This window comes from Hanamia caeni, from assembly GCF_003721595.1.
GTDB classification, from domain to species: Bacteria; Bacteroidota; Bacteroidia; order Chitinophagales; family Chitinophagaceae; genus Ginsengibacter; species Ginsengibacter caeni.
Genome location: NZ_RJJR01000009.1, coordinates 115,344 through 230,686 on the forward strand (window position 1 = coordinate 115,344; position 115,343 = coordinate 230,686).

The 115,343-nt window shown below is 39.1% G+C and carries 96 protein-coding genes and 1 tRNA gene (2 of these 97 cut by a window edge); 41 read left to right on the forward strand and 56 right to left on the reverse strand.

All coding sequences use genetic code 11. The features are described 5' to 3' along the window. A protein-coding gene (locus tag EFY79_RS12175) for a serine hydrolase (protein WP_199727519.1) crosses the window boundary here: on the forward strand, positions 1 to 416 show its final stretch. It extends 1,048 nt beyond the left edge of the window; only the last 416 of its 1,464 coding nucleotides appear in the window; its start codon lies off the left edge, out of view; its stop codon occupies positions 414 to 416. Between the two features lie 93 nt (positions 417 to 509). Here the strand turns inward: EFY79_RS12175 and EFY79_RS22040 are convergent, their stop codons facing one another. From EFY79_RS22040 to EFY79_RS12190, 3 genes are read right to left on the reverse strand one after another with little or no spacing between them, the layout of a single operon-like run. After that, the gene (locus EFY79_RS22040; RefSeq protein ID WP_123121118.1) at positions 510 to 671 is read right to left on the reverse strand and encodes a putative toxin-antitoxin system toxin component, PIN family; all 162 of its coding nucleotides are present in this window, start codon (positions 669 to 671) and stop codon (positions 510 to 512) included. Next, the gene (locus tag EFY79_RS21890) at positions 671 to 928 is read right to left on the reverse strand and encodes a putative toxin-antitoxin system toxin component, PIN family (protein WP_123120991.1); all 258 of its coding nucleotides are present in this window, start codon (positions 926 to 928) and stop codon (positions 671 to 673) included. Before EFY79_RS21890 ends, EFY79_RS22040 begins: the two co-directional genes overlap by 1 nt. Further along, the gene (locus EFY79_RS12190) at positions 909 to 1,133 is read right to left on the reverse strand and encodes a hypothetical protein (protein ID WP_123120992.1); all 225 of its coding nucleotides are present in this window, start codon (positions 1,131 to 1,133) and stop codon (positions 909 to 911) included. The genes EFY79_RS21890 and EFY79_RS12190 overlap by 20 nt, the downstream gene beginning before the upstream one ends. 255 nt (positions 1,134 to 1,388) lie before the next feature. Between EFY79_RS12190 and EFY79_RS12195 the strand changes: the two genes are divergently transcribed. Then, positions 1,389 to 3,833 (forward strand): bifunctional YncE family protein/alkaline phosphatase family protein, encoded by a 2,445-nt coding sequence (locus tag EFY79_RS12195; protein ID WP_233577990.1) that lies wholly within the window; start codon positions 1,389 to 1,391, stop codon positions 3,831 to 3,833. 55 nt (positions 3,834 to 3,888) lie between these two features. Here EFY79_RS12195 and EFY79_RS12200 read toward each other — a convergent pair whose 3' ends face one another. The 6 genes from EFY79_RS12200 to EFY79_RS12225 form a co-directional block, all read right to left on the reverse strand. Continuing rightward, the gene (locus EFY79_RS12200; RefSeq protein WP_123120993.1) at positions 3,889 to 4,362 is read right to left on the reverse strand and encodes a hypothetical protein; all 474 of its coding nucleotides are present in this window, start codon (positions 4,360 to 4,362) and stop codon (positions 3,889 to 3,891) included. A 165-nt stretch (positions 4,363 to 4,527) separates the two neighbouring features. Further along, a complete protein-coding gene (locus tag EFY79_RS12205; protein WP_123120994.1) occupies positions 4,528 to 5,274 on the reverse strand; it encodes a LytR/AlgR family response regulator transcription factor in 747 nt (248 codons plus the stop codon). Positions 5,275 to 5,305: 31 nt separating this feature from the next. Continuing rightward, positions 5,306 to 6,667 (reverse strand): histidine kinase, encoded by a 1,362-nt coding sequence (locus EFY79_RS12210; protein WP_123120995.1) that lies wholly within the window; start codon positions 6,665 to 6,667, stop codon positions 5,306 to 5,308. Positions 6,668 to 6,868: 201 nt separating this feature from the next. Next, positions 6,869 to 7,771 carry a phytanoyl-CoA dioxygenase family protein gene (locus EFY79_RS12215; protein WP_233577991.1) on the reverse strand — a complete coding sequence of 301 codons (903 nt, stop codon included), beginning with the start codon at positions 7,769 to 7,771 and terminating at the stop codon, positions 6,869 to 6,871. Positions 7,772 to 7,777: 6 nt separating this feature from the next. After that, positions 7,778 to 8,044 carry a YciI family protein gene (locus EFY79_RS12220; RefSeq protein ID WP_123120997.1) on the reverse strand — a complete coding sequence of 89 codons (267 nt, stop codon included), beginning with the start codon at positions 8,042 to 8,044 and terminating at the stop codon, positions 7,778 to 7,780. Positions 8,045 to 8,159: 115 nt separating this feature from the next. Beyond that, positions 8,160 to 9,083, reverse strand: coding sequence for a sugar phosphate isomerase/epimerase family protein (locus EFY79_RS12225; protein ID WP_123120998.1), 924 nt, complete (start codon positions 9,081 to 9,083; stop codon positions 8,160 to 8,162). Positions 9,084 to 9,270: 187 nt separating this feature from the next. Between EFY79_RS12225 and EFY79_RS12230 the strand changes: the two genes are divergently transcribed. Next, on the forward strand, positions 9,271 to 11,358 hold the full coding sequence (locus EFY79_RS12230; protein WP_123120999.1) for a dipeptidyl-peptidase 3 family protein: 2,088 nt from the start codon (positions 9,271 to 9,273) through the stop codon (positions 11,356 to 11,358). Between the two features lie 154 nt (positions 11,359 to 11,512). On the opposite strand, the gene EFY79_RS12235 is transcribed toward EFY79_RS12230, so the two are convergent. Then, positions 11,513 to 13,048, reverse strand: a complete 1,536-nt coding sequence (locus EFY79_RS12235) for an OmpP1/FadL family transporter (protein ID WP_123121000.1) — start codon at positions 13,046 to 13,048, stop codon at positions 11,513 to 11,515. 106 nt (positions 13,049 to 13,154) lie between these two features. Further along, on the reverse strand, positions 13,155 to 14,096 hold the full coding sequence (locus EFY79_RS12240) for a hypothetical protein (RefSeq protein WP_123121001.1): 942 nt from the start codon (positions 14,094 to 14,096) through the stop codon (positions 13,155 to 13,157). A gap of 169 nt (positions 14,097 to 14,265) precedes the next feature. On the opposite strand from EFY79_RS12240, the gene proS reads away from it, so the two are divergent. Next, the gene (gene proS / locus EFY79_RS12245; protein ID WP_123121002.1) at positions 14,266 to 15,741 is read left to right on the forward strand and encodes a proline--tRNA ligase; all 1,476 of its coding nucleotides are present in this window, start codon (positions 14,266 to 14,268) and stop codon (positions 15,739 to 15,741) included. 49 nt (positions 15,742 to 15,790) lie between these two features. Here the strand turns inward: proS and EFY79_RS12250 are convergent, their stop codons facing one another. The 3 genes from EFY79_RS12250 to EFY79_RS12260 form a co-directional block, all read right to left on the reverse strand. Next, complete coding sequence (locus EFY79_RS12250; protein ID WP_123121003.1) at positions 15,791 to 16,177, reverse strand: hypothetical protein; 387 nt, start codon at positions 16,175 to 16,177, stop codon at positions 15,791 to 15,793. Positions 16,178 to 16,244: 67 nt separating this feature from the next. After that, positions 16,245 to 16,661: a DUF1810 domain-containing protein gene (locus tag EFY79_RS12255; protein ID WP_123121004.1), complete on the reverse strand. Its 417-nt coding sequence runs from the start codon at positions 16,659 to 16,661 to the stop codon at positions 16,245 to 16,247. An 8-nt stretch (positions 16,662 to 16,669) separates the two neighbouring features. Continuing rightward, positions 16,670 to 17,323: a YdcF family protein gene (locus EFY79_RS12260; protein ID WP_123121005.1), complete on the reverse strand. Its 654-nt coding sequence runs from the start codon at positions 17,321 to 17,323 to the stop codon at positions 16,670 to 16,672. A gap of 255 nt (positions 17,324 to 17,578) precedes the next feature. Between EFY79_RS12260 and EFY79_RS12265 the strand changes: the two genes are divergently transcribed. After that, positions 17,579 to 19,204: a long-chain fatty acid--CoA ligase gene (locus tag EFY79_RS12265; RefSeq protein WP_123121006.1), complete on the forward strand. Its 1,626-nt coding sequence runs from the start codon at positions 17,579 to 17,581 to the stop codon at positions 19,202 to 19,204. Between the two features lie 9 nt (positions 19,205 to 19,213). Here the strand turns inward: EFY79_RS12265 and EFY79_RS12270 are convergent, their stop codons facing one another. The 10 genes from EFY79_RS12270 to EFY79_RS12315 form a co-directional block, all read right to left on the reverse strand. Continuing rightward, complete coding sequence (locus tag EFY79_RS12270) at positions 19,214 to 19,939, reverse strand: lycopene cyclase domain-containing protein (RefSeq protein ID WP_123121007.1); 726 nt, start codon at positions 19,937 to 19,939, stop codon at positions 19,214 to 19,216. After that, positions 19,936 to 20,409: a sterol desaturase family protein gene (locus EFY79_RS12275; protein ID WP_123121008.1), complete on the reverse strand. Its 474-nt coding sequence runs from the start codon at positions 20,407 to 20,409 to the stop codon at positions 19,936 to 19,938. Before EFY79_RS12275 ends, EFY79_RS12270 begins: the two co-directional genes overlap by 4 nt. Then, positions 20,390 to 20,869 (reverse strand): SRPBCC family protein, encoded by a 480-nt coding sequence (locus tag EFY79_RS12280; protein WP_123121009.1) that lies wholly within the window; start codon positions 20,867 to 20,869, stop codon positions 20,390 to 20,392. The genes EFY79_RS12275 and EFY79_RS12280 overlap by 20 nt, the downstream gene beginning before the upstream one ends. Positions 20,870 to 20,872: 3 nt before the next feature. After that, positions 20,873 to 21,400, reverse strand: a complete 528-nt coding sequence (gene idi / locus EFY79_RS12285; RefSeq protein ID WP_123121010.1) for an isopentenyl-diphosphate Delta-isomerase — start codon at positions 21,398 to 21,400, stop codon at positions 20,873 to 20,875. A gap of 10 nt (positions 21,401 to 21,410) precedes the next feature. Further along, a complete protein-coding gene (locus EFY79_RS12290; RefSeq protein WP_148041913.1) occupies positions 21,411 to 21,914 on the reverse strand; it encodes a hypothetical protein in 504 nt (167 codons plus the stop codon). 13 nt (positions 21,915 to 21,927) lie between these two features. Beyond that, positions 21,928 to 22,764 (reverse strand): phytoene/squalene synthase family protein, encoded by an 837-nt coding sequence (locus EFY79_RS12295; protein ID WP_123121012.1) that lies wholly within the window; start codon positions 22,762 to 22,764, stop codon positions 21,928 to 21,930. Next, positions 22,748 to 24,247, reverse strand: a complete 1,500-nt coding sequence (locus EFY79_RS12300; protein ID WP_123121013.1) for a phytoene desaturase family protein — start codon at positions 24,245 to 24,247, stop codon at positions 22,748 to 22,750. Before EFY79_RS12300 ends, EFY79_RS12295 begins: the two co-directional genes overlap by 17 nt. Further along, on the reverse strand, positions 24,247 to 25,173 hold the full coding sequence (locus EFY79_RS12305; RefSeq protein WP_123121014.1) for a MerR family transcriptional regulator: 927 nt from the start codon (positions 25,171 to 25,173) through the stop codon (positions 24,247 to 24,249). The genes EFY79_RS12300 and EFY79_RS12305 overlap by 1 nt, the downstream gene beginning before the upstream one ends. A gap of 169 nt (positions 25,174 to 25,342) precedes the next feature. Beyond that, positions 25,343 to 26,755 (reverse strand): Dyp-type peroxidase, encoded by a 1,413-nt coding sequence (locus EFY79_RS12310; RefSeq protein ID WP_123121015.1) that lies wholly within the window; start codon positions 26,753 to 26,755, stop codon positions 25,343 to 25,345. Positions 26,756 to 26,766: 11 nt separating this feature from the next. After that, positions 26,767 to 28,029 carry a DUF1634 domain-containing protein gene (locus EFY79_RS12315; RefSeq protein WP_123121016.1) on the reverse strand — a complete coding sequence of 421 codons (1,263 nt, stop codon included), beginning with the start codon at positions 28,027 to 28,029 and terminating at the stop codon, positions 26,767 to 26,769. Positions 28,030 to 28,257: 228 nt separating this feature from the next. On the opposite strand from EFY79_RS12315, the gene EFY79_RS12320 reads away from it, so the two are divergent. Then, positions 28,258 to 33,357, forward strand: coding sequence for an adenylate/guanylate cyclase domain-containing protein (locus EFY79_RS12320; protein ID WP_123121017.1), 5,100 nt, complete (start codon positions 28,258 to 28,260; stop codon positions 33,355 to 33,357). Between the two features lie 293 nt (positions 33,358 to 33,650). On the opposite strand, the gene proC is transcribed toward EFY79_RS12320, so the two are convergent. The 4 genes from proC to recG form a co-directional block, all read right to left on the reverse strand. Continuing rightward, positions 33,651 to 34,445, reverse strand: coding sequence for a pyrroline-5-carboxylate reductase (gene proC / locus EFY79_RS12325; protein ID WP_123121018.1), 795 nt, complete (start codon positions 34,443 to 34,445; stop codon positions 33,651 to 33,653). 74 nt (positions 34,446 to 34,519) lie between these two features. Next, a complete protein-coding gene (locus tag EFY79_RS12330) occupies positions 34,520 to 35,521 on the reverse strand; it encodes a PorP/SprF family type IX secretion system membrane protein (protein ID WP_233577992.1) in 1,002 nt (333 codons plus the stop codon). Between the two features lie 34 nt (positions 35,522 to 35,555). Further along, complete coding sequence (locus EFY79_RS12335) at positions 35,556 to 39,179, reverse strand: DUF7948 domain-containing protein (RefSeq protein ID WP_123121020.1); 3,624 nt, start codon at positions 39,177 to 39,179, stop codon at positions 35,556 to 35,558. A 189-nt stretch (positions 39,180 to 39,368) separates the two neighbouring features. Further along, positions 39,369 to 41,480, reverse strand: coding sequence for an ATP-dependent DNA helicase RecG (recG, locus tag EFY79_RS12340; protein ID WP_123121021.1), 2,112 nt, complete (start codon positions 41,478 to 41,480; stop codon positions 39,369 to 39,371). A gap of 328 nt (positions 41,481 to 41,808) precedes the next feature. On the opposite strand from recG, the gene EFY79_RS12345 reads away from it, so the two are divergent. Next, positions 41,809 to 42,561, forward strand: coding sequence for a murein L,D-transpeptidase catalytic domain family protein (locus tag EFY79_RS12345; protein WP_123121022.1), 753 nt, complete (start codon positions 41,809 to 41,811; stop codon positions 42,559 to 42,561). A gap of 209 nt (positions 42,562 to 42,770) precedes the next feature. Here the strand turns inward: EFY79_RS12345 and EFY79_RS21590 are convergent, their stop codons facing one another. Both EFY79_RS21590 and EFY79_RS12350 read right to left on the reverse strand, forming a co-directional pair. Beyond that, complete coding sequence (locus EFY79_RS21590; protein ID WP_199727520.1) at positions 42,771 to 42,947, reverse strand: hypothetical protein; 177 nt, start codon at positions 42,945 to 42,947, stop codon at positions 42,771 to 42,773. Positions 42,948 to 43,025: 78 nt separating this feature from the next. Next, a complete protein-coding gene (locus tag EFY79_RS12350) occupies positions 43,026 to 43,469 on the reverse strand; it encodes a hypothetical protein (protein WP_199727521.1) in 444 nt (147 codons plus the stop codon). 181 nt (positions 43,470 to 43,650) lie between these two features. On the opposite strand from EFY79_RS12350, the gene EFY79_RS12355 reads away from it, so the two are divergent. From EFY79_RS12355 to EFY79_RS12385, 7 genes are all read left to right on the forward strand, one after another. Next, positions 43,651 to 44,637, forward strand: a complete 987-nt coding sequence (locus tag EFY79_RS12355; RefSeq protein WP_123121023.1) for a D-alanine--D-alanine ligase — start codon at positions 43,651 to 43,653, stop codon at positions 44,635 to 44,637. A 44-nt stretch (positions 44,638 to 44,681) separates the two neighbouring features. After that, positions 44,682 to 45,509 carry a PASTA domain-containing protein gene (locus EFY79_RS12360; protein WP_158605207.1) on the forward strand — a complete coding sequence of 276 codons (828 nt, stop codon included), beginning with the start codon at positions 44,682 to 44,684 and terminating at the stop codon, positions 45,507 to 45,509. A 4-nt stretch (positions 45,510 to 45,513) separates the two neighbouring features. Continuing rightward, the gene (locus tag EFY79_RS12365; protein WP_123121025.1) at positions 45,514 to 45,822 is read left to right on the forward strand and encodes a rhodanese-like domain-containing protein; all 309 of its coding nucleotides are present in this window, start codon (positions 45,514 to 45,516) and stop codon (positions 45,820 to 45,822) included. A 70-nt stretch (positions 45,823 to 45,892) separates the two neighbouring features. Continuing rightward, complete coding sequence (locus EFY79_RS12370) at positions 45,893 to 46,729, forward strand: sulfite exporter TauE/SafE family protein (RefSeq protein ID WP_123121026.1); 837 nt, start codon at positions 45,893 to 45,895, stop codon at positions 46,727 to 46,729. After that, entirely contained in the window at positions 46,726 to 47,115 is a 390-nt protein-coding gene (locus EFY79_RS12375; protein ID WP_123121027.1) for a DUF1634 domain-containing protein, read from the forward strand. Before EFY79_RS12370 ends, EFY79_RS12375 begins: the two co-directional genes overlap by 4 nt. 177 nt (positions 47,116 to 47,292) lie before the next feature. Continuing rightward, a complete protein-coding gene (locus EFY79_RS12380; protein WP_123121028.1) occupies positions 47,293 to 47,673 on the forward strand; it encodes a sulfite exporter TauE/SafE family protein in 381 nt (126 codons plus the stop codon). Between the two features lie 75 nt (positions 47,674 to 47,748). Beyond that, positions 47,749 to 49,098 carry an MBL fold metallo-hydrolase gene (locus EFY79_RS12385; RefSeq protein WP_123121029.1) on the forward strand — a complete coding sequence of 450 codons (1,350 nt, stop codon included), beginning with the start codon at positions 47,749 to 47,751 and terminating at the stop codon, positions 49,096 to 49,098. Between the two features lie 219 nt (positions 49,099 to 49,317). Here the strand turns inward: EFY79_RS12385 and EFY79_RS12390 are convergent, their stop codons facing one another. Further along, a complete protein-coding gene (locus EFY79_RS12390; protein WP_123121030.1) occupies positions 49,318 to 50,526 on the reverse strand; it encodes an MDR family MFS transporter in 1,209 nt (402 codons plus the stop codon). A 135-nt stretch (positions 50,527 to 50,661) separates the two neighbouring features. Then, entirely contained in the window at positions 50,662 to 53,598 is a 2,937-nt protein-coding gene (locus tag EFY79_RS12395) for a leucine--tRNA ligase (protein ID WP_123121031.1), read from the reverse strand. A gap of 252 nt (positions 53,599 to 53,850) precedes the next feature. Between EFY79_RS12395 and EFY79_RS12400 the strand changes: the two genes are divergently transcribed. The 7 genes from EFY79_RS12400 to EFY79_RS12430 all read left to right on the forward strand — a co-directional run bounded on the left by EFY79_RS12400 (position 53,851) and on the right by EFY79_RS12430 (position 59,229). Next, complete coding sequence (locus EFY79_RS12400; RefSeq protein ID WP_123121032.1) at positions 53,851 to 54,729, forward strand: cell division protein FtsX; 879 nt, start codon at positions 53,851 to 53,853, stop codon at positions 54,727 to 54,729. A gap of 43 nt (positions 54,730 to 54,772) precedes the next feature. Next, positions 54,773 to 55,054, forward strand: a complete 282-nt coding sequence (locus tag EFY79_RS12405; RefSeq protein WP_123121033.1) for a DUF3098 domain-containing protein — start codon at positions 54,773 to 54,775, stop codon at positions 55,052 to 55,054. A gap of 75 nt (positions 55,055 to 55,129) precedes the next feature. Next, on the forward strand, positions 55,130 to 55,924 hold the full coding sequence (locus EFY79_RS12410; protein WP_123121034.1) for an undecaprenyl-diphosphate phosphatase: 795 nt from the start codon (positions 55,130 to 55,132) through the stop codon (positions 55,922 to 55,924). A 177-nt stretch (positions 55,925 to 56,101) separates the two neighbouring features. Next, positions 56,102 to 56,701 (forward strand): superoxide dismutase family protein, encoded by a 600-nt coding sequence (locus EFY79_RS12415; protein ID WP_123121035.1) that lies wholly within the window; start codon positions 56,102 to 56,104, stop codon positions 56,699 to 56,701. A gap of 130 nt (positions 56,702 to 56,831) precedes the next feature. Next, complete coding sequence (locus tag EFY79_RS12420) at positions 56,832 to 58,154, forward strand: MFS transporter (protein ID WP_123121036.1); 1,323 nt, start codon at positions 56,832 to 56,834, stop codon at positions 58,152 to 58,154. Positions 58,155 to 58,178: 24 nt separating this feature from the next. Beyond that, the gene (locus tag EFY79_RS12425) at positions 58,179 to 59,027 is read left to right on the forward strand and encodes an MBL fold metallo-hydrolase (protein WP_123121037.1); all 849 of its coding nucleotides are present in this window, start codon (positions 58,179 to 58,181) and stop codon (positions 59,025 to 59,027) included. Between the two features lie 4 nt (positions 59,028 to 59,031). Next, the gene (locus tag EFY79_RS12430) at positions 59,032 to 59,229 is read left to right on the forward strand and encodes a hypothetical protein (protein ID WP_123121038.1); all 198 of its coding nucleotides are present in this window, start codon (positions 59,032 to 59,034) and stop codon (positions 59,227 to 59,229) included. Positions 59,230 to 59,237: 8 nt separating this feature from the next. Here the strand turns inward: EFY79_RS12430 and EFY79_RS12435 are convergent, their stop codons facing one another. Further along, positions 59,238 to 60,023 (reverse strand): DUF3108 domain-containing protein, encoded by a 786-nt coding sequence (locus EFY79_RS12435; RefSeq protein WP_233577994.1) that lies wholly within the window; start codon positions 60,021 to 60,023, stop codon positions 59,238 to 59,240. An 8-nt stretch (positions 60,024 to 60,031) separates the two neighbouring features. Further along, entirely contained in the window at positions 60,032 to 61,027 is a 996-nt protein-coding gene (locus EFY79_RS12440; protein ID WP_123121040.1) for a lysylphosphatidylglycerol synthase domain-containing protein, read from the reverse strand. 65 nt (positions 61,028 to 61,092) lie between these two features. Between EFY79_RS12440 and ruvC the strand changes: the two genes are divergently transcribed. Beyond that, positions 61,093 to 61,653: a crossover junction endodeoxyribonuclease RuvC gene (gene ruvC, locus EFY79_RS12445; protein WP_123121120.1), complete on the forward strand. Its 561-nt coding sequence runs from the start codon at positions 61,093 to 61,095 to the stop codon at positions 61,651 to 61,653. Positions 61,654 to 61,681: 28 nt separating this feature from the next. Here ruvC and EFY79_RS12450 read toward each other — a convergent pair whose 3' ends face one another. From EFY79_RS12450 to EFY79_RS12465, 4 genes are all read right to left on the reverse strand, one after another. Further along, positions 61,682 to 62,074: an HIT family protein gene (locus EFY79_RS12450; protein WP_123121041.1), complete on the reverse strand. Its 393-nt coding sequence runs from the start codon at positions 62,072 to 62,074 to the stop codon at positions 61,682 to 61,684. A gap of 78 nt (positions 62,075 to 62,152) precedes the next feature. Then, positions 62,153 to 62,626, reverse strand: coding sequence for a transcription elongation factor GreA (greA, locus tag EFY79_RS12455; RefSeq protein WP_123121121.1), 474 nt, complete (start codon positions 62,624 to 62,626; stop codon positions 62,153 to 62,155). A gap of 105 nt (positions 62,627 to 62,731) precedes the next feature. After that, positions 62,732 to 63,661: an NAD(P)-dependent oxidoreductase gene (locus tag EFY79_RS12460; protein WP_123121042.1), complete on the reverse strand. Its 930-nt coding sequence runs from the start codon at positions 63,659 to 63,661 to the stop codon at positions 62,732 to 62,734. Between the two features lie 105 nt (positions 63,662 to 63,766). Beyond that, on the reverse strand, positions 63,767 to 64,150 hold the full coding sequence (locus tag EFY79_RS12465) for a RidA family protein (protein ID WP_123121043.1): 384 nt from the start codon (positions 64,148 to 64,150) through the stop codon (positions 63,767 to 63,769). A gap of 77 nt (positions 64,151 to 64,227) precedes the next feature. Here EFY79_RS12465 and EFY79_RS12470 point away from each other — a divergent pair, with 77 nt between their 5' ends. The 4 genes from EFY79_RS12470 (at position 64,228) to EFY79_RS12485 (ending at position 67,523) form a co-directional block, all read left to right on the forward strand. After that, entirely contained in the window at positions 64,228 to 64,863 is a 636-nt protein-coding gene (locus EFY79_RS12470) for a 3-hydroxyacyl-CoA dehydrogenase family protein (protein WP_123121044.1), read from the forward strand. Further along, complete coding sequence (gene tsaB, locus EFY79_RS12475; RefSeq protein ID WP_123121045.1) at positions 64,863 to 65,549, forward strand: tRNA (adenosine(37)-N6)-threonylcarbamoyltransferase complex dimerization subunit type 1 TsaB; 687 nt, start codon at positions 64,863 to 64,865, stop codon at positions 65,547 to 65,549. Before EFY79_RS12470 ends, tsaB begins: the two co-directional genes overlap by 1 nt. Positions 65,550 to 65,664: 115 nt before the next feature. Next, complete coding sequence (locus EFY79_RS12480) at positions 65,665 to 66,018, forward strand: ArsR/SmtB family transcription factor (protein ID WP_199727522.1); 354 nt, start codon at positions 65,665 to 65,667, stop codon at positions 66,016 to 66,018. 101 nt (positions 66,019 to 66,119) lie between these two features. Beyond that, the gene (locus tag EFY79_RS12485; RefSeq protein WP_123121046.1) at positions 66,120 to 67,523 is read left to right on the forward strand and encodes an MBL fold metallo-hydrolase; all 1,404 of its coding nucleotides are present in this window, start codon (positions 66,120 to 66,122) and stop codon (positions 67,521 to 67,523) included. 198 nt (positions 67,524 to 67,721) lie between these two features. Here EFY79_RS12485 and EFY79_RS12490 read toward each other — a convergent pair whose 3' ends face one another. Beyond that, a complete protein-coding gene (locus tag EFY79_RS12490; RefSeq protein ID WP_123121047.1) occupies positions 67,722 to 68,726 on the reverse strand; it encodes a helix-turn-helix domain-containing protein in 1,005 nt (334 codons plus the stop codon). 232 nt (positions 68,727 to 68,958) lie between these two features. Between EFY79_RS12490 and EFY79_RS12495 the strand changes: the two genes are divergently transcribed. From EFY79_RS12495 to EFY79_RS12535, 9 genes are all read left to right on the forward strand, one after another. After that, complete coding sequence (locus EFY79_RS12495; protein ID WP_123121048.1) at positions 68,959 to 69,903, forward strand: sterol desaturase family protein; 945 nt, start codon at positions 68,959 to 68,961, stop codon at positions 69,901 to 69,903. After that, the gene (locus EFY79_RS12500; RefSeq protein ID WP_158605208.1) at positions 69,884 to 71,122 is read left to right on the forward strand and encodes a DUF6134 family protein; all 1,239 of its coding nucleotides are present in this window, start codon (positions 69,884 to 69,886) and stop codon (positions 71,120 to 71,122) included. The genes EFY79_RS12495 and EFY79_RS12500 overlap by 20 nt, the downstream gene beginning before the upstream one ends. Positions 71,123 to 71,176: 54 nt before the next feature. Beyond that, the gene (locus tag EFY79_RS12505; RefSeq protein ID WP_123121050.1) at positions 71,177 to 71,746 is read left to right on the forward strand and encodes a hypothetical protein; all 570 of its coding nucleotides are present in this window, start codon (positions 71,177 to 71,179) and stop codon (positions 71,744 to 71,746) included. Between the two features lie 53 nt (positions 71,747 to 71,799). Next, complete coding sequence (locus EFY79_RS12510) at positions 71,800 to 72,612, forward strand: hypothetical protein (protein WP_148041914.1); 813 nt, start codon at positions 71,800 to 71,802, stop codon at positions 72,610 to 72,612. A 52-nt stretch (positions 72,613 to 72,664) separates the two neighbouring features. Next, a complete protein-coding gene (locus EFY79_RS12515) occupies positions 72,665 to 73,288 on the forward strand; it encodes an outer membrane beta-barrel protein (RefSeq protein ID WP_123121052.1) in 624 nt (207 codons plus the stop codon). 186 nt (positions 73,289 to 73,474) lie between these two features. Next, complete coding sequence (locus tag EFY79_RS12520; protein WP_123121053.1) at positions 73,475 to 75,604, forward strand: FUSC family protein; 2,130 nt, start codon at positions 73,475 to 73,477, stop codon at positions 75,602 to 75,604. 305 nt (positions 75,605 to 75,909) lie between these two features. Beyond that, positions 75,910 to 76,101 (forward strand): hypothetical protein, encoded by a 192-nt coding sequence (locus EFY79_RS21290; RefSeq protein ID WP_148041915.1) that lies wholly within the window; start codon positions 75,910 to 75,912, stop codon positions 76,099 to 76,101. Between the two features lie 64 nt (positions 76,102 to 76,165). Continuing rightward, positions 76,166 to 77,026 carry an Ig-like domain-containing protein gene (locus EFY79_RS12530; protein WP_123121055.1) on the forward strand — a complete coding sequence of 287 codons (861 nt, stop codon included), beginning with the start codon at positions 76,166 to 76,168 and terminating at the stop codon, positions 77,024 to 77,026. An 88-nt stretch (positions 77,027 to 77,114) separates the two neighbouring features. After that, entirely contained in the window at positions 77,115 to 78,422 is a 1,308-nt protein-coding gene (locus EFY79_RS12535) for a serine hydrolase domain-containing protein (protein WP_123121056.1), read from the forward strand. A gap of 235 nt (positions 78,423 to 78,657) precedes the next feature. Here EFY79_RS12535 and EFY79_RS12540 read toward each other — a convergent pair whose 3' ends face one another. Together EFY79_RS12540 and EFY79_RS12545 are read right to left on the reverse strand one after the other, a co-directional pair. Continuing rightward, on the reverse strand, positions 78,658 to 79,134 hold the full coding sequence (locus EFY79_RS12540; protein ID WP_123121057.1) for a DinB family protein: 477 nt from the start codon (positions 79,132 to 79,134) through the stop codon (positions 78,658 to 78,660). A gap of 159 nt (positions 79,135 to 79,293) precedes the next feature. Next, the gene (locus EFY79_RS12545) at positions 79,294 to 80,160 is read right to left on the reverse strand and encodes a c-type cytochrome (RefSeq protein WP_123121058.1); all 867 of its coding nucleotides are present in this window, start codon (positions 80,158 to 80,160) and stop codon (positions 79,294 to 79,296) included. Positions 80,161 to 80,657: 497 nt separating this feature from the next. On the opposite strand from EFY79_RS12545, the gene EFY79_RS12550 reads away from it, so the two are divergent. Next, positions 80,658 to 83,000, forward strand: a complete 2,343-nt coding sequence (locus EFY79_RS12550) for a DUF4838 domain-containing protein (protein WP_123121059.1) — start codon at positions 80,658 to 80,660, stop codon at positions 82,998 to 83,000. Between the two features lie 172 nt (positions 83,001 to 83,172). Here EFY79_RS12550 and EFY79_RS12555 read toward each other — a convergent pair whose 3' ends face one another. The 5 genes from EFY79_RS12555 to EFY79_RS12575 form a co-directional block, all read right to left on the reverse strand. Beyond that, a complete protein-coding gene (locus EFY79_RS12555) occupies positions 83,173 to 84,018 on the reverse strand; it encodes an endonuclease/exonuclease/phosphatase family protein (protein ID WP_123121060.1) in 846 nt (281 codons plus the stop codon). Between the two features lie 103 nt (positions 84,019 to 84,121). Further along, complete coding sequence (locus tag EFY79_RS12560) at positions 84,122 to 85,915, reverse strand: RagB/SusD family nutrient uptake outer membrane protein (protein ID WP_123121061.1); 1,794 nt, start codon at positions 85,913 to 85,915, stop codon at positions 84,122 to 84,124. Between the two features lie 23 nt (positions 85,916 to 85,938). Then, positions 85,939 to 89,487, reverse strand: coding sequence for a TonB-dependent receptor (locus EFY79_RS12565; RefSeq protein ID WP_123121062.1), 3,549 nt, complete (start codon positions 89,485 to 89,487; stop codon positions 85,939 to 85,941). Positions 89,488 to 89,643: 156 nt separating this feature from the next. Further along, positions 89,644 to 90,786, reverse strand: coding sequence for a FecR family protein (locus EFY79_RS12570; RefSeq protein ID WP_123121063.1), 1,143 nt, complete (start codon positions 90,784 to 90,786; stop codon positions 89,644 to 89,646). Positions 90,787 to 91,029: 243 nt separating this feature from the next. Beyond that, on the reverse strand, positions 91,030 to 91,656 hold the full coding sequence (locus EFY79_RS12575; protein ID WP_148041916.1) for an RNA polymerase sigma factor: 627 nt from the start codon (positions 91,654 to 91,656) through the stop codon (positions 91,030 to 91,032). 177 nt (positions 91,657 to 91,833) lie between these two features. Here EFY79_RS12575 and EFY79_RS12580 point away from each other — a divergent pair, with 177 nt between their 5' ends. The 3 genes from EFY79_RS12580 (at position 91,834) to EFY79_RS12590 (ending at position 93,788) form a co-directional block, all read left to right on the forward strand. After that, positions 91,834 to 92,898 (forward strand): acyltransferase family protein, encoded by a 1,065-nt coding sequence (locus EFY79_RS12580; protein ID WP_123121065.1) that lies wholly within the window; start codon positions 91,834 to 91,836, stop codon positions 92,896 to 92,898. 259 nt (positions 92,899 to 93,157) lie between these two features. Continuing rightward, on the forward strand, positions 93,158 to 93,484 hold the full coding sequence (locus EFY79_RS12585) for a four-helix bundle copper-binding protein (RefSeq protein ID WP_123121123.1): 327 nt from the start codon (positions 93,158 to 93,160) through the stop codon (positions 93,482 to 93,484). A gap of 64 nt (positions 93,485 to 93,548) precedes the next feature. Beyond that, positions 93,549 to 93,788, forward strand: a complete 240-nt coding sequence (locus tag EFY79_RS12590; RefSeq protein ID WP_123121066.1) for a DUF7218 family protein — start codon at positions 93,549 to 93,551, stop codon at positions 93,786 to 93,788. Between the two features lie 46 nt (positions 93,789 to 93,834). Here EFY79_RS12590 and EFY79_RS12595 read toward each other — a convergent pair whose 3' ends face one another. Next, entirely contained in the window at positions 93,835 to 96,264 is a 2,430-nt protein-coding gene (locus EFY79_RS12595; RefSeq protein WP_199727523.1) for an alpha-L-rhamnosidase-related protein, read from the reverse strand. A 116-nt stretch (positions 96,265 to 96,380) separates the two neighbouring features. Beyond that, entirely contained in the window at positions 96,381 to 98,081 is a 1,701-nt protein-coding gene (gene ggt / locus EFY79_RS12600) for a gamma-glutamyltransferase (protein WP_123121067.1), read from the reverse strand. 273 nt (positions 98,082 to 98,354) lie between these two features. On the opposite strand from ggt, the gene EFY79_RS12605 reads away from it, so the two are divergent. Both EFY79_RS12605 and EFY79_RS12610 read left to right on the forward strand, forming a co-directional pair. Beyond that, positions 98,355 to 98,981 (forward strand): DUF6642 family protein, encoded by a 627-nt coding sequence (locus EFY79_RS12605; protein ID WP_123121068.1) that lies wholly within the window; start codon positions 98,355 to 98,357, stop codon positions 98,979 to 98,981. A gap of 219 nt (positions 98,982 to 99,200) precedes the next feature. Continuing rightward, positions 99,201 to 99,274: transfer RNA gene (locus tag EFY79_RS12610), tRNA-Pro, on the forward strand. Between the two features lie 302 nt (positions 99,275 to 99,576). Here the strand turns inward: EFY79_RS12610 and EFY79_RS12615 are convergent. The 8 genes from EFY79_RS12615 to EFY79_RS12650 form a co-directional block, all read right to left on the reverse strand. After that, positions 99,577 to 102,894, reverse strand: coding sequence for a DUF5107 domain-containing protein (locus tag EFY79_RS12615; RefSeq protein ID WP_123121069.1), 3,318 nt, complete (start codon positions 102,892 to 102,894; stop codon positions 99,577 to 99,579). 9 nt (positions 102,895 to 102,903) lie between these two features. Further along, positions 102,904 to 104,256, reverse strand: coding sequence for a sugar porter family MFS transporter (locus EFY79_RS12620; protein WP_233577995.1), 1,353 nt, complete (start codon positions 104,254 to 104,256; stop codon positions 102,904 to 102,906). Positions 104,257 to 104,491: 235 nt separating this feature from the next. Next, the gene (locus tag EFY79_RS12625) at positions 104,492 to 105,391 is read right to left on the reverse strand and encodes an AraC family transcriptional regulator (RefSeq protein ID WP_123121071.1); all 900 of its coding nucleotides are present in this window, start codon (positions 105,389 to 105,391) and stop codon (positions 104,492 to 104,494) included. 64 nt (positions 105,392 to 105,455) lie between these two features. After that, a complete protein-coding gene (locus EFY79_RS12630) occupies positions 105,456 to 106,769 on the reverse strand; it encodes an acetylxylan esterase (RefSeq protein ID WP_123121072.1) in 1,314 nt (437 codons plus the stop codon). 40 nt (positions 106,770 to 106,809) lie between these two features. Then, on the reverse strand, positions 106,810 to 108,687 hold the full coding sequence (locus tag EFY79_RS12635; RefSeq protein ID WP_123121073.1) for a glycoside hydrolase family 97 protein: 1,878 nt from the start codon (positions 108,685 to 108,687) through the stop codon (positions 106,810 to 106,812). Continuing rightward, complete coding sequence (locus EFY79_RS12640; protein ID WP_123121074.1) at positions 108,687 to 110,429, reverse strand: RagB/SusD family nutrient uptake outer membrane protein; 1,743 nt, start codon at positions 110,427 to 110,429, stop codon at positions 108,687 to 108,689. The genes EFY79_RS12635 and EFY79_RS12640 overlap by 1 nt, the downstream gene beginning before the upstream one ends. 48 nt (positions 110,430 to 110,477) lie before the next feature. Next, positions 110,478 to 113,618, reverse strand: a complete 3,141-nt coding sequence (locus EFY79_RS12645) for a SusC/RagA family TonB-linked outer membrane protein (protein ID WP_123121075.1) — start codon at positions 113,616 to 113,618, stop codon at positions 110,478 to 110,480. 207 nt (positions 113,619 to 113,825) lie between these two features. Then, positions 113,826 to 115,343: the 3' portion of a polysaccharide lyase family 8 super-sandwich domain-containing protein gene (locus tag EFY79_RS12650; RefSeq protein WP_123121076.1), read on the reverse strand. Its footprint extends 483 nt past the window's final position; 1,518 of the gene's 2,001 nt are visible here — the last part of the coding sequence; its start codon lies off the right edge, out of view — the gene reads right to left on this strand; it ends in the stop codon at positions 113,826 to 113,828.

Sequence of the window (115,343 nt, forward strand, 5' to 3'; positions counted from 1 at the left end):
GGGTAAAGCAATATCATGATATAGTATTGCAACAGGAGGCAGATGCAAAAAAAATCACTGATAAAATCTGGGCCGATATTAATGCAGCGCAAAAGAAAAATACTGGCAAAATTGATTTCAGTAAATACACCGGAACCTATACTGATCCGTGGTTTGGCGATGTAATTATTTCAGAAAAAAATGGCAAGCTCTGGTTTGATTCCAAAAATTCTCCACGTCTTTCAGGCGAAATGTTTGCTTATAAAGGAAACACATTTATTGTAAAATGGAACGACCGGAGTATGGACGCAGATGCTTATGTAATGTTCACTCTCGATTATGAAGGCCATCCAAATGGTATCACCATGAAACCAATTTCTCCATTGACAGATTTTAGTTTTGATTTCCAGGATTTGGATTTTAAGACAAACGAATAATTTTCACCACTTTTCGAAGTTAAAAAGATCAATTGTCAAATAACAATTATCAAACTTCCAAAAGTTTTATTTTCATTTTCTGAAAAGTCTGTCTTAGACATTTTGTTCTTGAAGATATTCGGTCACAGTCAATATTTTTGTCACACCATAAATTTTAAAAACCAATAAGTCCTTATCGCCGGTAATCAGGTGAGTTGCATTGCCGTCAATACATAATGATAATAAAAAATTGTCCTTTGGATCTCTACAATCAATTACGCTTTTTTTATTTTAATAAATTCTCCTCTATTGCGGATCTTGAGTAAAAATTTTTCAATATCTTCTAATGGAAAATACTTTCTAAATTTTTTCCTCTGCGATACTTCTACAATTTCATCAATTAATTCCTGACTGAAAAGAAGAATAAGTTTCTTATCTGCAATAATTGTATCAAGCCTTGTAAATTCTTTTGTTAGTAAGAAGCTGATCCAAAGATTAGTATCAATAATAACCCTACTTTTTTGATTTCGCATATCTTTTAGCTCTTACAAGTTCTACCTCTTTTGTGATTTCAGCTAAAGTCGGTGGATTGTTTTTTGCCCTGGCTCTCAATTTATTCACTAATGTGAGAAATCCATCGTCAGATATTTTTTTAATAGAAATAAGTTTTAAATCTTCCAGATTTTTAAGAAGTTTGGTCGCCTTTGGATTTAAGATATCTATTTGCATTGTGTCCATAATTCAAATGTAATCAATTTTTAAATCTCCTTAAGAGTCATGTGACATCTGTATCAGCGCTAGCGGTTATCGATAAATACACATTTTATTATCTCCATTTTCCCTTAAACAAAAAAATTGTAAAGATTTTTATTTTTTCTCATGTCTTTAAAAAATCAAAAAAGATAACCATCATAAATCTACCCATTTTTCTCTACAACTTTTACCGGCTGTCCCGCTACTTTACTTAAATTTGAATCTCATTTAATTGAATTAATGATGCGCAAAATTTATCTTTCCATCAATCTCCTGGCTTTTCTTTTTTTATCCTCAAACATTGTTGCACAATCCGCTTTTGTTCCAAAACCTGTGGCACTGGTGAATGGTTGGTCGTTATCACCGGCAGGCACTGCACTTCATCTCAGCAGCGATCTTCCTTTGAACATGGCTGTTTCTCCGTCAAAAAAATATGTGGCGATCACTGATAATGGGAATGGAGCACAGGGAATAGAACTGATCGACATCCAAAAGAAAAAATTATTATCGTTTACAAAAATGAAGGCTGCATGGGTTGGCCTGCAATTCAGCGCTAACAATAAATATTTGTATGCTTCGGCGGGAAATCAAAATATGATTTTAAAATTTACAGTAGCGAACGATGAGCTTGTTTTAAAAGATTCAATTGTATTGGGGAAAAAATGGCCTAATAAAATTGGTGTCACCGGCCTCGCTTTGGATGATGCGCATTCACGCCTGTTTGCTGTTACCAAAGAAAACAATTCGCTTTATGTTTGTAACACCAAAAACAACCAGGTCATTCAGCAAATTCCTTTAGGTGCAGAGGCTTATACCTGTATCCTAAATCCTAAAAAGACAATCTTGTATATTTCCTTATGGGGCGGCGATAAAGTTCTTTTGTATGATGTAAATAAAAGTAGTATTACAGATTCAATTGTTACCGAAAGCCATCCGAATGATATGGTGTTTAGTAAAAAAGGCGATCATCTTTTTGTTGCAAATGCCAACAGCAACAGCGTTTCGGTGATTGATACCAAAAAACATAAAGTGATTGAAACGCTTTCAGTAAGTTTATATCCGAACGCGCCAACAGGCAGCACCACCAATGGTTTGGCTTTGTCAGCAGATGATAAAACATTATACATCGCTAACGCAGATAATAATTGCCTCGCGGTATTTAATGTTTCCAAACCCGGATCATCACGGTCATTTGGATTTATCCCGACAGGTTGGTATCCTACAAGTGTTAGGGTGATCAATAATCAACTTTGGGTAACGAATGGAAAAGGATTTGAAACAATGGCAAACCCGTATGGACCACAGCCTGTCAATACAAAACAAAAAACACCTTATCAAAAAGCGATTACTTCTGAAGAAAAGCAACCAGTTCAATATATCGGCAGTTTGTTCAAAGGATCACTTTCCTTTATTCCTATTCCTTCTGCGGAAGAATTGGGAAAATATTCAACTCAGGTCTATACAAATACGCCTTACAATAAAAACAAAGAAGCGTTGGCCGAAGGAGAATATGGCAATCCAATTCCACAAAAAGCAGGAGCCTCCTCTCCCATCAAATATGTATTTTATGTGATTAAGGAAAACCGGACATATGACCAGGTTTTGGGTGATATGAAAGAAGGAAATGGCGATACTTCCTTATGCCTTTTCAATGAAAAGATCACTCCGAATCTTCATGCTCTCGCAAGAAATTTTGTATTGCTCGATAATTTTTATGTGGATGCAGAAGTGAGCGCCGATGGGCACAACTGGAGCACAGCAGCTTATGCAAATGATTATGTAGAAAAAACGTGGCCCACCAATTACAGTGGCCGCGGCGGTACTTATGATTATGAAGGAACACGGAAAATTGCTTATCCTGAAAAAGGTTTTATCTGGGATTATTGCAATCGTGCAGGAATAAGTTACCGCAATTATGGAGAATTTGTGCATGATGGGAAAGGGCCAATTTTGCCTTCTATTATTGGACATTTTTGTGCTGGTTTTCCGGATTTTGATCTGACTATCCAGGATGTTTACCGTGAAAAAATTTGGGAACATGATTTTGATTCTTTAATTGCGGCTGATGCGCTGCCCACCTTTTCAACACTTCGTTTTCCCAACGACCATACCAGCGGAATGAGAAAAGGCGCTTACAGTCCGTATGCTGCCGCAGCAGACAATGATCTTGCGGTGGGAAGATTTATAGAACATCTTTCGCACAGTCCTATCTGGAAGGAAAGTGCCATTTTTATCCTGGAAGACGATGCTCAAAATGGCCCCGACCATGTGGATGCTCACCGCTCGCCTGCTTATCTCATCAGCCCTTATGTAAAAAGAAATTTTGTAGATCATACCATGTATTCTACTTCAGGAATATTACGCACGATAGAATTAATTCTCGGTTTGCCGCCGATGAGTCAATATGATGCCGCCGCGATGCCGATGTTCAGATGTTTTACTTCTGTTCCTGATACAAACGTGTACGTAGCTTTGCCCGCCAACGTTGATATTAATGAAAGAAACACCGCCTGGAATAAATTGGCAAAAGAGTCTGCAAAATTTAACCTGGCAAAAGAAGATGCTATACCAGATATTCCTTTCAACGAAGTGATTTGGAAATCAATTAAAGGAGAAAACAGCGTGATGCCTACACCCCGCCACAGCGCGTTTTTAAAGTTGGCGCAAACCGATGATGACGATTAAAATCATAGTAAACCAACAAATAACGGGGAAATTTATTTCGGTAAAAAAAACAAAGTCAACCGTTCTGGCTTAGAGCGTAATATTTTTGAGTAAGCAAAGCGATTTCTTCTGAGGTAAGAAGACCGGCGATATTGATTGCATCAATAGCTTTTGAAATGGACGATACAAATGCCTGTCTCGCAATTCTGACATCATTTGAAATAATGCCTTTTAAAATATGAAACACCGATAAAAATACAAGCTTTACCTCGTAAGGATATTTGAGATAGCCATCACGGATATTTACCACCGGGGGAACGAATGAATTAAAATGCTCATTCAATTTTGGGGAATTACCAAAGCCTTTGAGCATCGCTTCAATTTCCCTCAATGCATTTTCCGGTAAAGATGCCAATTCCTCTTTGGTAATGGCACTGTGGTTAAAATTTTTCCACGCCGGCAACGCATTTTGTGCAAGAATAAAAGACATCTCCAAAAGGTCTTTTTCTTTCAGCATCTTCCACCACAATGCTTCTGAGCGGCTTGTCATAAATCAGCTAAGATTAAAATTTTTTTTGAAATCACACGCCCATTTTCAAGGCCAAATTAAAGGTAAATTTCCTTAAAAATGTTGAAGATTTTTTTTACTACTTATTAGATGGGTTGAAAAGCTACAATACCGGGACTAAGTATGTATTATTCGGGACCCCCTTTTCTATATCTTAGGAATTATTTTCAAAAATTCTTCTTTCCGCCTTCTTGCTAATGGCAATTCTGTTTTGTCGGTCAATAATACATAGTTATTCCCTTTATGAAATCTGTCAATATAAAGAAGATTAATCATGTGTGTTTCATGAATCCTGAAAAATTCATTTTCCGAAAGTGTTTCCTCGAAATCGCCAAGTGTCCGGCTGGCTAGGATGTCTTCTTTATTGGCAAGATAAAATTTGGTATATCTTCCGTGAGCCTCAAGCCTGATGATGTCTTTCATTCTAATAAAACGGACTCCTTCTGTGGAAGTGAGCGTCAGTGTTTTATCCAGCGCATTTTGCCTGCCAAGATTTTTCAATAACATATCCATTTTATATCCCATATTTTTTTGCTCCATATTCTGAACACATTTTCTTATTGCTATTGAGAGCTCTGTGCTGTCTATAGGCTTCAATAAATAATCCAAAGCGCTAAGTTTGATAGCATTGATGGCATATTTATTATAAGCGGTTGTAAAAATGATACTGAAATCAATAGCACCAATTTTTTTCAACATTTCAAATCCATTCATCCTGGGCATTTCGATATCGAGGAAAACCAAATCAGGCCCATTTTTCTGAATACTTTCAATTCCTTTTGCGGGCGTGTTGCAAACATCAATCACCTCAATAGTATCGCTAAAACTTTTAAGCATAAGTTCTAGCAATTGTGAACTTTGCAATTCGTCTTCGATTATGATTGTCTTTATCATGGGGGTTAAATTGAATATTAAAAACTATAAATTACTGTGGTATAAAAATTTTAACCAGCGTTCCTGCGGCTGCCCCGTTTTCTTCGATGTCTTCTATTACAATTCCCGAAGGTGTTTCCATATCCGGCTTTAATGCTGCCAATCGCGCCTGGGTTACTTCGATTCCGAAAGAATTGTGAGGCCTGTTTTTGTCTAAATTCAGCATGGCTGCCGCTTTTCTGCCAACGCCATTGTCTTTAACTTCAATTTCAAGATGATTATCAAAATCAAAAATCGAAATCTCAATTTCACCTTCTCCATCTTTGTGCATAATGCCATGCAATATAGCATTTTCAATAAATGGCTGAATTATCATTGTGGGTATAGAAATATTGCGTTCGAGCAAAAGCGAATCCACGTGAATATGATAGTTCAGCTTTGCACCAAATCTTAATTTTTCGAGCTCAAGATAAAGTGTAAGCATTTCTATTTCTTTTTCAAGACTGATCTTTGCCTCGCGCGTAGTATTCAGAATCAGGCGAATAAGTTTTGAAAATTTGCTGAGATACACGTCGGCATTTTCCGCGTCATTAGATAGCACAAACTTTTTTATAGAATTCAAAGCATTGAAAATAAAATGCGGGTTCATCTGGCTGCGAAGGGCCGCAAGCTGCAGTTCTGTAAGCTGCTTTGAAATATTATCAATCTCAGCTTTTTGCCGGCGCAGTTCCTGGTCCGCTTCGATTGATTTTATTTTAGCCGCCATTAAAGCAGCAATAGTGTTCATCATTTGCAGATGGCTTTGGTTAAAAAATCCAAGCTGCGAATGTTCAGAATCAATGACACCCAAAATTTCATCTTCATATTTAATAGGCACGCAAATTTCGCTAAGGCCGCTGTATCCTTCGGGAAGATAACGGGAGTCTTTCCTCGTATCAGGCACTATCAGAGGAATGCCTGTTTGTGCCACTGTTCCTACAATGCCTTCTCCAAGTGCAAGGTCATAAGGAAAGCGCATCATTAATTCCTTAGAATCTTTCAGGCCGAACCCGGCTCTTTGAACCATGCGTGTTTTGTCTTCATTCCACAAATAAATAAGGCAATCTTCAAAATCAAGTTTTGAAATAAGATTTTTTGTGACATCCCAAAGAATTTCATCCACATCATATTTTAATAACAGTGATGTTGAAAAAAAATTATTAATCTGCTCGCGTTCCAGAAGATCTTTATAATTTTCAGCTCTCAGCTTTTCCAGTTCAACCCGCGTAGCATTAAAATCTTTTATCTTTTTTTCCCGAATTCTTACAATCCGGTAAAAAATGTACAAAAGCAACAATATAGAAACGATAAAAAAAGGCCATGTCCATTCGGGAACTATCAGATTCAGGTATAGAAAGTTAGTAGCGCCCTGCATTTGGAATTGAGATTTCTTAAGTGATTCTCCTATTAAAAATAAAAAAAATATTTTACAGTAAATGAACAAATAAAACGGTTTTGTTTTCTGCAGAGAAATGACACACAGATAATTCCGTACAAATTAAAAAAGAGCATGCTTAGAAAAAACTTATTAAATTTTAAAAGAAGGACATGTATAAAATACGTTACCGCTGAATGGTTATTTCAGCGCTTCATCTTTTTCCTTTTCTAAAAAATGCGCGCCGTCATTGATGTTTTCAGATTTCCATTCCATCAACGCTTCATCCGGAACGGACTGCAACGGAATGGTTGAAGATTGGGATGGTTCGTTGTAAGGAACATTTTTACTGCGGTTATAAACCGAAATCAACGACCAGCGCGGAGAATCAGAAAGATTAGCTTCCGAACGATGCAATAAATTACTATGAAAAAACAACGCATCGCCTGGCTTTAGTTCTACATAAATAAGCTCCATGGTTTTCAAAGCCAGGCCAACATAGTGCTGCGAAGCGCCTACCTGTTCGCCTGCAAATCCGTGTTCAATGCGCCCCATTTTATGCGAGCCTTTTATCACCTGCAGACAGCCATTTTCCTTGTTTGCTTCGGTGATAGCCACCATTACTGACATCATTTGACCGGGAAAAAGAAATTCATTTTTGTACCAATAGCCGTAATCCTGGTGCCACTCCCATGCACCGCCAACTTTAGGTTCCTTCTGCATCAGTTTACTGTGAAAATGACAAACGGGAGAATCACCTTCCATCAATTGATTTACAGAACTTACCATGCGCCCGCTTTTCGTAAGCAAGCCGTACGCATCGTTTCCGGGCGTATACCACAGCGTTAACTTTGTCTTCTTTCCAGACTGATCGTTCAGGTCAAATGCATGTTTACGCAAGGTATCATCGCCCGTTGCGATAGCAAACAATTTATTGACCTCTTCTTCTTTTAAAAAATTGTTGACAATAACATAGCCATCGGTGTGATAGCTTTCTATTTGCTGGGGAGATAGTTGAAAAGAAGGCATGAGTTGAGTGTTGAGTGTTGAAAATTGAAAATTGACCTTTTGAAGATACAAATCTGCCGACGTAGTTAAATCCATTTTCCATTATTCAGGCAACATTTTGTCCATCCAATCGCGGATAACAAATGATTTTACTAGTCCTTCAAGTATGAAAGGGTCTTCGGTCACAAATTGCTCAGCAGCTAAATGGGATTTAAAAATCGCCATATTTCCCCTGTCTGCAAATGGGCCAATTCCAATTACCTCACCTTTGGCTACGTATTTATCAACTATTGCTTTGTGCCTTGGATAAACTGACATTATTGTTTCCATTGAGGCGCCTGATGATTCTGCAATTACTACTGTTTTCATTATTTGGTCTTTAATTTCTCATTTTAAAAAAGCTGAAATATTTTGAAAGAGGTGACAGCTTTTGTGAAGTGACACGTTTTCAAAAGGTGTCACTTGTAATATGCTACTTCTGTTCTTAATATCCCCATTTTTTCATCGCCGCCAAATCTTCTTTAGCACAATCAAGCGGCGTTTTTCCCTGGTAAGATTCCTGCTCAATAATAAATTCGGTGGTACCACCAATCTTTTTGGCAAGATCTATCACTTCTTTCACCGGCAAAATTCCTTTGCCCAAGACAGTGCTTTCATATTCATCGCCCATCTCACCCTTGCCGGATGATTTAATTTCATCTTTTACGTGCATGCTCTCAAACCTCCCAGGATATTGCTTTATAACATCCAAACCTCTTCCACCGGCGCCATACATATTACCCAAATCCAATTGCTGTATTACCAGTTTGGGATCGGTTTTTTCCAAAATAATATCATAGATCTTTTTGCCATTCAATGAATATCTAAACTCGAAATCATGATTGTGGTAGCCGAATTTTAATCCAGACTTTTGACACAATTCGCCGCATTTGTTAAACACGTCCAGGAATCCGACAAGGTCATCATAATTTTTACGCAGGTTTTCGTCAAGCCATGGGCTTATTACATATTTCTGTCCTAAAGTTTTGGCATCTTCAATAGTCTGCTTCCATTTGTCCGTAAAATCATTTTTGGAGACATCGTAATCGCTGGCATTCATCACCGTGTGGCCACTTGGCATTTTCAACCCAAGCCCATCCAGTAATTTTTTAAATTCAAGTGGCGCATAGCCATAAAATTTCCCATTGATATAATTGGCGTGCTCTACATTTTTATAGCCCATATCTGCAAGCTTTTTCAAAGTGCCCGCCGGGTCAGTTTTCATATCATCACGAACGGAATACAATTGCAATCCCAATATGTGACTGCCTTTGAAAGAAAAACTGTGCAATATATCTTTTGGCAAAAACATGGTTCCCGCCATAGTGAACGAACTGTTTTTGATAAACTTTCTCCTGGATAATTTCATAATAAACTTGTTTAAGTGAAGAGTTGAGTAGAATGACAATACAAAATAAAAATAGCTCTTTTTTCTTTGTTTACTGTTATTGTGCCAGAAAATAGAGATATGAATATTTTCCTTATTTTTTTTTGATGTTTTTCGTTATTTTCTCTCCTTCTTTTTTAATCCCTATATTGTAATTTAAAAAATTGGTATGCCTGCTACAAAAATTTTTTTAATTGCCTGTTTGATTGTTTTCATAACCTCCTGCAATAATAACGGAACCAAAAGTGAATCACGGAACGCCAGCGATTCCGCTACCGCCACAGTGTCTTATGATACCTCTTTCCAGGTAGCGGCGCAATCCTTTGCAGACATACAGGTATTGCGCTACGAAGCGCCGGGATTCAACCAGTTAAGCCTGCAGCAAAAGCAGCTTGCTTACTATTTGTACGAAGCGGCGCTTGCGGGCCGTGATATTTTTTACGACCAAAAAAGCAAGTATGGCATCATGCTTCGCAAAACGCTTGAAGCGATGTACACAACCTATACCGGTGATAAAACTTCAGAGGACTGGAAAAAATTTGAAACCTACTGTGGCCGTTTTTGGTTCAGCAACGGAAATCATCATCATTACAGCAATGATAAATTTTTGCCCGAATGTTCATCCGATTATTTTATATCGGTGGCCAAAGCCAGCGATTCCACGCTGTTTCCTAAAAATGCAGGGGAAAGCATGGACGCATTTTTAGCAAGAATAAAACCAATCATTTATGATCCTAAAATAGAACCTAAACTAGTTGACCTTGATCCAAATGTGGATAATGTAAAAGCTTCGTCTGTCAATTTTTATGAAGGGGTAACTCAAAAGGAAGTAGAAGATTTTTATGCAAAATTTGATTCAAAAGGAAACCAGCCGCAGTGGGGGCTTAACAGTAAAGTAATAAAAGACAGTTTAGGAAAAGTGGTAGAAAAGGTATGGAAAGCAGGTGGCATGTATTCTTCGGCCATCGAAAAAATAATCGGATGGCTTGAAAAAGCAATCACCGTAGCTGAGGATGCAAACCAGAAAGCCGCTTTGCAATTGTTAGTACAATATTATAAAACAGGCGACCTGCACACGTGGGATGATTATAACATTGCCTGGGTAAAAGATATCAACAGCAGGCTGGATGCGGTAAACGGTTTTATAGAAGTTTATTTTGATCCGCTGGCAAGAAAAGGAAGCTGGGAAAGTGTTGTATCAATGAAAGACCTTGCGGCTACCAAAACTATAGAAAAAATAGCCTCACAGGCGCAATGGTTTGAAGACCATTCTCCGATTTTACCTGAAGATAAAAAGAAAAATGTGAAAGGAATTATTGCAAAAGCCATTACTGTAATTGTTGAAGGCGGAAGCGCCACTCCCTCCACTCCTATTGGCATTAATCTTCCCAACAATGAATGGATAAGGCAGCAGCATGGCTCCAAATCGGTTTCCTTAAGCAACATCGTACATGCTTATAATGTAGCCGGCGCTTCAAGTGGCATGCTTGATGAATTTGCATTAAATGATTCAGTAAAAAACAATATAAAAAAATGGGGCAGCCTCGCGGCAGATTTGCATACTGACATGCACGAAGCAATCGGGCATGCTTCCGGCCAGTTGAATCCCGGCGTGGCCACTCCGGATAAAACCTTAAAGACGTATGCTTCCGCTCTTGAAGAAGCGCGTGCCGATTTGGTAGGTTTATATTTTATCATGGATCCGAAATTGATTGAATTAGGCGTGATGCCAACACTGGATGTTGGAAAAGCAGAATACGATTCTTACATGATGAACGGATTGATGACGCAACTGGTACGTCTCAATCCCGGGGCCAACCTGGAAGAAGCACACATGCGCAACCGTCAACTGAACGCAATGTGGGCTTATGAAAAAGGTAAAAAGGATAACGTGGTAGAATTTGTAAAAAAAGATGGAAAAACGTATGTGAAGATTAATGATTACAATAAACTACGCGAATTATTCGGGCAATTGCTTCGCGAAATACAGCGCATTAAATCGCAGGGAGATTACCAGGCTGGCAAGAATCTTATTGAAACGTATGGCGTAAAAGTTGACCCGGCATTGCATAAGGAGGTGTTGGAGCGATATAAAAAATTAAACATCAAGCCTTACAAGGGATTTATTCAGCCGAAACTGGTGCCCGTAATGGATGGCGACAAAATTGCAGATGTAAAAATCGAATATCCAACTAACTTTTTTGACCAGATGATAGAATACGGAAAAGACTATTCGTTTCTTCCTTTGGATAATTAGCTGCAATAAGAACGGCAGTCAATTTTTACTTGTAGTAAACTAATAAACAATTCCAATTTTAATTCTGATTGTTTATTGGTAAATTGATCAGGTTATCCAAAATGAAGAGTGTTCTGCGAAATGCCGGATCTATCCAAAAAATTCTTTTATGGTTTTAAAATTTAAATCCTATAGTAGCAACTATATTTCCTCCATTGTTTTTAATGATTGCCGGTACATTGGGCTTATCCTGCAACCGGTAAGGAAAGTCAACATCTTTATACATGGAATACACATAGGCGAGGTCAAGAAAAATTCCTTTATTGCGATAACCAACACCGCCGGTAACTTTTACCACATCTGAAGATTGTGACTGGTACGGATTGCCATAGTATGCGCCGCCAAGCCTTACCATAAAGGTATTGAGTTTCATTTCTCCGCCTAAGCGCACATTCACAGTGCTTTTATAAAGCTCATCAAGCGTTTTGTTTAAATTATTATAATAATCAGCAGCCGAAGCGTCGTTGCTTACATCATGAAAGGCTACCGATGTATAATCTACATATTCAACGTCTGCAGTGATGAAGCCCTTTTGAGTTTGGACATCTTCAAGGTTAGAGCCAAAAATATAAGTACCGCTTAGTATTGCGCGCCATGGTGTAGTCAGATTGTATTTTGATTCGAGCGGCTGGCCATTGGTTAAATCAGTGGAGCTTTGTCGCTTTACACCGGCGCCTCCATAACCTTCGAGATCGGTAATCACTTCAGTAGTGTAATCATCCGTTAGCTGGTAAGTGGTAGGTGAATGAAATGCCAGGCCAAGCCTAACATTTTCCACGGGTTTAAATATAACGCCCAGTTTCGCATTGATGCCTACACCTTTTGTTCGTAAACTTTCATTTACTTCAAAATAATTGAAATTGTTATTTGCATTGGCGGAGGCATCGCTTTCTTTAAAAGATGCAGTGCGCTCATAATTTAGAAACGGTACAGAAACTGTTGCACCAAAAAACCATTTTTCCTGCAAATTCAAACCCATTCCCAATGAGAAGTCTGTAATGCCTCCTGTTGTATTAATTGTATTCTCCTGGTTCAACCCTGTGCCCGGATTGGCCAGCGTTCTGTATCCATTCAACGAGCCGTCAGGTGCCTGTAAGGTATCAATAAGGTACGTATTAAAGGCAAGGCTGCTCCCATAAGGATAATTACTTGCTGCAGCGTTCGGATCTGTAACTTTATCATTTACCAATTCTTCCAAGTATTTTTCGGAATAAGAAGAATTTTTATTGGTTCCTTTATAAAAAATGTGGTTATTAAAATCCGCTAACTTGTTCACGCCAATGCCAAACGAAATGCTCTTTACACTTTGGCTGCGGGTAGGGCCGCCAAATACAAATCCGGATGCCCCAAGATTAAAATTGTTTTCCGTAGCACTTGCGGAATTACCCAGGTAAGTAGAGTTAGGTTTTTTAAAAGACAAAGAGGGCGTTAACAGAAAATCACCGCTTTTATAAAACCCCAGCCCGGCAGGATTTATAAATAATGAAGAAAACTCGCCTCCCAGCGAGGCACCTGCACCACCGATTGCCTGGTTGCGCGCTGTACCACCTGGTTGAGTCAGATAAGAATACCTTAGCGCGTCTTCAGGAGCCTGGGCAAAAGAAAAACTGATGGCTAATGAAAAAAAAACTAATAAAGAAAATGATTTCATAGTAAACGAATAAATAATTCAATTTTTAAATTTATACGGATCGGTTTTCACCTTTTAAAAAGGGATGAAAAAATCATCCCTTTTTAAACATTTTTATCTGGTCAACTTATCTTCTAAACGTTCTAACCGGGGCGCTGCTGCTTCCGCTTCCTGATGACGAGGAAGAAGATGAACTGGATGGAGTGCTTGGGCTAAAACTTCTCGTAGGAGCTTCGTAGGAATTACTTCTCCTTTCGTTATTATTGTTGTTGTTATAAGTATTCCGCTCTGTGTTATTATTGTAGTAAGAAGACCTGCGGTTATTATCACTGTTGCTTCTTCTTACTTCCCTGCGTGAACTGTTTGCAGAAGGAGTATAAGAATTACGCTCGGATGGAGAAAAAACTCTTCTTATCACCCTACCCATTCCTGTCCCGTTTGATTCTGGAGCTACGCCGGTTTGGGTATTTCTAATAGGCTGAACACTTCCCGACTCATTGTTTCTGTTTAGATTATTCGTATAGCCTCCTAAATTATATCTTCTTGCTCCCGTGTTGGTATTTATTGGTTTTGAATAAAAATTAATGGAAGAGTAGAAGGGTGAATATCCATATCCAAAAGGAGAATAACCATAACCTCCATAGTAAGGATTATAAAGTGAATACGGATTGTAAAAACTTAATCCGTTATATCCAAAGTCATCAAAATAAGGGTTATACATTCCTTTCATTCCAAACGGGCTGTAGCCATAATAACTATTATATCCATACGGATTATAAAGGCTGTTATACGGATAATAAGAATAAGGACTGTATCCGAAACCAAGGCTTAGCGACAATGGCGCGCGGTATGCAGGATTCTCAATTCCTCTTCTTATATTATAATCTTCTTCATTATTTCTGTAGTAATATGAATCCTGGTCGTCGCCATTTGAATGAGATACATATTCATTTGGCTGCGGAGCTGGAGAAAAATATACATCATCCGGCGTTTGTCCCGAGCGATACGCAGTGCTACAGCTGCTTAAGACAGCGATGGAGCCCGCAAAAAGTAAATATTTTATTTTCATGGCGTTGATTTTTAGAAGTTAAACAAGGAAGCTTATTTTTGCGCCTTCTTTCTGTAAATTTAAGAAATATACTTTATTATTTACGCATTCATTTTATGAACGGTTGTTAATTTATTAAAATTAATTTATCTCAATTTGAAGCAAACTATTTATAAAAATAAAAGTTATAATGAATAAGGAAATTACGCCGAGGGACAAAGATTATTCGCAATGGTACAATGATATAATTTTAAAGGCAGGGCTTGCAGATTATAGTGCAGTTCGCGGGTGTATGGTCATAAAGCCTTATGGGTTTGCCCTTTGGGAAAATATGCAAAGCCAGCTTGATAAACGCTTTAAGGAAACAGGCCATCAGAATGCCTACTTCCCTCTTTTTATTCCCAAAAGTTTTTTGAGCAGAGAAGCAGCACATATTGAGGGCTTTGCAAAGGAATGTGCGGTAGTTACGCATTACCGTTTAAAAAACGATGAATCCGGATCCGGGATTATTGTAGACCCTGAAGCCAAGCTGGAAGAAGAATTGATTGTGAGGCCCACCTCAGAAACTATCATCTGGAATACTTATAAAACGTGGATACAATCGTACCGCGATCTGCCCTTGCTGATAAATCAATGGGCCAATGTGGTCAGATGGGAAATGCGCACCAGGCTCTTTTTGCGCACTACTGAATTTCTTTGGCAGGAAGGTCATACCGCTCATGCTACCTCAGAAGAGGCTATTGCCGAAACGATGCAAATGCTGAATGTATACGCAGAATTTGCGGAAGAGTGGATGGCGATGCCGGTAATCCGCGGAGTTAAAAGCGAGAACGAGCGGTTCGCAGGTGCGGTGGACACCTTCTGCATCGAGGCGATGATGCAGGATGGAAAAGCGTTGCAGGCTGGCACCTCACATTTTCTGGGTCAAAATTTTGCCAAAGCGTTTGATGTAAAATTCAGTGACAAACAAAATCAATTAGATTATGTGTGGGCTACAAGCTGGGGAGTAAGCACGCGCCTGATTGGTGCATTGGTAATGGCGCACAGCGACGATGATGGTTTGGTACTGCCTCCAAAATTGGCGCCGATCCAGGTTGTGGTGATTCCTATTTTTAAGGGCGATGAGCAAAAGAAAGCCATAGACGAAAAAGTCATGCCTTTATTAGAAGATTTTAAAGCGCTTGGTATTTCTGTAAAATATGATGATGACGAAAGCTCGCGCCCCGGCTGGAAATTTGCTGAATACGAAATGAAGGGAGTGCCCGTGAGAATTGCTATTGGCGCCAGGGATTTGGAAAAAAATGTAGCTGAAGTAGCCCGCCGGGATACCAAAGCAAAAGAATCTGTGTCGCTTGATGGCCTTGCCAATACCGTTCACGTTTTGCTCAATGCGATTCAAAATTCTATCTTTCAAAAAGCAAAAGATTTTCGTGATAGCCGTATTACAAAAGCCGATAGCTGGGAAGACTTTATGGAAATCCTTGATGGAAAAGGAGGCTTCGTTTCAGCGCATTGGGACGGAACTGCCGGGACTGAAGAAAAAATTAAAGAACTCAGTAAGGCTACCATAAGATGCATTCCATTGGACAATCCGGCAGAAGAAGGAAAAGATATTTTGACCGGAAAGCCAAGTATACAAAGGGTTTTATTTGCGAGGGCTTATTAATTTATCTGGAATCCAATTTTTAAAGTTTTCTAAAACCGCTTTACGTGTTTTACTCGTTTAATTCTTTCTCCTTAATGTCAGCTTCTATTTTTTCATTTTTTAAACCAACGCGAACAAAGCCGTACAGGCTCATGTAGATGTTAGAAATCCAGACCAACGCAAATCCTGCAATGATGTATCCTCTCCAATCATCAAATAGCAATTTGTATCTGGTGATTATCAAAAACAAAATTGTTACATAATGCGAGAAGCAATACTCGCAGGTAAAGACATAAAAAAACTTTCGGCTGAGTAATTTTTTAGATTTTTTCGACCTCGTTACGCAATATTCCCTGGGTTCTTTAAAAATTTCTTCATGAGTAACCGTCCATGCAATGCAGGCAATGGCCAGGGGCAACAAAAAAAGGACATCTAATTGCACAGGAACTTCCATCATTGTCAGAAGAATTCTTTAATTCGAATAAATAATAAAATACATGCCAGCTTTTACAAAATGACTTCTGCTATTCATCCTTTATTATTGAAAGCGTTTTTGCATCTCTTTCCCCGTTAAAAAATTTTTTCAAGGCAGATTCAAAAACCGGATCCGCACCCGGCAGTGAAGCAAACAACGTCATTGAGGATTTTAATTTTACATCATCCGGGCTGCCGAAAATTTCATGCGCATTATTTGAAGGCAGGTCTATCAGTGCATTGGTGATTTCCTTTAATCTTTTTCCTAACAGTGGATGCTGCAAATACTGCCGCGCCTCTTGCAAATTTTTTATAGCATACAATTTTGATGTGGCGCTAAATCCAAGCCCCTGAATTTGTGGAAAAATATACCACATCCAATGAGATTGTTTTCTTCCTCTTTTAATTTCCGAAAGGGCAGTTTCATAATCGCTTTGTTGCGCATCTATAAATCTTTGTAATGACATCTTATTAATTAGGTTTCTTTCATTAAATGTTTGTCAAACCCAAGTGCCACCAGCTTTTCAAAAGCCTCCCACACATCTTCGGGAATTTCCTGGTAAACCTGGAAGCCTTTTGCCGGGTACATTTTAATGCGTTGCAAATCTCCTACCATAATGTGAATCACCCGTTCCATTGGGATTTCCTCATTGGGATATTCTTCAAAAGAAATGCGGGGCGAAGTGACGAGTAACTTTTTGTGAGGCCAGTGTTTTTTGAAAGTAGCAAAAGACCTTCGCTCCATGTAAGGCTTCTGCACCACGATAAAACTGTTGGGTTCCAATCCTTTTTCCTCTAATAATTTTTGTGTAAAAAGAATATTTTCTCCCGTGTTGGTCGATTTGTTTTCAATAAGAATCGCATTTGCAGGAACTCCTTTTTCGATGGCAATAGCGGCAAATTTGTCCGCTTCTTTTTCAGTCCAGATTTCCTGCGTAAAATTTCCAAGTCCGCCAGACATAATCATTAGCGGGGCAAATCCCTGTAAATACAGCTCAGCAGCCCGTTCGGGCACACGAAGGTCATGGCTTCCCAAAGTAAGAATACAATCGGCTTTCTCTATTTTATTATTCAGCAAGTGGTAATCCCAAAGTTTTTTCCCAAGAGAAAGAATTTCTTTATTCAGCATGAAACAAAATTATTGAAAGGATGTATAAGAAAATAAAATAATCCGGAATGGCAGTAAAAGGAAAAATAACCGGGATTTTTATTTTCCACTTTTCCGGCTCAATAAAATATATAGGCACTTCTTTTTTTAAACTCTTTTAAATTTTTATATTTACGTCCATGCCAATACAGCATCCTTACATTAAGCTATGAGAAAGTTTCCCTTTGAAAACAGAATTTTTTAAACCTTTTGTTGTAAAAAATAAATCGATTTAGTATGAAAGGATTGATGATGGATTATCCTCTTACCACCAACACCATTCTTGTATATGGGAACAAAGTGTTTCATCATAAAAAGATTATAACCTATCTACCCGATGGTTCGCGTCACGAATATAGTTTTGGCGAAATGTATCAACGTTGTAAAAAACTGGCGAATGCCCTGGTGAAAAAATTAGGTGTAAGCAAGGGAGATATAGTAGGTACTTTCGCCTGGAATCATGGCCCGCATGTTGAACTGTATTATGGAATTTCAGGAATGAGAGCAGTTTGCCATACCATAAACATCCGGTTGTCTGCCCAGCAAACAGAATACATTATCAATAATTCAGAAGATAAAGTAATTTTTGTAGATGCCACGCTGGCGCCGCTTTTGGAAAAAATTGCACCATTACTTGAAACAGTGGAGCATTATATTATTCTGAATGCCGGCAAAGATTTTAAAACCACATTGCCAAATATTATCCATTATGAAGATTTGCTTTCAGAGCAAACCGCGGATTTTGAATGGCCTGAAATAAATGAGAATGAAGCCTGTGGCATGTGCTATACGAGCGGCACCACGGGCTTGCCCAAAGGCGTTTTATATTCGCACCGGTCTACGTTTTTACATGCTGCAACGATTCTTTCGCCAAATGCAGCCAATTGCAGCAGTAGCGATACTTACCTGCTGGTAGTACCGCAATTTCATGTAATGGCATGGGGCGCGCCTTTTATGTGTGTGCTTGCCGGCGCTAATATGATTATGCCTTCGTCAAACCTGCAGCCGGAAGCCATTATAAAAATGCTGATAGCGGAAAAAGTTACGCTGGCAAATGGAGTTCCCTCAATATGGTTAGGCGTGTATGCCGCATTGAAAAAAAATCCTCCAAAAGAAAAGCTGGCGCTGAAAGAATATGCTGTAGGAGGTTCTGCACTTCCTGCGAGCCTTATCGAAAACTTTGAAAAAGATTTTGGAATAAAAGGACTACATGCCTGGGGAATGACAGAAACCTCGCCACTCGGCACTGCCAGCCGGCTGCAACCAAAACACGAACCTTTGTCCGAAAATGAAAAACTCAAAATACGCGCTAAACAGGGAATACCTTTTCCGGGAATAGAATTGCGCGTGGTAACTGAAGATGGCTCTGTTGCGCCATGGGATGGAAAAACTATGGGTGAATTACAGGTAAAAGGAGCATGGGTGGTAAATTCCTATTTCAAAACCAACAGCACGGAAAATTTTACTGATGACGGCTGGTTTAAAACCGGCGATGTGGTATCAATAGATGAAGATGGCTATATGGAAATTACCGATAGAACCAAAGACCTGATAAAAAGTGGCGGCGAATGGATATCGAGCGTAGCCCTGGAATCTGTAATTATGTCGCATCCCAAAATAAAAGAAGCTGCAGTTATCGCCATCCCTGATGCAAAATGGTCAGAAAGGCCGCTGGCAACCATCGTTTTGAAAAATGCAGATGACAAGCCTTCTGATGAGGAATTGATAGAATTCTTATCACGCGACTTTGCGAAGTACCAGATACCCACCAGCTATGTATTTATCAATGAAGTGCCCAAAACCAGTGTGGGTAAGTTTGATAAAAAAGAATTAAGACGATTATATGCAGAAGGTAAATTGTAGATTGAACACTCAATTGAATGCCGGGATTGTTTTATTGTTGTGAGATTTCCTGCGCCTGATTTTCAGAAACCATTTGTAAAACGCCAGGTTAAGCAGAAAAAGTTCGAATCCATAAAAAACATCTTCAAGAGGAATAGTAAACAAACGAATATTCATAATTTCTGTTGAGGTATAATTCACTACCGGATGTGGCAAGCCGGTGCCAGTAAGGATTCCATTCACAATCAAAAACGGAATCAAAAGAATAGCATATACCGTTACTGCTTTTCCGAACCATGTAACACGAAAAATATACTTTAGAAAAACACAAACAAAGCCGGTAGTAATAAAAGTGATTGAAGTATATAACCTTTCGCCATAAACAATGGCCCCGGCCATAAGCAAAACAAAAAGAATATTTACAAATGTTTTTTCATTTTTATCGCTCCATCTTAGCTCATAAAATTTAGTCAGACAATAAAAGGTGAAAACACAACTGAACGGAATGCATATAAAAAAAAGTATTTCTTCAAGAGGAAGATTGAAAATATAAATTCCCACCAAATAAGTTGGGTCAAAACTCCATACACCTATTTCTGTAAAAACGGCATCCCAAATGATAAATGCTGTAGCAACTATAATTGATGCGGCGAAAAATTCTTTCCAGGTTTTATAAAATTTTATTTTTGGATGAAAAGAAAAAAGAAGCGGAATGATGATGGTGAAAAAATCGATGAACAGGTAAAGAAATTTCATGTCGCCCTCTTTAATTTAAGTTCCCGAAAATATTTAAACGGAACCCACAGCATTCCAAAACATTCTCCATCTTCTTTTGAAAGATGCTTGTGATGCATCTTGTGCGCTCTTCTTATGGCTCTAAAATAAATATTATTGCTGTTTCGTAAAATTTTAAATCTCTGGTGAATAAAAATATCATGGATGATGAAATACGCAAATCCATAAAGAGTAATTCCAACACCAATCCAAAAAAGGAAATTATAATCGTTTTGACTGCCAAAAAACAAACACGCAATGCCGGGCAACGCAAATATTAAAAAAAAGAAATCATTATGTTCGATAAAACCATCCCCTTCTTTCTTATGATGGTCTTTGTGTAATTTCCATAATATTCCATGCATGATATATTTGTGAGCCAGCCATGCCACTGTTTCCATTGCGACAAAAGCGGCCAAAACACAAAGTGCATTAATCAATATTGTTTGCATGTCTTGTAAAAATTTGATTCAAAATTTGTTTCCTGTAATTAAAGATGCCTTTCAGTTTTTTTCTCACAATTAAAAAATGCATCAACTGTCCTAAGACACCAAAAGGCAAGCCATATTGAACTGTATCTTTCATAAGCACGCCATCGTCCTTTTCCACAAAATCATGCGTGTGTTGCCATAACTGGTAAGGCCCCTTTATCTGCCTATCCGTGAATGAATATGGTTTATTCACGGACGTAATTTCTGTTTTCCAACCCAAGGGGATGTTCAGAAAAGGGCTCACTTTATATTTAATCAACATTCCATCGTAAATTTCTTTTCCCTTCACATCAGAAATTATTTTAAAATTTAATTCCGGAGGTGTAATCACAGGAAGATTTTCTGCAGATGAAAAAAAATCCCAGGCTTTGTAAATACTTACCGGCAAAAACTGCTCTTCATGTAAAGAATAAATTTTCATGAGTTAAGCGCTTTTGTTTTCCTTTATTTTGCTTATCACCTTCGGTAAACAAATTTTTAGCCACGCAGAAAAATCTTCGGGATGACTCTTAATTGCAGCCGGTAAATCATCAAGAGAAATATATTTCCAATCTTTAGCCTCAGAGGGATTCAAGACCGGCTTCTCATCTGATGTTCCAAAAAATACCCGATCCAATTCATGTTCAATAAGACCGTTACCCAAACTAGCTTTATAAACAAAACTAAATTGATACTCTGTTTCACATTCCATACCCATTTCTTCTTTTAGCCGCTTTTTGATAGTTACATTAATATCTTCGCCATCAATAGGATGACTGCAGCAAGTATTCGTCCATAATCCACCCGAATGATATTTATTATCCGCGCGTTGCTGCAGAAGCAGTTCTTCCTTTGAATTAAAAATAAACACTGAAAAAGCACGATGGAGGCGCCCTGAGAGATGCGCGGGCATTTTTTCCATCAGTCCGATTTCGTTATCATGCTCATCTACCAATATTAAAAGTTCATTCATATTTTTTGTTTTATAACCCCAGTTGCCTTTTCTTTTCTGCGTCGATATAATTGGAATTTCTAAGATAAGGCTTCAAAAATTGTTTCAATTGCGCATCTTCAATTCCTGAAAAAGAATTTTCTAAAAATACCCTATCCGGTTTAATACTTTCATCGTAACCGAGGAAAGAAGGCAAATGCGTTTGCATATTAAATCTTAAAAAAATGAGTTCAATATTTTTTCCATCTACTTTGATTGCATCTTCTAAAATTTTTTTTCCTTTTTTAAAATAAGAAAATTTAGAAAAAGGATTAATCACATGTTTAGCCATCATCATAATGGCGCTGGCCTTATAGCCTGCATAGAGCGGATAATTGCTTTCATTATAAGGCGACAAAAGATGAATCAATTTATTGCATGCAGATTCATTGGCAACTGATTTTTCATAAAGCGCTCTTATTTCACTTAACGGCGGTTCTTTGGCGAAAGAAAACGCGCTGATGAATAGTAAAGCAATAAATAACCCCGATTTCATTTCCGTACTTTTTTCATACAAGATTCATTTTATTGACTATAAGGCTATTTACCATAAGGCCAAACTTTTTACCGTTATTAATCCTGATTCTTTCATGTAAAATGCGATGCGCCGGCAATTTTTTTATTTTATTAAAAAGAGCCATATAATAAACATATGCAAGGTAAACACCAGCCTTTGAAGAATTTGGTAATTTTTTTATTCCTGAAAGTGCCGACTTAAAATCATGTTCTATATCGTGTTCTATCTGGCTTTTTACATCGCTGCTAAAGCTGCTCATAGTTACATTCGGAAAATAAATTCTTCCTAACACCGCGTAATCATCCTTCATATCTCTCAAAAAATTTACCTTTTGAAAAGCCGCACCCAACTTCATCGCAAAGGGCTTAAGCTCTTCATACAATCCTGGTTTTTCTGCTGTGAAAACACATAAGCACATTAGTCCAACTACTTCCGCAGAACCCAAAATATACTGCTGGTATTTTTCATGTGTATAATCGACTTTCTGCAAGTCCATTTCCATGCTTTTCAAAAAAACATCTATCAATTCCAGCGGAATCCCGTATTTATTTACTATATCCTGGAAGGCATTGAGGACAGGATTGATAGAAATTTTGTATTCAATAGCTTCGTACGTTTTGATTCTAAACTCATCTAATAGTTTCTTCTGGTCATAACCTGAAAAGCTGTCCACAATTTCATCAGCCAGCCTTACAAATCCATAGATGGAATAAATCGAATCGCGCAAACTGTGATTTAAAAAATGGATTCCCAACGAAAAACTGGTGCTGTAAGTTTTTGTGGTGTGCCTGCAAATATCCACCGAAAGTTTGTCAAATATCGACTTCATACTTTTTGCTTTTTAAATATTTTAATAATTCATTTGAAGCTATTTTTCCTGAAATAAGCGACGGCGGCACCCCTGGCCCTGGAACCGTAAGCTGCCCGGCATAAAACAGATTTTTAATTTTTTTATTCCTGATTTTTGGCTTTAAAAATGCCGTTTGGCGTAACGTATTTGCAAGGCCATACGCATTGCCTTTATAGGCATTGTAATCATCTATAAAATCATTAATGCAATAGCTGCTTTTGTAATCAATAAAATCCTGTAAGTCCTCACCAAGATAATTTTCCAACCGTTTAATCATAATCGCAAAATATTTTTCCCGAATAGAGGCCTCATCTTTTAATCCAGGTGCAATTGGCATTAAAAAAAATAAGTTTTCATGTCCCTCGGGTGCAACTGTGTTATCCGATTGAGAAGGGCAACACACATAAAACAAAGGCTTTGCAGGCCATGAAGGAGATTTGTAAATCTCAACCGAATGCGGGTACAGCGCTTCTTCAAAAAATAAGGTGTGATGCCCGATATGGCGAATTCTTTTTGAAAGGCCCACATAAAAAATCAGTGACGAAGGTGCAAAGGTTTTTTTCTGCCAATAGCTCTCATCATAATTTTTATATTCTTTCGGAAGCAAATATTCTTCAACGTGATGGTAATCTGCTGAGGCGATAATTGCGTCGAAATCAAGTTCTATGCCGTCCACTGTTATGCTGTGTGCAAGATTTTGGTGCACATTGATTTTATCCACCGTGGAATTAAAATAAAATGAAACGTTTTGATTCCTGCAAATAGATACGATGGATTGAACCACTCTCCCGAAACCGCCATTCATTGGATACCAGGTTCCCAGTTTTAAGCCGGCGTAATTCATGAGACTATACAAGGCAGGCGATTGCTGCGGCATAGCCCCTAAAAATAAAACAGGAAATTCCATCAAGGCGATAAGATCCGGATGGGAAAAAAACTTTCTTACATGTTTACTAAAGGATGAGAAGATTTGCAGACTCAGAGCCTGTTTTAAAATTTTTGAATCCGCAAACTCGAACATAGAATTACCAGGCATGTAAACCAGGTTTTCCATCGCGGCTTCATACTTATGGCGCGCTTCCTGCATAAAGCTGTCTAACCGATCTGCGCTTCCAGGATCGGTTTTTTCAAACAAATCCCTTAGCTGCGCATAGTTAGTGGGAATGCTCATTTTTCTTCCCCCGGCCAACACTACATCAAACGAAGGATCTAATAATTTCAGACTATACCAATCGGAAGTTTGATACCCAAAATCATTAAAAAAGCGCTCGAACACATCAGGCATCCAATACCAGCTTGGTCCCATATCAAATAAGTACCCTTCGTTCGTTTCTAACTGACGTGCCCGTCCTCCCGCAGTCGCGTTTTTTTCAAACACATGAACTTCATGGCCAGCTTCAGAAAGATATGCCGCTGCACTTAAACCCGAGAAGCCCGCCCCTATGACCGCTATTTTTGCCATCAACTCTTGTTTATATTTTTATCATTATATTTAAACGAATATTCAGATAATGCTAATTGCAGGTTCTCCATTGAAGAAAGCACTTCAAAATTTTTATTCAATTTTATGGATTGTAATTGTTTAGCATCGGCAGCAATTTTTATATTCTTATTTTTGAACCGGCGGCCCAGGTCATTCATATATTCTCCCAGCACCTCTTTTGAATCATTGTGGGTTAAAAATAAAAGCAGATTGTCAGGATTGGTAATCGCTGCTGCCTCCACTACTGACTGTAGTGGCACATTTGAACCAAGATAGACAGATTTGAAGCCTTCTTTCCGGATTAAATAATGGCTAAAGAGCAAACCAATTTCGTGAAATTCATTTTCGGGTAAAAAAAGTAGCCATGAATTTTTTTTATCGTTGCCGGCCGGTAACGAATCAATAAGGGTGAATAATTTCTGCCGGATAATATTACTGATAAAATGCTCTGCAGCAGGAAGTATAAGATTTGTAGCCCACATCAAACCGATGCGCTTTAGCATTGGATAAATAACTTTAAGATAGCTTCCCTCTACTCCATATTTAACCAGGCAATGACTTATTAATTTATCGAAATTTATCTCATCAAAATTCATTCCTGCAGCTATCAATTGCAATATGAAATATTCGTGGGTATCGATATTCTCTTCTGATGGCCGCAATCGCTGTTCTAATAATTCAAACAGTTTTTTATCAGACATTGTACTTATTTCAGAAATTTTATAATTCGCCTGCACCAGGCTAACAATATTTAACAAGCGCCTTAACTGGTCATTGTCGTAATAGCGCGTATTTCCTTCAGAACGGCCAGGTGAAAGTGCATTATATCTTTGCTCCCAAATCCGTATCGTGTGCGGTTTGATACCCGAAAAGTTTGAAAGCTGAGAAATAGAAAATAGATTCATTTGTTTAAATAATATCAAATATATTTAAACAAAATGAAAAGGCAAAATTTTGTTTCAGATTTAATACGAGCTGCATTTTTTAAGTAAAGCAGCAATGAGCATCAGTTTTTTTACGCGCAACCCATTATCTAACCTAAAAAATAAAATCCCTCTTTTTGTTCGTCTACTATCAGATGGTGCTTAAATATTCAACGGCGGTGATAGAAGGGAAAAAGAAATAGGCCCCGCCCCTAACCGTTACAAAACTTTTCAATCCTTCTACATACTCATTATGGGTTTCAGTGGGAATTGTAAATTGCTGAATCACACCTTCAGCAGGATTTTCTTTTACCCCGATAAAAGGATCGGGATCGGCATAAAGCTGTTTAAATTTTGGATACGCGGCCCATGTATATTGAATAAATTCGAATTGGCGATTAATGTCTGCATTGAAGCACCCGAACAAAACGCCCACTTCATCTGAAGGTGTGTGATTCGTGGCCGATGCGGTAAATTTTTCTCCGTACGACCGGGTGCGGCGCATGATTCTGTGTTTGCGCGTAAGTTTCAACGATTCTGCCGGTTTACTTTCTTCAAAATTATCGCGTGGATTGGTTCTGCGTGCATGGGCGCCAAATGGGCATCGCAGACCGAACTTGTCAGTCTCGATGTACACAAAATCATTATCGTCAGAAAGGGTGCCTGGGTCCGCATCTGGAAATTTTACCAAAGGGGCGCCGCCCGGCCAGCGTCCCATCATCTTTGCAGCCATTTTTGTGCTTTCAGAAGGATTCAGGCTTCCATCCGCGTTTTTCGTTTTTTCATTTAAAAAGTTCCAAAACCCGTCTACATCTTCCTTTAATTGTCGCAGTACGAAGTACGTTCCGTTGCGCCCCAAATCCTTTTGGCCCGTACCTTCAGGATCAGAAGTAAGCATCTCCATTTTGCCTTGTGCTTCTTTTAAAAGCGGCGTATCAGGATGCACATCGTATTCATTTTCGTAGCCAAGCACAAATTCGCCAGCCTTAATTTTATCTCGTTCATGTCCTTCAACTCCGCTTCCGATAATAATTGGCTGCGATATCCCTTCCCGAAAACCAAAATGCTCTTTTCTTTCAGGAAAAGTATCTGCCCGCAGAACATGTGAAATTTTTAATCCATTTTCTGAAAACTCCTGCTGCAATGCAGCATCCTGCATACGCAGCTCATCTTCGGAAGAAGTAAACACCATTAATACCAGATGAATGGGCGCATTGGCAGGGCCGCCCCATTGCCATTTTTGCGGATCGCTGCTTTCATGATCGCCTAAAAGCCTTTGCCTGTGAGGCGTTACCATTCCTTCCCTGAATTCACGGATAAAAAACCGCAAATTTTTTTCGTGCAGGCCAAGCGCAGCAAGCCCTGAAGAGGTAAACCCTATATTCGTAAAACTTTGATTATTATTTTGATGATTGGCTGAAGTGATCCTGCCAGCTATTTCCTTTAAATAGTTTTTAGCCTTTTCTTTATTTTCAATCTCCAGAAGATAATAATTTGAAAAAGGCTTTTCAAAATAATTATTTATAAGAAATCCCTGGATTTGAGATAATTCCAATTGTTCCATTAATTTTCGGTTTAAAATCTTTTTAAAAAAATTTGCGCTTCATCTTCTGAAAGATCCTTTACCAATTCATTTCTGATTAAAGTATTGTTGCTAATATTCTTTATGGAAAGATCATGATAGGCACTATACCAAACCTGCGTAAGAATCTGTGTGCCGCGGCTCCATGCCAGGAAATGTTCTTCATCATAGGCGCCTCCGGTAAATAAAAATTTTGTCTTCGGAAAATTAACAGTGTTGCTGAATATGCCGGTAAGCCCCCACCCTGATTTATCTATAAAATCACAGAGATATTGATTCCAGCTACCGTCAAAATTGCTGAAAAACATCATGTGCTTATCATTATCAAATAACACCCAACGGGCAAAATGTATCGTAGGAATTCCCATCAATTTTCCGTTGACAAACAAATTTTTTATCAATGTTCTTGCAAACAACATTTGCGCATGCACTGTCGCCAGCCGCACAAAGCCAGGTTTCATTACAAGCACTTGTGTGAATTGATTTTGATTAATGAGGTCTTCATCCGTTTCAAGCCGGCGAACAAGGTCATCGTTTAATTGGCTGCGTTTATCATAACAATTTTTATCTCTTCTCTCATAAAAAAAATGAACGATTAAAATCCAGACAATAAGAATAGGTGATAAAATTAAAATGACCAATCCCATAATAATTAATCCCGGCCAGTTTTTTTTCGCAATACGCTCCGGTTTTTTTGCCCATTCAAACTCCGGGTTTTTAAATACTTCTTCTTTAACTGCATTTTTAATTTGCACAGCGCTCTTCCCTTCCCACGATTTACTGTTGGTAAAATTCCGGATAAACTTTTTTAGCTGGTCTTCCTGCTGAATTTGCTTCAGACTTCGCCCCGGCGCGCCCACATAAAAAGCGTCAGTTTTAATTTTCCATTTTAAAAGATAATTTTTCCTGCTTTGAACGGTTCTTTCCGCCGGCGCCGGGTAATCTTTACAGCATTCATACAACTCATCAAAGTATTCAGGAAAAACAGTTACAAGCGCTTCGGCATGTGTATCTTCATCCCCGTCAAAGTTAGAAGAGAAAACCAGCCGCACCGGCACAGGAAATGCGGTTGTATCCCTAAATGAACTTTGTTGTAAAATAAACCAGCGCGCATAATGCAGCGTTCCCAGGCGGTTAAACCTTTCATTCAAACCATGGTTTAAGCCCACCTTAAATTTCTCAAGAATTTCATTCAATTTCTGAAAGCTGTCTTCCCTCACCGGGGTAAGCAATGTCAACGGATTTTGATTAGTCATTTTTAGTAGAAATTATTTGGAAAGCAGTAAGGTTTTCTTAGGGATGGAAAGCGATAATTAATTACTAAAGTAACAATTTTAGAAATAGGCTTTAAGAATATTTTTCCCGTGATTTATTCAAAACTTTTGTTACTTTCATAGAAACCAATATCCCGCTAAATTTCCTGCTGCTTAGAAAGTTATCACAGATAGTTGCTTTGATTTGGTATCAATTGAATAATTATAAGAATGATAAAAAATATTAACCATTCTAATGTGGTACACTATGGTTTTGATTCAATCCTTGTCAAGTGGGATATGAGCGGCCTGGGCAAGCCTTCATGTGTCAAAATATTGAAAAATGAATTTGCAGATCCGGAAAAAGTTGCCCAGCTTGATAATGAATTCGAATTGTGTTCGCGCCTGAAATGCAGCCACATCCGAAAGGCGATACGCCGCGAAAAAATTGAGGGAAATGAAGCCCTGCTATTAGAATATATAGAAGGCAAAGATTTAAATAAAATCCTCCAAACTGAAAGACTTTCTTTTCCGCAGAAGCTGCATATGGCTATTGACATCGCTTCAGCGCTTACCTGCCTGCAAAAAGAAAACATTTTTCACAGAAGGATTCAGCCTTCCAACATTTTAATTGAACAATCTACCAACAAAGTTTTCCTGATTGATTTTGCCTTAGCTACCGAGGGAAATGTGTTTGAAGAAGCTAAGACGATTTTAAATGAAAAAGAAATTGAATCTCTTAGGTACATAGCTCCCGAACAAACAGGACGGATTAACCATGTGTTGGATCAACGGGCGGATCTATATTCTTTGGGATTAATATTTTACAGGTTATTTTCCGGCCATCTCCCTTTTGATAGCGAAGAAAAAATGGAGCTTATTTATGCCAACATTGCCAAAACGCCGGAAAACCCGAGCGAACTTGATCCAACTATTCCCAATATTATTTCGGAAATAATTTTGAAGCTTCTTGCTAAAAATGCTGAAGACCGTTATCAATCAGCCTTTGGTGTAAAAGCAGATTTGGAAAAATGCCTTGAACAATTTAACCTGGATGAAAAAATTGATGACCTCAGGCTAAAGGGTTTTCAAATAGCCGAAGCAGATTATTCGGGCAAACTGAATTTTCATAATGTGCTTTATGGAAGAGACAACGAGATTAAAAAATTGAATAGCCTGTATGAAGATTGCAGGACTGGACACAAAAAAATCCTGGTGATAGCCGGCAATTCCGGCAGTGGAAAATCATCGCTGGTGGATGAATTTAAAAATTCAGTATTTAATAAAAAAGGAATTTTCTTAAAAGGAAAATTTGACCAGATAAGCTCTGAGGCGCCCTATACTACCCTGATTCAAACTTTCAATGAGTTGGTTCAGTTAATTCTTGCCGGGGACAAAGCTTTTAAAGCAAAATGGACAAGGAAGATTTCTGACGCCATTGGGAATTCAGGAAAAATCCTGACACAGTTTATGCCTGGCATTGAAAGGCTTATTGGAAAACAAGGTGAATCTTCAGAACTTCAAGGCCTTGAAGCGCAGAATCGTTTTAATTATGAATTCACACGCTTTTTCAAAAGTATTGCCGAAAAAGATTCCCCATTGGTGTTATTTGTAGATGATATGCAATGGGCGGATACTTCCTCACTCAATCTTTTCAACACGATTGGGGAAAGCCGCGATATCGGATACGCCTTACTTGTTGGCGCCTATCGCGAAAATGAAGTCCACGAAGACCATCCGCTTTATAAAAATCTTTTGAAATTAAAAGGAGATAATATTGAGGTTGAAGAAATTCATCTTAAAGATTTAACTTATCAGGATGCCTTTTCGTTGGTCAGTTCCACGCTTCATTCCAACCAGGAAAATGTGTCAATACTTTCCCAGATTATTTTTAATAAAACAAAGGGCAATCCTTTTTACGTAAAGCAATTTCTTAAATCGGTTTATGATGAGGGCCTTTTGCATTTTGATTTTGAATCCCTGAAATGGAATTTCAATTCAGACCTGATATTACAAATGAATGTATCAGGCAATGTAGTGGAATTAATGACTTCTTTTATTAAAAAGCTACCCGCCGATAAGCTGGAACTTTTAAAAATTGCTTCCACAATTGGCACTCAGTTCAACAAAAGAAGCCTGTCGTTAATTAAAGAAACCAGCGAAAGAACCATAGAAAATTTGTTACACCAGTCAGTAGCCGAAGGATTTATTATGGTTTCCGACGAAGGTTATAAATTCGGGCACGACAGAATTCAGCAGGCAATATATTCGCTTATTCCGGACGACGAGAAGGCAGCAATGCATTTGCGTAACGGCCAAAAGCTAACCGTAAGCTACAGTGAAAAAGAACTGGACGAAAAATTATTTGATATTGTAAAGCAATGGAACCTGGGCGCTGAAAAGATAGTTTTAAAAAAAGAAAAAGAAAACCTTGCGCGCCTGAATTTAAAGGCAGGTCTTAAGGCAATGGCATCTACTGCATTTCACCAGGCTCTTGCTTATTTTGAAAAAGGTTTGAAAATGCTGGATGAAGATGATTGGACAATTCAATATGATTTTATTTTAGAGTTTACGGCTTACGCTGCAAATGCCGCCTACCTTTCAGGCGAATATGAAAAAGTAGATTTGTATGTTGGAATTATTTTAAAGTACAGCAAATCTTTAATAGATTCTATCAAAGGCCATGAAATTATTATTAAAAAATTAATTGCCCAAAACCAGCATTTTGATGCAGTTAAGGAAGGCCTCGAAATCCTTAAAAAAATGCATATAAGGCTTCCTTTAAAGCCTGGCAAATTTGAAGTTTTAAAAGAGCTTTTGAAAATCAAATTTCTGTTGCGTAATAAGCCTGCCGAGTATTACAATCAACTCCCGGAGATGAAAGATCCGGAAAAAAATGCGGCGATGCGCATTCTATCTGACATCTCTTCTGCCTCATTTTTTGCAGTTCCCGCTCTCGTGCCTTTGCTTGCCTTCAAGATGATTAGGCTGACAGTGAAATATGGCTTATCAAAAAAGTCTCCATTTAGTTTTGTTGCTTATGGATATATCCTGAGCGTATTTTTAAATGAAATTGATAAAGGAATCCGGTTTGGAGAAATTGCTTTGCAACTGGCAAAAAAAATACATGCTGACGAATTAATCGCTTCAATCATTGCCACTAATAATTTATTCCTTGTACATAGGCGCGTGGCCATTGCGGATACGATTCCGGATCTTGAAAAGGCATTTACCAGCGGCCTCGAATCGGGCGATAACGAATATGCTTCGTATGCAGCGCACAATATCGTTTATCAATTATATGTGATGGGCTATCCGTTGCCAGACCTTGCAAAACGGGCTACAGCCCTTGAATTGAAGATTGAAAAGTTTCAGCAGGATCTTACATTCAGGCGGCTTCGGATTTTTCACCAATCTGCACTGAACCTGCTTGAAGAAAAAGATCATCCTGATGTTTTTACAGGTGAAATTTTTGATGAGTCAGAAATGGATTTGAAAGAAGTAACCAAGAATACTGAAATCTATTTTCAAAACTTATATCTTCAAAAGTTACATCTGGCGTTGATATTTAACCTGAAGTTGAACGCAGAAAAATATTTGCCCATAGTTGAAAAATACCAGGAAAGCGTGAAAGGGACTACTCTTTATCCAATGTTTTATTTTTACCGCTCCCTGGTCATTACTGACGTTTCTCCGGGTGCTGCAAACATGAGCCAAATTTTAATGCAGGTAAAAAAAGATATTGCCGAAATAAAAAAATACGAAAAATATTGCTCCACTAATTATGCACACAAAATAATATTGCTGCAGGCAGAATATAGCTATCTCACCGGCCACAATGAACGGGCAAAAATTTATTATGATAAGGCGCTGAAAGAAGCAACGCAGGCTAATATCACAAGCGACCTTGCATACACATGGGAACGGGCGGGCAGCTTTTTTCTTAATACCAAACAAGATATTCTTGCCAACTTTTACCTGCAAAATGCCTATAGAATTTATAAACGCTGGGGAGCGGTCGCCAAGCTAAAGCAGATGGAAAACAATTATATCCAGCTTAAAAATGGGCCTGCGGCCGAATGGCAAAATCAATTTATGGAAGAACCTGGAATGAGTCAAACCGCGGACATCGATTTGGAATCCGTGCTGAAAGCCTCAGTTGCCTTATCAGGTGAAATTATTTTACCGCGGCTTTTGAAAAAAATGATGCAAATCATTATGGAAAATGCCGGCGCGCAATCAGGTTTCCTGATTATGGAAAAGCAGGGCCAAAAATTTATTGAAGCTGAAATCAGGGAAGGAAACGAAGAAATCAAGATACTTCAATCTATCCCCGTCTCTGAAACCGAGCTATTGTCAGAATCAATTGTAAATTATGTTTACCTGACCCAGGAAACGGTAATCCTTGATGATGCGTGCAAGAGTGAATTATTCGGCAACGATGATTATATAAAAAATCACCAGTGCAAATCTATTCTTTGTATTCCCCTGTTAAATATGGGAAAAATCCAGGCTGTCATTTACCTCGCCAACAGCCTTACCACCGGGGCTTTTACGGCAAAGGGCGTTGGCATACTAAAATTACTTGCTGCTCAAATGTCAATTTCGATAGAAAATGCTTTATTCTATAATGAGCTTGAAAATAAAGTAAAAGAAAGAACCAGCGAGCTGCAAATTGAAAAGAAAAAATCTGATGATCTTCTTTTAAACATCCTGCCTGAAGATGTAGCAAATGAGCTGAAACAAACAGGCCACACGCGCCCCAGGAATTATGAGATTGCCACTGTTCTGTTCACAGATTTTGAAAATTTTACGAGCAAAAGCGCGTTGCTTTCTCCTGAAAAACTGGTTCATCTTATTGACACTTGTTTTACCAAATTTGATGCGATTGTTTCTGAGTATAAGATGGAAAAAATCAAAACGATTGGTGATTCCTATTTGTGCGTAAGTGGCGTTCCTGACCCGCAATCACATAATCCTGTTAACGCTATAAAAGCTGCAATCGAAATAATAAATGCCATAAAAATTTTAAGAAGCGGCCCTGAGGGTGAAAATTATTTTGACATCCGTATCGGCGTTCATACAGGGCCGCTGGTGGCAGGCGTTGTGGGCGACAAGAAATTTGCTTTTGACATCTGGGGAGACACCGTGAATACCGCGTCGCGAATGGAACAAAACAGCGAGGCCAATAAGATAAATATTTCCAGGGCTACTTATGATCTTGTCAGCGATAAATTCGAGTGCCTCTACCGCGGCAAAAAGGCCGCCAAAAACAAAGGGAAAATCGAAATGTATTTTGTAGAAAGCGAGATTTTGATTCCTTACTTATGAATATCGCAAAATAAAAAAATAGTTATTTGTTCGTTTACTTCCAGTTCTATTTTTCTGCAAGCAATTTTTCTATTAACTGCTCAAATTCCTTTTTAAATTTCGTGTAATATTCGCAGGTTGCCGGGCCATTAAAACCACTGTCAATTTTCAAGAGCAAAAGAATACTTTTTCTAAAAAAAAATTATGGTAAGCGTGTTATCATTTTAGAAACTATTTTCTAATCAGATACTTTCTTTAGTAAAGCAACAAATAATAACAAATTGTATTCTGCATCTTTGACCGCAGGAAGCGCGCTAAGTTTTTTCAATTTTTTTATAGCTTACAGCAATGCCTTTTATCAATGAAGAACTAAAGCCCTGGTGTTCCATTTCGTTTAAACCTGCTATGGTACAGCCTTTCGGGGTAGTCACTTTATCAATCTCCTGTTCAGGATGACTTCCTTTCTGCATCAATAATTCCGCTGCGCCTTTTACGGTCTGCTCCACAATCAGGCTGGCTGTGGCCACATCAAAACCTATTTCTATTCCCCCCTGGATGCTTGCCCTTATGAATCTCATCGCATAGGCCGTACCGCACGAGCCCAAAATAGTGGCAGCCTCCATAAGCTTTTCATCAATGATCACTACCCTGCCTAAAGAAGAAAATATTTTTTCTATCGTTGCCGCCTGGCTTTCATTTGCATTGGTATAGCTCAAGCAAGTCATACTTTGCTCAATCGATATTGCTGTATTAGGCATTGCCCTGAAAACGGGAATATTCTTCTTAATAATTTCCTGCAATTCTGAAATTAATACACCGGTGGCTACAGACACCAATAAATGCTTTTGGGTAAGTTTTGTTTGAAAGCTATGCAATACATCGCTTACCTGGTAAGGCTTTACAGCAAGTATGATAATTTCGCTTTGCTGAACTGCTTCGGCATTATCAGAAATTATAGCTACACCTTTCTCGCTCAGTTTTTTGAGAGATTCAATTCTTCTTTTTGTAATAGTAATATCCGCGGGATCGCAAAATTTATTTTTTAACAATCCTTCTGCAATGGCAGATCCCAGATTGCCCCCGCCAATAATGGCAATTTTTTTATTCATGATCTTGTGTAATTAAAAATATTTCTTTTTCTTTTTGCAAAGATGAATACGGATGTTGTAATAACAAATTTAGATTAAAAAACAGGGCAGAGTGTTTGTTTCCTGTCTCCTGCAAATGTATTGTAATCCCCTTTATACAAGAGATTAAATTCATCTGCTCCAAAAGAATGGTTATATGTTTTCAGAGAAGAACTGGTAACGTCGTAGCTGAATGTAAACCGCATTCTGTTAATTTGCAGGCCCACCATTGGAATGAGGGCGTCATTATAACGGTAAAATAAACCGCCGATAAGTTGCTTATCTCCATCTCCTGAAAGATTGTATGCAGCGCTGATGCCGGCCACGAGTTCACTGGCGTTGGTCATTCTTGTATAATATGCGGCAGGGTTAATGATCACGTTACTGTTTAATTTAAAAATTCCATTTATAAAACCGATATGCCTCATATCAAGCCTGCTCGAATTATCATCATCAAAAAAAGTTTCCTTTGGCCTGTTCACGTGGTGAATGGAATATCCCGCATTGATATAAACATTCGCCGTAGGAAAATAAGCATAATTAAGGCCGGCCTGCATATCAAAATAACTCACACTGTTATTGAGCAATTGGACAGAAGTTGGTAAAGTTGCATCAAAAAATTTACCATCGAACTGGTCAGGAAAAGTAAGTTTGCTTTGGTCAATTCTTTTGTTTGCCCAGCCAACATTAAAACCGGCAGTCAACAAACTGCTTGCGCCGAGCATTTGATGGTACGCCACTGAAGCATATATTTTGGTGGAAGTAAGACTGCCACTCCCGGCAACATCGCGCAAAATAACGCCTCCAAGGCCCATCCAGCCGGTTTCAATTCTATCCCTGAAAACCTGTGCATCACCATAAATGCTCATCGTTTTATAAGGAACAGCCATAATATTAGAGTACTGATTCCTATACGATGCGCCAAGCCTGTAATCAGCATCAGGAATAAAACCGGTATTGGCGGGATTGGTAAGTAATGGGTTATTAAAAAACTGGGAAAAATGCAGATCCTGGCCCAAGGAAAGCTGGACCGCTCCCAGGAAAAGCAAAGAAAACAAAAATGATATTTTATGATTTTTTATCATCTTTAAATTATCGTAATAGTGTTATGTCGCCTGTCTTTGTTATCTTCAGACCGTTTGAAAAAGTTACAGCCAGCGTATAGCTGTATACATCCATTGGCTGCAATTTTCCATTAAAAGTGCCATCCCATCCGCCTTTCAAGTTATTGCTTGTATAAACTTTCTGCCCCCACCTGTTGTAAATGTTCCACTCCATTTCTTTGATTCCAAAACCAACCACTCTAATCGTGCTGTTCGCGCCAAATTTGCCCGGGGTAAATGCAGTAGGTACATCTACTAATGGTTTCACAATTGCCTGCACCTCGATACAGGTGTCGTCGGCACAACCAAATTCATTTGCTGCATTGAGGCAAACTGTATAGGTGCCGGTTGCATTAAAGAGGTGGCGTGGATTTTCAAGGTTAGATGTGTCTCCATCCCCAAAATCCCAGGCATACGTGCTTGCTCCAATTGACTGGTTAATAAAATTAACGAATGAATTTTCTTTAGGAACCAGGGGATTAAAGGTGAACGAGGCGGTGGGAATCGGGCTAACTGTGATCACAAATGAAGTATCATCCAGTTTGTTGCACGAGGTTGAATCATACGCGGTTAATTTGATAATATACTTACCAACTTTGGAATAAAGATGAGTGGGGTTTTCTTCAGTAGAACCAGTGCCGTCGCCAAAATCCCACGAAAAGCTGATGCCGCCCAAAGAATTATTTTGGAATACGGCATTATAGGGAACACAGCCGGCAGCCGGAGTGGAGAAAGAAGCTTTTACCTCCGGAGAAATCCGGATAGTTCTTACTGTATCACCAGGTGAATTACAATAAGTTGTATCGTTTATTGAAAGCGATACTTTATAAGTGCCCGGCCCGGCGAATGTATGATTGACTGGGTTTTGTGTTTGCACCACCAAAGGCGAATTATCACCAAAATCCCACGTAAATATTCCTGGTCTAAATGATCCGCGCGTTGGGGAAGAGGTATTGGTAAAGTCGTAGCTTAGGTTTGTACAAGGTTCCAGCTTTTGGGCAAGGAAACCAAGGTTTGCCTTATTGTCCCCGGCTTTAATTGTTCTGTATGAAGTGTCTGCAATATTACAGGTGGCACTGTCGATGGAAACCAACATCACAGGAAAAAGCCCGGTTGTTTGGTAGACGTGAGAAGTGGAAGGCACAGTTGTAGTGTCGCCCGTGCCATCTCCAAAATACCAATAATATAATTTGCCTTTTTTGAGCGTGTCTGAAAAATCAACTGCTAAAGGAACACAACCTGCGGTATCATTTGCTACACCATTGATGCTCGTATGCAACCCGGAACGAACGCCGGCAAAATCCATTTCGATTTTTAACATCCCAAGGTTGCAGGCTCCATTTTCACCAATAGATTGATTTGTTTTAGACCAGGAACCAGGTGTGCCTGGAAAGGCAACGCTTTTGAAACAATTGGCGCAGATAGCCTGGTAAATAATTCCGTTCCTGTCAAACCGGCTTGTGCCGCCATCTACGTGATCGCCAAAAGTAATAGGCGCCGTTCTTCCGGGCGGATCTTCCTGTCCGAAAAATGAACCATATAATTGCGATTTTGCATCTTTTTCAAGTACAAAAAAATAGAAATCACTACCTGATGCATCAGTCCTTCCTTTTATGGCATCCGGGGTTACCGGCAATCCTTTAGTATTGCCGGTAGAAAATCCGCTGTTTGATTTTCCACCCCAGCCTGACACGTATATATTCTGGCAACGGTCAACCAGAAAAGCTGTTGGTGAAATATTTGGTACCTGCGAATTGACTGATCCAAAAACTGTAGAATAAACGAAGTCAGAAAGGTCTGGTTTTAATTTTGAAATAAATTGCTTACCGCCTGAATTTGAATAGTTAGCATTAATTACTTTCATATTTCCTTCAGATGTGCCCATTACATATACAAACCCAAATTTGTCCGACTCAATACCGTAAATCTGGTCTGCCTTATCGGTGCCAATATAGGTTCCTCTGACTGCACGGGTACCATCGCTTGTCATTTCTACTACAAATCCATCACAGGGATCAGCATCCTTGCTTCCGGAACCGAGATTGGCATTCGTGGATTTGATCACATTGGCCGTCGGCACATTCGCAAAAAAATCTTTACTCGCAGTGCCGCCTGCCACATACACATTTCCGGTGATACCAAAAGCCAAAACATACGCAGCATCATCATCGCTACCCCCAAGTAAAGTGCTAAACAAAAGTTGGTTGCAGGAGGGGTTTATTTTCAAAAGCACTGCATCTTGTTTACCTTTTAGCCGGGTTTGAAAAGCGCCGGGCGTAGTTGGGAAAGCGTTGTTAGGATTATTTCCGCCCGAAGTAGTACAGGATGCTACATAAATATTATTAGCGCCATCCAGCAAGACTTCACTTCTTGCATCATCCCCATAATTTCTCTTGAGCGATTGAAGAAAATTACTATGGTCGTCTGAAATATTTACACCATCATCCCCCGAACCGCCAATTTTCATTGATCCAATGATACCAGTGCCGCTGGCATTCAGTTTGGTCACTATAATATCGAAACTGCCGCCCGCACCGGCCTTGGCAGTTGCAGGATAATTGCCCGAGTTGCTTCTTCCTGCGATTACTAAATTCCCCAACGGATCCTCAATAAGACTGTGGGGCTGATCGGAACCGGTTCCACCGATATAAGTTGCATAAATCCTGCGCTTACCATCCGGCGATAATTTAATAATTGCAATATCAAAATCGCCGCCGTAGGCCTTTTGATAAGCTCCGGGAGAAGCAGGGAAGCCGTTTCCGAATGCAATACCGCCCCCGTAAAATGAGCCATCCTTACCATAAGTAGCGGTAAAACCCCAATTATCCGCCGTACTACCGGAATAGGTGAAAAAAATTAAAGTAGGATCGATAATGAGTGTTTTATCAGGAGAATAATCTTTCACTTTGAATCGTACCACATCTCCTTTTATTTCATACCGGCAATCCAGCTCTGTTTTTTGATTATCGATAACCTGGTAAGTATAAGGCTTCAATTCTTTATTTATGCCGAGCGATGTTACAATATGTAATTCACGGTTTTTTACAGTTATCTTTTGGGGGCCTGAATATTTCATGGCGATATCGCTTATTCTTGCACCAGGGTTTACTATAAAATCATATTTCAAATTTCCTGCGGCGTCTGTGTAATACCGGAGATCAATGTTGGGGTATATATTTTTGTAAGTAACTCCAAGATAAATTTTACAATCAGATGCCCACTTAGACGGATCATTTCCAATAAAATAGTTATTAACTGAAGGAACTTCTTTATCAGGAATTATTACCGGAGTCTGCGCATTTAAAAACTGAACCGAATAAGAATCTGTGCGAACAGAATCTTTCCTTATTTGCCTGTTTACTGCCCCGGTGTAGTGCTCCTCGTGCATGCGGATTTTAATATTCTCCACATCGCCGGCATTATATTGTGCAACAGTAAACCCTTTATCTGTTAAAAAAAATGAGCCGCTACCAGCACTGCTCATGAATTTAACTTTCGGATCCCATTGTCCTTTATTTTCAATAAACTCTACCTGGGCCCACAAATTTTCAGTGGCAAAACAAATTGCAAAGACAAAACCCAGGAGTTTTATATAAAAATGTTTCCTTTTCAAAAAATAATTTTATAGGTCAAATAAATCGATGGAAATCTAATTTCCCCAAAAGCATTTATTAATTAAAGCTCATAAACAGTTATTATGAAACAAAAATAAATTTACGAAACTATCAGAAGAAGAAAAGGAAATTAATTTTCTGTATTTCAATTTAGTAGCTTCTTAACATAACCATTTTAATTAAATAAGTTACGAAATTTTGCTCCATGCAGTTTTCCCTTTTTCACTTTGCAAAAATTCCTTCAGGCACTGATTTTCCGCGGATATTAAAGCCGGATCTTCGGCAATAATTTTTTCCGACGCCAGCCTGGCTGCTTCGAGTATTTTTCTGTCCTCAACAATATTGGCGAGCTTAAAATTGAGCAGGCCGCTTTGTCTTGTGCCTTCAATATCGCCGGGGCCGCGAAGGTCTAGGTCCTTTTCCGCAATTTTAAATCCGTCATTGGTTTCACACATTATCCGTAAACGTTGTTTTGCATCTGCAGATAATTTAATCTTTGTGCTCAGAATGCAATAACTTTTTTCATTGCCCCTGCCCACTCTGCCACGCAACTGGTGCAATTGGGGCAGCCCAAATTTTTCAGCGCTTTCAATTACCATCACACTCGCATTCGGAACATTCACACCTACTTCAATTACGGTAGTTGAAACCATAATTTGTGTATCGCCTTTTACAAACCGGTCCATGTTGGTTTGCTTTTGTGCCGGTTTTTGTTTGCCATGCACCATGCTGATATAATATTTAGGTTCAGGAAAATAAGCTTTCACTTCTTCATAGCCCTTCATCAAATTTTCAAAATCCAGTTTGGCAGATTCTTCAATCAATGGATAAATAATATAGGCCTGTCTCCCTTTTTCAATTTCTGAACGGATAAAATTCATCACCTGCGGCCTGGCATATTCCATCCGGTGGACAGTTTGCACCGGGATTCTTCCGGGCGGCATTTCATCCATAACACTATAATCCAAATCACCATAGGCAGTCAATGCCAAGGTTCGAGGAATCGGAGTTGCCGTCATCACAAGTATATGAGGATTTATTTCATTCTTATCCCAAAGCCTGGCCCTTTGCGCTACGCCAAACCGGTGCTGCTCATCCACAATGGCAAGGCCGAGGTTTTTAAATTGAACCACGTCTTCAATCAAAGCATGTGTCCCTGTTAATATCGTAACTTCTCCCTCGAGGGTTGCTTTGAGCATTTCTCTTTTTTCTTTAGCAGTTGACGACCCGGTAAGAATTCCAATTTTTACGGGCATTCCCTTTACGAGGCTTTTTAAACTTTCAAAATGCTGGCGCGCCAATATTTCGGTAGGCGCCATAAAGCAACTCTGGTATCCGTTGTCGGCTGCCATAAGCATTGCCATCAAAGCCACCATGGTTTTGCCGCTCCCCACATCGCCCTGCAACAAACGGTTCATTTGTTTGCCACTGCCCACATCTTTGCGGATTTCTTTCAAAACCCTTTTTTGTGCGCCGGTGAGTTCAAACGGAAGGCGATTTGCATAAAAATCGTTGAACAGGCTTCCCACTTTTGAAAACAAATGCCCTTTTGAAAGCGTATTTCTTTTAAAGCGCACAAGCCCCATCCTGAGCTGGGAAATAAAAAGCTCTTCAAACTTTAACCGCTTCACCGCATTTTCGTAATCAGCAGCAGAGGCGGGAAAATGAATGTTTGTAAGAGCGTCAAAACGCTTTACCAGCCTGAATTTTTCAATCAATTCTTTGGGAAGATTTTCAGGAATATCTTTTTCTGATACAATTTGCAAAAGGGCAAAGGTTAGTTTGCTCAACTGCCTGCCGCCAAGGGATTTTGATTTTAGCTTTTCAGTAGCGGGATAAACCGGTTCAAGAAAACTTTTCGGATGGCTATTTACTTCTGTCACCTGTTCCATTTCGGGGTGGGTAATCTGTGGCGTATTATTAAAAAATCCGGCCTTTCCGAAAGCGAAATAATAAACGCCAACATGCAGATTTTTTTGAATCCAGTTGATACCCTGGAACCACACAAGTTCCAACTCACCCGAACCATCATATAAGGTAGCCACTAATCTTCTTCCATGCCTTTCCCCCAAAATTTCTACAGAAGTAAGTTTGCCCTTTACCTGGATATAATCGCTCTGATAATTTATTTTAGAAACCGGCGTAATCTGAGTTTTGTCGATATGGCGAAAAGGATAATAAAATAACAAATCTTTAAACGTAAATATCGAGGCCTCTTTTCTCAAAACATCTCCTTTCAGAGGGCCTACACCCTTGAGGTATTCAATTGGGCTTTTTAATATGGACGTGGAATTTGAAATGACTCAGTCTTTTTAAATTATAAGGCAAATCTCACAAATATAATCAGATGCTGCGAGAGTTTTTAATCAATGTAAAGCTGATTATTGCACAATAAAAAGTAAAAAAAATAGTTATTTTATCATGTGTTAAAGCGATTGTAAATCACGCCGGTATTGACAGCATGATGTTTCCTGCAAGCATATTCAATCGTAAATTTGCACAGCAATTGAAAAATTTAATCCATTTTTTAATCCAAATAAAGCTGATAAACACTGATCCTTGAAAACCTCTCAGAATTTGGGCATTCGTGTTTTGTTGCTTATTTTTAAAACCCTGTAAAATTACCGAATGAAAAAAAAGACGAAGAACCTTGTTCTGCTTAGGGTACTCTTGCTGCTTCTTATTCCAATGATTTTTGCCTTTGCAACATTAAAACCCGAGACAAAAATTTACCACGCTACCATCACAAAAGCTGTAAAAAGTGCAACTGATTTTGTAAGTAGTAAAATGATGATTTACGACAGCTTACAATTAAACAATCTCGGATTGTCAAAGCGCGCCTTTGAAGAAGGAATAAAGGGTTACAATGTTTTACGTTCACAAGGAAAATTAACTAATGAAAATGTAATTTCTATTGTTGACTTCAGCTTGCCGTCTTCACAGAAACGTCTTTTTGTAATTGACCTGGAAAATTTCAAATTGTTATTTAATACGTACATCGCCCATGGAATGAATTCAGGAAAAGAATATGCAAGGCGCTTTTCAAACAAGCCGGAAAGCCACATGAGCAGCCTGGGATTTTACGTTACCCAGGAAACTTATTATGGCGAACACGGGCTTTCATTAAAACTTGAAGGGGAAGAAAGGGGAATCAATGACAATGCGGCCAGCCGTGCTATTGTGATTCATCCTGCAGATTATGTAAGCGAAAAAACATTAAAATCACTTGGCTATCTGGGCAGAAGTTATGGTTGCCCGGCATTGCCTGCAAAATTTGCCATGCCCATCATCTCTACTATCAAAGACGGTTCATGCTTTTTTGTTTACAGCGATAATGATACATATTTTTCGAAATCCCAACTACTCAATTTTAACTCATAAAAATTTTAATCCGCACTTCGCGGGTTTTTTTATATCTACGAGCCATAGCAGCAGTAAAAGAACAAAAAAAGAAGATTTTTGTTTCGTGATCTAACGCCTGGTTGCAGGAAAGTAATTTAATGTGCCGACTGCCTGACACCACGAGCCGAATGTAAAATAAAAAAGTTGACTATTCTTTCCACGTACCGGTATGAGGTCCGTTTGCTTTGTCAGGCAAGTTGTTTCTCTTTTCGTTTTGCTGTTGCCTTTTTCATGGTCTTTTTAAGTTTAAGCTTTTCTTTATTGGCAAGAATGAAATCGCTGATTGCCTTTTCTTCTTTTTTTGTCAGAGGATTATTTTGTTCACCAATAAAATCTACATCTAATTCTTTTGTTTTGTTTTTCATTTTAAAAATATTTATTAATTAATTTTAAGGCTGCCGTTGTATCAATAATCATAATCCTCCCTCCTATATGCATTGCCCCTAAACTGTCAATGTAGTGTTGCACAAGTTGAGTTTCGAAAAGAACGACACATTTCCTTCGTGTCCTCTCTGGAAAGAAAGTTTACAGGCGAATGCAATCAAATTTCCAGGAACTCCTGTGTATATCTTGCTTCTTCCTTTATTGAAGGGCGCACTTTCAACAAGATGCATATAAACATGGTCAGGTTTGACTTCAAGACTTATCAACCCCTGGATTATTTGTTGATTGTTTACTATCGTCAATTTGTAAATATCCCGTTCAGGTTGTTTATATTCAAATTTCCAATCAAATTGCCATTTGTTTTTTTTCGTTATTTCTTTCAGGTCAACAAGTGTTACAATAGAAATATCGGTTGCAAAACTGTCGCCCGTTACTACATTTTCAATCGAATTAGTCAGCTTGTCAACTTCAAAATCAAGTCCTGTGTCTTTTTGTTTCTTCACCCCTCGAATTTACGAAATATGTGTCTGTCTGGCAAGTTAGATTGTTGATTGTAGAATGTCCGCTGGCATCACCGCAACTTGCATCACCGCTCTGAATTCTTTATGCATTTCAACTAATTTTTCGCCGGTTTCAATTTTTCAAGATTTTTAAATTTATTTTACAGTTAAATCTGGCCAATTAATGAACAAACCTAAAATAGCTTTTGTAACCGGTGGCTATTCCGGCGAAGCCGAAATTTCTTACAAGTCCGCAAAAACAATTGAAAAAAATATTGACCCCGCAAAATTCGAATATTACAAAATTGATATCACTCCCGATGGCTGGTTTTATGAAAACGACGGCAAAAAATCAGAGGTAGATAAGAATGATTTTTCTATCATTCATGAAAACCAAAAGATACATTTTGACGCCGCATTGATAGGCATACATGGCACGCCCGGCGAGGATGGAAAATTGCAGGGGTATTTTGATCTATTGCAATTGCCCTATACCTCCTGCGATTGTGCTGTTTCAGGACTTACGTTTAACAAACGATACACTGTTGCCGTAGCCGCATTCTCCGGCATCCGGGTGGCCAATTCAGTTTTGCTTTTTAAATCAAAATATCAGGGCCCGGATTCTATCATCAAAAATTTAAAGTTCCCTCTATTTGTAAAACCGAATAATGGCGGTTCCAGCATCGGCATGAGCAAAGTAAATTCGCCTTCGGAAGAGTTGGGCGCCGCTATTGAAAAAGCTTTCAAAGAAGATGACCAGGTGCTCGTAGAAGAATTTGTAAAAGGAAGAGAGCTAACAATCGGTGTCTTTAGTTCAAAAGGGAAAATAATAGCGCTGCCCATAACAGAAATCATTTCCAAAAAAGATTTTTTTGATTTTGAGGCGAAATACCTCGGAGCAAGCGAAGAAATTACGCCCGCTCACATCAGTGATGAAATTGCCGCCCACATAAAAGAGCAGGCAACAAAAATTTATCAAATATTTAATTGCAGGGGAATAGTGAGAATCGATTTCATCTACAATGAAGAAGAGAAGCGCGCTTATATGCTGGAAATAAATACTGTACCCGGCCAGACGGATGCCAGCCTGGTTCCACAACAGGTAAGAGCAATGGGCTGGACATTGATGGATTTTTATACTGCCCTGATTGAGGAATGTTTCCCTGCTTAAATGTATTAAATTGCAAACTTTATTTTTTCACTCATATATGTACTGTGTTTAGATTTATTGCAAAACAAAGTTTCTTAGTAAACCTCGCGGTGGCAGTGGTTTTAGTGTTTTTGTTGGGATTGCTTTTCTTTCAGTCTTTGGGATGGCTTACACATCATGGCGAATCGCTGCGGGTGCCATCAGTAGTCGGAAAAAACGTTGACAGCGCTGTTGAACTTTTAAAAGACCAGGGATTTGATGTTATCATAACAGATTCATTGTACAACGACAGCATTCCTTTAAACACGGTAAAAAAACAATTACCCGATCCGGGCGCAACAGTAAAAGTAAACCGGACAGTTTTTCTAAATGTGAATCCTATCACGCTGCCGATGATTGAGATGCCTAATCTTGAAGGACTAAGCTATCGCTTTGCAGTGGACAAGCTACTCAAAAATCATTTGCAATTAGGAGATACTACCTACAAACCTAATTTTATGAAAGGCTCTGTTCTCGCGCAAAAATATAATGGCAAAGACATTCCATTTGGTGCAAAACTAAGATGGGGATCAAAAATTGACCTTGTAATCGGTGGCGGACTGGAAGCCGTTAAAATCCCCGTTCCCGACCTAACAGGAATGACGGTAGCCCAGGCGAAACAATTGCTGACGGACAAAGGAATAATGCTCGCAGCAATTCTTTCGATAGAAACTATTTCAGATACTGCTAATGCTTACATCTTCCGCCAAAATCCTGAAGTAAATAATTTTGACAGCACATCTAATTATATTCAACCCGGACAAACGATGGATATATGGATACAACCTGAACCCCCTGTGAGGGACACTTTAAAAGTTGTAAAACCCGATAGTTTACACATAATAAAACATTAAGGCTATGACCACAATTTCTCCCGAAGAAGTAAAAGAAAGATTGGATAAAGGCGAAAAACTTAACCTCGTAGACGTGAGGCAGCCGGAGGAAACCGCTGAATACAATATTGGCGGTATTGCGCTGCCACTTGGCGATATACAAAATATGCAAACAGATGCTATTGATAATCTGAAAAATGAAGAAGTAATTTTTTATTGCCGCAGCGGCAACAGAAGCGGAATTGCAGCTATGATAATGGACCAGGCAGGATTTTCCAATACAAAAAATCTTACCGGCGGCATGCTGGCCTGGCGTGACAAATTTGATAAGTAAAATAAAAAAAACGCTTATTCATTGCTTCACTGCAATAGCCGGATTTTCATTTTACTTCTAAAAAAATTGAATGACGGTTCTTCTATTTTCACTCATAGTATTGGCTGGGTCATTTCTTGCGGGACTTGTAGGCGCACTCACGGGCCTCGGCGGTGGAGTAATCATTATCCCGATGCTCACACTGCTTTTTGGAGTAGACATTCATTATGCAATCGGCGCTTCTCTCATTTCAGTTATTGCCACATCTTCCGGCGCTGCTGCAGCTTATGTAAAAGAAGGCATTTCAAATATCAGGATTGGGATGTTTTTAGAAATCGCCACTACGCTTGGCGCCGTAGGCGGAGCAATGATTGCCGTGTATGCACCAACTGATACCATTGCGGTTATCTTTGGATTTGTGCTGGTTTTTTCTGCTGTAATTTCCTTAAAAAAGAAAAACGAAAATTTAGTTCAATATAGCGGTGGAAAGCTGTCGCAAATTTTAAAACTCAACAGTTCTTACCCAACCGAACATGGTGAAATCAGTTATGCCGCACACAATGTTCCCGGCGGTTTTATCATGATGGCGATTGCCGGGTTAATCTCCGGGCTTTTGGGCATTGGTTCAGGCGCCCTCAAAGTAATTGCTATGGATCATTTTATGAAGCTGCCTTTCAAAGTGTCAACAACAACCAGCAATTTTATGATTGGCGTAACGGCAGCAGCGAGCGCCGGCATTTATATGCAAAGAGGTTATATTAATCCTGGTCTCTCAATGCCTGTAGTGCTTGGCGTAATTACGGGCGCATTTTTAGGATCGAAAATTTTAGTGAAGTCGAAAACACAGTGGCTACGGATTCTCTTTGCATGCATTATTACTTTTCTTGCTGTGCAAATGATTTATAATGGAATCACAGATAAAATATGAAGAACGAAAGAAAAATATCGGACGTTGATATCGAATCTGTGATGGGCAGGCTTCTTATTACAGGCGTTATTATTTCAGGCGCACTTATTCTCTTTGGCGGGGTTTATTATCTGCTTGAAAGAGGCCTTTCTATCCCCCATTATAAAACTTTTGTGGGTGAGCCGTCTCATCTTCGCTCCGTTAAGCAAATTTTTAAGGGCGTCATTCATTTCGACAGTTTATCCATCATTCAACTGGGGCTTTTGTTGTTAATCGCTACTCCCATTTCGCGGGTAATTTTTTCTGTCATCGGATTTTTCTTCGAAAAAGATTACCTGTATGTAGTTATTTCATTCATAGTTTTAATCATCATCGCCTACAGCATTTTTAGTGTGGCTACGGGTTAACGGAATAAAAAAAGCAATTACAATTCTATTTAGCAGGTAACATTGAAATTATCAGAGATACCGCCATTTGGCCGGACAATTGTTTAGAGAAAAGACTTATCTTTTATTTTGAAACAATATTGAGTGAAATTTCTATCAATAAACTTTGAAATATTCCTTAATCAAAATTTATAATTTATGGATTTACAGTACCTGCTGATTGTCGCGCTTATTGGAATAGCTGCCGGAATGCTTAGCGGCTTGTTAGGCCTGGGCGGCGCTATTATCATAATACCTGCCCTTATTTTTTTCCTGGGATATTCCCAGCAAACAGCCCAGGGAACAGCGCTGATCATGATGGTGTTGCCTGTGGGCGTCCTCGCTGCCTATCAATATTACAAAGAAGGTTATGTTGAAATCAAAACGGCCTTGATCATGGCAGTATTCTTTTTTATTGGTGGCTACTTCGGGGCCAGGTTTGCAACAGAAATTCCACAAAGCCTGCTGAAAAAGTTATTCGCTATTATGTTGATTATTCTCGCTATCAAAATGTTATTTTTTGAAAAAGCAATAAAATAAAACGATGAAAAACAAATGTATTCCGGCGCATCGGATACATGTTCATAACTTTGCAATCAGTTTAAAAAAAAGCACATGGAAATAAGACAATTTGAGGATAAAAATTTAGCGCATTATTCATACGCAATATTAAGCAAAGGAGAAATCGCCCTGATTGACCCGGCCAGAAATCCACAACCCTATTACGATTTTGCCGAAGAAAATAATGCAAAAATCATTGCGGTAATTGAGACACATCCCCATGCGGATTTTGTAAGCAGCCACCTGGAAATTCATAAATCTACAGGAGCGCCAATATATGTGAGTAAGCTGCTTGGCGCCGAATATCCTCACCAAACTTTTGACGACGGAGAAATAATACATGTTGGCGAGGTAACGCTAAATGCTTTGAACACACCCGGCCATTCGCCTGATAGCATCAGCATTGTGCTGGCAGATGAAGATGGAAAAGATGATGCAGTGTTTTCCGGCGACACGCTCTTTATCGGTGACTGCGGAAGGCCAGACCTGAGAGAACAGGCCGGCAGCATTACGATGAAAAGAAATGATCTTGCCCTTAAAATGTACCATTCACTGCGGGATAAATTTATTCCGCTTGCCGATGAGGTCTTGTTATACCCGGCTCACGGGGCAGGCAGTTTATGCGGTAAGGGAATTAGCCAACAGAACTCAAGCAATATGGGCGCTGAAAAAATGAGCAACTGGTGCCTGCAGGATTTAACTGAAGAAGAATTTGTGGAACATTTGCTAAAAGATCAGCCCTTTGTTCCTAAATACTTTCCCTATGAAGTGGCGTTGAATAAAAAAGGAGCAGAGAATTTTGCAGAAAGTATTTCAAAAGTTGAAAAAACAAAGGCCGAAAAAATTGATCCCGCTTCGCTTGATGCCTCGTTGGCTATAATAGACAGCCGCTACGAACAGGATTTTAAAAAAGGGCATTTAAAAAATGCGATAAACCTGATGGGAGATATTAGCTTTGAAACGTGGCTTGGTAGCTTGATTGCGCCTGGTGAAAAATTTTACCTGGTAGCAGAAAATGAAACTGTACTGAATCAATTGATTGGGCGAATAGCAAAGATTGGATATGAATCACAAATCAAATTGGGGATTGCCGGCGGAATTGGCGACATCATTACGCCAAACTTTGATAGCGCGGAGCTACAAGATAATGAAGATGCATTTACGATTGTGGATATCCGCAATCCCTCCGAAACGAAGGATAGAAATATTTTTGACAATTCGATTAATATTCCTTTATATGAATTAAGAGAACGCGCCAATGAAATACCGATTAATAAACCTATCATTGTTCATTGCGAGAAAGGCTTCAGAAGCGCTGCCGGAAGCAGCATTATCAAATCGGAGGTAGATGGTAAAGCACTTGTATATGATTTGGGCGATGCAGCACAGAATTTTATGAAATAAAATAGTGATAACAACCTGTAAATGCCAGGCATATTTTTATAAAAATAAATTTCCTTCCTGGCAGTGAAGCAATTTCTAACCGGAATTTTTATTTTGGTTCTTACATTAAAAATAGCTGGTGGATTTTTAAAAATCTCACCAGAATAAAAAGAGATTATTTATCTTTTTACTGCAAAGTTGAACTTCAACAAATAAGGATTAATCACTAAAAGATCATGATTAAAATTTTCGGAATATCCATCTAAAGCCAAATGCAGTGGCAATTCCCAGCAATGCTGTTGATATCCACAGCACCGAAAACCCAAAGTGTTCGGCCACAAAAGTTCCTATTAAAGGAGAAAAGACAAAGGCTGCTGAAAATGAAAGCGAGTTTACTCCCATATAAGAACCTTTCCTGTCGGAAGAAGCTCGTTTGACAGTGACGGTGGCCATAAACGGCATTGCAAAAATTTCAGACAAACTGATGATAAACATCGACAACAATAAAACCGGAATTCCACCGGGAATAAGGAGGATAAAAAATGAAACCGCAACTAATAAAACGCCGAGAACAATTACATTGGTAGAACGCATTGTCCTTTCTGCAACCTGAACGATAAGCATTTCAAAAATAAAAACAACCAGGCCGTTTGATGCCAAAAGAATTCCGATATTTCCTTCACTCAGATGATGCACTTTTCGATAGAATAACGGTATGGTGCTCAATAGTTGAAAAAAACAGATGCTATACAAACAGCAAAAGAAGCAAAAAAAGAGGAATGGAATATCTTTCCACGGCGATATACCATTTTTAATTTTCTTTCCAGCTTTATCATGATGCAGGAATTCCCTGTTCTTATTTACAGGAAGATTTTTAAAATAAAAATAAAAAACCAAGCCTGCCAGCAAAGCCGTTATTCCATTTGCATAAAAAATTAATTTAAATGAGATTGCTGCCAATACGCCTCCGAGCGCAGGCCCGATACTGAATCCCAGGTTAATCGCCATCCGGTTCAGCGAAAAAGAACGGGTAATATTTTCAGGCCGGGCATACACGCTGATGGAAACTGAGTTAGCCGGGCGGAATGTTTCAGTGATGGTGCTCAATACAAAAACCCCGATTGATAAGCTCCACACCTCTTTCAACAAAGGCAATAAAAAAAATACCGGCACTGACAAAAAAATACTGATGAGCTGCACTTTAAAATGCCCGGCTTTATCAGTAAGCCAGCCTCCCAAAGTTGAGCCGCTCATAGCTCCCAGTCCGTAAAAGCTTAAAACCACTCCGGTTTCTGAAAGGCTGAAATGAAGTTCTGCTACCATATAAACCCCAAGGAAAGGCACTACCATGGCGCCAATCCTGTTGATCAGCATCACTGCCGATAACATCCACGAAGGCCTTGACAAGCCCCGGTATGAATCCAGATAAAGACGGGCATAGCGCTTCATTCATCAAAAATAAAGTTCAAAAATTATCTGGATAAATCTTCGGCCGAATCATATTAATATCAGCCAAAAAATCTATCAGTTACGGTGTATGATTAAAAAGAATTTGGATTTTTTTGATTAAAACGTGGCAGGCATTTATATTACCACATTCACCATTTTATTCTTAACAAAGATTATTTTTTTTGGAGATTTACCATTAGTCCATTTTTGAATAATGTCATTGTTGAGCACCATGTTTTCAACTTCCGGCTGTGTTGCTTCCAAAGAAATTACCATCGTAGTTCTTAATTTTCCATTTACAGAAATGGGGTATTCTTTTTCAGACTCAATAAGAAATTTCTTTTCAAGTTTTGGATAACCTGCATTCAATACGGAATCTGTATTGCCAATGGCATGATACAATTCTTCGGCGATATGCGGCGCATAAGGAGCTAATAAAATCAGGAGCGGTTCAAGAATTTCTTTTTTGTGACATTTTAAATCCGTCAATTCATTTACACAAACCATGAATGCACTTACGGCAGTGTTGAAAGAGAAACGCTCTGTATCTTCTTCAATTTTTTTAATGGTTTTGTGAAGTGTTTTTAATTCGGCATTGCTTGCTTTTTCATCATTCCAGACTTTGCCTTTTTCTTCATCAAAAAACAACCGCCATAATTTTTTCAAGAAACGATGAACGCCTTCAATGCCTTTGGTATCCCACGGTTTGCTTTGCTCTACCGGCCCCAAAAACATTTCATACATCCGAAAAGTATCGGCACCGTATTTATATATAATGTTGTCAGGATTTTCAACATTAAATTTTGATTTTGACATTTTTTCAGGTAATGGAGCAGTGCGGAAAATTTGTTCGCCCGCTAAATTTTTTTCTTTATCATACCATGTACCCTTATAAAAAAAACCTGTTTTACAAACAAAACATGAATCAGTAAACCTTTCAACATTAGCAAGTTCACTTACTTTTAAAATACAATTATCAACATACTCTATTGGAACATGTATTTCAGTAAAGTTTTCTTCATCGCCTTTTGGTATTGCATCTGTAGAAAAATATAATAACGGAACGACTTCATGTGTTAATAAGAATGCAGGGTCAGAATTAGGAACTTGAATAAGATTTGTTATACTAGTTCCTAAATAAGGAATCGTGTCAGTCATATATCTAGCATCAGAGCCGCCATGAGGATTATAACGGTACATTAATTGGGAAGTACCAGTTATCATTCCCTGGTTCACCAGTTTTTTATAAGGCTCATCAAAACTGATATAACCGAGGTCATATAATATTTTTGTCCACAAACGGCTGTACAATAAATGCCCGACCGCGTGTTCCGTTCCACCAATGTAGACATCCACCTGGTTCCAATAATCCGTAGCTTTTCTATCGGCAAAAGTTTCATTATTATGCGGATCCATGTAGCGCAGAAAATACCAGCTACTTCCCGCATAGCCAGGCATAGTAGAGGTTTCGCGTTTTCCTTGCGGTGTGTTTACCCAATCAGTTAAATTGGATAACGGGCCTTCTCCATCTTTTCCCGGCCCATATTTTTCAACAAATGGCAATTCCAATGGCAATTCTTTTTCATCTAAAGGAATAGCCACACCGTCACTCCAGATTATCGGAAAAGGCTCGCCCCAATATCGCTGCCTGCTGAAGCCAGCATCGCGCATGCGATAATTTACTTTCCGTTTTCCTATTTGCAATTCTTCAATTTTATGTATCGCCTCTCCTATCGCATCTTTCATTACCATGCCATCAAGAAAACCGGAATTTTGTAAAACTGCGTCTTTTGTTGGATTCGCCTGTTTTCCATCAAATTTATCGCCGATGATATTGGTAATCGGAATGTTGAAATGAGTAGCAAAATCAAAGTCGCGCTGGTCGCCGCATGGCACCGCCATGATTGCGCCCGTGCCATATCCGGCCAAAACATATTCTGCAATCCATATTGGAATTTTTTTACCATCAAAAGGATTGATTGCATAAGCACCGGTAAAGCATCCGGTAATTTGTTTTACCTCAGCCATTCTTTCCCTGTCGCTCCTGCTTTTTACATAATCTAAATATTCGTGTATGGATGACCGTTGTGTTTCGGTTGTAATTTTATCTACCAGTTCGTGCTCCGGCGCCAGCACTAAAAAATCAACGCCAAAAATAGTGTCGGGACGGGTGGTGTAAACATTGATGGAAGATTGAGAATTTAAAATGGAGAATTCAACTTCCGCTCCTTCGCTCCGGCCAATCCAGTTTCTTTGCATTTCTTTCATCGCTTCACTAAACTCTACTTTCTCTAATCCTTCAAGCAGCCTGTCAGCATAATCAGTGATGCGCAGATACCATTGCCTCATTTTCTTTTTCTCCACAGGGAATCCCCCGCGTTCACTTACGCCATTAATCACTTCATCATTTGCCAAAACAGTTCCCAACGCTTCGCACCAATTCACTTCGCCATAGGAAGAAAATGCAAGACGAAAATCCATTAAAATTTCCTGCCGTTTTTTTTCATCACAACTTTTCCATTCATCAGCAGTAAACGAATAAATAAGGTCATTTTGTAAATTAGATGTTCCGCTTTCTTCAAATTTTTTTATCAACGTCTCGATGGATTCGGCTTTCTTGTTTTTGTGGTTGTACCAGCTTTTGAAAAGTTGTAAAAAAATCCATTGCGTCCAGCGATAATATTCAGGGTCGCTCGTTTTTATTTCGCGGCTCCAATCATAACAAAAGCCAATTTTATCCATCTGATTTTTGAAGTTGGCAATATTTTTTTCAGTCGTTGTTGCGGGATGCTGGCCCGTTTCGATGGCATATTGTTCGGCAGGCAAGCCAAAGCTGTCAAACCCCATCGGATGTAATACATTAAAACCCTTCAATCTTTTATAGCGCGCAAAAATATCGCTGGCAATATACCCCAACGGATGGCCGACATGCAAGCCTGAGCCGCTCGGATATGGAAACATATCCAGCACATAGTATTTAGGCTTTTCACTGAAATTGCTTACATGATAAATACCACTTTCCTTCCAGTTTTGCTGCCACCTTGTTTCTATTTCATTAAAATTATATTCCATTCTTATTTATTAATTAACTCTTCAAAATATCGCATCCTTCTCAAAAAATAAATGTAGCATCCCTGAGTAAAACAGAATGAAGGCCGCTCTTTCTTTTTTTGTGAAAATATTGTTATTGATTTTTATTCACTGTTTTCAATGGCTCAGGTAATTTACATTAGCTACCTGTGGCAAAGGCGCAAAAATACTAAACCTGTTTAAAATCATTTATTTTTGCCTCTCTTAAAAAGAAACCTAAACTTATTTAGCATTATGGCTCAGTTTGGAAAAGCATCTGCGAAACGCGGCAAACCTTCTTACGTTTATGCAATCATTGGCGTTTCACTGGTGTTATTTTTATTTGGAATTGTTGCCTGGATATTTCTGAATATTCAAAAAACCGGTGACTATTTTAAAGAGAATATTCAGTTGCATGCTTACATCTACCGCACTGCCAACGATCAACAAATAGATTCGTTAAGAAACTATATTCAATCATTGCCCTACACCGTTAAAGTAGAATATATAACCCGCGAAAAAGCGATTGAAAAATACAATGATGACAATGACACGCTTTGGAAAAAATTAGCCATCAGCAATCCCCTGCCCGAAAGTATTGACTTTTACGTAAAAGCAAATTATGTAGATAAAGACAGCCTTGCCAACCTGGAAGATTCACTCGTTGCCAATTTTCCGCATACGCTTTCTGAGTTTCAAACGCCGAAAGCAACGGTGGCAAGTGTAAGTCAGTTTGTAAAAACCACTACGCTTGTGTTGCTTGTAGTAGCCATCATATTATCTTTGCTCGTTATTGTTTCGATTGATAATACGATTAGGCTTGCCATGTACAGCAATCGTTTTCTTATCAAGACCATGCAGATGGTGGGCGCGACAAGATGGTTTATAACGCGGCCGCTCGACGGAAGAGCTATTGTGAATGGCATTATAGCATCAGCCATTGCAATCGGATTGATGTTTGGTTTCATCACCATTGCTGAAAAATTTATTCCTTACCTTAAAATATTACACGATACACAAAATATGTTTTTGATTTTTGCAGGAATTATCATTCTTGGAATATGCATTACACTTTTGAGCACACACCGGTCTGCATTAAAATACCTTCGGATGAAACTTGATGAACTTTATTGATTTTAAATTTTAATTACTATTATTTTTACAAACGAATTTAAAAATGAGCGCCAAAAAAATTAATACTCCCCTCTCACACAAAGATGCAGCAAACGCCTCTTCAGAAGATAATGCGTTGTTTTCAAAAGAAAATTATAAATGGATGCTGATAGGTCTTATTGTAATGGCAATAGGCTTTTTCTTAATGGCCGGTGGAAAGAGCGCTGATCCGAATGTTTTTAATGACAATGAAATTTACAGTTTCAGGCGCATAACACTTGCACCGTTTTTAATTGTCGGCGGCCTTGTCATCGAAATCATTGCCATTATTAAAAAGCCAAAATAACTTTGTCAAAATCTATTGAAGCGGTGAAGCTTTTCATCGCTTTTTTTTTGAATAATTTTAAACCATAACTATAAGATGGACGTAGTACAATCAATTATCATTGGCATTGTAGAAGGTATTACCGAATTTATCCCGATATCCTCAACCGGCCACATGATAATTGCGGAAAAATTATTGGGGATTCCTGAAAATGATTTTACCAAAATGTTTACCATCGCTATTCAGCTTGGGGCCATACTGGCCGTAGTAGTTCTGTACTGGAAAAAATTTTTTGATTTCAAAAATCTTCAATTTTATTTAAAATTAATTGTCGGCGTTTTGCCGGCCATTATTTTAGGTGCCTTGTTTTCTGACAAAATTGATGAATTAATGGAAAGCACAACTGTCGTGGCTTTGGCAATCCTGGTTGGCGGCGTTGTTTTAATTTATATTGATAAATTTTTTAAGCACCCTGTTATTGATTCTGAAAAAGAAGTTTCGTTCAAAACTTCATTTACTATTGGTATCTGGCAATGCCTGGCTATGATACCCGGAACAAGCAGAAGCGCTGCTTCCATCATCGGCGGCATGCAACAAAAGCTTACGCGCAGCGCTGCGGCAGAGTTTTCATTTTTTCTTGCGGTGCCAACCATGGTGGCGGCTACCGGCTACAAATTGTTTAAACATTTTCATAAAAACGGAGGATTTACGATGCCCGAAATAAAATTGCTGATAATTGGAAACGTGGTGGCTTTTGTAGTCGCACTGCTCGCTATCAGATTTTTTATTGAGTTTCTAAAGAAGCATGGCTTTCGCCTTTGGGGTATTTACAGAACCATACTTGGAATAGTTTTACTCATTCTCATTTTTACCGGTTACATTGATAAATAGCATCACCGCGGTTATTTTACAAAATAAAAAAACAGCCTTAAATGTTTGTTCATTGTGTTGCAAACCCGGTAGCCCATATATGCAAATCTAAAAGAGGCATCATTTATGAGGGATAATTGATTTTTAAAGCAGAATTTCTGCGATAAAATTATTCGATCATAAAAAAATAGATGTAAAATGAAACAAACGATGCAAACCCGTATAGCAGGCATGTTTATGGTAATCCTCTTTGCCTTCATTTCCTGCAACAGTAACAATAGTAAGTCGACGTCCACTTCCGACGCTGCGAACGACTCCACTTCTGCAAATACAAAAGTTGCTACACAACAACACGCTGAAGCCACCTTACAGGCTATCTATCCCGATACGGCATTGACCGGCAAAGCAGTGTTTGATGCGGAAGCAGGGAACAAAGTAAAAATGAATTTACAATTGTTTATCCCGTCTAAAGCGGGCAAAAGCGTTGCTGTGCATATACATGAACATGCCGATTGCGGCGACATGGGCAAAGCTGCAGGTGGCCACTGGAATCCTACCAATGCACAACATGGCAAATGGGGCAGCAATAGTTTTCATTCAGGCGATATAGGCAATGTAAAATTAGACATGAAAGGAAATGGCAGCCTTGATTTGGAAACTGATCTATGGTCCCTCGGTGGCGATTCGTCTACAAACATTTTAAATAAAACTATTATTGTCCACGGAGGTGAGGATGATTTCGTGTCGCAGCCCTCAGGCAATTCAGGTGAAAGAATTGGTTGTGGCGTAATCCAATAATTTAAAATTTTCTGTTGAATAGAATTTGATTCTGTTTCTTTATTAATAAAATAAGAGTAGGCAGTTTTGAAAAAAAAATATTTATTTTACCGGTAAATATTTTTTTTATTTGAAATTATATCAACCTTAAATGCAGACTGCGTCCAAAAAGGTTATCAACGGCTGGGCCATGTATGATTGGGCCAATTCGGTTTATAACCTGGTTATCACCACAACGTTTTTCCCGATTTATTATACTGAGATGACGAAGGTGGCGCCTTTTAACGGCCAGGTCCATTTTTGGGGCAGAACATATGTAAACACCGCATTATACAATTATGCCCTTGCATTTACCTATCTGATTGTGGCGGTCACATTGCCCATTCTTTCTTCCATTTCTGATTATAAGGGGAACAAAAAAATATTTATGCAGGCCTTTTGTACCCTAGGTGCCGTAGCGTGCAGTTGTCTTTATTTTTTTACGCCTGAATATTTCAATTTAGGAGTCATCTGCATGATGCTGGCCGCCTTTGGGTTTTACAGCAGCCTTGTTTTTTACAACTCATATCTTCCTGAAATAGCATCAGAAGCTGACCGCGATGCTGTAAGTGCCAAAGGATTTTCTTACGGATATATAGGAAGCGTGTTAATGCAACTGATTGGATTTGCATTAGTATTGTTTTGGGATAAAATTCCTTTTTTGCGCAGCGCCGGCGATGCGGTCAGGTGGACGTTTTTACTGGTCGGCATCTGGTGGATAGGCTTTGCGCAAATCACTTTCAATCGCCTTCCCAAAAGTTTTCAATCAGAAAAAAAAGGGCAAAAAACAAACTTTATATCTGGTGGATTTTTAGAACTGAAAAAAGTTTTTTCCCAGATGATAAAAATGCCGGTTTTAAAAAGATTTTTGGTTGCGTTCTTTTTTTACAACATGGGTGTGCAGACGGTGATGCTGGCCGCCACTAACTTTGGAAGTAAAGTTTTAAATCTTCCTTCAACCAATCTTATTGTAACGATTGTGCTTATCCAGTTGGTTGCCATTCCGGGTGCAATACTTATTGCTAAGCTTTCGGGCAAATATGGCAATCTGCAGGCGCTGATTGGCGTGGTAATTTTTTGGGTAGGCATTTGCATTGCAGGCTATTATATGGAAACAGCTATTCATTTTTATATTCTCGCAATTGCCGTTGGGCTCGTAATGGGAGGCATTCAATCTTTAAGCAGGTCTACCTATTCTAAGTTAATGCCTGAAACCGTCGACACCGCTTCTTTTTTTAGTTTTTATGATGTGACTGAAAAAATTGCTATCGTCATTGGCCTAACTGCTTTTGGATATATTGAAGAAATCACGGGCACGATGCGTGATTCCGTACTTTCGCTGGTAGCCTTTTTTACAATTGGGTTATTTGCTTTAATTTCGGCACTGCACAGGCAAAAGAAAGAAAACCGACGCGTTCAGTTATCTAATTCCTGAACAGCAGCCTCAACAGTAATCACCATGAAAATCTATCCCATCAATGCCGGTCATTTCAAGCTTGACGGAGGAGCGATGTTTGGCGTTGTTCCTAAAAGTATGTGGCAGAAATTAAACCCGCCTGATGAAAACAATATGTGCAACTGGGCTATGCGCTGCATGCTCATCGAAGATGAAGGAAGAGTTATCCTTATTGATACAGGCATGGGCGACAAGCAAAGCGAAAAGTTTTTCGGATATTATTATCTGAACGGCGATGACACGTTAGACAAATCTTTAGCAAAATATGGATACTCCAGAGAAGACATCACTGATGTATTATTGACGCACCTGCATTTTGACCATTGCGGCGGAGCCATCATTAAAGAAAATAATAATTTAGTCCCTGCATTTAAGAATGCAACTTACTGGAGCAACGAAAGCCACTGGAAATGGGCTACAGAGCCTAATGACCGTGAGAAAGCCAGCTTCCTGAAAGAAAATATTTTACCCATCCAGGGAAGCGGCAAGTTAAAATTTGTAGAACATATTGAAGGAATCCCTTTTTCCAAAAATATAAAATTGAGGTTTGTAAATGGGCACACCGAATCAATGATGCTTCCGGAGATTAGTTATAAGAACAAAACCATTATCTATGTGGCAGATCTTTTCCCGTCCGTTGCTCATATTCCAATCCCTTACGTAATGGCCTACGACACCAGGCCGCTGCAGACATTGGTAGAAAAAAAGATCTTCCTTGAAGAGGCGCTGGGTCGTGATTTTATTTTATTTTTTGAGCATGATCCGGAAATCGAATGTTGCAACCTTGAGCTAACGGACAGGGGTATACGTAGTAAACAAACTTTTAAGCTGGAAAATATTTTGGAAAATTAAAAATATGAGAAGGCTCCTTTTTGTTTTGCTCCTTATCTGCTTCATTACGATTGCTTATTTTTTTATAAAAGAACAATTCAACAAAGTAGTTTTAACCTCCGGGGAAAACCTGGTATTATCCATAACTTATCTCCTTGTGGGCATCATTCTGCTGATACTTTTTATTGTAAAAAACAGGGAGGATAGAAAAAGAAGCGGCTGAGCTGTTCCTTATTTTTTTATGAGCGAAGTCAGTGGATAACGCAAATTTTTATAACTCATCATATCTACTTTTACAGAGCCCACGGATATCGGGCTTTCTGCTCTTAACAATAAATGATTAGGGTCGTCGCTTACCCATACATTCATTTTTTCGCCGCCTTCAAAAATGCTTCCCTTAATAAGCAAGGGCTTAAATTTTATCGCGCGGAATTTTCCATATTTTGTTTTAACAGTTTCTTTCCCTTCATACCGCAGATACAAATGATAAATCTCATCATCGAGAAACATATCAAAAGGAATCTTGTCACCGACCTTGTAACGGTCAAAATTGATATTCCTCGCATAATAAACAGAGCTGATTACATCCTGTATGCAGGAAGTAACTTTAAAAAGTCCGTGGGTACTTACAGCTGTTCCTGCCTTATGATTGAAGGTTACATTATTATAAATTTTAGAACCGCCTTCATTTACATTTCTGATAAACTTTACAGGAAGCATGGTGGCCGTGTCGATGTAGGTTTCGTACCTGTCGCGTACTTTGTAAAAATTGTCAAAAAATGAATACGTGTTTCCCACACCAACGCAATGGTAAACCGGAACGCCATTGAACTTTTCAAGATTAATTGAAAATTTTGCTTCGCCGGCTCCTACATACAAGCCAAGAGTGGTGTAATATACCCTCATGGTTACTTCTTCCCCATCTTTAAATGCCGTATTCTTAATGCCGCAAAAAGGAGCGTCTGGTTGTTGTGCTGACGAAAACAATAAAAATAAAAGTGATACTATAGCTTTCAAACTTGTAATTATTTTTCTTTAAACAATTTTATTCCCAGGATTAAAATGCTTCCTGCAAAAGCAGGGATAAATAAATTTATACACCAAATACCAAATGTAGTGCCTAAAATGCCAACAATGTTTGCGCTATATAAGCTTAACAAGGCAGTGCTGAATTTTCCGCGAATACCTAAATCAGCAATAGCAAATGAAGGAACAATAGCCAACACCAAAAAAAGTATGCTTATAATCCAGAAACAATCAAACCAAAATATTTCAACATGCAGTAGCTGCAGAAGCAATATATATTGTAGGACGAAAACAAGATACCGAAAGAAAGAAAGTGAAAGTAGCCTTAACAATAATTTAGCAGTAAACTGTTCTAAAACGTTAAGGTATTTTACAAACCGTAAACAGTACGGAATTTTCTCTAACAGCCTAATGAGCCAGGAAAGTCTGAAAAAAAACAGGATGAGAAGCCCTGTGATAATACCGGAAATTAAAAGCAAAAATTTAATCCAATATAAAGATAATCCCATCACATATTCTGTCTGCAGTTTGCTGAAATAGATAAGATATACTAATCCCCCGCAGCCTAAAGCTAACGTAATTATTAGCTGGCTGATACTTCCTGCAATGGACAGGGAAATTGCTTTTAAACGGCTTCCCTCTTTTACATACAATATGCGGCCACCATATTCTCCCATTCTGTTAGGCGTATTTAAAGAAAGCGCGAGGCCGCTTAGCACCGACCTGTATGCCCGAAAAAAACCGATGGCTTGTAAAGGTTTTAATAAAACCTGCCATTTCCTGGCCTCGATACCCCAGTTCACCAAAGCAAGCAGGATAACGAGCCAGAACTTCCAGGAAGATTTTCCGAAAGGTGCCTCTTTCATCAGTAACAGCGATTCGCGGAGGTGCGGCTGATTCCTCATCTGCTGGTATAGCGAATAAAATAACCAGGCGCCCAAAAGCGGGCCTACAACGTACCTTATAATTATTTTGAGTTTTCTGTTGCGAACCATGAAACGGGAATACCAAAATTTTGCCTTATTTTACAATCTCTCAGAGTGGTAAAAATAATCTTCAATTGAATACAAATTCAAAAATCATTTTAGGAATTGACCCTGGAACACTCTTTATGGGTTTTGGAGTGATAGAGATTTCGGCATCCGGAATCACACTCATCATCATGGATGTGCTAAAGCTTTCTGCGAAAAAAGATGCGTATGAAAGACTGCAAATTATCCATCAAAAAGTTTGCGGTTTGTTAACTGAATTCAGGCCGCATGAGTTTGCAATTGAAGCGCCTTTCTTTGGAAAAAATGTACAAAGCATGCTTAAGCTTGGGCGTGCACAGGGCGTAGCTATTGCCGCTGCCATGCAGGCAGGTATTCCTGTAACTGAATATTCGCCGAGAAAAGTGAAACAATCTATTACAGGAAATGGAAACGCCGACAAACTGCAGGTATTGAAAATGCTGCAAAGGCTTATTGCATTTAATGAAGATCCCCAATATTTTGACGCTACCGATGCGCTTGCTGTTGCTGTATGCCACCATTTCCAGGGCAATTCGCTACTGAAAAATAAAACGCCCAAAGTGAATGGATGGAAAGAATTTTTAGTACAAAATCCCGGAAGGATAAAATAAAAAAACCGGATATTTCCTGCTTTACTGGCTACTTTAGAGCATCCAAAATTTTTTGCTGTGCTCTTTTCAACTCTTCTTTTGTTGGAGAAAGTTTTTTTCTTGTAAAATTAATATCGTTCATATTATTTAACGGAATGAGATGTAAATGCGCATGAGGCACCTCAAGGCCTACAACACTTAATCCACAACGCTGGCAGGGAAAAGATTTTTCGATAGCCGTAGCAATGGGCTTGGCAAAAAGCAAGACTTCCGAAAGGTAATCATCGGGCATATCGAGAAATTTATCAACTTCTATTTTTGGAATTACAAGCGTATGCCCTTCTACCAATGGATTAATATCAAGGAATGCAAAAAATTTGTCATTTTCTGCAATCTTATAGGATGGAATTTCTCCTTTAATTATTTTACTGAAAATGGTCATTAGCTTTAATTTTTTTGAAGTGGAATTGCTTTAGCTTTTTGCATTAAGCCTTTTGCTTTTTGCATTACGCTTGGGCGGTTACGCCGTAATTTCATCAATCCTGAATTTGATAAGCCCCGCAGGCACTTTTATTTCAGCCACCTCTCCTACGGTTTTGCCCAGCAGCCCGCTCCCAATGGGTGAACTGGCAGAAATCTTTTTTTCTTTGAGATTAGCTTCTTTTTCAGATACTATCTGGTAGCTTACCTGTTTTTTTGTATCAATATTTGTAAGGGTAACTGTGGTCAGTATTGAAACCCTACTGGTGTCAATTGTGCTTTCATCTACTATTTTTGCGGTGGCAATCACCGTTTCCAACTGTTTGATTTTTGCCTCTAATATTCCCTGCGCTTCTTTGGCAGCATCATATTCTGCGTTTTCTTTTAAATCTCCCTTTTCGCGGGCCTCACCTATGGCCCTGGATGCTGCGGGCCTGTCCACTGATTTCATGTGCTGCAATTCTGCCTGCATGTGCTCAAAAGTATCTTTAGTTACATAATTTACCTGGCTCATAAACCCTATTTTAATTTTTAATAACCATACGTGTTGTGAAAAAAAATACAACGCCCCAGAATGACTAAGACGTTGTATGTTTACAAATATAAGAAAGAATAGATTCTATTTCAAGCCTAATTTTTCGAGTAATACTGTAGCCATTTTGTAAAATGCTTCATGCGAATAGCCAGCAATATGAGGTGTAATAATTACATTCGTCTGAGCCAATAGCCAGTTCAATTTGTGGCTTTCTTCTTTTGTATAAGTATCCAGCTTTTCGTTTTCCAATACATCGAGGCCTGCGCCTGCAATCTTTTTGGCCTTCAATGCGTTTATCAATGCCGCTGTATCCGTCACTTTACCGCGACAGGTGGAAAGAAAGAATGGCGACCTTTCAAGCGAATTGAAAAAACTTTCATTTGCCATGTGGCGGGTTTCTTCGGTGAGTGGCACATGGAAGCTTATTACATCCGCATACCGGCAAACCTGCTCGAAATTTGCTTCCTTCACATATCCCTTGCTAAATCCAAATTTATATTTATCGTAAGCCAGCACGGTGACATCAAAGCAACCCAGCAATTTCGCAAAAGACGAGCCCGTATTTCCGAAGCCGATAATGCCTATCGTTTTTCCTTCAAGCTCGGTGCCGCGGTTGGCATCTCTTATCCATTTGCCATCTTTTATTTCTTCGGAGCTTGATAAAATTTTATTGGTAAGATTAAGTAATAAGCCCATTTCATGTTCTGCCACCGCATTCCTATTACCTTCGGGGCTGCTCACACATAAAATTCCTTTAGATTCTGCGTATTCCACATCGATAAGTTCCATGCCGCTGCCTAATCTCCCAATCCATTTTAACCGGGTGGCTCTTTCCAACATGGGTTTGTCAATTGGCATTCTTGTGGTTACTATCAAACCTTCTGCCTGGCTGATGATGGAGACCAATTCATCGTAAGTTATTTTTTCTGAAATAAGAACAGAATAGCCTTTCTTTTGCAGAGTTTCTGTTAAAATGCTATGTGTTTTCGCTGTAATAATTACCTGCCTGGTCAAATGCTAGTATTTAAATTTTTCTCGAAATTTTTAAGAAATATTCATGTGTAAAATACGAAACCGGGTTATGTGCTGCCCGACTGGTTCGGTTAGGCGGGGGCTGCTTTACTCTATGTAAGCAATCATACTGATTTCAACATTTACATCTTTGGGTAAGGTTTTCACGGCCACAGTTTCCCTGGCAGGAAAGTCTTTTTCAAAATATTTTCCATATTCAGCGTTTACTTCGGCAAAAGAGTTCATGTCTTTTAAGAAAATAGAGGTTTTTACCACGTCACTAAAATCTGAGCCGGCTTCTGTCAAAACCGCTTTTAAATTTTCCATCACCTGCCTTGTTTCTTCAGTAACGCCTGTAGTTTTCAATTCTGAAGTGCCGGGCACCAGCGCTATCTGGCCGGATAAAAATAAAAATCCGCCTGCCTTTACTGCCTGGCTGTATGGGCCAATAGGTTCAGGCGCTTGCCCGCTCTTAATGATTTCTTTACTCATAAATTTGTTTTTGAAAAGAGTTTAAAGTTGCAAAACTTTCCATCAACTAACAAACCTATTTTTGCAAAAAACAGGGAATGAATATTTTGATAATCGGCGACGATACGCAGAAGGGCGAAATTTTGACCCTTCCGGCCAGCGAAAAAAACACAGTTATTTTTACTGATGCGCTCCCTGGTATCGAAAGCCTTACAAATTTTGACGCGTTCTTTATTTTGTCTGACGTTGAGGAAATTGATATAAAAATATTTCAGCAAAAACCGGTTTTTATTAACAGCGTCTTTAAATGCTTATCAGAATTTGACCTTCCCCAAAATGTAGGCCGCATTAATGCGTGGCCAGGTTTTCTCTCAAGGCCATTATGGGAAGTAGCTGCCCATTCAGAAAATAATATTGAACCAATTTTCAGAGAGCTTAACCGCTTGGCAATTGTTGTTAAAGATGAGCCGGGTTTTGTGGCGGCAAGAGTGATAAGCATGGTTATCAACGAAGCCTTTTACGCCTTTGAAGAAGAAATCAGTAATATGGAAGAAATTGACAGAGCGATGAAATTGGGCACCAACTATCCGTGGGGCCCGTTTGAATGGGCAGAAAAGATAGGCATACAAAATATTTACCTGCTGTTAAAAAAACTAGCTTTAAAAGAAGAACGATATAAACCTTCGCCTGCATTAGAAAAACTATACGGGCAAATAAAAGAAAGAGAAGAATAATGAACTACATTTTAAACATCCACACCACAGAAAATAAAGCCATTGTAAATATTTGTGATGAAGACCACGTGTTAAGCGCTATGGAAAATGAAACACAAAACCAGCACGCCGGGTTTCTGCATTTATCTATCCAAAAGCTTCTTCAGGAAACCAATATTCCGGTTTCCAGTTTAAAGTCAATCGGCGTTACCGGCGGCCCGGGGTCTTACACGGGAATCCGGATAGGATTAGCCACCACAAAAGGATTATGCTATGCGCTCGGAATTCCAATGATGATGTACAACGCCTTGGAATTAATGACCTTTTCGGCCATCAGGCAGCATGGTGATAATGAAAAGGCGCTGTTTTGTCCGATGATCGACGCTAGAAGAATGGAAGTGTACAGCGCTGTTTACGATTATAACTTGGCAGAAATAACGCCTCCTTCAGCGCTCATTTTAAATGAACATTCTTTTGAAAACATAGCCAAAAATTCTCCATTATTTTACTTTGGAAGCGGCGCCAAAAAATTTAATGAAATTGCAGAAAATTCGTATTTGAATCTGCATTGGATTTTATCAGATATAACTTCTGAAGCGCTTGCTGCTTTTGGCTGGAATAAATTTAAAAAAAATGCATTCGAAAACATAATAAATGCAAAGCCGTTATATGTTAAAGATTTTTATACAAAGGCCAAAATCGTTTAAATTATAAAGTTTTTTTAATATTTCGTTACAAACTATATCTATTTACAATGCGTACCTTTGCCCAGAGAAATTTAATTCTGTTGAAAACCATTAATTAATTAAAATCTAATAAGAAATGACACTCACAGCGCAAAGTCACGAAACCAGCCGGCTTGAGCATACTAATGAAAGCGATGCTCTGAAAAACATGGATTATTTAAAAATTAAAAAGGCTGCTCTGGTACTAAGAGCCCTTAATCATAAACTCAGGCAACAAATTCTCAAAACCATTGACGAACAAAAAAGAATAACAGTTACCGAGCTTTATGTAAAATTACGCCTCGAACAATCAGTTGCTTCACAGCATTTGGCTATTTTAAGAAAAGCCGATATCGTAAATACTGTCAGAGAAGGTAAATTTATTTTTTATACTATTAATGAAGAACGTATTGGAGATATCAATAAGTTCGTGAAAGACCTGGTAGGATAATTCCAATAATTTTATTTGAGGATTAGTGAGCTTTAAAGAAATTTTCAGCCATATTTATTGATTTAAAATAAATATGGCTGATTTATTTTAAATCAATATTCATGTACATACAACAGATTTATACAGATTGCTTAAGCGAAGCGTCTTATTTTATTTCAAGTAACGGTGAAGCGGCTGTCATTGATCCGATAAGGGATCCGGATTTTTATTTGCAAATTGCAAGGGACAACAATTCTGTTATTAAATATATTTTCGAAACACATTTCCATGCTGATTTTATCAGCGGCCATTTGGAGCTGGCTAACCAAACAAATGCAACCATCATATTCGGGCCGTCTACCAAAGCGAACTTTTCTTTTCACATGGCTAAAGATGGCGAAGAATTTAAAATCGGAAATATATCCGTTGAAGCCGTGCATACTCCAGGCCATACGATAGAATCTACCTGTTACTTATTGAAAAATGAACAGGGGAAACCGTATTGTATTTTTACAGGCGACACCTTGTTTGTAGGCGATGTAGGCCGGCCTGACCTAAGCAGCGGAAACCTTTCGAAAGAAAAGCTGGCATCGATTCTTTTTGATTCTATTCAAAATAAGCTCATGCCGCTGCAGGATGATATCATTGTTTATCCTGCCCATGGGCCAGGAAGCAGTTGCGGCAAAAATATAGGGCCGCAAACACAGAGCACGATCGGCAATGAAAGGCAGACGAATTACGCCATGCAGCTTCAATCTAAAGAGGACTTTATAAAATCGGTTACCAGCGATCTTTCTGAGCCGCCACCCTATTTTTCCATCAATGCAAAAATTAATAAAGAAGGATATTCCAATCTTGATAATATCAAATCAAAAAGTTTGCGGCCATTGACCTTGGAAGAGTTTAAGGAAAAAATAAATGGCAATGCAATCGTGCTTGATACGAGAAACGCAGAGGATTTTACAAATGGATTTATTCCCGGTTCGCTGTTTATCGGGCTGAAAGGAAGATTTGCTGAATGGGCGGGAATTATTTTGCCATTTGACAAACCCATGTTGCTGATTACTGAAGAGGGCAAAGAAGAGGAAACTGTAATACGGCTGGCGCGTGTAGGTTTTGAAAATGTGGCAGGATATCTCCGCGGAGGCTTTGAAACGTGGAAGAATGCGGGAGAAGATATTGACCTGGTAATAAGTGTGGACGCGGATGAACTGGCGATGGATATTCCTTTTGATAGCCGGCTAACGGTGGTGGATGTACGAAGAATGAATGAATTTGCTGAAGGCCACGTAGAGAATGCGATCAATATTCCCTTAAATGATATGATTGATGTTGCCCAAATTGCACAACTGGAAGAAGACCAAAATTTATATATACATTGTCAAAGCGGCTACAGGAGCGTGATAGCCGCCTCGTTGCTAAAGCAACAAGGATATCACAATTTAAGAAATGTCTCAGGCGGCTGGTTAAAAATTAAAGAGCAGAAAGATATTAAAACCGAAAAAGAAGGAACTGTCCTTAATTAATTCGTAAGCCTCCGGCGCGTAGTAAAGCAACAAATTTCATCATTATCGTTTCCATATTAGCCAACCATTTCCAAGTGAAATTTTTTTTACATTTCTTTCCAGCGGAGGATTTTTAATTTGTGCTGATGAAAAAAAGCCTGCAAAAAGTAAGAAGCATACCAGTGCGCCACGAAGAAAATTAATATTACCATAATATTTTTAACCAAGTATTTTTCTCCTTGCATTTTCGAGTTTGGTGCGCAGCGTATTAAAAAAGATCAATCTTTCCTTTTCATTTACCTTGCTTATCGGAATTGATTTTTGCGCTATCACATCCATTGATCTTTTCATATATCTGTTAAATCTTTCATTGGTGGTCATCATGTAGTTCAATACCGTATGATTCAGATAAGTATAGTATTGGTTGCCCAATTGCATTACCTGCATATTATCTCCCAAAATGAGTTCATTAACGTAAAGATTATATACCGCCCCGGAAAATTCTGTAGGCTTTTGATTCAGGTGAAGTTTAACGCCAAACTCAGCCTGTAACTGAATGTGATTCAGCATTTCAAATAATTTATCGAAAAGGCAACTAACATCATTGTTAGATTTGAACACACCGGTTGCATGGTAAAATTCAATTTGCCGTAGGGTGCTCGTTATATTTTCAACATTCCAGATTTCTGTACTGGGGATATCAATAAAAGTGTCAAAGAGTTCTTTCCAGATTTCATGATATTCGTTGTAGTCGTCATTTACAGAAAATTTCGCTCCTTTCCATTCATCATAAAACAGGATTGATTTCATAAAGAAAAAAGATTTGAATGCAGCAATTTCGGGGATTAAAAAATAGTAAAAAAACGGAAATTCTTTAGCCAGATAGGTCATCGCACATGGGTTGAAAGTTTTCACCCTTTTTATTACCTGCACCACTGATAGCAGCCATTCCCTGTAATTAAAATCTGTATTATTGGTAAGGGTACTTACAAAAACAAATGAATTGGAATTCAGGTGAAGCAGGTTGTCCAGGGAAATTTTGAACTCTTCGCAAAGCTTTTTTATTTCATCAAGCGAAATGTGGGTTTCACCTCTTATCCGCCTGTAAGCACTGTCGTTGCTCACATTGAGCACATCAGCAATTGTCTCCGCAAAAGAAACATTTACCGGCAGCAGACTTTTGATATGCTTAAAGAAAATTTGTTGCACACTTTCCCCTTCCATAAAAAAAGATTTAGTAAATTTTCGGAAAGGGCGAGATTATGTTTAGTAAATTTCGCAAAAAAGTAATAACATATTGACTATTTTTCTAAATTCTTCAAAATAGTTTCACGCTTTTTTCCAATCAGATACTTTTTACTTTGAATGAAGTGTCCACTTCAGGAATCAATTAGGTATCGCATCTGCGCGGTAATAATTTTAGTTAGCAATTCTAATAAAGCTAAAACAGATTCCAATGCACATAGATCCTGTTATTTATCATGCGGCTCCTGCAATGGCAATTTTAATTGCCGCAGAAAGTTTATTAATGATCAAAGAACATGATTTTGACATTAAAGATGTTCTTTCCAGTGTGGGCATTATGCTAGGCCGCACGCCGATTGCCGCCATTACCAATGGCTTTATACTGTATCTATATACGCTGCTATACGCTCACAGGCTTTTTAATATGCCTCACCTTTATTTTTTTGTATGGGTAATTTGTTTTTTTGCTGATGATTTCTCGTTCTATTGGTTTCACCGCGCAAGCCACTCAATCAGATTTTTATGGGCGTCTCACCAGGTACATCATTCTTCGCAAAAATTTACTTTCGCAGTTGGTATCAGAGTACCGTGGACGGCAGATTTTACCGGCAACTTTTTATTTTGGTGTTGGATTCCGTTGATTGGTATTAAACCTGAAATGGTGCTGTATATGAAATCAATAAGTGTATTGTATCAGTTTTGGTTACATACTGAAACCATTACTAAATTACCAAATTGGTTCGAAGCATTTTTTAACACACCTTCTCATCACAGAGTGCATCATGGCTGTGATATCGAATACCTTGATAAAAATAACGGCGGCACCTTAATTATCTGGGATAAATTATTTGGCACCTTCCAGGAAGAGCTATTTAAACCTCAATATGGCCTTAGCGATCACTTCAAATCTTTTAACCCTGTTACGATTGCCTTTCACGGATGGAGAAGAATATTCGCAGATGTAAGAAAAACACACAGGATAAAAGATAAAGTTTGCTATTTCATTAAACCACCGGGATGGAGCCATGACGGCTCTACTAAAACTGCGAAACAATTGCAAACAGAATTAAAGCAGATTAAGTTCAAAGACTTGTGCAATGGAGAAAAAAATAATTTTTCAACTACAAAAATTTCTTATGAAAGTTTTTACAAGTAAGAGAAAAAGCATAAATGACCCGGTAGAATGTGTAATCATTTTCCTCCTTATTATCGGTTTGCTTTTAATTGCCGGAAATCTGAAACAAAATTTTTCCTGGCAGATTGTATATGGCTACCTTTTTTTTCTGGGCTGGTTTTCGTGGACGTTCGTCGAATATATGTTTCACAGGTTTGTTTGCCACAGTAAACCGATAAATAGTGCCAATTCCAAAAAAGATACTTTCAGTCACATGCATCATCATCAACATCCAACTGAAATAAGGCTTAGTACTACCACCCGGTTTATATTGATTGCCGGTTCTCTTATTCTGATTTTCTTTTCGATATGGCTGCATGATTACTTTACGATAATTGTCGGATTTGTTTGCGGATTTACCATCTATAATCTCACACATTGGATATTGCATCAGAAGTTTTCACAAAAAATTTTTGCAAAAAAAGTTCGCTATCATATTTATCATCATTGCAGATATCCACAAAAATGTTTTGGAATAAGTATCACCTGGTGGGATGATCTTTTTGGCACAGCTCCTCAAAAGCAGGATACCATTTCTCCAAAAGTGGTTGATTTATATTTTGGAAAAAAAATAAAAAAGGAATCCGTTTTAAAAAAGGAGGTGTTGATTTCAGCGCTTCTGCTTTGTGCGCACTTTTATTCGCCCGCACAGGAAAAAGTATTTCAGTATGATGTTATCAAAAACGGAAACGTAATAGGCTTTGTAAATGTGTCAGAAAAAAACAAGGGAAATATGCTTTTGCTCGAACTGAAATCAACCGTAAAAACAACGTGGCTTGCTTTTCAGTACACCAGCAACATAACTGAAAAAGTAGTTTTTGAAGATGGAGTAATGGTTTATTCTTTTTACTATAAAAATGAAAATGGCAGAGAAACACGCGTGGAGGCAAAGAAAGCAGGGCAATATATGAATATTGTTGACAATGGCCATTTGGATTTCAATTATCAGGCACCCGTCACATACAATACCGTGCAATTATATTGCGGTTGTCCGGGCATGGATACAAAAGTATATTCAAATCAATTCCAACAATTTCTGGATATAAAAAAAGTAGCTGCAAACAGGTACAGGCTTAGGTTGCCTGGTAACAATTATAGTTACTTCAATTACAAAAAAGGAAGATGCACGCAGGTAGATGTAGAGCGTGTTTTATTTACAATCCATTTTGTGTTGAGGAAAGAAACAAAACTTCTGCAATAACATAAAGTGGCCCTTCATCTGAAAACATTCTAAAAACTTTAAAAATAAAAAATCATGAAACGCAAAATGTTGGCCTCATGCATATTAATGTGTGCATTCCTTTTAGCCAAAAGCCAATCCGTCCCATTGACGAAAGAGCCAGACACAGCCAAAACCTTTCTTGTACAATTAAAAAATGGGAAAAAGTCGGATTTTGGGTATTTAGCCGGCATAAATGATTCCGCATTACAAATCGCTCACAAACGCGTTGGACTCTTAAGTTCGTTAAGAGAAGGCTCCCCCTATAAAACATATTATTACCAAAATATAGAAACATTAGGCATCGGGAAATATGGAAGTGTGGGCAAAGGTTTTGCCAGCGGTGCATTGACGGGCTTTGGCGCAGGAGCATTAATGGCAGTTATACTATCAAATGGTGACTCATTTGTTGGAGCTGGCGCCATAATTATTTTAGGAGTACTCGGAGCAATACCAGGAACTCTAATTGGGGGACTGCTCGGGTCGCACAAAAGGAAATTCAATATCAAAAGAAATAAAGAAAACTTCGAAGCTATGAAAACAGCCGTGGTTAAAATGGCAAATGACAACGATACTCTAGTTACCCATTCAGCAATTATTAAATAAAAGCAGCTTTTATTAATCATCCATAGATTAAATAACAATTAAATTAAATCATCATGAAAAAGACAATTTTAACGGTCTTCGTGGCTTCCGCTTTGTCTCTATTGGCAGGATGCACTCATTATTATTATGCACCAAATTCTGCAAATATTCCTTTGTTTAAAGAAAAAAATAATTTCAAATTTAAGGCCGGATATGGCGGAGATGATTACAAAAGTGGAGATATCCAAATGGCTTATTCGGCAAGCAGGAATATAGGCGTTATGGTAAATTCCTTTTTTGCAGGAAAAACAGAAGATGTAGAGGATAGTTATCGCACCGGGGCTTCTCACGAGGAATCCGGAAAGGGAAGTTTTATTGAAGCCGGTGTGGGATATTATAAACCCTTCTCAAGAAAAAAAGTATGGATTTTTGAAGCCTATGGCGGAGTTGGTATAGGAGGAGAATACCATACTTATGGAAATTTAGAAACTTCTAAATTTAAACTGACGAAATATTTTGTTCAACCTTCAATTGGATATAGTTCAAAAAGCGGCAAATTTGAATTTGCAGTAAGTTCAAGATTTAGCGGATTGAACTTAAAGATTAAGCAATCAAATCTCACACCCGAAACGAATCAAACAGAAAAGCAAAATGTTGATTTAATAGCGCTTCATCCTTCTTCTCTTTTATGGGAACCATCCTTCATGATTGCAGCGGGCTGGCCCGATTTTAAATTCTTTCTGCAGCTAACATCTTCTGATAACCTGAGTAATTCACATCTGTTCATGGATAAGGATAATGTAACCTTTGGGCTAAAATTCACCCTTAAAAAGGATCCCAATATGAAAAGCGAGACGAAAAGCAATTATATATCACCTTTCCTTTGATCTTTTTATTCCTACATAAGAACAATTTTTCATTCACTTTAAATTTAATGTTATGAAAAAGATTTTCTGGATTTGTATTTTACTATGCTCTTTCAAACTCAAAGCCAATTGCCAATCTGAACTCGGAATTATTGGCGGAATAAATTTTGCAAAACTTCATGCGCCTAAAAATTTTGAACCTGTCAATAACTCATTTCTCACTTCATTTCATGTTGGATTAGTTACAGATTTTAGATTGTCGTTTAACCTTTATTTTCAACCGCAATTTCTTTTGAGCGGCAAAGGCGCAAAACATTGGAGCGACTATCAGGATACCGTTTCTATAAAAACGTTTTATTTCGAAATTCCTTTAAATATTTTATATAAAAATGCCGCAGGCAATGGTAATTTTTTGGTAGGACTCGGTCCTTATATCGCTGGAGGAATGTTTGGTGCAAAAAGAAATAAACATTTCAACAAGAAAATAAAATTTGGGAATAAGTTTAACGATGATGCGAGAACTTTCGACACGGGTTTAAATTTGATAGGCGGTTATGAATTTAAATCAGGGACATTGGTCAATATAAATTACAGTTTAGCTGTTACCGACGCAGTTAGCGGAGCGTTTGCACCACTGGCCCGTAACCGTTATTTAGGAATTTCGGTCGGATATTTTTTGGGTAGAAATGAAAAGTAACTGAGATCTTCTATTGTCTAAAACATTTTTAACTCTGGCCTTTATCAATGAATTATTGCTTAACCGGAAAAGAAGGTTAACTCGCGGGCTTTACTTTAGTAAAGCAGCAAATTGTATGTTTTTTTATTTTGAATACATTGATACTGCCAAAAGCCACATAAATTTTTCTTTCTTTGTAATCGATACATGGAAAGAACACGCGAAATACGATATTTTTTCTTCAGCCAATATCTTTCGGATGGTGTGCGCATCACCCTGGAAATTATTATTCCTGCGCTGGTATTTGCCTGGTTAGGCGAATTAGAAATTGGACTTGCCTTGTCTTTGGGCGCATTATGCGTCAGCATAAGCGATGGGCCTGGCCCGGTGGTGCATAAACAATACGGGATGCTGTTTTGTAACCTGTTTGTTTTTATCAGCGCGCTTCTCACAGGTTTTTTAAACCATAATGCAATTACTTTAGGCGTCCTCATTTTATTTTCCTCCTTTGTGTTTACCATGTTTTCGGTTTTTGGAAACCGCGCCACATCAATAGGCTTCGCTGCGCTATTGATTATGATTCTGCAGATGACAAAAATTATTCCTTCCAGCGAGGTTTTTATACAAAGCCTGTTAATTCTGGCTGGTGGCGTTTGGTATATGATGGTGGCGTTGGCTTTCTTTCGGCTTACGCCATACAGGCCTGCGCAAAGGTCGGTGGGCGATTGCATTCGCGAAACTGCAGATTACCTTTTTATAAAAGCAGAAATGTATAACATCGATTCAGACCTGGAGCAGCTATATCAAAAAATGGTTCAGCAGCAGGTGGTGGTGAACGAAAAACAAAATGAAGTAAGGGAATTATTGTTTAAAAACAGGGCTTTACTAAGGGAATCAACGCGAACAGGACGCAGACTGGTATTAACTTTTGTTGACCTGGTTGATATGTTTGAACAAATAATGGCTACCGGTTATGATTATGCAGATTTAAGAAAAAGATTTGCCGGCACAGGCATTTTAGAAGAAGTGAACCTCATATTAAAAAAGCTTGCTTCAGAATTAAACTTTATTGCTGAAGCCGTTCAGTCCAATAATGCTTTCAAACATAAGGCAATACCTGATAAAGAAATAAAACTTTTGCAACAAAGAATTGAGTCTCTTTCCGACGAAAGCGATTTGACGACTGGACATAAAGTGCTTTCAAGCATGCAAATCCTAGCCGATCAGATTAAAGATATGTCCGGCTATTATGACGAAGAAGTTTTGACAAAAAGGAAATTAAGGAGCCGTGCGGAATATCGCAGGTTTGTATCGCATCAACCAATTAGCTGGAAGGTATTTAGAAACAACCTCACTTTAGATTCTTCTATATTCAGGCATTCATTGCGGGTGATGATTACGTGTGCCGCGGGATTTATTCTTTCACGGCTTTTTCTGCACGGGCATCATAGCTACTGGATTTTAATGACAATTATAATTATACTAAAGCCGGCCTTCAGTCTTACGAAAAAAAAGAATGCAGACAGGCTATTGGGCACAATAGGCGGCGGCATATTGGGATTATTGCTGTTGTATTTTATTCATGACAAAGTGATCATTTTTTGCCTGCTGGTATTTTTTATGTTGGGTACATACACATTTAAAACCCTGAATTATATCATCATGGTGTTATTTCTCACGCCCTACGTTTTGATCCTCTTTCACTTTCTCGGTATCGGAGCGCTGGATGTTGCGAGCGAAAGGCTCATGGATACTGCAATTGGTTCAGCGCTGGCAGCGTTGGGCAGTTACTTCATCTTTCCTCTTTGGGAATCGTCTCAATTGCAAAATTATATGGCCGGCATTCTCAAAGCCAATATTCATTTTCTTCAAAAGCTGCGGGATCTCATGGAAGGGAAAAAAATTGCTTCGCTTGATTACAAGCTGGTGCGCAAAGAAGTATTTGTAAGCAACGCTAACATCGCAGCTGCGCTGCATCGCATGCAAAGCGAGCCGAAAAATAAGCAGCGTCATAAAAATGAGATTTATGAATTTGTGGTATTGAATAATCTTTTGTCATCCAACATATCGAGCATTGCTTCAGATTTAATGGCTCACAAGCCGGTTGAAAAAATGGAAATTTCTTATTTAGATTCCTCAATTGATTGTATGAAAGAAAATCTGGAGAAGCTTGAAAATCAAAATGCACCTGAACGTGATTTGGAAACTAAACCACCCGCTAAAATTGAACAAAGAGGGGAAGGCAAAGCGCAATTGGCATTCATTAGAAAATTAATATCAGATATTGATAAGTTAACCAGCGTTATTGTTGACAAGAGCTACCGGCGCCGGTTGTAAATAAATCAACTGTGCTGCAAGTCCTGCTATCCACCGTACCAAAAATTTTCATTTCGATTTCATTTAACCTTTCGCATTATTTATCTGCCTGCTGTGCGGCAGGTTTACCTAATACAATCAGTTTAATTGTTCGCTTGTCTCATAAGCGGATAATCACTGTATCAAAAGCGAACAGCCATAATTTACCAAGAGTTTTTTAATTGTTTGAAAATCATTTTATTAAGAATTGGCACATCATTAGAAACTAACGTGGCATAACCAACACAAAAAGAAATTTATTTAAAAAATCACCAAAAACAAAAGTCATGAAACTTCAATCAAACAATCTTCTCGAAAATCTTATACCAGAAGAAATAAAAAGCCTGTTAGTAATAACAAAAGAAACCGTAGACAACAATTTCAAAAAAAGCAGGAAAAGGAATTTTACTGTGGCCGAATTTGATCAAATCCAAAAGCGTAAAAGAAATTTCTCTGTCAGAAGATTTTCTATTGCTTAACCAGGATGAATCTAAATTTTTAATAAACGACAATTTTTTACTTAAAAAAAAGTGAACAAGTAAAATGAAAAATTTTTCCTCCATCCGTTTCTTCATTTCCACTGTTGCAATCGTTGCAGGCTTGTCAATCTTGTCCTGTAAAAAGCCAGCAAATAACCCCGCAACAGGCGGCAGCGGCGACGCAAATGTTGTGACTGGCATTGCTGCCGATGCACAAAACAGACCTCTTGCCGGAATAAAAGTAAGGGCGGAAAATCCAACGGGCGACAACATTCACGTGGATGCAACCACAGGCACTGATGGCCGTTACAAAATGAAACTTTCTTCTATTGGCGGCTGGAAAATTTATGCATGGAAAGAAGTTGAATACAAAGGTAAAGCGTATCACCTCAGACTCGCAATGAAAAGCGATGCCGACTATGATGCATTTGCAACAGATGGCAAATCCGTGATAAAAGATTTTGTGTGGAAACTCAATGGCCGCATTCCCGACAGGCCCGCAAGTGCTGAAAATGGTTCCGGATATTTTGGTGCTTCGCTTCGAATTGTAAACTATAACGATGTGGTGCCTGTAATTCTTGCAGGAACTAAAGTAACTGTTACACTTACACCCATTGAAGGCGCCACTTATCTTGACGGTTCGCCAGCGAAAGCAGTTGTGGTAAAGACTTTCACTGTTCAGAATGGTAATGCGAATTATTATTTTTACGATGTGCCGGCGACAGAATACCGGATAACTGCAAAGAGCGAATTAAACAACGTTTTCAGAAAGGTATATGTTGGGGCAAACAGTTCTTCGGACTTGTTGGATTGGGTTGAATTTTATTTTGACCCTGCAGCCTCTTCTGCGGGTTCCTATGAAAGCGGTTTGAAATCACCAAACGATTTTCCCTTTTACCTGGCCCAGGGCACAGAACGCGCCTGATGATTAACCAAACTTCTACATCAATCAGATAACAATCCGGATTGAACTTAAACAGCTTTCCATAACGATTTCTACAAAATTTTTCAAGATGAAAAAAATAATATTACTTCTGTTTGTCGTGATAAGCTGTGTCGCGCACGGACAAGATATACCTGCTAATGCTGACAAATATTTAGTTGCAAATACCGAACAGCAAAAGTTCAGCGGTGCGGTTTTGATTGCAAAAAATGATGAAATTATTTTCGATAAAGCGTATGGCTATGCAGATGTTGCTGATAAGAAGTTGAATACGATCAATACAGAATTCAGGGCGGGTTCATTGACAAAAATGTTTACTTCCATGCTGATAATGGAATTAATAAAGGAAAACAAACTATCGCTAAACGATCCTGTTTCAAAATACATTTTCAGTGCAAGGTGGGCAGACGGTATAACCATTAAAAATCTCCTTAGCCACACTTCAGGCATTAGCGGAACTACGCCTGCAAACGTTACATCGCTCACAGCACTTGTTGAAGGCTTCCATCCCGATAGCTCGCATTTCAAGCCAGGTAGCAGGTTTGAATACAACAACTTTAATTATCTCGCGCTGAGCTATATCGCGCAGAAAATTTCAGGTACCAGCTTTCCGGCGCTTATTAGAAATAAAGTGTTTGAACCTGTTGGCATGTTGCATTCGGCGATTGATTCTTTTAAAAGAACTTCCGATGATAAAGCCTTAGGCTATACGCTTGATCCCAATAATAATAAATGGGTAAATATCGGAAATGATGAAAGTGTAGCTGCGGCATCGGGAGCAGGGGCATTAGTTACAACAACGTCAGACCTTTTCACGTGGTCAAAATATGTGAAGAAAAAATTAAAGCAGGGAGACAGCTTGTTCACAAGAGCAACCACGCCCGTACTCGATAACTATGGCCTGGGATGGATCAACAGAATCCAGGACGGGCATCACATGATCGGCCATACAGGCAGCATTCCGGGGTTTGCAGCGATGCTCATGGTTTTCCCGGAAGAGAACACAACGATAATATTTCTTTCAAACTTCCAGGATATGAATACCCGGGATTTTATAAAAAATATTATCTCTATCGCTTTTAATGAAACTTTTGAAATGCCGACGGTTAAGAAGCGCATTGAACTTCCGGAAGATGTATTACAGCAATATGTCGGAACATATGGACAAAGCGCGCAAGACCAGTTGAAATTTTTTATCGAAAATAAAAAACTAGTGGTGTTGGCACCAGGAGGCGACAAGGTAAATTTAGCAGCAGAATCAAAAGACAATTTTTATTTGGAAGGTCCGGGAATTATTATCAGATTTAACCGTGAAAATGAAAAAGTCGTTTCAGTTTTTGTTAGCATGGGCAATCAAACATTAAAGAAATATCAATAAAAATATCTTCCGGAGGAAAAACCGGCTTGCAGTTGATTCATCAATTTGTTTTTAAAATGGAAAAATGAACCTACGCGTTACTCGATGGTAATCAAAAAAATTGAACTGCTTAAAAACCGAATCTTTATAGTAAAAGAATAAATAAACGGTATTTTTATTCTACAACAAGAGAACGCTTTTACCAGTGAATGATTCCAAAACATAATGCTTATACGCCCAGCAGTATTTGTAACTGTCAATCCACTTGACTTTTTTTAATTAAGTTTTTTAGAATTACAATCTGGCCAAGGTGATAATAATTGTGCTCGATTACACCCTGTAATTTTTTATAGAAAGATCCTTTTCCCACGGGGCTTTCTTCGGGAAGTCTTTCATCAGGAAAATCCCGAATTGCACTAGCAAGTTCGTTAACGGTATCGAAAGCGTTCTTTTTTAATTGCACCCAATCGTGCTCTGAAGTAATCGGCTGCAAATCAAACCCGTTGGCCGCGCTTATCTCAGGTTCAATCCCCTGCAATCGCTGCTTAATTGCCTTGTTGTAAAACGTCATGTGATACAATAGAGCTGCAATCGTATTTGGCGATGCATTCGTAACGTGGGTGGCTTGTCGGAAAGTAATTCCGTCAAGAGTATCCTTAACATTGACGTCCGACCAGTTGTTTCCTTCAAAAGCTTCTTGCAAGTGCGCTGCTATCAGTTGAGTTATTTTCATTTCCTTTAATTAGGGAAATCGAAAATAATAAAACTTTTTAGACCTCAAACGATTGCCGTAATAATTCCATGAGCTGGTTGCGATACATGATTTGTATGAACATTCTAATATTATCTGTTTGATAAAAAAGTAGAATAGACAAGTCAATCTTAAGCTTGTCTATTTTGCTTTTGCAAGCGTGGGCTTTGTTTGCAGGTATTTATAAATGCTTTCAATTTCCTTATCGTTCATATAGCTCAGATAGTTTTTGGTGACTTCAGACATCAAACCCAGTTTGCGGTTTCCCAATGCTACACCGGTCCGTATCAATTTAAAAAAGTCTTGTTTGCTATAAGAGGCTGCAATGATGAGATCCGGGCCAAGATGCTCTTCACCTTTCAATTCACGACCATGACAGGCAGAGCAACTGCTTGCTGCCAGATATCTTCCAAAAGAAACCGGGGTAGTATCACAATCTACATATCTCCCTTTGGTATTGGGTTGAATAAGGTCGGCAACAGCAGGCACTTTATTCTGCGTAATTAAGAAACGCCCCAGCAATGCATAGGATGATTTGTCGGGAAGTCCGGGCGTATTAGGCTGCTGCTTCAGTGTACGAAGGTGTGCAATTATTTTTGCCAGGCTTTCTTCTTTTAATTCATGATACATATATGAAGGCATAATGTATAAAGTATGGCCGTTCTTTTTAACTCCGTAACGTAATAATCGTATCAATTCTGCATTGGAGTAGGAAGGAATTACCTTTGTTAAATTAGGCGCCACAAGAGTAGCAAGACTTGGCGGAATTTCAGAGAAAACTTTTCCCGCCAGGTTTTCATTATGGCAATCACCGCAATGCGCCACGCGTGTAAGCCTTGCCCCTTCCGCAACCGATGCAGAGTCTGTTGGAATGGGCATATCTGTTAGTGGAACATCATATTTTTTGTTCAATATTACACTTGACCATGCATAAATGGCAAGCACAAGCACTAAAACAACAGATACTAAAATAATTCCGGTTCTCTTGATTATTTTTTTTATGGACATAAAGTGATTTTTATAAACGTGTTTTTAGCTTCTATGTTCAAACATTATTACAATCTTGTCTGCAATGAAGAACCTGGAAGTAAATTTTTTATGCAGTCAAAATTAGATTCGCTCGAACGTTAAGAACATTAGAAGATGGATGAAATGTTATTTTTGGCGATGAATTGTATTGGGGTTATGGGGATATCAGGCTGAGAGTTGGCTGGTTTCATCTATAGTAAATAAAGAAATAACCTGTTTTTTTATTTGCTGATACATTATATCCAATGTCGCCATTATAAATCTCACTTTATAAGTCAGCAAAAGATCCGTATTTCTTTCTTCATAAATATCCCTTAAATCCTGTTAGTTACCTTGGCCGCATTGGTCTGAAATCATTATAAGCAAGTTCTAAAAAAGCATTTTCTTCGGCGATATTTGAATACAATTTTTGAAGTTTAGTTTTTTACCTTTATTATTATCCCACAATATGAATGTTCCCATAAAAATTTGCAGAGATGAACCACACAAATAAAACCAATGAAATCAACAGGCTTGAGTTTTTAAGAAAATCCGGGCTGTTAGTGGCAGGAACAACACTTCTGCCACGATTGCTGAATGCAAATTCTAAAGACGGGGCATACAATGATGGGGTGTCAGCCTTAAAAATATCAGGCTATCAAATTGTGGTTCCCTTGCACGCCGGCGATTTAGAGAAACAAGCGGCGCAAGAACTTCAGCGCTATTTATCAAAAATAAGTACCTCAAAAATTTCTGTATTAGCTGAGAATGAATATACAGGCAGTAAAGCATTTTATATTGGGAAAACAAATTTTGCAAAAGCCAATAAAGTGGATATTGCCAACATAGCAGCAGATGGTTATATCTTTAAAACTGCCGGCAAAAATTTAATTATTTCAGGCGGCGCTAAAAAGGGCGTGCTCTATGGCGTGTACGATTTTTTGGAACAATCAGGATTTAAAAAACTTGCTCCGGATGATGTATTTATTTCTTCCATAAAGAACAGCAATCCCCGAACAACCAGCCATGCCTACAATCCACCCATCACTTACCGAACCACCTCATACGGCCAGATGGGTAACCAGGAATATTCTGACTGGAATAAACTTTCATCGCGGAGCGACTGGGGATTATTTGTTCACACGTTCAATACTTTGGTGTCTCCTGAACAATATGGCCAAAGTCATCCGGAATATTTTTCTTTGATAAATGGTGTGAGAATGCCGGGAACTCAATTGTGCCTATCCAACCAGGAAGTTGCAGATATATTGATAGCGAGTCTGAAAAAAAAGATTGCAGAGAATTCTGCTGCCACCTACTGGTCGGTTAGCCAGAATGATAATGATCAATATTGCCGTTGCGAAAATTGTAAGGCATTGAACGAAAAATATGGAAAGGTACCAAGCGGCTCAATTGTTTATTTTGTAAATCAAGTTGCCAGGGCTTTTCCGGAAAAAATTATTTCCACATTGGCCTATTGGTATTCGCGCAAGGCACCTCAAAACATCCGGATTGAGCCGAATGTAAATATCATGCTTTGCAATATCGAGAGCACCAGGCAGGCTCCGGTGTATGAAACCGATCCGGCATTTTCGAAAGACCTGAAGGATTGGGGCGCCCTTACAAAAGATATTCTTATCTGGGATTATAATATTCAATTCACCAATTACTTTGATCCTTTTCCAAATCTTTTCACGCTAAAACCCAATATCAAATTCTATAGAGACAACCATGTAAACGCCCTGTTTATGCAGGCAAACGATGAGCCTGCCGCTGAAATGGCATTATTACGCAGCTATATGATTTGCCAACTGATGTGGAATCCTGAACTCGATGAGCAAATTATTTTGGATAGTTTTTTAAAATCTTATTACGCAACCGCCGCGCCATTTATTCGCCAATATATTGACAGCATGCAGCAATCTTTAGTGAAAAGCGGTTTGAAGCTGAATATTTTTGGTGGTCCTATTGATCCGAAAGACGGATACCTGTCTGCAGAGATGATGTCGCATTATCAAAAACTTTTTGATGATGCCGAAAAAGCGGTAAGTGCTAATCCCGAATTGTTGAGGCGTGTACAGGTAGCGCGGTTGCCCATCATGTATGCTGCGATACAAATTGGAAGAACGGAAATTGATACACCGCGCAGCATGTACCAGCGCGATAAGAATGGTGTCGTATCGCCAAAACCACAGATGGTTGCGCTTGTGAACCAGTTTGTTGATGGCTGCGTTCGTGAAAAAGTAAAATTAATAAGAGAAAGGAGTGGCACTCCCGAACATTTTCGGGCAGCTTACCGGCGCATCTTTTCCAATATGGATAAAACTTATGTGGATAAAGCATTTAAGAAAAAAATTAACGCTATCACCCATCCTGCCGCTACATCAAAAGATGTGGAAAGCCTTACAGATGGCATGTTTGCGTCTTATGAATCGTGGCAGTCCGCAGATAAGAATTGGGTTTTTTATACCGGGAGCCACGTAGATTTTGTATTAGATCTGGGCGCAGTGATGCCTGTCAATACGGTAAACATGGATTTTTTAAATCCGCAGGCACAGCCCGACTGGCATTTGATGGCGCTGCCGCAATATGTGAGTTATCAAACCTCCACTGATGGACAAAAATTTAATGACCCGATCCGCGTGAACAATCCTAATAACCCTAATCCCGCCGAAAATCCCGGTATCAGTAAAATTTCCATTTTTTCATTTACAACAAATTTGAATACTGACGCGCGTTATATCAAAGTTCATGCGGAAAGCCTGTTAACCGCCCCATCATGGCACATCCGCGCCGGACAAACCATGTCTGTTTACACGGATGAGATTGTGATAACTTAAAAAAGTGTGAGGTTAAAAAGCTTTATATATTTTGTCAGTGAATAAAGAAATAATCAATTTTCTTATTTCGAATCGCTAGATAACGGTAATGCATACACGATATTGGCTGCTATTTTTAACGATGCTTCAGCCTAATTTGTAAACCAAAATAAATAATCCACAATTCTGGCAACTATTTTTCTTTGACGTTTGCTGTCAGCGGCAAATGATCTGAAGCGGCGATATTATTGATGGCTTTGTAATCTGAAACGGACAAGATTTTTGCTGCTTCAGGATTTAAGACAATATAATCAATTGTCACCCGGGGCGAATCAGATGGCGATGTGAGCGGGCAATCCGTTACACATGGAAAAATGAATTCCTTCCGTAAGCTTTGCATTTCCTTTCCCGAAGGAAGGCTGTTGAAATCTCCCGCAAGGATTAAAGGGGACTTACTTTGCCTGGAAATTTTTATTAATTGATTTACCTGCGCCATCCTGTTTTCGAACTTCAGGTCGAGATGGGTAGAAGCAAACAATACGTCTTTACCGGGGAACATTTCAATTCTTACGATGGCAACTGAACGGCGCTCTCCGGTGGTGTCAGGCATTTGCAACGTATATCGGTCATGCTCTTTAATGGCAAAACGTGATAATATCGCTACTCCGTACTCGCCCCCATCATAATCAATTGATTTAGAAAAATAATAGTTCATATTTGTCAGCTTGCCCAGCTCTTTGGCCTGATCCAAATTCACCCCTGACCTTCCGGTGTGAACATCTATCTCCTGGAGTGCCACAAGATCAGGTTTTTCCTTTTTGATAACAGCAGCGATGCTGTCTACATGTATGTCGTAAATACTGTGATGAATGGGCGCCGCATGCCTTATGTTATAAGTCATCATCTTCACTGGCGTACTATCAGTGGTAATCTTGTTATCAATTGCCTGCGGATTTTCCATTCCATGGGCCTTACTACAAACTATAATAACAAACAGGCTGACTACTAAGTTTAGTGATTTTATATAAATTGACCTCATTCGAATTGTATTTTTAAAGACTTGAATTTTATCTGTTCAAAAATGGTAGATAATGTCTCAAAAGTAGCGGCAAATTCTTTGAGACACCATCTATCAAAAAAAATCACCAGTTAGGATTTTGAGTAAGATTCGTATTCAACAGCAGCTCCTGTGTTGGCAATGGATACAAATAGTCCCGGTCCTCATCAAAAGTTTTTGGAACGTTAGCATTAATAGTCACTTTGCCACCATCTGCGCCATTTTCTAATGTAATATCAGTGCCGAGTTTCAGGTATACCACGCCTTGCTGTACAGGGGGTTTTGTGTCGGTGTAAATGACGACGTCTGGCTTACCGTTGCCATCAAGATCAAAAGCGCCCGGCCCTGGGAAATATTCGCCATAAAATTGTAATGAAATGAGATGCCCTTCTTTCCAGCGCATTAAATCATCCCAGCGAAAACCTTCCATTACAAGTTCTATTCGTCTTTCACGACGAATCTCCAGGATTACACCTTTATCCGGCCCGGAAACGTGAGTATATTGGCTGGCAAGATAAGGGTCTGGATCTGCATTCGCTGCTGCCACATCAAGAGTAGGCATACCCACACGATCACGTAATAATTTGATAGAACGGTTAATATCCTCCTGCGTAAGCGTACCCAATTCTGCTTTAGCTTCTGCAAAGTTCAACAGCACTTCGGCATACCTGAATACCGGCAAAGGATTCGTGTTTCCGCTGATCCGGTCATCCGGAGGCGTGGTTACAAATTTTATCAGTTGATATCCGGTAACCGTAGCTCCAAAGCTGGGAGCTACTTCTACGTTAGTACCCATACGCATATATCCTGGCGTGCGGATAGTTTCTGAAAGCCGCGGATCACGATTCTGGACTTCTTCATAAAATTGCATGCTTTCATGATCCGGTATATCAGTGAAGCGTGAACCATCCTTCATCAGGTAGCTGTTTACCAGCTTTTTTTCCAATCCCGGTTTGCCGTAGGATGGAGATACCGTGTAGTAATTTACAGTATGAAAAACCTGCAATGTTGTACTGAACGTTCTTGCCAGAATTACTTCACTTCCTATAGGATTTGATGCGGTAAATAATTCCTGGTAGGCTGTAGCCGGCGTGCTCGTATAGATTGTGTATTTTCCACTACTTATGAGTGAATCAGCGGCGGCGGCGGCCTGCTGGAATAATTCGTCAGCACCAGTTAATGGCTTGCCATAGCTATCTTTTCCAAATAGATCATCAGCGTGATATTTTCGCCAGGTGCCTTCATACAGACAAACCCGTGATTTAAGCGCTAATGCTGTCCATTTAGTTACCTTGTCGACAGAAGTATTTGTGGGTAAATTCGCAATTGCATAATCCAGGTCAGATACGACAGAATCAATAACAAGCATTCTTGAATCACGTGGCTTTTGAAGCAGAGTAGAGTCGTTAGCATCAATGGCTCCCGAATACCACGGCACATCGCCAAAGGTCTGCACCATATTGAAATAAAAATAGGCCCTGAAAAACCTGGCAACGCCAACATAAGGTGCGGATACATTGTCGGGCAGATGGCCTTTTGTATAATTCTGCAAAAAGAAATTAATATTTCTAAGAGCGCCCCAATTCCAGCCTCCTCCACTCACCGGAACGGTCCTGGCGCCGGTAAGTTCATTTGAAAGTGAGGTAACCACGATATTATCCACCTGTTCATTATAAAGGCTGACTGCATCAGGAATAATATCATTATAAAAAGAATTAGTATAAAGCTGCAATTGGCTCGCACTGTTAAAGCTGCTCCCAGGCGACAATTGTGACAATGGTTCCCTGTCTAGAAAATCTTTGCTGCATGAACTTAATAGCAGGATAAATCCCGAAAAAGCTATGGAAAAAAAGGCAATTTTATAAATTGATTTGTGCATTTTATTTGGTTTATTAGTTAAGCCTAAAAGGTAACATTCAGCCCGCAAGAATAATTTTTAAAGAAAGGGTAATTTCTTGCGTTATTATCGCCGCGCGAACCGGACGGATCGGCTGATACCTGTTCAGGGTCAATATATTTTGTTTCCAACCTGGTGGCAGTAAAAATATTTTCGCCGCTCACATAAACTTTTATATTGCTGATTTTCATGCGCTGAAGCAGCGACTTGGGAAGATCATAACCTATAGTAAGATTTTTGAGCCTGATGTAGGCAGTGTTTTGCATATACTTATTATTCACACTTCTTAGCTCTGTGTTTCCGTTTAAGGCCACATATCCCCTGAGTTTTGGAAAATACGCATCAGGGTTTTCGGGGCTCCATATTTTGCTTTCGAAATTTTTCGGAATAAAGCTATAATAAGGACGTCCGTAAACACCCCAGAAGAAATAGGTTTCATTGCCGGGATACCAGTCCTGGCGCCCTACTCCCTGAAAAAACACCGAGACAGAAAATCCATTCCAATTTGCGGCTCCTGTAATTCCAAAAGGAAACCTTGGAAGACTATTTCCAAGAATACGTAAATCACCATGGTCTGACAGTGTGTTCTTGCCATCATTAACCACATTATCGCCATTCAGATCCACAAAGCGTAAATCGCCCGCCTGCAGGTTTCGTCCATCCCCTGGCGAACTCAGGCGCGTTCTGTTGACATAGTCCTGGTTTACAGCATAATTTTTTGCAGCATCATCGCTTTCAAAATACCCGTCAACAGTATACCCCCAAATATCACCCAGTTTTTGGCCCACGTAATAATTACTGAGAAGTTTGCTTGGGTTGTCAAATTTTGTAATGTGCGATTCCGAATTCGAAAGAACGATGCCTATGTTATAGGAAAATGGTTTGTCTTTAATCGTAGTTCTGTCTTCCCAGTGAATGGACAAATCAAAGCCTTTTGTATCGAGGTCTGCCGCATTTTGTTTGGGCGAAGAGGCGCCGAACACGGCTGGCAATGTTCTTCCTGCCACGAGCATGTCAAGTGTTTTCCGATCATACAGATCGATTGTAGCGCTAAGGCGGTTGCTTAAAAATGAAATGTCTAATCCAACATTGGAAGACGTGGTTCGCTCCCACGTTAATTGCGGAGTTATCGGGCTTCCCACGCGCAAATATTGAGATTGATTACCACCTTGCAACCAGTTGGAAAGCCCTGTATTCATCACGGGGATGTAAGGGTAGTTTTGACTTCGCAAATTCGTGCTTAGCGATTGGTTTCCCAACGACCCATAGGAACCGCGGATCTTCAGTTCAGAGATAACACCGGACAATCCGTCAAAAAACTTTTCCTGGCTGATGCGCCACCCTGCGGAAACAGAAGGGAAAAAGCCAAAGCGGCTATCAGCAGGGAAGTGAGAACTGCCATCATAACGCCCGTTCACTTCGAAAAGGTATTTATCCTTATAGCTGTAGTTTATTCTGCCAAAATATCCACGCAATGCCCACTCAACGGAATTACTGCCCACTTTTTGTCCGCTGGTTCCTAAATCAAGCGCATTCAGATCTTCAGAAAGAAGATTGTTAGCACTTCCATCTATTGTGTGATATTTTTTATATTCCTGATTATAGCCCGCGAGTATTTTTATATTATGCTCACCCAGGCTTTTGGTAAAAGTAGCATAAGCATTTACCACCTGGTATTGATCCTGGCTGGCAGATTCTGTATACAGATCAGTCCCTAAATAATCAATCTGGCCGGGATAGATAGACCATGGGGTGACAGTGCTCCTGTGGAAATCGGAATAAGGATTCAACTGGTAACTATAGCTACCAATCACTTCCAGCTCTTTAGTTGGCTGAATATTTACGCTGACGGTGTTCGTCATGACGAATTCCTGTGTTTGTGATTTATCCTTTCCATATTCAAGCTGTAGATTTCTGCCATCGGCCATTCCGTAATTATTCAACTGGCTGCGGTAAGTAAATGTTCCATCGGGGTTCATTGGAACATAAGAAGGCAGCATATGAACGCCAAGGTAAACAAAGGCCGTGTTTACATCGCTTGCTGAGCCCGCTCCCGGGTAATTGTATGTATTTGTTGAAAACTGGAGATTATCGCTGATGGTGAGCCATGAGTTGATGTGCGCATTTACCTTCGTTCTTAAATCGTAGGCCGTGTATTTATCACGATGAAACTTCATGATTCCTGACTGCTCATAAAAGCGACCTGAAAGCAGGAAGTCTATTTTGTCGGTACCTCCGGAAAATTGTAAAGAATGCGTCATGGAAGGAAGATTATTGTGGAAGAAATAATTCCACCAATCTGTATTTCCGTACCAAACATACTGATCACGGCCATTGCGATTTTGAACTACAACAGATGGAAGAGAATGATCAGTTCGGCGCTTTTGCAATTCTTCATAATCTGCATCAGTATAACCGGTATAAATATTTCCGGTGCTGATTTGAAACGCTTCATCTATCAGCTTTCCGGTAGCGTATCCATCGGTCATGAAATCGTGGCTGGTAGTCGAGTTGGCTATCGAAAAATTATTGCTATACGTTACTTGAAGCTTCCCTGCCCTTCCTTTTTTGGTAACGACTAAGATTACCCCATAGGCTGCCCGCGCACCATAGATGGCCGCAGATGAAGCATCTTTTAACACAGTAACCGTTGCTACATCCTGCGGATTGAGCATATTGATATCTCCTGGTACGCCATCAATCAATACAAGCGGTTGTCCTCCATTTACTGAGGTAAAACCGCGTATGTTGATTTTGCCATTGGCTCCCGGACGGCCGTCATTAAAATTAATACTCAAGCCTGGCATCGCTCCTTGCAACGCCTGGCTTACATTTGCTATCGGCCGATCCTCTAACAGTTTAGAATCAATTTGAGAAACAGCTCCTGTAAGATTTACTTTTTTCTGAGTTCCATAACCCACCACTACCACGTCGCTAAGGCTGTTAATATTTGCAATCATTACGAGGTTTATCGTTGTTTTGCCCGCCGTTGATACCGTTTGAGTATTGTATCCCACATAGCTAAATTGCAACTGGGCGTCATCTGAAAGCTCCAATGAAAAGTTACCTTCTGTATCTGTAGTGGTTGCCTGGCTAGAGCCGACAACCTTCACCGTTACCCCTATTAATGGGTTACCGTTTTCATCAGTTATTTTGCCGGTGATTTTGCGGAAGACGGCCTCTGAACTTTTTTGAGAGATGATAATCAGATTATTTTCCAATGAGGAATAGGTAAGCGATGTATTGGACAGGACGGTCGTCAATACTTTTGATAAAGGCGTGTTGCTGACGTCTATGTTTATCGTTTTATCAGTTGGTAAAATGTTGTTGCTGTAAACAAACCGGAAATCCGTTTTGCTCTCAATTACTTTGAACAATTTGCCCAGATTTGCATCCCTGAGGTGAAGGCTGATTTTCTCGTCCTGTGAAAATGCTTTGGCCGAAATTTGTGTGGTGGCCACCAGGATGAACAGCGCGGTGAGTTTCATAATCAATAGGAATTTCGTTAATTTCCGGAACGAAGAAATCGACTTCCGAAGTTGAGTTTTTTTCATACTTTTAAATTGGTTTAAAGTAATATGAATGAAACAGGATATTGCTTAATAGGTACCTGTTTCTTAATTTAAGCTACGGTGGAATGTTGGCGCATTCCCCGTTTTTTTCATTTTTCGTTTGTGTGTTTATCGATGCATTAAGTCATATTTTTTATTTTATTTGGTTATCAAAACTTTATCATCTTCTATACGATAGTGAAAAAACAGGGAAAGTTGTAAGGCTTTCAAAGTTTCATTAAGGCTTTCATTTTCGAAAATCGCTGTGTAATGATATTTGTCCGCAATATCACCTGCCACACTTACCTGTATACCATACCACCTTTCTAATTTCACGGCCACCTCGGCTAAGGTTTCGTTGTTAAATGTCAGCCGGTTATCTTTCCACGACGTTTCAATTACTGAACTATCGGTTGAACTCAACATCACATTCTGCACCTGTAATTTTTCGCGAATTGCTTTATGCGCTTTCAATACAGTATCCGAAATATCTTTCGCGGCTATTCCTTCATTCTGGATGATGAGTTTATGACGAGGCTTCAGCACAATTTTTTCCTCAGGCCTGTCATGTACGGTTACCTCCACTGATCCCTTGATGAGGATAGTCTCGGTAGTTCTATCTCCGGGGTATGCCTTTACATCAAACTCAGTACCCAACACCTTTACGTTGATGTTGTCAGTATGAATTATAAACGGTTTAAGCGCGTTGTGTGTAACACTAAAATAGGCCTCCCCTTTTAAAGAAATTTCGCGCCTGGCGAGGTTAAAATCCTTTGAAACTTCAAGGCGGCTTCCTCCATTCAATGTAACTACCGAACCATCTGCAAGTTGAAAAGATTTCCTCTCGCCTGGCAAGCTCGAGTATATTAATTTAGGATTAGAAACGACTTCTTTCGCCGGCGATTTCGGCTGAGGGCCTTGTTGATAAAACAATACCAGCATTAACAGGAAACACGCCGCAATGCTTCCGGCATAAATAAACAACAAGCGTTTTTTGTTACCAGGTTTATTTATAAGAAACTCTTCCGAAATGTCGACCACGGCCTCATCCTTTCCTTTCTGCAAATGTTTATAAAATTTATTTTTAAATTTTTGAGAATCCCGCCTGTAACTCTGTAAGTCAGTGTTTCCATTTAATATAATAACAAGTTTCTTTGCCTGTTTAAACGTTTCAATTTTATGAGGATTATCATTTATCCACGCTTTCCAAAAAAGGGCGTCCGGATCTTCTTTGCCTAAACAATAATCCCGAAAAGAATCATTCATCACGAAATCTTCCACATCATATTCCATGTAGTTCATGTATCAGTCTTTATCTATAGAGGGAAAGGGACACTATTTTTACTATGGATTTCAAAAAAAAATTAAGACGCCAAAATCTTCATCATCGGATAGCTTTGCCTATGGCGTTTCGTTCGATTTTGGGGCCGCAAAATAAAGGTGAAAATTTTGTGCAATCATCCATGTGCAATTCCTTCACCGCCCGGAATAGTAATTAATTTTCGTAGCTAATGTTAGACAAAACACTTAAAAGCAGGCACACATTTAATGTATTAAACATATCATGATGACAATCGGCAAAAAGCCAGCGCTGCTAATCCCGGCATGGTCTTTTTCCATTTTATAAAGTTCGGCTTTCAATATTTTTAGCGAGTCGTGAATAATATTATAAGCAGTTCGCCTGGTAATGTTGCAGGAGCGGGCAATCTCATTATAATCAATATCTTCAAAAAACTTCATTTGCAATAATTGCTTTTGCCTCGGAGTTAGTTTTAAAAAAGCTTTATTCAATTTTTGTTTCAGTCCTTCATCTGTTTGTAATTTAATAAGATGCTCTTCATAGGATATTTCCTGGTGATGAGGGAATGATTCAATATCGGCAAGTTTGTACCCCTTTATTTGCTTTGCTTTTAATTCAAAAAGAATCTTATGTTTTAAAGAAGTAAGAAGATAGCATCTTACATTGTTTACGAGAGGAAGACTGGCTCTTTTATCCCAGAGTTCTATTAACAATTGGGTAATACAGTCATGAGTCAATGTCCGGTCGCCGGTTATTTTGATACCAAAATTGATGAGCCCTAAATAATGATGATTATATAGTGTCAGCAATGCGTTTTCATCACCATTTCTCAACATCGTCCATACATTTTCTGTTATCGCGGGAGATACCATATTTTCAAAGATAGGAAAAACTGTTATAGCCAAAACCCTTTGCACAAGCACAAAAGTATTGAATGCGGCCTGCCTGCAATTTTAAAAATTATCCATCCTGCAAAAACGTTTTTAACCTTAGTCGTCAGTTTTGTTTAACAAGATAAATGGGCTTATTTTGCTGCTTCTGTTTTCAATATGACAGGTACTAATTTATTACAATCGCGGCCTCATTTTCAAATCCTTGATGGCATGCGCGGCATTGCTGCCATCGCAATTGTGGTGTTCCATTTTATGGAATGGGTGTATTCTCCTGAAAAGAACTTTATTGGGCATGGGTTTCTGGCCGTTGATTTTTTCTTCTGCCTATCCGGTTTCGTAATTGGCTACGCTTATGACAAGCGGCTTCCAACAATTGGAATGAAACAGTTTTTTCTATCACGATTGATAAGGCTTCAACCCATGGTGGTGCTGGGCAGCGTACTCGGGTTACTTACATTTTTATTTGACCCTTTTGCAACTTTTCAATTTAGCTATCCCGTAACAAAAATTTTGCTTCTGTTTATTTGTTCACTGTTATTAATTCCGCTACCCATAATGGAAGAGCGGTCGTTCAATCTCTTTGGCCTAAACGCGCCTGCGTGGTCGCTTTTTTGGGAATATATCGCCAACATTATTTATGCTTTCATTCTTGTACGATTGCCCAGGCGGTTTTTGTTTTTACTCTTATTCCTTTTCGGTGCGGGCTTGTTTTATGTGGCTGCTACAAAAGGAAACCTGCTTGGCGGCTGGGCCGGCGAAAACTTTTGGGATGGCGGCATCAGGATAGGATATTCATTTACTGCAGGATTAATTATTCACAGGTATCAATTAATTATTAAAAATAAACTGGGATTTTTTCTACCTGCTGTCTTACTGGTCCTCGCTTTTATCTTTCCACATCTTCCCAATAATGGTATTATTGAAGCATGCATTGTGACTATGTATTTTCCGTTTTTAGTCAGCCTTGGCGCAGGTGCTACGCTTAATCCTAAAATGATTTCTGCATGTAAATTATTAGGTGATATTTCTTATCCTCTTTATATGAGCCATTATGCTTTTCTCTGGATATTTGGAAATTATTTTCTTCAATATAAGCCCGCCACAGCTATACTGGTTTGGATTATTATTGGCGGCACTTTATTGCTTATCTTTTTTTCGTGGCTTATTATGAAATTTTATGACATGCCGGTGAGAAAATATTTTACGCGGCTGCGGATGTAAGAGATTAGAAAGTTCTGCAATGAACAGCCCTGATTTTTCTCGTTTTTTTTTGCAAGATCTTCTTCAACTATTGATTGGGATTTGTTACGGAAGGCTATGCCATTAGTGCAAGCAAAATAAAAATTATTGATATTTTTTTGTTTACTGCTTTGCAACTGTATGCCTTATTATAAACATTTTGGCACATCCTTATGGCATGAAGGTTGTTGAAATTTTTCTGATTGAATTTATATCCTTCATTTTTTTAAATATAAAAGCTATGAACATTATTCCAAATCATGATCTGATCAAAAAAATTGATATCTGCGTGGCCGCATGCAACTTTTGTGCATCAGCATGCCTCAAAGAAGAAAATGTAAAGATGATGGTTTCGTGCATTGCGCTCGATCTTGATTGCGCAGACATTTGCAAAACTACCGGCATTTTACTGGCCAGGGATTCACAGCACGCAAAACATCTTTTAAAGGAATGCGTTGAAATTTGCGAAGCATGCGCTGCTGAATGTGGTCAACATCAAAATGACCATTGCCAGGCCTGTGCGCAGGCATGTACAGAGTGTGCAGAAGCCTGCAGAACTGCCGCCTGATTACGGAAAACCAAGATTATATCTGCACAAGAGATTATATTTTTTAATTTAAAACTAAATCATCATGCCAGACCCCAGAATTAAAAACGAAGACAAGTATGAAGCCTTGCGCGATAAGGGTTATAGCAAAGAAAAATCAGCCAGGATCGCCAACACCCCGGATTCGGGGAAAAAAGGCGGCAAATCTAAAGATTATGAAGACCGGTCAAAGCAGGAATTGTATGACGAAGCCAAAAAAGTGGGCATAGAAGGCCGGTCAAAAATGGACAAAGAAGAGCTGATACATGCGCTCAGGAATAATTAGACTTCCGCCAGATCTGCAATAGCCTGTTCGCTGTATCTTGGATTGATTACAGTGCTACTTTCTGATTTCCTGCATGTAATGCCATCGTCTTACCATTCCACTTTAATGTTCCTGAAAGATTTTTTGGAAGGGTGATTTCGCCGGAGATATTTTTATTTTTTCGTGTAAGCATCACCGATAGCTCTCCATCCGCTACGGGCATCGTGCCTTTTATTTCGGTCAATTCGCCAAATGCCGGCGCGATCTTAACTGTTTTAAACCCGGGTGATGCCGGTGTAATTCCGCAAATCGTAGCAAGGAAATCGTAAATAGGACTTGCTGACCATGCATGGCAATCAGACCGTGTAGGGTCGGGCTTTTCAGCGAATGTAGTCAGCCCGTTTTTCAGCATGTCGCGCCATGGTTTTAGCTGCGAATAATAAAGATTGGCCATGCCTGCTTTTACCATTGCACGCGTTAAATAAAACCTGTAATAAAAAGTAGCCTGGCTAAGGGTAGAATCGTATAAAATATTTTTCATCACAGTTTGTTCTTCAGAGGAAGGAATGGCTTCAGCAAGAATAGCCATAATTCCGGCGTGCTGGCTGTAGCTGCTTTTTTCAGGAGTGTCTGCCATTTCCATTTTCTTTTTATCAAAGCAATCCCCGTACGTTTTTTTAGCCAGCGCATTGGCAAGCATTATATAATGCTTACTCATTTCCTTTTTGCCAAAATAATCGAACAGTTGTGCGGCCTGTCGCAACGTATACACAAACTGAAGGGTGATAATTGAAGAATTTCCATCCATAGCGCCGGGTGGTGTTCCACCGGGAAAAGCGTCATTCCAGTCAACAAAGCTCCACCACTTCATCGGGCCCAAAATTCCTTTCGATGAATCAATATGTTGTTCATAACATTTTAACACCAGATTAGCTGCATCTAAATATTTTTGTAAGAATGCATCATCACCTCTCAACATCCAGTAATCATGAAGCATGGAAACCCAAAACAGGGAGAATGGGGGTATTACCTGCAGCCGGCTGCTCGGAAAACGGCCCTGCGTAAGCCCTTCAGGCACTCGGCTCAAATAAAAATCATTGATAGCTTTCCGCATCAGCCTGTCATCGCCGGTGTTGTACAAAGAAATAAGCGATTGAATACGGGTATCACCTTCATATTGCAATTGTTCATAGTAGGGGCAATCAAAATACGTTTCGCCTGCGCACAATCTCGCCGTGCGCCATCCTACTTTCCAGATATCCTCAAGAGACTTATCGTTAGACACAAATGTTGCTTTTTGTTCAAATGGATATCCTGTAAAGATTCCATACAAATCTTCCAGCACGAGCGGTTGATTACCGGTAGTAATATCCAATTGCAAATAGCGCCACGTGCGTATCCATAACGGGCTGAAGCTCCTGTTGCTTCCACCGTCAGGATAAAAAATATCGTAAAATCCCTTCATAGTTTTGCCTTCAGTAACATTGCGGTTGCCTTTATCTCCTTTTTCATCAAACAAAGCTTCAGCATAGGTAAGCGTCACTTTTGAATCGTTGCCGCCACTAACTTTTAACACAGGGTAGCCAACGGTTTCATAAGATTGGTCAACCAAAATGGTTTTGGTGGTGTTGGCAGGAATGGTAATAGGATGGCCGCCTTGCAGAAAATAAGAATCTTCATTTTTTGTTAGTTTACTATCAGCCCCGGATACATCCTTTCGGATAATTGCCATGCGCTGGATTTCTTGTTCCATCTGCGGAATTTCGCGTGGGGCAAGTGTCCATATATTGTCCGAACCATAACCCGCAGTTACTACCGGCGTACCCACATTCTCCGCATTCGGCCAATTGCTGTCATTATAAGAGGGCAGTTCCCATCCCCACGGAAAATCCTTTGCTCTTACCTCGTCGCCGGGGCCCACAACGAAATAAGAATGTAAAATGGCGCCCATATTTGTAGCGCAGGGGGAATAGGCGGTGTCGTGCAGCACTTTCCATGTTCTGTCGGTATTAGCCACCTCTTCAATTTTACTATCGCCCTGCAATAAGAAACCCGTTTGCGCAGAAATCTGTGCCACGGGCGCATATTCGCCCATGTTCCAAACCCAGGCGGCAATTACATTTTTTCCCTTATGCAGATTTGAAGCAATATCGAAGGTTCCAAAATTCCAATTGTATGTACTGCTTCTTGCCGGCCCTCTGCCCACTTCAGTTCCGTTCACATATAAAATGTACCTGTTGTCTGCCGAAACATGAATGATAAACTTTGAAATATCCGCATTTAAATCAAAAGATTTACGGAAATGATAGACGCCATAAGCTTTTGCAGGCACACCGGGGCAAGTGATCCAATGCGCATTCCAGCTGCCATTTAATAATTTTGGATTGGCAGAAAACTGTTGCCCGTATGAAGAAGCACACAATAAGGCAAAGCCAAAAATTAAAGAGGCTTTCCTGAATGCTGTGGACATAAATAAAAGCATACGTTGGTAATTCATATTGCTATTTTAGAAAATTTTTACTAAAAGTACGAAGGGCTGTGATGTTTTGGATTCTTTAACTTTTGATGCACCACAAGCATAAAGATGAATTTCGCCAAATTGAATCATGCGGCTTAATACCCTGCGGCTCCATCATCGCCACGGAAATCAGCAACTGCGGTAATTTTATTTCCTTTTACTTCAATCACTTCTGTGCGGCCTATTGAACCTCTTTTTTCAATTGTATACCCCATTTTCTTCAGGCCTTCAATGGTGTTAGGGTTGAAATTGCTTTCAACAAAAATTACATCCGGTAGCCACTGCTGATGAAATTTGGGAGAATCAACCGCCTGTTGCGGCGTCATTTTAAAATCAATCATGTCGACGATGGTCTGGTAAACGCTCGTCGGAATAGTAGTGCCTCCCGGCGTTCCGACCACGATGTAAGGTTTGTCGTTTTTTAGAACGATGGTAGGAGTCATACTGCTCAGCATCCTTTTGCCGGGCGCGATGGCGTTTGCTTCAGCGCCCACTGCGCCAAACATGTTGGGAACACCGGGCTTTACGCTAAAGTCGTCCATTTCATTATTTAATAAAAAGCCCGCACCCTGCACCACAATGCCACAGCCATATCCGCCATTTAAAGTAGTGGTTACCGATACGGCATTCCCCTCTTTATCCAGCACATCAAAATGAGTGGTCTCCTCTCCTTCCTGGATGTACCCTTCTTTAATATTCTTGCTGTTTCCCGCTTTGGTGGAATCGTAGTCGCTCATTCTTTTGGCCAGGTATTCTTCGCTGACGAGCGTTTTTACGGGAACTTTTACAAAATCAGGGTCGCCGAGATATTTGGCCCTGTCTGCAAAGGCGCGCCTTTCCACTTCTGACATTAACTGTACTGAAGCAACGCTGCCATAGCTCATTTCGCCGATATTTTCCATCTGGCTCATTTTGAGCATTTGCTCTAAAATAATGCCGCCGCTGCTAGGCAATGGCATGGAAACTACCGTGTTGCCTTTATAATCAAATACGATTGGCGCCCGCTCTTTCGCTTCATAATTTTTTAAGTCTTCTTCGGTGATAAGTCCTTTATCTCTTTTCATTTGCGCAGCAATCAATTGGGCGGTCTTGCCTCCGTAAAACCCATCAGCGCCATCGTCTCTTATTCGTTTTAAGGTATTGGCCAGGTCCTTTTGAATCAGCGTATCTCCTTCCTTCCAAAACCCTTCTTTTACAAAAGCGGGAATAAAATTGTTGACACTCAATAAATGGTTTCGAACCGAATTGAGGCCGTCTGCCTCTCCTTTTACCAGCACAAAACCATTTTCAGCAAACTCAATCGCCGGCTGGATTAGCTTTTTAAAAGGAAGCTTTGCATATTTCATACAAGCGAAAATGCCCGCAACCGAGCCTGGAACACCCACCGCAAGCGGGCTGTTTTGGGAAAGAGTCATCTGTGGGTTTCCGCTGGAATCGAGATACATATCCCGTGTAGCACCACCGGGCGCTTTTTCGCGGTAATCAATGGCGATATTCTGTCCATCTTTTAAATGAATAATGGTAAAGCCGCCGCCGCCGATATTGCCGGCACTCGGATGCACTACGGCCAGCGCCAGTTGAGTAGCAATGGCTGCATCCACCGCGTTACCACCCTGTTTCATAATGCTGACGCCTACTTCACTAGCTATCTGGCTGGCGGATACCACGGCTCCGCGCTTAACCTCAATTTTCTTTTTTGTTTGAAACTGAAAAGCATTGATTTTTTGAGAATGGGAGCACGACGAAAGCAGGAAAGCAACACCCGAAATGAAAAATAAAGATGGATTTTTTTGCATATAATCTGGATAATGATTTTAAAATTATACCCTCATCGGGTACAAAAAGCAGTAAAAATAATCATTAAAATGTGGCTGTTTTTTTATTTCCTGAATAAAAATCGGTCATATTTATTTGTTTACTGTAAAATATCTGGATAGTTACTATAAATATTTGTTCCTTTACGGAATAATTTGTTTTTTTACTATTCAATTTTTTGGAACGATACAAATTTCAAAAAGCCTGCCAACCCATTTAAATTCGATGCCTGATTTTTTAATTTTTGATGTAAGATGAGAAATAAACCGAAGGGGGTTTTCTGCCTTGAAGGCTTTTGGTATGGCGATCACAGAGACCTGATATCAGTAACTCCCGTATTGGAACTGGTGGGCAAACACAGCAACATGCCTTTTGTGCATCACAGGTGCAACACCAAAGCAGAATTTGAATATTCTATTAATCGCTGGAAAACAAAATCCTTTTGTGGCAAGTATCCCATCCTCTACCTCGGGTTTCACGGCGAGCCCGGTTTTATTAAGGTAGGCAAAGAAAAGGTAACGCTTATCGATTTGGGAAATATCATTGGAAATACCTGTTCGCGCTCTATCATTCATTTCGGAAGCTGTTCCACTTTAAACCTCAGCAAAAAGCGGGTGCAAAATTTTATGGACCAAACCGAAGTACTGGCAGTAATGGGCTACAAACGGGACGTAGACTGGCTTCCATCTGCATCGTTTGAAATTTTATTGCTGGATATTCTTCAAAATAATCCCTTCGATTCTACAGGAATGAAAGTTTTTAGCCGGATGGTTCAATCCGAATGTAAACGTCAAATCACTGAGCTGGATTTCAGGTTGATGATCAACGAAAACAAACATTTTGTAAGAAAACGTCAAAAGACTGTGGCCTACGCCAGGTGATTCTATTAAATATTTTTTTCTGAAAAATATAAAAGAAGGCTGAACTAACGGTGATGACTACACGAATTTTTAACTACGTTAATTTTGACGAATCTGTATATTGTTTTTAATAAAATTTCTTTCAAAATCAATAGTGGATTTTAAAAAATTTTATTACAAGACAAGAAATCTTTTTGTTTAGTCATTAAGACTTCAATAATTTGCAGGCCCAAAAAATCGCGGGATGTAGCGCAGCCCGGTAGCGCGCTTCGTTCGGGACGAAGAGGCCGCTGGTTCGAATCCAGTCATCCCGACAAAGGGGAATCAAAACCCGTCAATCCTTGTAAAATTCATTGGTTTACAGGGATTTTTTTTTGTACCTGTATCAAATAATGGCAAATAATATCAATACTCAAGTGAGTAAATCAGTGAGTATTTTAAGGCATAGAATTTGTATTCACTCAATAGCTCATAATCTATTACTTTTCAATTAGTTGTGTTATTTTTTTGACACATTTTGAGAGGATTTGAAATGGGTTTGAATGTGCAGAATCTTGACCAATGAAGATTATGCAACCTCAAATCGATTGGCAATTAAAAGTATTAGTCAGGCTTTTCAACTCTCAATCATACGCAAATGTATGAGCGCACCCTGGTGGTTGATATTTTGATCAAGCACTTTTTTAAAATATTCCCTGGCGAGTTCTTCCTTCTTTAATCCCAGCAAACCCAGACCGATCATATAATTACAATGAGTGGCGTTCCTGGCATTAAGATCCTGGTCAAACACGAGCAAATCAGGTAATGAAACGGCAAAATAATCAATCTTGATTTCATCACTGAGGTGTGCCTTTCCAAAACTAATCAGTTTATTAAAAATCTCATTTGCTTTTCTTGCATTGTTCAATTTCTGCCATGCAAGCCCCTGGTAAAATATTTTATCTGGTTGAGGATCGTTGTAGAAAATTGCTTGCACAGGCTCACTGTTTCCCCTTATTGCAGATATAAATTCCTCAACAGCCTGTTCATTCATGCCCATAGCGTCATACGCGCATCCCTTAAAATAATGAATGTCATTTTCAGCAGTTCCGTATAATTTTCCTTCTCCTAAATTACCAGGATAATGTTCTAATTTATCAAGCAGTTCTAATGCATCTTCGTTTGAACCTTTGGCCAGGGCTTTTTTCGCTAGTTCTATATTACAGATCAAATATTGCAAAATTACTTTCCCCTCCCCTCCTTCCCATGGATGAAATTTCCTTTGGCTCAACAATTGACGGGCTTTTTCATATTCATGCAATTGATTGTAAATGGTGATTCTTTCCAAATAAAGATCATCTCTTTCTTCAACGAGTGTAAGATGTGCTTCCAGTAATTCTAATCGCTGCCGGTAATCATAATTTTCAATTTTATACAACTGGTCTAGTTCCATTAAAATCCTGGCGTCGGTCTTATTTAATGCGAATGCCTTTTCCAACAGCGAAATGCTTTTTGAGGCATCTTTTAATTTATTATAGCAGGCTAAAGAAAGATTGCGGTGGACCGTCGCAAACTGATCATCAATAGAAATAGATCTTTCCCAACAATCGATTGCTTCATTATATTGCCGATTGGCATACCAATAATTACCAAGATAATACAATGACTTTGCAGAAAGATGGTCGCTTATGGCGGCTTCCAGCACCATCTTATCCTCTAATTTATTGGGAAAACAATAATCAGGAGAAGCCGCTGAAGCCTTTTTAAAATAAAGCTGAGCCTGTTCTTTATTACCTAATTGAAGATGAAGCCATCCCAAATAATAATACAATAAGGGAGAGGCGTCAGGATTTCTTTCTTCATAAACCGTCAACAGCGCTATCGCTTCTTCATACATTGCTGATTGCAGATAATCAATTGCATACTCCAGGTAGTTATTCAATGAATTTCGCATCAACTCTCTCAGCTTTTCAAGTGTCTCTTTTTTTTGGTCTTCTGGTACAACCAGGTATCTTTCAAACAAACAGCCATAATTGAAAGGGTCGATTTTTATAGAATCGCTTATCAGCCGGAGCGCCTCTTCAGTATAGCCTGTTTTACGCAATAATGCGGCCTTTAAATGCCTTGCATTGTGACTGCGGTAATTGCGGTCGATGGATTTTTCAATTAAATAAAGTGCATTCCTGAAATCTTTTTTTATGGCGGCTATTTTAGAAAGCTGCAGAAAAGCATTGTGCTGCCATGCATCATTCCAGGTGGCTTTATAAAGATATTTGTAAGCTTCATCAAAGTTGTTTTGAAGCTTAAGACAGAGCCCAAGATTATAATAAGGCTCGCCGTCATATGGATTAGGATTACGTTCTGTTAATCGTTCTACAGCCTTGCGGAAATAAGGTTCAGCTTTGGCAAATTGTCCGCGTCTCAGGTACCATAGGCCCAATGCATTGTTGTTACGAATATCTCCTGCATCTCTTTTCAGTGCTTCTTCATAATAAGGAAGCGGTGAAAAAGTAGCGTGCCTGTATTGCTCCAGGTGCAATCCATTTAGAAACAACAAGTCATTTGTTTCAATTTCTGAAGGAAGCAATGCGGCTTTTGCGGGCGCAGGTTTTTCTTTGTCAATATCTTCTTCCGGCTGATAGCTTATTAATACATTGCCCTCGTTACCTTTAGCAATGACATTTATTTGTTTAGGAAAAAAAGAAACGCCGGTAGTTATGGTTTTTTGATAGCTTTTTAATGGCGAAAGATCGGTAGTGATTTCTTCAATGATTGAATCCTCCAGTAGAACGGTAATAATTGCATTTTTATATTCCGCAGTAACATATATTTTCACCAATATTTCATGGTTACTAAAGTCAACGTTGATTGCGGCTTCCTTGCTTGCATTCTTTACCAATCCAATCTGAGCATAAGGCATAAAGTATTGTTCAAAACTCTTTTCTTCATTCGGTTGTATCCAACTGAAATCGGGTTGATTGTTTGTAAAAACGCCACACATGATTTCAACGTAAGGGCCGTCTTCATCTGTAAGATTTCTATCCCACGATTTTCCGAAATCGCCATTGCCCCATGTCCATTGCTTCTTGCCTGTTGACACATGATGGCTGGCTACATGAAGCATCCCGGATTGCGTATCGTGTTCATAACTGCCAATAAAATCATATTTGGATTCTCCGGCCATATATGAAGTGGGTACAGGAATATTTTTGTACCGCGAAATATCTGTACCTGGTGAATAATTGACATTGTAGTAGGTGCCGGTAGCTATGGGAAAATCGCTCACATCTCTTCTGCCATGATCATATACCGCATGAACATCGGGCGGAAATACGGATTGATTAAAATCGTTGACTTTTACCGCAGGATTGGCCCACCATAAAAAGCTCTGGGGAAAAGGAGTTTTGTTGTATAAACGCACCTTCACTTCCACATAAGCCTTATCTGGATATAATGTAAACCCGGCCATACCTTTGGTACGAAACATTTGTTCTACTTCATTTACCCAAACGGTTTTACTGCCATCTTCAAATTCTTCAATCGTAACATCTATAGGATCAAATGTAGATGGGCGATGATGCTGCGGCCAGTTAAATTCAATGCCTCCTGATATCCATGGGCCACAAAGCCCAACCAATGCAGGTTTTATTACTTTGTTGTAATAAATAAAATGGCGATTGCCAATTTTATCAAAAGCCATTTGAATGCGTCCGCCCAATTGTGGCAGCACCTGTATTTTTATATATTTGTTCTCAAGAAATACAGCCTGATACTTTTTATCCTTTTTTTCATCGTAAATTTTTTCAATGATAGGATTTGGATATACCACGCCACTACTACCCTGGTAAACCCTTCTTTCAAAAAACATAGGATTTTTTTCGGGCTTGCCCGTTTCATACGTTGGGATAATAACCTCCTCTTCCCATATTTTTACGTAAAATTCATTCGTGATCATAAACAGTTGCTAATGCATTTTTATATTTAATTCCAATTGTTCAAGAGTCTGGCCTTTTGTTTCATGTACCCGTTTTTTTATAAAAAGAAATCCAAGTAAACAAACCGCCGCATACAAATAAAACGGGCCATAAGTTCCCAATACTTTTGCCAAAAAAGGAAAGGTGAAAACAAGAATAAAATAAGATGCCCATAAACAAACAATGGCAACAGAGGTTGCTTTACCGCGTATTTTATTGGGGAATATTTCAGAAATCAACACCCATGTTACCGGCGCCAGTGAACAGGCGTACATGGCAATCGCCAGCAATACGAATACAGAAATCCATACCGTAGGAAAATGGTTTTGCAAAAGAATTGCCAGTATAATATAAATCACGGATAACCCCATAGAGCCTGCTAGCATCAATGGTCTTCGTCCCAACTTATCAACCTGCCACATTGCAACCAACGTGAAAATGAGGTTAACAATGCCAATAGAAATCGTTTCAAATAACTGGCGATCAAGATTTGCTCCTACGGATTCAAAAATCGTGGATGTGTAATTAAAAACCACATTAATACCACATAATTGTTGAAACACTGCTAACGCAATACCAATAATAACCGCAGGTCGAACGCTTTTTTCAAAAACACTTTTTACAGGATTGGCAGTTCCGGATAAGGAAGCCTGAATTTCTTTAACAGATTGCCTTGCATAAAAAGAATTCCCAATTTTTTTGAGAATGGTTTCGGCCTTTGCAGTTTCCCCCGCTTTTATTAACCAACGTGGGCTTTCCGGCAACCATAATACTCCCAAAAAAAATAACGAAGAAGGGATTATTCCCAAACCAAACATCCAGCGCCATGCATCTGCGCCCTTATCTGCAAGATTGTAATTAACGAGGTTGGTTACTAATATTCCTATAACTATGGTCAGTTGGTTAATAGCCACATTACGGCCTCTTACGGGGGCCGGGGACACCTCTGCAATGTACATAGGGCTTAGCATTGAAGCCATGCCCACCCCAATGCCGGCAGCAAAACGCATGGTTATAAAAAAATTAAATCCATTTGAAAAAGCCATCCCTGCTGATGATACAGCAAAAATGAGCGCAGCAAGCAGTAAGCCGGGTTTCCGACCATAGCGATCTGTAAAAGTGCCTGCAAATAAACAACCTGCAATACAACCTAATCCGAGTGAACCCGTTAAAAAACCTTCTTTCCACACATCCAATACAAACTCTGTTCTTAAGAAGGGTAATGCACCGGAAATAACGGCAAAATCAAAACCAAACAGATAGCCGCCCAATGCAGAAATAAAAGAAATGGCAATAATGTAAGTTTGATTACCAGTAGATTGCCGGGACATCTTAAGTAACATTTTTAATTTTCAAACTTAAATGAAAAAAAGATTTTAATAATGGAGTATTACTTGAAAGGAATGGACAATATTACGAGTTTCAACGTATCTATGCTTTGAGGGTTTATTCTTTGAAGGTACACGTCTCGTTTCTTCAGCGATAAAATAAAAATTTCAGTTTTTTCTTTGCTTACTGAGAATATCATCAAAAAAATAAAGAATAAAAGAGAGTAAAAGCGCTTTATCGTTATAGCACTTATTGTTTGCGTTTCCGATATTCTAATGGAGATTGTCCCATTACGCTACTGAAGAACCGGGAGAAATAAAAATGATCATCAATGCCCAGTTTGTAAGCAATTTCTCTCACCTGCAAATTGGTAAATTGAAGATATTGGCAGGCTTTCTGAACTTTAATATGCTTAAAATATTCAAGCGGCGGGTACCCGGTTTTCTTTTTAAAAAGCGCCGAGTAATGTGATGGAGAAATATGTACCTCGTTGGCAAGGGTTTTTAAAGTCAGCATTTGATGCAGGTTTTTTTGCATAAAATCAATAGAAATGTCAATTGCATCTTTTTCACTTTTATTAAATGGAGTTTGAAAAACATCAGGATAACAGAAGGAAGAAAGAAAATGCCACAGGCACATATTTATATACCCAAGATTGTCGGCGCTGTAACCATTTTCAAGCGTTTCATAAATGGTATTAAACAAACGGATTCGTTCTTCTGAAAAATCAATGTCGTTGATGAATTGAGTATTATGTTTGCTTAGCAAGTGTACAAAATTACCCGCGCAGCTTCCTTTAAAATGTAGCCAATATATGGACCAGGGATCCGTCTCTTCTGACCCATATTTATGTACAACATTCGCTGGAATGATTAAAAACTGACCCGGGTATACAGGATGTTCTTTCTTTTTGAGATCGAGCCACCCTTTGCCATTGATACAATAAATGAGTATGTTTTGAGCGACCCCAACATATCTTTCCCGGTAATGAAATTTTGCTTTAGGATAAAAGCCAATATCTGTAATAAAAAGTTGATGCACTAACTTAGTCTCATCACAATCCTTTACTATCTTATGAGGCAATACAATCGCTTTCTGCCCATTGAATCCATCCCTTTTTCTTCGTGTCACAGATTTGCTTTCATCCATACAATTAAAATTAAAGAAATCCCGGGATTAGCCTGTCTTTACGAAGAAATCATAACTTTTATTTTTATTTCGCCTGTAACTTTTGCATTAACCACGCGGTAGATTTTGATGCTTCTTCAGCAGTAAGCCAGTGCCCGGATTCTTTGGTTATCACGGTCTCCTTAGGTGCATGGATGTTATTATAGGCGGCATAAATACTTGTTGGCGGACAAACTTCATCGTTAAATCCCCAGCCATAAATTCCCGGAATATTAATAAGCTTTGCAAAATTAGCAACATCATAATAGGCCGACACTTTTATTTTTTCTTTAGACCCCATTGATTTAATATTATCCGGACTAAACATGTGTGGCCAGCCGCCGGCACGCCCATGTAAATAACCTGTTACATCGCTCAGAGCAAAATAAAAAGCCGCTATATATTTAATGCGATGATCAAGCGCTGCAGTAACAATGGACAACGCCCCACCCTGGCTTCCTCCATAAACCGCAATACGGCTTGTATCAACTTCCGGTAGAGACGCCAGCAAATCAACTGCGCGTAAACAACCCAGATACACGCGGTTGTAATAGTATGTATCCCGGTTATCAAGATTTTGAAAATAATAATTATAAAGGGGCCCAAAAGCAAGATCATAGTAAAATTGGTTTGGCTGTGTGACAGTAACTCCATGAATGCCGATTTCAAAAGTTATAATTCCTTTATGTGCCAGCGCTGTATCACCATAATACGGCCTTGCACCGGCGCCGGGTACTTTTAATAAAGCAGGATATTGACCTGGTTTTCTGGGTACACATAAAATACCGTAGATTCTTGAGCCGCTGCGATTATTTTGGACAGATACTTCATAAACATTGATAAGAGAATCACAACGTTCCGGCAACAAAATCATTTTCCTGTCTAATGGAATTTTGAGTTGTTCTTTCCTGGCATCAGCCCAGAATGTTAAAAAATCATCAGGGGTTTTTGCAAAGGCTTTTATATTTTCAGGAGAAAACGCAGCTGTAGCAAGTGCACGATATTTTTTCCCATCAATTGTTGCCGTTACCACACAGCGCAAAAAGCCTGGCTCCAATAAAGTGCCACCGTTTATGATTTTTTTATTATTCGTTGTCGAAAAATTCTCAACAATAGACGGTTTCATTTTTTCCTTCCCAATTTCCAAATGCAGTGGAACATTTTTTATCAATTGTCCTTTTTGAAAAACTTCAATCGAGAAGATAGCTTTTTCGCCAACCTTATATTTCCAATCGGAATGATTTAAAGTTACTTTGATTGAAACGGCATCCTGGTTGGTTTGAGCAATTCCACGATGTATCGTCCCTGCTAAAAGCAGGAAAGAGAAGCCAAACAACAGCTTTTTATAATTTTTCAACATGACCTTAATTTACTCTTATAAACCGATTAAGGAAAAATATTTACAAAGGAAAAATATGAATGGCAACGCCATTTCTGGCAGAAATATTTAATGAAATCTTCGAATGATCATCAATCGTCATGGTTCGCATCTTAACCTTTGTAGTAGTATTCATCGTGCTATCATCTGTATAAATTACTGCCTTATATTTTTTCCCCTTATCTAAAAAATTACAGTTCCAATTTACCTTCCTGGGCGCAGTGCCGTTCAGTGATCCTAAAAACCAGTTATCTCCGCTTCTTCTTACGATGGTTGCAAAGCCTTCCATATCGCCTTCCAGCACCTTGGTTTCATCCCAAACTGTTGGCAATTGATTAAACCAGGCAAGTTCAGGAACTTCCTGTATTTCACCTTCCTTACCTGTTTTTACGGAATCAGGAACCGGTTTATCATACCAATATAAAAATTGTAACGGGCTGTAAATGCAAACTGCTTTAGCCATTTGTGCCACATGCGAACCCATTTTATCAACCCGGTTGGTAAAATAGCAATTGGTGTTATCAGCAGCGCCGGCAATACACCGGGTAAACAAAGTGGTAATAGTATGTTCTGTAAACGGACTTTCCTCATCGCCTCTTATTCCTTCCTGGGTTAATAGATTGGGATAGGTACGTGAATAACCTGTAGGGCGATACTCATCATGAATATCCACTACCATTTTGTACTTAGCTGCTTTCCTGACTGCCTCATGCAGCCAGTTTGTCCAGTACTGGGAACCGACCTGCACAAAGCCGAATTTCAATCCTTTTATTCCCCAGGATTGATAAAGCGGAAGCAACGTATCTAACTGCCTTTCAAGCGCCCGGCGATTTACATACAGTATCACACCCACATTATTTTTTTTCCCGTAAGCGATTACTTTTTTAAGATCCAAAGGCCCCTTCGATCTGGCAGGATCTACTGAAACCCTTGTGGCATCCGAAGTATCGCTGTCTTCCTTCCCGTACCAACCCGCATCAAAACTGATGTAACGGATACCGTGAGACGCAGCAAAATCAATACAATTGATAGCGCCGTCGGTAGTCAGAGTGGATTCACGTAATACTTTTCCCGGCTGTATCCAACTAGTATTGGAAATTTGATTGGGTTCATTCAAATTCAGTACTAAATAATTTTTTTGTAAAAGATCGGCGGGGCTTTTCCCTGCCAAAATATATCTCCAGGGGGAGCTGAGCGAATCAATTCCTTTCACTTTACCATATAGCCGCGTGATGAGATTATTATTACCGCCACTTGCAAACTTCATTCTTGCAAAATTGACTAAAGCAGCCTCACCTAAGGCTACAAAAAGATGTTCATTCAGTCTCACTGTTAATGGCCGCTCAACAACTCCTTTTATATCATTTATTTTTGTTTCAATAATGGGAGACTGTGCAAAAGAACTGGCCCATGCCGTTTCATTATCCCTAAATTTAAATTGGGATAATTCATTATCGACAACGATTGTTTTATTTTTTTGAAATATTTTGTATTGAAAAGCAAATCCTTCGTTGTAAGCGCGGCAGATAATCTTCAATTGAGAATTCTGGTCAGAGGATTTAAATTGAAAGGATACTTCGTTGTATCTGTCAGGTATATTTTTTCGCTCGCCATATACTGTTTGCCAGGAAGATGAAATTGTTTTTCTTTTTACCTCTGTCAAAGAAAAATTTGCTGAATTCAATGCTTCCATATCAAACGCAATCATCCCCTTTTTTAATGCCTGCTGGCGCCCAATAAAAAGAGTGTATGAAACCAGGGACTGGATGCTGCTGCCGTAAGAAAATGTAGCTTTTATGTTCTTATCCGGGCTGGACAAGGTTATCTTTTGCGAAAAGCCTTGTACTGCAATGAGTACAAGGCTTATTAACATTGTTATTTTTATTTTTTTGAATGACATTAGTAATCCGGGTTTTGTGGAAATTCTGCCTGATTATTAGCATCGATAACCGCCTGTGGAATGGGCATCAGATTGTTTTTGGGCATCACCGTTTGCTGTGATTCAATTTGGCCAAATCGTTTCGTTCTGTCGTAAAGCAATCCTAAGCGGCAAAGTGTAAGCGTATGTAATTCCTCACCAAATAACTCACGAATTCTCTCATCAAGAATATAGTCAATATTAACTTCATCCGGAGTGACAGGCGTAGCGCCCGCGCGCGCCCTGACTGTATTAATATCAGCAGCAGCGCTCATATTATCACCGGCTTTCATATAGGCTTCGGCACGGACAAGATAGGTTTCAGCTAAGCGGATTGCATAAGACCCTTGAGCAAAGCCATTACTTGGATCGCCGTTATAATGCCAGTCAGACCCCATTTTCATTACTCTCGGGAAAACTCTTTCCATGGTATCCTGCCGTGAGGTAAGCCATTCCTTTTTTATAGGATCGCCCGGTTTTAAAGAAACAACGACCTTGGAACCATCAAAAAGAGTGACGTTTGTTTTATAGGTTGTATCATAATTGGGCACTTCCACGCCATTAATTATTGGATCGGGTGCATAAAAAACCCTTTGAATATTTACAGGCGAATTGCGCATATCATTGCTGTCTGCAGCATTCCAAAGATAATAAGTAAAGTAATTGGTGGGCCTTACCATGCTTATCCCCCGACCTGTCCAATCGCGGGCAGGCCCTGAATAGCCAAATTTTTCCAATGCCCAGAAACTCGGCCAGAAAGCACGTTCCTGGTCAGTTCTTGTGGGGAGGGTTGTATTTAATCCACCTGTAAGAAATTTATCTATTTGCATCACCCATATAGCTTCCTTATTTCCACTTTGATAATTATAATTTGATTGGGATGATGGGCTTCGCATTTGAAACATATCCCAGAATACATTTTTACCAGGTACATCTTTGCGCCATCCAAAACGCTCAGTCATTAAGTGATAGTCGCCATCAGTTCCATCTATCACCCTGCTAGCGGCCTCAATGGCTTTTGTATACAGGGAAGAATTTTTAGTTTCATCGCCAAGAGCTATATACATTTCGGCCAGGTAATGATCGGCGGCAGCTTTTACCAATCTTCCCGGTTCTGAAGTAGTCGTGGGTAAGTTGGCAGAAGCAAATTCCAGGTCTTTTATACAAAAATCATACACCTCAGCCCTTGTATTTCTTGTAAAAGCTAAGTTGGGTGTAGTAGCGGGTTTATCAATAATAGGAACTCCTCCAAACATATAAGACAAATAGCGGTAACCATAGGCTCTGAACAGACGTGCCTCAGCCTGCACAGCAAGTTTTTGTTCATCAGTCAGGCTTACAGCCGGATTTTCAGATTGCGCCAGGATATTATTGGCATTATAAATTATCTGGAAATGGCGGGTGAAAACATCATTAAATATTCCTCTTGTGGGATTGATTAACGACCAATCCGTAAAGGCGGCACCCGCAGGAACAGGTACGAAAATATTATCTGTTCCTGAGCCAAAATGAAAAAAATCATCTCCATTATCCCTGTTGTTATAATCAAGGCGCACCTGGCGATAAAGCTCATTTAAACCGGTTTTAAATTGTGCATAGTTAAGAAATGCGTTGTCGATCGTTAAGAAATCACCGGGAGTCTCTTTCAAAAATTCATCATCCTTGTTACACCCTGCAAATACAACAAGAAATAAAAACAGGGCTGCGTATGTTAATCTTTTCATGATTTTACTATTAATATTTTTTCAAAAAAGCTTTGACAAACAAATTGGTTAAAAAGAAACGTCTAATCCAAAAGTGACTGTTTTCATTACAGGAAAGCCGTTTACTGAGGCAAAGGTCGTTGCGGTCTCAGGATCTAAACCTTCCCACTTTGTCCATGTCAGGAGGTTTTTACCGGCAACATATACTTTCAGATTTTTTACAGGGGTGTTGGCCAATAATTTATTATCAAGTTGATACGATAAGATAACATCCTGCAGGCGGATAAAACTATGACCTTGCGAAAACTTATAGCCATAAGTATTGCTATAGTTGGGACGCGGAGTTATATTGGATGGATGATCCGGCATCCAGTATGGCTTGTCGAGCCAGTTGGCAACTGTTGCAAAAAGCGTGTTAGGGTTCTGCGCAAACTGGTTACTTGCCAGGTAATAATTGTCTTTTCCACCACCCTGTATGGTACTGAACATAAAGTAGAGTTCCAGGTTTTTGTAAGAAATAGTATTGGAAAAAGACAATGAATAATTGGGTTTGGTGTATCCAATAATTGAACGGTCGTCAGGATCAATTTTTCCATTGTTGTTTAGATCCTTCAATTTTACATCGCCGGGCCTTCCACCATATTGCCTGATGAAGGCAGTGTCTTCTGTTTGAATGATTCCATCGAAGGTGTAATCATAAATAGCACCTAATGATTTGCCAATAAAATAGCCATTTGCAATATCATCATCTTCTCTTCCATCTTTGTTACCGTCCAGGCCATAAATAGTAATGATTTTATTTCTGTTTTTCCAGAAATACAATCCTGATGACCATTTAAAATCCTTGGTTTGTATGTTGTTAGTGTTTATTTGAATCTCTAATCCTGAGTTATGATTTTTCCCCAGGTTATCATCAACTGTTGTAAAACCATTCATTATTGGAATCGCCCTTCTGATAAGCAGGTCGGTGGTGTTCGAATTATAATAATCAATATTACCACTCACTACATCTTTAAAAATTGAGAAGTCCATTCCCAAATTAAAGGAAGTTGTCGTTTCCCATTTCAGGTTTTTATTGGCAAGCCGGTTTACATAAGCCGTGTTGACGGAATTGGTACCAAATAAATAATTAGAAGTTGCTATGCTGGGGAACGTAGCATAAGCGCCTACAGTTGGGTTGCCATTCTCACCATAAGAGGCTCTCAGTTTAAGAAAATTTACAAATGGCAGATTGTCTCTTACAAATGATTCTCCGCTGGCAGTCCAGGCAGCAGCAAGCGCCCGAAAGGTACCGTATTGATTGCCTGTGGCAAAACCGGAATAACCATCTTTGCGAATAGACGCTGATAAATGATAACGTTGCTTATAAACATAATTTACTCTTGCCATGTAAGCTAATTGATCCAATTGGTTGAGGCTCGTACTAACTGATCTTTTAGTGGGGTCGCCCAGTTCCAGGCTGTTCACTCCCAATACAGTGGTTCCTGCCTGTGAAAAATCTTTTGCAGATAAACTCATGCTACGGTTCTTCACCTCCTGCCTTTCGGCCAGCAGCGTAACATCGAAAGAATGATTGTTAAAGATTTGATTGTAGTTAACAATATGACTCAAATACCAGTCTGTTCTTTGAGAATTGTTCCGGTATCCGTTGGCATCTACCAGGAATTTGGTTTGATCCTGCAAGTCAGTCAATTTCAAAGTGTTAACGAATGTTTTTTCATCATTGAATTGAGAGCCGTGCCCCTCCCATCGATTCAATGCATAAGTGGCAGTATAAGACAATCCATCTACCCAGGGAATATCAAAGCGAAGAAAATTAGTGGAACGGTAATTCTGATTGCGGTCTTCATCATAAGTTAAGGTTCTCCAAAAGGGGCTGAATGTGGTGGTGGAACTTTGCGGATATCGTTCATACCAGTTTTCAAAACCCGGAAATGTGGAATGTACATAAGAGTAAGGTCCCATGATCGTACCTTTTTCCAAATCTGCTGAAACACCATCTGCATTTTTATTGGCTACAGAAAGCGTTATTCCATATTTCATCCAACTGGTGATTTTTGCCTCCAGTTTTGCGAGGAAAGTAAACTTTTTAAACTGGTCATTATACACGATCCCCTTTTGGTTCATATAATCTCCCGATACATAATAATTTACACCTTCCGAACCGCCTGAAACACTCATCTGGTAATCCTGGAAAGGAGCCGGACTTGTTACCTCATTCCACCAGTTAACCGTATGACCGGCATTATAAGCTTCTAATTCTTTTGGATTTAATAACCTGTCAATTTCAAGGTCAGAGGGCGAAGCTCCATTCATTTTTTGAACATCGGTTCTGAACTGGATAAATTGCGGGCCATCTCTCATATCTGGCTTGCGGGTGTAAGTCTGAATCCCTGAGGTAGCCCTGAAATTAATCAGTGGCTTACCAGCTTTGCCCCGTTTAGTGGTAATAAGAATTACACCATTGGCTGATCTCGATCCATATACTGCTGCAGAGCTTGCATCTTTTAAAACATCTACACTGGCAATGTCACTTGGATTGATTTCGTTAAAACTGCCGGTGTAGATTACTCCATCTAAAACTATTAATGGTGATTTCTCAGCCCTGATTGAATTCTGACCGCGAATTTCAAAACTCGGATTGCCCCCCGCGTTGGTAGTTACTCCGATGTTCAGACCGGGCAATCTGCCTTTTAATGCATCCAACACATTCACATTAGGAAGGAGTGCTACAGGTGAGTTTTCTAATTTGATAGAAGCAACAGCCCCTGTCAAATCCTTTTTCTTACTGGTGCCGTATCCAATTACTACTACATTATTAAGCGATTGAACCACTGCATTAAGTTCAACAGTAATGTCTGGGGCTTCAGTTACTGTCACCACAGATTCTGCATAGCCAACTGATTGAATTTTCAGTTGGTCACCCACATTAGCCTTTATAGAAAATTCACCATTTTCATCTGATACAGTGCCTGCCTGTTTACCGACCACAGTAATTGTAGCCCCTACCAGGTTAGCCTGAGTTTTACTATCCAGCACTTTGCCGTGCACTGTAATTTGCTGTGCAAATGCCTGGCAACAAAAGACCATTAAACAAAAAGCAAATAATGATATTTTTTTTATTATCGCTTTTGGTGGCTCTTTTTTACAGTTCTCAGAAGTGGAGATTGGTTTTACAAAACCAAGATTTGGCGTAAAATAATTTTTCATATTTAATTTAGTTTAAAGGGCAGAAATTTTTGGTTATAAGGATAGACAATGAACTTATTTGAATCATTTTTTTAATAGATTTTGAATAAAAAGAAAAGAAGATGTATTCCGGATTCAAATGTATTCTGATTGCGGATAAGAAAGAATAGGCGATTTAACTGTATGGATGGACATTCTTATGATTTGCAGGACGCTTATTGAATTGTGCTAACGAATTTTTAATGTAGTTCCATCCGGTGGCAAAGCAACAGAAAAAATTCTTTTGTTTATGGTAATTGAAAAGGCTCCGCCGGTATGACTGGGGTCGCTGGCATAAATTCCGCCATCTGATACCAGGATAAGGCAGGGTTTATTTACAGAAATAAAAAAGGTAGATAGTCTTGTTTTTGCTGCTTTATAAAATGCGGCCATTACCGTTTTCTTATCAAACCATACAGCCTGGCAAATACTGTCATTGCGCAAAATTTTCCATGATGGATTCTTTGCAATCACTTCTGCCTGTTGTGGCGTGGAAGCAAATGCTACCACATAACCTGAAGCGGTATTAGCGGGTGAATGAATAATCAATGGCATGAAAATTTTATCCTTTACTATCTCAGAGCTTTCTGATTTATTTATTTCAGACCAGCTAGCGGTTTTATTTTTTAATTGTATTTCGATGCTGTCTTTTTCCAGGGGGATATATACAAATTGGTTTTGATAAACCCAATCAATATGGTCATAGTTATGTAGCCCTTCCTGTAAAATATTGCCCACCCTGTTCAACGTTACATCACCTTGCCAGCGGCATTGGTCAAGTACAGTAAAAGCACTTTTAGTCAGGTTTTTTGTTTTTATTCCTGCAATTAAAGCCACGGTAATATCTTTATAAGAAGCCCAAAACTTTTTTGCCCTTAAGGTTTGATCATCTTTTTTCAATGAATAATCCATTACTGCAAGGCCACAGTTATTATCGCTTACATTTCCTACAAATTTTTGCCGTTGGATTTTATTTTTTATATCACCGCTGAAATTGGTAATCCCCGGAAGCTTCTCCCAATCCCAAAAGGGCATCAGGTCGTAGTATTCATTGCCATTACTGATAAAATAACCATCGCCGCTGTTTAATAAATCGCCTTTCAGATTTTCTTCATTAATGGATTCCGTCAATAAAGTGCGTATGGAATTTGTTTTCAGAAAAAAACTAAAATCCTTTTGTTGATAGGCAGTAAAATCAGAATAAGGAAAATAGCGATATCCTTGTAACCATGCTTTTCCCTCCTGAACTGCCAGCATATTTTTAAAAGCGTTAATGCTATCCGGCTGCAACTGGTAAAGAAGCGGAATAATATTCCTGATATCAGCACTATGTAAGGCATGTAAACGGCTGGCGGCTCTGTCAATCGTGCCGGGAACGGTATTAATACCTCTTGCCATCCATTGCCATCCCTTTAATGCAAAATCAGTAAGCACCTGTATTTTTGCAGGAGGAAATGCAAGCCACAATCCGCGCAACTCCCATGCAAGACGAACATTGTCTAAGAGAAAAGCGCCGCCATAATGATACATCTGCAACCGGCTGCCATGCTGATGAAAGCTATAATCCGGCTGAACACCTTCTTTGGTAGTAATTTTAATTACCGACAATATCGTATCGCGGCATTGCTGCATCAAAGCAAAATTGTGGGTTAAAGCGCCATAATGCAAACCCAAATCTGCACTCCAAACCAGGTTGGCACCCGTGCC

What these genes read in the sequence shown, in the direction of transcription:
- EFY79_RS12465 (WP_123121043.1), bottom strand. Translation starts at nt 64,150, where the DNA reads ATGAGTAAAGAAATCATTAAGAGCGGGCAAGCGCCTGAACCTATTGGC.
- EFY79_RS12540 (WP_123121057.1), bottom strand. Translation starts at nt 79,134, where the DNA reads ATGAAAATAACTCAACTGATAGCAGCGCACTTGCAAGAAGCTTTTGAA.
- EFY79_RS12210 (WP_123120995.1), bottom strand. Translation starts at nt 6,667, where the DNA reads ATGCAGGGCGCTACTAACTTTCTATACCTGAATCTGATAGTTCCCGAA.
- EFY79_RS12595 (WP_199727523.1), bottom strand. Translation starts at nt 96,264, where the DNA reads ATGAATTACCAACGTATGCTTTTATTTATGTCCACAGCATTCAGGAAA.
- EFY79_RS12555 (WP_123121060.1), bottom strand. Translation starts at nt 84,018, where the DNA reads ATGAGGTCAATTTATATAAAATCACTAAACTTAGTAGTCAGCCTGTTT.
- EFY79_RS12565 (WP_123121062.1), bottom strand. Translation starts at nt 89,487, where the DNA reads ATGAAAAAAACTCAACTTCGGAAGTCGATTTCTTCGTTCCGGAAATTA.
- EFY79_RS12400 (WP_123121032.1), top strand. Translation starts at nt 53,851, where the DNA reads ATGGCTCAGTTTGGAAAAGCATCTGCGAAACGCGGCAAACCTTCTTAC.
- proC (WP_123121018.1), bottom strand. Translation starts at nt 34,445, where the DNA reads ATGAATAAAAAAATTGCCATTATTGGCGGGGGCAATCTGGGATCTGCC.
- EFY79_RS12375 (WP_123121027.1), top strand. Translation starts at nt 46,726, where the DNA reads ATGAAGAACGAAAGAAAAATATCGGACGTTGATATCGAATCTGTGATG.
- EFY79_RS12295 (WP_123121012.1), bottom strand. Translation starts at nt 22,764, where the DNA reads ATGAAGTCGATATTTGACAAACTTTCGGTGGATATTTGCAGGCACACC.
- EFY79_RS12390 (WP_123121030.1), bottom strand. Translation starts at nt 50,526, where the DNA reads ATGAAGCGCTATGCCCGTCTTTATCTGGATTCATACCGGGGCTTGTCA.
- EFY79_RS12580 (WP_123121065.1), top strand. Translation starts at nt 91,834, where the DNA reads ATGACAGGTACTAATTTATTACAATCGCGGCCTCATTTTCAAATCCTT.
- EFY79_RS12480 (WP_199727522.1), top strand. Translation starts at nt 65,665, where the DNA reads ATGACACTCACAGCGCAAAGTCACGAAACCAGCCGGCTTGAGCATACT.
- EFY79_RS12590 (WP_123121066.1), top strand. Translation starts at nt 93,549, where the DNA reads ATGCCAGACCCCAGAATTAAAAACGAAGACAAGTATGAAGCCTTGCGC.
- EFY79_RS12440 (WP_123121040.1), bottom strand. Translation starts at nt 61,027, where the DNA reads ATGGTTCGCAACAGAAAACTCAAAATAATTATAAGGTACGTTGTAGGC.
- EFY79_RS12225 (WP_123120998.1), bottom strand. Translation starts at nt 9,083, where the DNA reads ATGAAATTATCCAGGAGAAAGTTTATCAAAAACAGTTCGTTCACTATG.
- EFY79_RS12270 (WP_123121007.1), bottom strand. Translation starts at nt 19,939, where the DNA reads ATGAAATTTCTTTACCTGTTCATCGATTTTTTCACCATCATCATTCCG.
- EFY79_RS12625 (WP_123121071.1), bottom strand. Translation starts at nt 105,391, where the DNA reads ATGGATGAAAGCAAATCTGTGACACGAAGAAAAAGGGATGGATTCAAT.
- EFY79_RS12635 (WP_123121073.1), bottom strand. Translation starts at nt 108,687, where the DNA reads ATGTCATTCAAAAAAATAAAAATAACAATGTTAATAAGCCTTGTACTC.
- EFY79_RS12260 (WP_123121005.1), bottom strand. Translation starts at nt 17,323, where the DNA reads ATGCTGAATAAAGAAATTCTTTCTCTTGGGAAAAAACTTTGGGATTAC.
- greA (WP_123121121.1), bottom strand. Translation starts at nt 62,626, where the DNA reads ATGAGCCAGGTAAATTATGTAACTAAAGATACTTTTGAGCACATGCAG.
- EFY79_RS12290 (WP_148041913.1), bottom strand. Translation starts at nt 21,914, where the DNA reads ATGAAATCGGGGTTATTTATTGCTTTACTATTCATCAGCGCGTTTTCT.
- EFY79_RS12275 (WP_123121008.1), bottom strand. Translation starts at nt 20,409, where the DNA reads ATGCAAACAATATTGATTAATGCACTTTGTGTTTTGGCCGCTTTTGTC.
- EFY79_RS12620 (WP_233577995.1), bottom strand. Translation starts at nt 104,256, where the DNA reads ATGTTACTTAAGATGTCCCGGCAATCTACTGGTAATCAAACTTACATT.
- EFY79_RS21290 (WP_148041915.1), top strand. Translation starts at nt 75,910, where the DNA reads ATGAAACTTCAATCAAACAATCTTCTCGAAAATCTTATACCAGAAGAA.
- EFY79_RS12530 (WP_123121055.1), top strand. Translation starts at nt 76,166, where the DNA reads ATGAAAAATTTTTCCTCCATCCGTTTCTTCATTTCCACTGTTGCAATC.
- EFY79_RS12370 (WP_123121026.1), top strand. Translation starts at nt 45,893, where the DNA reads ATGACGGTTCTTCTATTTTCACTCATAGTATTGGCTGGGTCATTTCTT.
- EFY79_RS12550 (WP_123121059.1), top strand. Translation starts at nt 80,658, where the DNA reads ATGAACCACACAAATAAAACCAATGAAATCAACAGGCTTGAGTTTTTA.
- EFY79_RS12240 (WP_123121001.1), bottom strand. Translation starts at nt 14,096, where the DNA reads ATGAAAATAAAATATTTACTTTTTGCGGGCTCCATCGCTGTCTTAAGC.
- EFY79_RS12235 (WP_123121000.1), bottom strand. Translation starts at nt 13,048, where the DNA reads ATGAAATCATTTTCTTTATTAGTTTTTTTTTCATTAGCCATCAGTTTT.
- EFY79_RS12380 (WP_123121028.1), top strand. Translation starts at nt 47,293, where the DNA reads ATGGATTTACAGTACCTGCTGATTGTCGCGCTTATTGGAATAGCTGCC.
- EFY79_RS12320 (WP_123121017.1), top strand. Translation starts at nt 28,258, where the DNA reads ATGATAAAAAATATTAACCATTCTAATGTGGTACACTATGGTTTTGAT.
- EFY79_RS12485 (WP_123121046.1), top strand. Translation starts at nt 66,120, where the DNA reads ATGTACATACAACAGATTTATACAGATTGCTTAAGCGAAGCGTCTTAT.
- EFY79_RS12280 (WP_123121009.1), bottom strand. Translation starts at nt 20,869, where the DNA reads ATGAAAATTTATTCTTTACATGAAGAGCAGTTTTTGCCGGTAAGTATT.
- ggt (WP_123121067.1), bottom strand. Translation starts at nt 98,081, where the DNA reads ATGCAAAAAAATCCATCTTTATTTTTCATTTCGGGTGTTGCTTTCCTG.
- EFY79_RS12470 (WP_123121044.1), top strand. Translation starts at nt 64,228, where the DNA reads ATGAATATTTTGATAATCGGCGACGATACGCAGAAGGGCGAAATTTTG.
- EFY79_RS21890 (WP_123120991.1), bottom strand. Translation starts at nt 928, where the DNA reads ATGCGAAATCAAAAAAGTAGGGTTATTATTGATACTAATCTTTGGATC.
- EFY79_RS12420 (WP_123121036.1), top strand. Translation starts at nt 56,832, where the DNA reads ATGCAGACTGCGTCCAAAAAGGTTATCAACGGCTGGGCCATGTATGAT.
- tsaB (WP_123121045.1), top strand. Translation starts at nt 64,863, where the DNA reads ATGAACTACATTTTAAACATCCACACCACAGAAAATAAAGCCATTGTA.
- proS (WP_123121002.1), top strand. Translation starts at nt 14,266, where the DNA reads ATGAATAAGGAAATTACGCCGAGGGACAAAGATTATTCGCAATGGTAC.
- EFY79_RS12425 (WP_123121037.1), top strand. Translation starts at nt 58,179, where the DNA reads ATGAAAATCTATCCCATCAATGCCGGTCATTTCAAGCTTGACGGAGGA.
- idi (WP_123121010.1), bottom strand. Translation starts at nt 21,400, where the DNA reads ATGAATGAACTTTTAATATTGGTAGATGAGCATGATAACGAAATCGGA.
- EFY79_RS12315 (WP_123121016.1), bottom strand. Translation starts at nt 28,029, where the DNA reads ATGACTAATCAAAATCCGTTGACATTGCTTACCCCGGTGAGGGAAGAC.
- EFY79_RS21590 (WP_199727520.1), bottom strand. Translation starts at nt 42,947, where the DNA reads ATGAAAAACAAAACAAAAGAATTAGATGTAGATTTTATTGGTGAACAA.
- EFY79_RS12355 (WP_123121023.1), top strand. Translation starts at nt 43,651, where the DNA reads ATGAACAAACCTAAAATAGCTTTTGTAACCGGTGGCTATTCCGGCGAA.
- EFY79_RS12520 (WP_123121053.1), top strand. Translation starts at nt 73,475, where the DNA reads ATGGAAAGAACACGCGAAATACGATATTTTTTCTTCAGCCAATATCTT.
- EFY79_RS12300 (WP_123121013.1), bottom strand. Translation starts at nt 24,247, where the DNA reads ATGGCAAAAATAGCGGTCATAGGGGCGGGCTTCTCGGGTTTAAGTGCA.
- EFY79_RS12305 (WP_123121014.1), bottom strand. Translation starts at nt 25,173, where the DNA reads ATGAATCTATTTTCTATTTCTCAGCTTTCAAACTTTTCGGGTATCAAA.
- EFY79_RS12545 (WP_123121058.1), bottom strand. Translation starts at nt 80,160, where the DNA reads ATGTCCATAAAAAAAATAATCAAGAGAACCGGAATTATTTTAGTATCT.
- EFY79_RS12230 (WP_123120999.1), top strand. Translation starts at nt 9,271, where the DNA reads ATGCCTGCTACAAAAATTTTTTTAATTGCCTGTTTGATTGTTTTCATA.
- EFY79_RS12255 (WP_123121004.1), bottom strand. Translation starts at nt 16,661, where the DNA reads ATGTCATTACAAAGATTTATAGATGCGCAACAAAGCGATTATGAAACT.
- EFY79_RS12450 (WP_123121041.1), bottom strand. Translation starts at nt 62,074, where the DNA reads ATGACCATTTTCAGTAAAATAATTAAAGGAGAAATTCCATCCTATAAG.
- EFY79_RS12490 (WP_123121047.1), bottom strand. Translation starts at nt 68,726, where the DNA reads ATGGAAGGGGAAAGTGTGCAACAAATTTTCTTTAAGCATATCAAAAGT.
- EFY79_RS12575 (WP_148041916.1), bottom strand. Translation starts at nt 91,656, where the DNA reads ATGGTATCTCCCGCGATAACAGAAAATGTATGGACGATGTTGAGAAAT.
- EFY79_RS12505 (WP_123121050.1), top strand. Translation starts at nt 71,177, where the DNA reads ATGAAACGCAAAATGTTGGCCTCATGCATATTAATGTGTGCATTCCTT.
- EFY79_RS12265 (WP_123121006.1), top strand. Translation starts at nt 17,579, where the DNA reads ATGAAAGGATTGATGATGGATTATCCTCTTACCACCAACACCATTCTT.
- EFY79_RS12345 (WP_123121022.1), top strand. Translation starts at nt 41,809, where the DNA reads ATGAAAAAAAAGACGAAGAACCTTGTTCTGCTTAGGGTACTCTTGCTG.
- EFY79_RS12415 (WP_123121035.1), top strand. Translation starts at nt 56,102, where the DNA reads ATGAAACAAACGATGCAAACCCGTATAGCAGGCATGTTTATGGTAATC.
- EFY79_RS12430 (WP_123121038.1), top strand. Translation starts at nt 59,032, where the DNA reads ATGAGAAGGCTCCTTTTTGTTTTGCTCCTTATCTGCTTCATTACGATT.
- EFY79_RS12560 (WP_123121061.1), bottom strand. Translation starts at nt 85,915, where the DNA reads ATGCACAAATCAATTTATAAAATTGCCTTTTTTTCCATAGCTTTTTCG.
- EFY79_RS12250 (WP_123121003.1), bottom strand. Translation starts at nt 16,177, where the DNA reads ATGATGGAAGTTCCTGTGCAATTAGATGTCCTTTTTTTGTTGCCCCTG.
- EFY79_RS12495 (WP_123121048.1), top strand. Translation starts at nt 68,959, where the DNA reads ATGCACATAGATCCTGTTATTTATCATGCGGCTCCTGCAATGGCAATT.
- EFY79_RS12570 (WP_123121063.1), bottom strand. Translation starts at nt 90,786, where the DNA reads ATGAACTACATGGAATATGATGTGGAAGATTTCGTGATGAATGATTCT.
- EFY79_RS12640 (WP_123121074.1), bottom strand. Translation starts at nt 110,429, where the DNA reads ATGAAAAGATTAACATACGCAGCCCTGTTTTTATTTCTTGTTGTATTT.
- EFY79_RS12585 (WP_123121123.1), top strand. Translation starts at nt 93,158, where the DNA reads ATGAACATTATTCCAAATCATGATCTGATCAAAAAAATTGATATCTGC.
- EFY79_RS12535 (WP_123121056.1), top strand. Translation starts at nt 77,115, where the DNA reads ATGAAAAAAATAATATTACTTCTGTTTGTCGTGATAAGCTGTGTCGCG.
- EFY79_RS12310 (WP_123121015.1), bottom strand. Translation starts at nt 26,755, where the DNA reads ATGGAACAATTGGAATTATCTCAAATCCAGGGATTTCTTATAAATAAT.
- EFY79_RS12220 (WP_123120997.1), bottom strand. Translation starts at nt 8,044, where the DNA reads ATGAAAACAGTAGTAATTGCAGAATCATCAGGCGCCTCAATGGAAACA.
- EFY79_RS12515 (WP_123121052.1), top strand. Translation starts at nt 72,665, where the DNA reads ATGAAAAAGATTTTCTGGATTTGTATTTTACTATGCTCTTTCAAACTC.
- EFY79_RS12615 (WP_123121069.1), bottom strand. Translation starts at nt 102,894, where the DNA reads ATGATCACGAATGAATTTTACGTAAAAATATGGGAAGAGGAGGTTATT.
- EFY79_RS12215 (WP_233577991.1), bottom strand. Translation starts at nt 7,771, where the DNA reads ATGGATTTAACTACGTCGGCAGATTTGTATCTTCAAAAGGTCAATTTT.
- EFY79_RS12195 (WP_233577990.1), top strand. Translation starts at nt 1,389, where the DNA reads ATGATGCGCAAAATTTATCTTTCCATCAATCTCCTGGCTTTTCTTTTT.
- EFY79_RS12500 (WP_158605208.1), top strand. Translation starts at nt 69,884, where the DNA reads ATGAAAGTTTTTACAAGTAAGAGAAAAAGCATAAATGACCCGGTAGAA.
- EFY79_RS12605 (WP_123121068.1), top strand. Translation starts at nt 98,355, where the DNA reads ATGAGAAATAAACCGAAGGGGGTTTTCTGCCTTGAAGGCTTTTGGTAT.
- EFY79_RS12365 (WP_123121025.1), top strand. Translation starts at nt 45,514, where the DNA reads ATGACCACAATTTCTCCCGAAGAAGTAAAAGAAAGATTGGATAAAGGC.
- EFY79_RS12405 (WP_123121033.1), top strand. Translation starts at nt 54,773, where the DNA reads ATGAGCGCCAAAAAAATTAATACTCCCCTCTCACACAAAGATGCAGCA.
- EFY79_RS12385 (WP_123121029.1), top strand. Translation starts at nt 47,749, where the DNA reads ATGGAAATAAGACAATTTGAGGATAAAAATTTAGCGCATTATTCATAC.
- EFY79_RS12205 (WP_123120994.1), bottom strand. Translation starts at nt 5,274, where the DNA reads ATGATAAAGACAATCATAATCGAAGACGAATTGCAAAGTTCACAATTG.
- EFY79_RS12200 (WP_123120993.1), bottom strand. Translation starts at nt 4,362, where the DNA reads ATGACAAGCCGCTCAGAAGCATTGTGGTGGAAGATGCTGAAAGAAAAA.
- EFY79_RS12630 (WP_123121072.1), bottom strand. Translation starts at nt 106,769, where the DNA reads ATGTTGAAAAATTATAAAAAGCTGTTGTTTGGCTTCTCTTTCCTGCTT.
- EFY79_RS12395 (WP_123121031.1), bottom strand. Translation starts at nt 53,598, where the DNA reads ATGGAATATAATTTTAATGAAATAGAAACAAGGTGGCAGCAAAACTGG.
- EFY79_RS12510 (WP_148041914.1), top strand. Translation starts at nt 71,800, where the DNA reads ATGAAAAAGACAATTTTAACGGTCTTCGTGGCTTCCGCTTTGTCTCTA.
- EFY79_RS12190 (WP_123120992.1), bottom strand. Translation starts at nt 1,133, where the DNA reads ATGGACACAATGCAAATAGATATCTTAAATCCAAAGGCGACCAAACTT.
- EFY79_RS12645 (WP_123121075.1), bottom strand. Translation starts at nt 113,618, where the DNA reads ATGAAAAATTATTTTACGCCAAATCTTGGTTTTGTAAAACCAATCTCC.
- EFY79_RS12410 (WP_123121034.1), top strand. Translation starts at nt 55,130, where the DNA reads ATGGACGTAGTACAATCAATTATCATTGGCATTGTAGAAGGTATTACC.